Here is a 115,343-nt window from a genome sequence, read left to right as displayed (position 1 = left end):
ACGGCGGCGACCGTGCCGACCACGAACGCCTCGATCAGCACCGACCGGGTGACCTGCCGCCGGGAGGCGCCGACGGCGCGCAGCAGCGCCAGCTCCTTGGTGCGCTGGGCGACCAGCATGGTGAAGGTGTTGGCGATGATGAACGTGCCGACGAACAGCGCGATGCCGGCGAACACCAGCAGGCTCTGCTGCAGCCCGCTCATCGAGGAGGCGATGATCTCGGCCTGCTCCTCGGCCAGTTCGCCCCCGGTCCTCGTCTCCACGACGTCCTTCGGCAGCGCCTTGTCCAGCTGCGCCTTGAGAGCGGCCTCGGAGACGCCGGGCTTCGCCCTGACGTCGATCTCGTCGAAGGTGCCCTCCTTGCCGAACACCTTCTGCGCGGTCGCGGTGTCGAACAGCGCGAGGCTGCCGCCGGCCGCCACATTCCCGTCGTCGGTGGTGAAGACGCCGACCAGGACCGGCTCGAGGAGCGGGCCGTTCACCGACATCCGCACCGGCTCGCCGACCCGGTAGCCGGCCCGCTCGACGGTCCCGGAGTCGACGAGGACCTCGTTCGGCCCCGTGGGCGCGCGGCCCTCGACCAACGGGTAGCGGGGGTCCTCGGCACCCCAGTAGTTGCCGCCCTGCGTCTGCCAGCCGTCGCCGACCAGCTTGCCGTCCTTGTCGGCGAGGGCGGCGAAGCCTCCGACGACACCGATGGCGCTCTCGGCGCCGGGCACCCGGGCGCTGGCGTCGACGGTGGCCTTCGTCAGCTCCTGGCGCTTGCCGACCTGGTCGCCCTCGGCGTCCTTCCACTTGGGCGTGACGGCGACGTCGACGTGGTCGAAGCCCTTGGCGGAGCTCTTCTGCAGGGCGCTGGAGATGGTGTTGGTGAAGACCAGGGTCCCCGACACGAAGGCCACGCCGAGCATCACGGCGAGCACGGTCATCAGGAGCCGGGCCTTGTGCGCGAGCACATTGCGCAAGGCGGTACGGAACATGGGTGTCTTCTCGAGTCCAGACGTACGAGGGGGGCGGGGTGAACGGCTGACGGGCCGGACGGCCGAGGAATGGGCGCCTCAGGGCTGACGTGCCGGGGAGCTGAGCATCTGGGGAACCGAGGAACTGTCAGCTGGTACGGCCCTTGGCGTCGAACCGCTTCATGCGGTCCAGCACCGAGTCGGCCGTCGGCCCGTTCATCTCGTCGACGATCCGGCCGTCCGCCAGGAAGATCACCCGGTCCGCGTAGGCGGCGGCCACCGGGTCGTGGGTCACCATGACCACCGTCTGGCCCAGCTCGCGCACCGAGTTGCGCAGGAAGCCGAGCACCTCGGCGCCGGAGCGGGAGTCCAGGTTGCCGGTGGGCTCGTCGCCGAAGACGATGTCCGGCTTGGAGGCGAGGGCGCGGGCGACGGCGACGCGCTGCTGCTGGCCGCCGGAGAGCTGGGAGGGCCGGTGACCGAGCCGGTTGGAGAGGCCGATCAGCCCGATCACCGTGTCCAGCCACTCCTTGTCGGGCTTGCGGCCCGCGATGTCCATGGGGAGCGTGATGTTCTCCAGGGCGTTGAGGGTGGGCAGCAGGTTGAACGCCTGGAAGATGAAGCCGATCTTGTCACGGCGCAGCTTGGTCAGCTGCTTGTCCTTCAGCGAGCCGAGTTCGACGTCGCCGATGCGGACCGAGCCGGAGGAGAAGGTGTCCAGGCCGGCCACGCAGTGCATCAGAGTGGACTTGCCGGAGCCGGAGGGGCCCATGATCGCGGTGAACTCGGCCTGCCGGAAGTCGACGGTCACCCGGTCCAGGGCGACCACCTGGGTCTCGCCCTGGCCGTAGATCTTCGACAGCTCCGTGGCGCGCGCGGCCACGGCGGTGGACCGGTCGGCGATGGGTGCGGTGGTCACGGGTGGGACGCTCCTGTCGGGACGGCGAGTACGACGTTGCTGGGTATGCGTCCATCGTTCCGTGCGTTTTCCGGCGCCGAGTCAGCCGCTGCTCCGGTTCCCGGGGGCGACTGAGGGCTGACCGGGGGGCCGCCGGGTCATACCTGGGTCTGATCCCGCCCCCTACCCGGGTCGGGGGTCCGGGCCGTGCGCCGGGGGCGCCTCCCCCGGCGCGCAGAACCGGCCGGGCACCCTCGTCGAGACGGTGAATTTCCGTCATTCAGCATGCGCACCGGGCGGTCGCGCGCAAGGCTTGCTGGCAAGTGCTGATGGCCTGCCCACGAGCTGATGCTTCATCAGCTGCCAATAAAATAAGACAACATGGGTTTGCCCGCTCCCGAAGCGGAGGGGCCGTGACGCTAGGCTCGGAGCACTCGACGCGGAGCCCATGGCCTGCCCGGATGGTGGAATGCAGACACGGCGAGCTTAAACCTCGCTGCCCCTACGCGGGCGTGCCGGTTCAAGTCCGGCTCCGGGCACTCCGACGCGTATGACCGGCCCGTACCGTCACCGCGTCCGTCGGCGCCCCGGCCTCACCACCACGACCGGCGAGCCGCGTCCGCCGGTGCCCCCCATCGACGCCCTGCTGCGGAGCGGACCACACCATGACAGCGGGCATGCCGGTTGTCCTGGAACAGTTCTGCCGCAGGTGCGGGTGGGACGAGGAGATCTTCTGGGAGGACGGCCGGCCGACCGGCGCCATCTGCGACTGCTGCGGCAGCGAGTCGGGCATCGGCGACATGGGCGCGCGGCCCGGCACCTGGGACGGGGTGAAGGGCCTGCACGACGTCCGGGGCTGGTGGATCGGCCACGGCGCCCGGTGGACCAGCCCGGGCAGCAGGCCACCGGACTGGGACCTGCTCCGGCAGCTGAGGAACATCCCCGAGCCGTGGCGCACCCCGCCGCCGCCCGCGGACGACCGGGAGCGGCGAGCGGCCGGACGAGCGGCGTCAGCGTCACTGGGCACGGAGACCGCGTGCCGGATCTGCGGCCTGTCCGGGCCGGTGTTCTGGCGGGACGGTGAGCCCACCGGGACGGTCTGCCCGTGCTGCGGCGGCGAGTCCGGTCTCGACGACCTCGGGCACCCCGGGGCCCGGGAGACGATGCGGACCATCCGGGCCCGCCGCGGCCACTGGGCCGGGCTCGGTGCACCATGGGCCGACCCCGCTGCCCGCCCCGCGGACTGGGACGTGCTCGTGCAGCTCGGGGCGCTGCCGCCGGTATGGCGGTGACCTCACCGCCCCCGCACACGCCGAAGGGGCCGCCCGCACCACGGATGGCGGGTGGCCCCTTCGGGGGTCGGTGGACCGGGGTTCAGGAGGCCTTGGCCTTCTCCTCGGTCTTGCGGGGGGCGGCCGCCGCGGGGGCCGGGGCCGGCTTGGCGGCCTCGTAGAACTCCTCGCGGGGGGACTCGATGGCGCCCAGCGAGACGACCTCGCGCTTGAGGAACATCTGCAGCGTCCAGTCGGCGAAGACCCGGATCTTGCGGTTCCAGGTCGGCATCGCCATGCCGTGGTAGGCGCGGTGCATGTACCAGGCGAGCCGGCCCTTCAGCTTGATCTTCATCTTGCCGAAGACGATCATCGCCACGCCCTTGTGCAGGCCGAGGCCCGCCACGGCGCCCTTGTTGGCGTGGCTGTACTCCTTCTGCGGGAAGCCCCGCATGCCGGACACCACGTTGTCGCCGAGGACCTTGGCCTGGCGCAGGGCGTGCTGGGCGTTCGGCGGGCACCAGGCGTTCTCGTTGCCGGCCTTGCGGCCCACGAGGTCCGGCACCTGGGCGTTGTCGCCCGCGGCCCAGATGTAGTCGGTGCCCTTGACCTGGAGCGTCGGCTCGCAGTCGACGTGGCCGCGCGGACCCAGCGGCAGCCCGAAGCGGGCGAGCGCCGGGTTCGGCTTGACGCCGGCCGTCCACACGATGGTGTTGGAGTCCACCTCGAGGCCGTTCTTCAGCACCACGTGGCCGTCGACGCAGGACTCCATGGAGGTGTTGAGGTAGACCTCGACACCACGGCTCTCCAGGTGCTCCTTGCCGTACTTGCCGAGCTTCGGACCCACCTCGGGGAGGATCTTGTCGGCGGCGTCGACCAGGATGAAGCGCATGTCCTCGCGGGAGACGTTGCGGTAGTACTTGGCCGCGTCCCGCGCCATGTCCTCGACCTCACCGATGGTCTCCGCACCGGCGAAGCCGCCGCCCACGAAGACGAAGGTGAGGGCCTTGCGGCGGATCTCCTCGTCGTTGGTGGAGTCGGCCTTGTCGAGCTGCTCGAGGACGTGGTTGCGCAGGCCGATGGCCTCCTCGATGCCCTTCATGCCGATGCCCTGCTCGGCGAGGCCGGGGATCGGGAAGGTGCGGGAGACCGCGCCGAGCGCGATCACCAGGTAGTCGAAGGGAAGCTCGTACGCCTCGCCGACCAGCGGGGCGATCGTGGCGACCTTGCGGTCCTGGTCGATGGTGGTGACCCGACCGGTGAGGACCTCCGCCTTGGGCAGCACGCGCCGCAGCGGGACGACGACGTGGCGAGGGGAGATGCTGCCGGCGGCGGCTTCGGGGAGGAAGGGCTGGTAGGTCATGTACGACCGCGGGTCGACGACGGTGACGGTCGCCTCGCCGTAACGCATCTTCTTCAGGATGCGCCGAGCTGCGTACAGGCCTACGTACCCACCGCCTACTACGAGGATCCTGGGACGCTCCGTGGTGCTCATGCCATCGAGTATCCACCCGCCCGAGGGGGGTGGTTCGTGCGCCCCTTCACAAGCTCGGAGAGCACCTGTGTTACACTCCCCGCCCCGCGTGACTTAGATCATGTCCAAGTACGGGAACCGTGACGCTCGCCGCACGTTGTCAATGCCGCGTGAGCTGCCTCTCTGGACCTCACGGCCGGGTGTGAGCCCTCCGGGCACACCCCCTTCGCCACGCGATCCGCAGGCCCCTGCCGACCATGTTCAACGGGCCCGGAACCCCCCGGAAGGGCCAATGGGCCCCATTCGAGGGACCCGTACGACCAAAATCCTTGTGAAGAACTTCACGAACTTCGTCGGCGAGACGCCACAGAGGGGCCCGCGAAGGGCCCCTCAAGGGCGCTCATACGCTATCCGCACTGCTCAACCGATGGCTACCAGCGAGTAACAAAAGAGAGCTACGCCACCGCCCACGCGATCCCGTCGAGGATGTCGTGCTCCGACACCACGACCTCCTCCGCGCCCGTCCGTTCCATGATCGACAGCAGGACGAGGGCACCGGCACCGATGACGTCCACGCGGCCCGGATGCAGGGCGGGGATCCTGGCGCGCTCGGCGTGGGTGGAGCGGAGCAGGCGCTCGGTGATCTCGCGGACGCGGGCCCGGGAGACGCGTGAGTGGTGGATGGCCGCCGAGTCGTACTCGGGCAGGTCCTGGGCGATGGCGGAGACGGTGGTGACGGACCCGGCCAGGCCCACCAGGGTGCGCGCCTCGCGCAGCGGGACGGACTGCTCCGCCAGGTCGAGGGCGGCCTCGATGTCGGCCCGCATGGCGGCGATCTGCCGCTCGGTGGGCGGGTCGGCGACCTTCCCCTCGTGCACCAGGTGCCGCTCGGTCATCCGCACGCAGCCGACGTCGACGGAGCGGGCGGCGTGCACATGATCGTCGCCGATCACGAACTCGGTCGAGCCGCCGCCGATGTCGACCACCAGGAACGGCTTGGGCAGGTGGTCGTGGCCCGCCAGCTCCTTGGTGGCGCCGGTGAAGGAGAACTCGGCCTCCTGGTCGCCGGAGATGACCTCGGGCTCCACGCCGAGGATGTCCACCACGCCGCGCACGAAGTCCTCGCGGTTCTCGGCGTCGCGGGAGGCGGAGGTGGCGACGAAGCGCAGGTGCTCGGACGCCCCGTGCTTCTTGATGATCTCCGCGTACTCGCGGCAGGCGGCGAAAGTGCGCTCCAGGGCCTCGGGGGCGAGCCGGCCGGTGCGGTCGACGCCCTGGCCGAGCCGCACGATCGTCATGCGACGGTCCAGGTCGGTCAGTTCACCGGTGGCGGGGTCCGCGTCGGCCACCAGCAGCCGGATGGAGTTCGTACCGCAGTCGACGGCGGCGACCCGGGTCACTTGGCCTCCTCCCCCGTCGTGGGCGTCACACAGGGGCCCTTGCGCCACCACTCGGGCAGCATCGCCAGCGCCTCGTCACCGAGCGGGTTGACGCCGGGGCCCGCGGCCAGCGAGTGGGCGACCAGGACGTGCAGGCACTTCACCCGGTCCGGCATGCCGCCGGCGCTGGGGAAGTTCTTCAGCTCCTCGATCTCGTCGCGCCGCCGGATGTAGTCCTCGTGCGCGGCCCGGTAGGCGGCGGCGAGCTCGGGGTCGGCGGCCAGCCGCTCGGTCATCTCCTTCATCACGCCGTTCGCCTCGAGGGTGCCGATCGCGGAGTTCGCCCGCGGGCACGTCAGGTAGTACAGCGTCGGGAAGGGCGTGCCGTCGGGCAGCCGCGGGGCGGTCTCCACGACGTCCGGCTGTCCGCAGGGGCAGCGGTGCGCGATGGCGCGCAGTCCGCGCGGGGGCCGGCCGAGCTGCTGCTTGAAGGCCTCGACGTCCGCGTCGGTGGGCTCGGTGCGCGGGGTCGTGGGCGGGGGGTTCTCCATACCTGTCTTTCTATACGTTCACTGGGCGGCGGCGTCGGCCTTGTCGATGCCGTCCCAGAGGTTCGCGTACCAGGGGCGGTCGGCCGTCCGGCGGTCGGTGCGGGACTTCCTGGCCGCGCCCGGGTCGATCACGATGTAGCCGGTCTCGCCCGGCATGACGTAGTGCAGCCTGCGGCGGATCTCCTGCTCGGCGAAGGCGTCGTCCTGCCAGCGCGCCTTGAGGTCGCGCAGCCGTTCGACGCGCTCGCGCGCCTCCTTCTGCTGCTGCCGCAGGTCGGCGATCTCGGCGCGCTGGGAGACGTACTGGCGCATGGGGTAGGCGAGGGCCACGATCAGCGAGCAGACCACCAGGGCGAGCAGCGCGGCCCGGCCGGTCAGCCGGGAGCGGCGGGCCTGGCGCCGGGTCTGGGAGCGGTAGACCCGGGCCGCGGTCTGCTCACCGATCAGCCGGATCCTGGTCGCGGTGGAGAAACGGTCCCGGTCCTTCACGGCCATCTGCCTGGCGCCTCCCGTCCACGCGCGTACGTCCCCGCACACGGTACGGGACCGGGTACGGGGACGTACGTACGACGCTGCCCTCGCGCGGGGCCGAAAGGCCCCGTGTGGCGTCAGCCCTTGAAGCGCGGGAAGGCGGAGCGGCCGGCGTAGACCGCGGCGTCGTCGAGGATCTCCTCGATGCGCAGCAGCTGGTTGTACTTGGCGACGCGCTCGGAGCGGGCCGGGGCGCCGGTCTTGATCTGGCCGCAGTTGGTGGCGACGGCGAGGTCGGCGATGGTGACGTCCTCGGTCTCGCCGGAGCGGTGGGACATCATGCACTTGTAGCCGTTGCGCTGGGCCAGCTCGACCGCGTCCAGGGTCTCGGTGAGCGAGCCGATCTGGTTGACCTTCACCAGCAGGGCGTTGGCGGCGCCCTCCTCGATGCCGCGGGCCAGGCGCTCGGGGTTGGTGACGAACAGGTCGTCACCGACGAGCTGGACCTTGTCACCGAGCTTGGCGGTGATGGTCTTCCAGCCCTCCCAGTCGTCCTCGAACAGCGGGTCCTCGATGGAGACCAGCGGGTAGGCCTCGACCAGCTCGGCGTAGTACTCCGTCATCTCGGCGGCGGAGCGCTCCTTGCCCTCGAAGACGTAGGAGCCGTCCTTGTAGAACTCGGACGCGGCCACGTCCAGGGCGAGCGCGACCTGCTCGCCGGGGGTGTAGCCGGCCTCCTTGATGGCCTCGAGGATGAGGTCGAGGGCCTCGCGGTTGGAGCCGAGGTTCGGGGCGAAGCCGCCCTCGTCGCCGAGGCCGGTGGACAGCCCCTTGCTCTTCAGGACCTTCTTCAGGGTGTGGTAGACCTCGGCACCCCAGCGCAGCGCCTCGGAGAAGGACTCCGCGCCGATCGGGGCGATCATGAACTCCTGGATGTCCACGTTGGAGTCGGCGTGCGAGCCGCCGTTCAGGATGTTCATCATCGGCACCGGCAGCAGGTGCGCGTTGGGGCCGCCCAGGTAGCGGAAGAGCGGCAGGTCGCTGGCCTCGGAGGCGGCGTGGGCGACGGCGAGGGAGACGCCGAGGATGGCGTTGGCGCCGAGGGAGCCCTTGTTGTCGGTGGCGTCCAGGTCGAACATGGCCTGGTCGATCAGGCGCTGCTCGGTGGCGTCGTAGCCGACCAGCTCGGGGCCGATCTGCTCGATGACCGCGAGAACGGCCTTCTCCACGCCCTTGCCGAGGTAGCGGTTCGAGTCGCCGTCGCGAAGCTCGATGGCCTCGAAGGCGCCCGTGGAGGCGCCGGACGGGACGGCGGCACGGCCGGTGCTGCCGTCGTCGAGGCCGACCTCGACCTCGACCGTGGGATTGCCTCGGGAGTCCAGGATTTCCCGGGCTACGACGACGTCGATGGACGGCACGAGCATCTCCTTCTTGGATGTGACGCGAGTGTGCAGGGCCGTGGTGGCGCTGCGAGACCGAGCCTAACCGGCTCCGGGCGATCGGCCATCCGGTCGCCCATCCCGTGGGACGGAACCGAGCATAGATTGTTTCCGTGCGGAACAAACAGGTTTCCGTCCGCTTCCGTGGATTCCACAGGTTCCACGGGTTCCACGGGTTCCATGGGTTCCATGGGTTCCACGGGTTCCTCGGATCCCACGGATCCCACGGTCCCCCCGGAAGCCTCCACGGCCGCGGTTCCATGCAGAAGCCCGCCCCGGTGCGTACGGGGGAACACGCACCGGAGCGGGCGGACAGCGGGGCCGCTGCTTACTTCAGGTGCAGCTGCTGGCCCGGGAAGATGAGGTCGGCGTCCTCGATGATGTCGTCGTTCAGCTCGAAGAGCTTCTCCCAGCCGCCCTTGACGCCGTGCTCGGCGGCGATGGAGCTGAGGGTGTCGCCCTTGACGACCTTGTACTCGCCGTCGCCCTTCTCGACCTTGTCGCCGGCCGGGGTGGTGACGGTCTTCTCGGCCTTCGGCGCCGGGCGCTCGGCGGAGCGGGAGGCCTTCTGCTCGGTGCGCTCGGCGGGGGCCTCGGCCTTGGGGGCCTCGGCGGCGGCACCGCTGTACGGGGTGCTGGACAGGTTCTTGCCGCACACCGGCCAGGCACCCTTGCCCTGGCCCGCGAGCACCTTCTCGGCGATCTCGATCTGCTGCGCCTTGGTGGCCTTGTCGGCGGTGGCGGCGTACTTGGTGCCGCCGTAGGCGGCCCAGGTGGAGGCTGAGAACTGCAGACCGCCGTAGTAGCCGTTGCCGGTGTTGATGGACCAGTTGCCGCCGGACTCGCACTGGGCGACGGCGTCCCACTCGGAGGCGGTGGCGGCGGAGGCCGAGCCGGCCGCCATCAGCGGGGCGGCGACGGCGGCGCCGGTGACACCGGCGATGGCGATGGCGCGGGTGGCCTTGTTCGGACGACGGTGCTTGCCCTTGCCGGAAAACAGCATGGATGGATCCCCTCACCGACGCCTGCGAGGTGAGCTGTCGGGTTCGGGCCGGTTGAGTTGCCCGGCCACGTCCCTCTCGGGACGCGGCTTCACCCCAAGCCGCGCTCCGGTGCCAGGCACCGGAAACGGCACTTACCTTGGGTCCCCCGCTCCTGCCTACGGCGCATGACGCGACGACTGTTCCCGGGTGCCGCTGGCAGGATTCGGCGTGGCGGCAGCCGGGGCCCGCGATGGCGAGCGGTCACGACCGTAGACACCGGTTCGACCGATTTTCAAAGACGATCAGGGCTTCTGAGACCTATCTCTCACCGCGTTTATATCGGACATTCAGCTCGAATCATGACGCCAACTGCCGTCCGGTCCACGGCTTTTCGCCCCTCACTCCCCTCTCGCGCCTTCTGCGACCTCAAGCGTCTGACCGGGCAGGATGAGGTCCGGGTCGTCACCGACGACCCGCTGGTTCCGCTCGTACAGCGCACGCCAACCGCCGTCCACCTCGAGGGAGTCGGCGATGGACCACAGGCTGTCCCCGCGGCGGACGGTGTAGGAGCCGCCGGAGGCGTCGTCCGAGGGGCGTGCGGCATGCCGGCCGGACGGCCCGGAGGCGAGGCCCTCCTCCTTCTCCTCGGCGCTGGGGCCACGATGCCGGCCGGTCCCGGAGGAGCCGCCGGTGTCGGTCAGCGCGGAAGAGCCCGTACCCTGGCCGGACTTGTCCGACTCGTCACCGTTTCCGGCCGTTTCGGAGGCCGAGGGCTCAGGGTCGGCGTCGGCGGACGTGCCGGACTCGGGTGACTCGCTCGCATCGGCCGGGTCCGAGGAGCCTCCCGAGCCGCTGCCGTACTCCCCGCCCTCCGCGACGGAGGGGGACGGAGACGAGGAGGCCGACGGATCGGCGGATCGCGACGTTCCGGACTCATCGGAGGTTTCGGAGGATCCGGAGCTTTCCGGCGCGTCCGTGGAGGACGGCGACGGCGAGCCCGTGCCCGCGCCGGTCTCCTCGGCCCCGGAGCCCTGCTCGAGACCCGAGAGCAGCCCGCAGGCACGCCAGGCGCCGACACCCCGGTCGGCGAGTATGCGCTCCGCGACCTCGATCTGCTGGTTCCGGCTGGCCTGGTCGGCGCTGGGCGCGTACTCGAGACCGCCGTAGTTCTCCCAGTCGTCCTGGGTCAGCTGGAGGCCGCCGTAGTAGCCGTTGCCCGTGTTCTGGCTCCAGGAGCCGCCCGACTCGCACTCCGCGACCCGGTCCCAGGTCTCCCCGTCGGCCGCGCTGGCGCCGCTCGCTCCCAGAAGCGGAATGGCGATGGCGGATCCGGTCACTCCGGCCGCGACAAGGAGAGCCGGAGCCTGGCGGGGGCGACGGTGGCGACCGTTCCCGGAGAGCATGCGGAAACCTTTCAGACGACAGCAGTGGCCGGCGCGGCGAACCGGAATTGGACGTCGCGTTGACAGGTGAACGTATCGGCAGACGATCAGCAGTCACAAGTTCATGCCGCGCAGATCACGTGAAGATCACATAGTTGAATGTGTGTCACGTTTGCGCCGGCCGGAAGAGGTGCCCGCAGCGCCGGCCTTCAGGGCCCCCGCAGCGCGGTCCGTTTCCGGACGTCAGCTCCGCAAAGGCGTGAATTCCACGGGCAGGGTGCGCAGTCCGCGCATGATGAGCCCGCCGCGCCAGCGCAGTTCGTCCGGTTCGACCGCAAGGCGCAGATCCGGCAGCCGGGTCAGCAGGGTGCCGATCGCGGTCTGCCCCTCGAGCCGGGCCAGCGGCGCGCCCAGGCAGTAGTGGATGCCGTGTCCGTAGCCCAGGTGCTGGTTGTCGCGCCGGGCGAGGTCGAGCACGTCCGGGGCGGCGAACCGCTCCGGGTCACGGTCCGCCGCGGCGAGCACGACCAGCACGGGGTCCCCGGCCTCGATGCGCTGTCCGCCGATGACCACCGGCTCGGTGGCGAACCGCCAGGTGGCGATCTCCACCGGGCCGTCGTAGCGCAGCAGTTCCTCCACCCCGGTGATCAGCAGCTCACGCTCCCCCGCTTCCAGGGACCGCTGCAGCCGGGCCCGCTGACCGGGGTGGGTGAGCAGGGCGTAGGTGCCGTTGCCGATGAGGTTGACGGTGGTCTCGAAACCGGCGAACAGCAGGATGAACGCCATCGCGGCGGCCTCGTTCTCGGTGAGGTGCTCGCCGTGGTCGGAGGCCCGGATGAGACCGGAGATGAGGTCCTCACCCGGTGCCGGCTGCGCGGGCAGGGCCGCGCGCTTGCGGTGGATGAGGTCGGCGAGATAGCCGCGCATCTTCTTCACCGAGCGGGCCACTCCGCCGCGCGGGCCGCCCTGGTGACGGATCATCATGCCCGCCCAGTCCCGGAAGTCGTCCTGGTCCTCGCGGGGCACGCCGAGCATGTCGCAGATGGCGTAGATGGGCAGCGGGAAGGCGAACTCGTGGATGAGGTCGGCCGACCCCCGTGCGGCGAACCGGTCGATCAGGCTGTCGGTCAGCTCCTGCACCCTGGGCGCGAACTCGGCGACCCGGCGCGGCGTGAACGCCTTGCTGACCAGCCGGCGCAGCCGGGTGTGGTCCGGCGGGTCGATGTTCAGCAGATGCGTCATCAGCTCCGCCTTGCGCTCGCCCGGGATGCCCGTCTTGCCCTTGGCGTGCTCCGGCTCGTCGTGATGCGCCGGGTTCTTGGAGAGCCGGTTGTCGGCGAGGGTCTGCTTGGCGTCGGCGTAGCGGGTGACCAGCCAGGCCTCGACCCCGCTGGGCAGGCGGGTCCTGTGCACGGGGGCGTGCTCGCGCAGCCAGGCGTAGGCCGGGTACGGATCGGTGGCGAACTCCCAGGTGAAGAGCTCGGGCGCGGGCGGCGGCTGCGGCGTGTCGTGCTGATCGGTCGGCTGCTGGTCGGTCACCTTCCGACCGTATATCGGGGCCTGGGGGCGTTTGACCGCGGGCGGGCGGCGGAGGGCCGCAGCCGGAACCGCCCCGTGCCGGCTTCAGTCACGGGTCAGCTCCTTCAGCTGGTCCTGGATGTCGTTCGCGAAGGAACTCTGCATGTCGGCGTACCAGGCGGTCGAATACCAGTGGCCCTTCACGTACGAGGGGCGCCCGGTCGCGACGAGGCGGCAGGGGATGTCCCCCTTCTCCAGGTCGGCGAGGAACACGTCCGCCCTCGCCATCGCCTTCTCGTACCCGGACGGTGCCGCGGGGTCCTGGTAGGCCGTCACGCGGTAGAGGAGGACGTAGCGCATGTGCAGCCCGATGTCGAGAACCGCCCTGAGCCGCCTGGCGGGATCCTTCTCGGCGTCCTTGTACGGCTGGCGGGCGTAGTCGGCGCCGGCCTTGAAGCGGTCGGTGCCCAGCGGTCCCTGCGCCCCGGTGATCCACAGGCCGCGGATGAGCCGGCCGGGCGCCAGGGCGAACCTGCCCAGCCCCGGGCCGGGGCGGTCGGCGATGCGCTCCGGAGTGCCCGCCTCACCGCTCGGGGCCGCGTCCACGTTGCCGTACCGGCCGCCGGGCTTGCCGGACGTGACGACGTCGGTGGACTTGTAGGGGAGGAACAGCGGCCTCGGGTTCACCGGCCTGTCGCACCGTCCCTCGCCGGGGGTGCCCTCGGGCAGGTGCGACGCGGCGGCCGCGAGCGCGGCGCGCCGTTCCTCGTAGCGCGGCCGGTACTCCTCGAGGATCTGCCTCAGGGCCCTCTCCGTCCGCGCCTCCTTGTCGTCCGCGCTCTCCTCGCTGCCGTCACAGCCGGACAGCAGCGTGGCGACCAGGACCGCCGCCACGCCCAGGGCGGCCCCCCTCCGCATCCCCAGGCGCATCCGATTCCTTCCCCTCGACGCGGTTGCCCTGGGCAAGGGTGCCCGAGACGGGCCGGCCGCATCCAGAGGCGGGGCACACTCGGCCCCGCCACCGTCCCGTACCACCGGGCGGTGCCGCCCCGGGCGGGCCCGGTGCGACTAGCTCCCCGGGGCCGACTCGGCCGCGAGCACCGCGTCGCGGTAGGCACGGGCCGCCGCGCGCAGGGCCGCCTCCGGGTCGATGCCCTCCTCCTCGGCGCGTATCGCCAGCGTCAGGAGCTCGTAGCCGATGCCGTCGGTGCGGGGCGGGGGCACGTCCAGGCCGGCCGTGCGGACCCGTGAGGCCAGCTTGGCGGCCAGGGCCAGGGCGGGCTGGCCGAGGGGGATGCCCTCGGTGACGGAGGTGCGGCGCTTCTCGACGGCCTTGGTGCGCAGCCAGTGCTCCTTGACCTCCTCCGGGGTGGCCGCCGTCGCGTCGCCGAAGACGTGGGGGTGGCGGTGGATGAGCTTGTCCACGATGCCGGCGGCCACGTCGTCGACGGAGAAGGGCTGCTCGGGGTGCTCCTCGGCGATCCGGGCGTGGAAGACGACCTGGAGCAGGACGTCGCCGAGCTCCTCGCGCAGCTCGTCCCGGTCGCCCTCCTCGATCGCCTCGACCAGCTCGTACGCCTCCTCGATGCCGTACTTCGCCAGGCCCTTGTGGGTCTGCAGGGAAGACCAGGGGCACTCGGCGCGGATGCGGTCCATCACCTGCACCAGGTCGAGGAGACGGGCGCCGGGCAGGTCGTAGGAGGCGGGCAGCAGCTCCAGCTCGGGCATCCGGACGCGTCCGCCGCCGGCGAGGCGGGCCAGTCCGTCGGTGAGCGCGGGCTCGCCCTCCCCCCTGGCGACGACCACCACCGTGCGCCCGCCCGCGCAGGCATCGACCACTTCCTCGGCGGTCGGGGCGGCCTCCTCCACGGCTATCCCCGCCTCCCGCAGATGGGGCAGCTGGGGATGGGCACCGTCGGCGCACAGCACCCGGTCGGCCGCGTGCAGCGCCTGCCAGGCCGGCCAGGACAGCAGGCCGGGCGCGACCCGGTGGCTGGTGGTGAGCAGGACGACACGGCCTGGAGCGGCCTCGGCGGGGGTGTCGGAGCTGATGGCGTTCACGCTCCGAAACTAACCCACGCCGCCGACAGCCCCCGAGTTGTCCACAGGCCGCCTTCCGCCGGCCCGCGGCCTGCGGCTCGGCAGGCTCACGGCCCGTGTCAGGTGGGCTGCTGGGTGTCCGCCGACGTCACGTCCCGCAGCCAGGGGGTTCTGGCGTCCACCCGGCTGCTCTTGTTGACGTCCCAGGTGCCGTAGCGCGGGTTGATGTCCACGCCGAGTTCCTTGCCGGCCTCGGAGAGGGCCTTCCAGAACTCGGGGCGGCTGGTGTCCGTGCCGAGCTTCTCGGCGAGCTTCTGGGCCTTCAGCTGCAGGCGGAGGTTCTCCTCCAGGCGCTGCGGCGGGATGCCGTACTGCTGCAGCCAGGCCCGCTCCAGGGCCTCGGCGCCACCCGCCTGGTCCTCCATGTCGGCGCGCATCCGCTGCACCTCGCGGGGCGTCACACTGACCCCGGCCTCGCGCGCGGCGTGGTCCAGGACGCGGTCCAGGACCATGCTGTGCAGGGTGTCGCGGGTGAGGCTGCCGGTGCGGGCGATGGCCTGCTCGTACTGGGCCTCGTCGGGGACGGCCTCGCGCTGCGCCGCGCGGACCTCCTTCACCCGGTTCTCCAGCTGCGACACGGTGATCCGTTCGTCGCCGACGACGGCTGCCGCGCCCGGGTGCGCATCGTTTCCGCAGGCGGTGAGCAGGGGGCCCGCTGCGGCGATCGCGGCGGTGAGCAGGAGCGCGGTGCGACGGCGGCGGTGCAAGGAAACCTCCTGAGGGAGCTTGTGCGGCGGTGCACAAAGTCTTGCGGTGATCGATGGTAGGCACGGGGCAAGCTCTGGCCAACCCATTCGACCAACGATTCACCACGACTTCGGGCACCGGCACCCCGCACGCCGGCGCCCCGGCCCGGCCGAGCCCGCCCCGGCGGCGTCCGCCGGACCTCGGCCGCGCACCCGCTCCGGCACCGCGGCGTCCGCCGGATCTCAGCCGCGCACCTGCCCCAGCCACTGCAGCGTCCGCCGGATCTCCACGGCGAGCGGATGCCCGGGCCCCTGGCCGCGCTCCACGTCGTGCAGCAGCCGGACGAGGGTGTCGTGGGCGGCGGCCCGGTCGCCGAGGGCGAGCAGCAGATGCCCGATGCGGCGGCGCACCTCGTGGGCGAGCCGCGGGTCGTCGGCGGCCACGTACTGGTTCTCGTAGTACGGCAGCAGCGCCCGGTACTCGGCGAGCGCCCCGGCGGGGTCGCCGAGCTGCTCCAGGCACTGGGCGGCCTCGTAGCGATAGCGCAGCGACTGCGGGTCGGCCTGCCCGGCCTCGGCGGCGCGCTCGGCGGCGAGCCGGCGCAGTTCCGGCAGCGCCCGGCGGTACTGGCCGTCGTCGAGCAAGGTGGCCGCGTACTGCTTGCGCAGGGTGCGCACCACCGGGGAGTTCTCGCCGTGCTGCTCGGCGGCGACGGGCAGGATCGAGCCGAGGATGTCGACGGCCTGGGTGATCCGGCCCTCGCCGAGGAGCCGCTTGACCTCGTCGACGGCGGCGGCCACATCGGCCTTCTCCGCGGCCGGGGAGGCGGGCGCGGCCGGGGCGGGCCGGGGTGCGGGGGTGCGGGACCGGTCCGGCCAGGGGGCGAGCGGCCGCAGGAAGGGGCGGGTGGGGTCGAGCGGTGCCCCGGTGGGCGTACCGCGGGCGGGCAGCAGCGGCTCCAGGTGCTCGTAGACCTCCTGCGCGGAGGCCGGGCGGTGCTGCGGGTCCTTGGCGAGCAGCCGCAGCACGAGGGACTCCAGCGCCTCGGGCACCTCCGGGCGGAGGGTGCGCACCGGGGGCGGCGGTTCGTACAGGTGCCGGTGCAGCACGCCGAGCGCGGTGGAGCCGGAGAAGGGGACGTCGCCGCTGAGCAGTTCGTGCAGCAGCACCCCGAGCGCGTACAGGTCGGTGTAGGGGCCGACCGCGCCGCCCATCGCCTGCTCGGGCGCCATGTAGCTGGGCGAGCCTATGGGGGTGCCGGTGTGGGTGAGGCGGGTGGTGTCCGCGTCCATGACGGAGGCGACGCCGAGGTCGAGCACGGTGACGGTGCCGTCCTGCCGGACCATCACATTGCGCGGCTTGAGGTCGCGGTGGACGATCGGCACCGCGTGCACGGCGCTCAGCACCGCGCACAGCTGGGCGGCCACCGCGACCGCCCACGGCCACGGGTAGGGCGCGTGCTCGGCGAGGTGGTCGCCGAGGTCGGCGCCGTCGACGTACTGCATGACGAGGAACAGCTCCTCGCCCTCGCTGCCCGCGTCGTGCACGGTGACCAGGCCGGGGTGGTCCACCTGGGCGGTGACACGGCACTCGCGCACGAAGCGGCGCCGCAGTTCGTCCGCCTCCTCCCCGGCCACCTTGTCGGGCCGCAGCAGCTTCACCGCCACCCGCCGGTCGAGCCGCTGGTCGTACGCCGTCCAGACCTGGCCCATGCCGCCCTGGCCGAGGAGCGTGGACAGCTCGTAGCGGCCCGCGACGACCCGTCCCGTCGTCGTCACGCTCACCTTCCGTTCCCGGGCCCGGCCGGGCGGCCGCCCTGGCCGTCCTGGCGGCGCAGGTAGTCACTGAGTTCGTCGAGCTCGGCGCGCACCTGGTCGATGCGGGCCGGCGCGGGGCGCGGCGGCGGCGCCGGGGTGGGCGGCGTCTGCGGCACCGGGGTGTGGGGCCCGGGGGTGTGCGGCACGTGGGGTGCCTGCGGCACCGGCGTGTGCGGCGGCTGCGGTACGGGCGTGGCGGCGTACGGCGAGGCGGGCTGCGGGTAGCCGTAGGGCGCGGGGGCGCCGGGGGTCTGCACGGTGGTGGCGTGCGGCGACGGCGGCACCGCGGCGCCGGGGCGGTGCGGCTGGTGCCAGCGGATGTCCGTGATCAGGAAGTACGTGCTGGACGCGGCGCCGGTGAGGATGAGCAGGCCGAGCGCGATGTCGCCGCGGACGTCCGACTCCGGCACCGAGCCGACCACCGTCAGCAGCACGATCGACAGGACCATGCCGGACCAGGCCAGCACCCAGTCCACCGTGCGCGCCCGCAGGATGGCGATCCGGAACAGCGGCACGGCGGCCAGCAGTCCGCAGGACAGGATGCCGGCGGCGGCGAACAGCACACGCAGGGTGATGATCGTTGCCGCGCTGCGGGTGGGCGGCGCCGCGCCGTGGCCGTACATGACTGCTCCTGGACCGTGAGGCCGATGGGGATGTGGTGCGAGCGTCAGAGCTCCTCGGGAAGTCTGAGCGTATAGGCCGACAGGGACAACCGGTCCCCGGTTGTACCGAACCGTTGTCGACACGATCACATCCGCGCCCCGCGGGTGCCGGGGCGGGCAGTCCTCAGCCGGGCGGGATCGTGCCGTCGGTGAGGCCGTCGTACATGCCGCGCACCAGCTGTTCGCCGAGGCGCCCGGCCTGGCGCAGCGCCCGTTCGAACTCGTCCAGGGCGCGGAAGCGGGCGCCGTAGCGGCGCTGTTCCTCCAGCGGCAGCCGGGGCAGCTGGAGCCGGCGCACGTCGAGCCGGGTGGCAGTGGACGCATAGCTGCTGGCCTGGCGGTTGTTGGCGGTGCCGCGCAGGAACCCGGCGAGGAACCAGGGGTCGAGCGCGTCGGGGTCCGGGCGCAGCAGCACCAGGTTGCGGCCGAGCGCGGCCCCCGCGGTGGCCTCGTCGACGACGCGGGCCACGGAGCCTCCGCCGAGCACGGGGACGACGACGTCGCCGGGTTCGGTGAGCACCGCCTCCTCGTCGCTCTCCGGGAGCGTCCCGGACGGGCCGGTGCCGTGGAGGACGTCGTGGTCGGTGAGGACCGGCACGCGCTCGCGGCCGCCGCTGCCGCCGGTGCGCATCACCAGGGCACCTCCGCGCGCCAGTTCACCGACGGTGGTGAGCGGGCGGCGCGGTGCCCCGGCGGCGGGGGCGGGTGCCACGGGCGGCGGGGTCAGCCGGGCGGTGAGCCGGAGGGTCTCGTCGAGGCGTTCGCGCACCTCGGCGAGGCGGGCGGGGCCGTCGGCGGCGGCCGGGGGCGGCAGATGACGGGCCGGGGCGAGATCGACGTCGTCGTCGAGCAGTTCGATGACGGGTACGGAGCGGGCCAGGCCGGGCCGTTCGTCGAGCCGCCCGGACCGCTCGAAGGTGCGCCAGGCGTCGAGCAGCGTCTCGCGCACGCCCTGCCAGTCGGGGCCGCCGCGGCCCTCCCCGGCGAACCGGCCCGCGTCGGCGAGCAGCAGCTCCGGCTGTGCGGGCACCTGCCCGGGGCGGCGCAGCAGCCACAGGTGCAGCGGCAGGTTGTAGGGCGGTGCCGCGCCCAGCGGCAGCGCGAGCACGGCCCTGAGCGCGCCCCGGCGCAGCAGGTCGGCGCGGATCCGGCGGCCGGAGCGGCGGGAGGCGACGGCGGGCGGCATCAGCAGCACGGCGGTGCCACCGTCCTTCAGCCGGGCCAGGGCGTGCTGCACCCAGGCCAGCTCGGACTCGGTGCGGGCGGGGAATCCGTACTCCCAGCGCGGGTCGTAGGCGAGTTCGTCGTGGCCCCAGTTGCGTTCGTTGAACGGGGGGTGGCACAGCACGGCGTCGGCGCGCAGCTCCGGGTGAGCGTCGGCACGCAGGGTGTCGCCGGCGGCGGCGTGCACGGGTGCCCGGGTGTGCAGGGCGAGGCGCAGGGCGGTGAGCGCGGCGAGTTCGGGGGCGGCGTCCTGGGCGTAGAGCTCCTGGCCGGGGCGGGGTGTGACGGCGCGCAGCAGGACGCCGGTGCCGCAGGCGGGGTCGAGGACGGTGCGGGCGGGTCCGGCCAGTTCCGCCATGAGCGCGGCGAGGTCGGCGGGGGTCGGCGTGTACTGGCGCGGGTTGGCGTCGACGTGCCGGCCGAGGAGGAACTCGAAGGTCTGCCGGGCGCCGAGCTCGGCGGCGAGTTCGGCGACGCCGCGCAACAGCGGTACGGAGGGCCGCAGTCGGGCGGCGGTGAGGTCCCGCGGGGCCGCGGGCCTGGTGAGTTCGCGGTCCAGGGCCCGGGGCAGGGCATCGGCGAGCTGCTCGTCGGAGCCGGTGGACAACGTCAGCCAGACGGTGGGCCGTTCGTGGATCAGCAGCAGCACGCAGCCGGCGTGCAGCAGGGCGGTCACCGGCTCCTCGGGGTGGCCGGTGACCTGTTGCCAGACGCGTTCCCGCAGGGGCACCTCGGCGAGCTTGCCGTGGCGGCGCAGCCAGTCCTCGACCTCGGCGAGGGCGAACGAGGGGCTGGTCTCGGTGCCGCCGACGGGCTGGGGGAAATCGGCGTGCCGGCGGCGCCAGTTGCTGACGGCGGCCCGGCCGACCCCGGCCAGCCGGGCGATCTCGGCGGCCGTGACCTCCGTGGCGCCGTCCTGGGCGTCTCCTGCCTGCCGCGTCCGCTGCACCCGCCGACTCCCCTCGCCCCACGTGATCACGTTCGTGTGAGGCCGAGCATACCGGCGTATACGTCGAACGACGGTTCACGTCGTGTACGGATGAGATTCCGTGAATCGTGTTGACTCGGTTCACAGCTCATGCTCTGATTGACCGCGTGAACGAGCGGTCGCCGGGGAGCGGCGGCCGCACCGTTGGGGAGGGACACAGTCATGGGCATGAAGACCAAGGTCGCGCTGGGCGCCGTCGTGGGGCTCGTCGTCATCGGCGCCGTCTCCGCGAACTCCGGTGACACCGGGCAGGGTCCGTCGGGCAAGGGCTCCTCCGCGTCCGCCGAGCGGCAGTCGGGCGACAACAGGACGGCCGACGGCAAGGGCACCCAGGACGCCAAGGGCGGCGACTCCGCCGGCAAGGGCGCCGGGACGCTCTCCCAGGCCGAGCAGTTCAAGGCCTTCGTGGAGAAGAACGGCTCGCCCCAGGAGAAGAAGGCCGTCGCGCACGTGACCAAGGTCCAGGGCGCCGAGGAGCAGAACGACATCCTGGACGCCGCCGACGTCTACACCGACTTCACCGGCGGCCTCATGGGCGAGGGCGCGGGCCCCGCCAAGCTGATCGCCTCGGCCTTCGCCGACTGGAAGCAGAGCAAGAACGGCCTGGTCACCGTCTACGACGCCAACGGCGAGCTGCTCGGCAACGGCGAGTTCTGACCGCCCCTCACCATCCCCTGCAACCAGATCCCCGTAAGGAAGACCGCCATGCGTCGCACCGCGCTCGCCACCCTCTGTCTCGTCGCCGTGACCGGGGCCGGGCTCACCGGCTGCCTGCCCGGCGAGGACAAGGCGCCGAAGGCCTCCGAGCAGTCGGAGGGGGTGAAGGACGGGAAGAACGCCGGGAAGGAGCCGTTCGCCGGGCTGAGCGGCGGCGAGATCGCCGACCGTGCCGTGGCCGCCACGACCGGCGCCTCCTCGCTGCGAATGCGCGGCGACGTGCCCGACGAGGGGTCCGGCGCCATGGCCTTCGACATGGCGCTGGACCGCAAGGGCCGGTGCGCCGGCACCCTGACCATGAAGGGCGGCGGCGAGGCCGAGCTGATGAAGACCGGCGACACCCTCTACATCAAGTACGACGGGGCGTTCCTGCGGGCCCAGAGCGAGGGCGAGCCGAAGGCCGACGTCGACGCGGCCGTGGACATGCTGGCGGGCAAGTGGACCAGGATGTCCGCCACCGGCGCGGACGCCGAGGAGATCGCGGCCTTCTGCGACCTGGACGAGGTGCTCGGCGACGTGGAGGAGGGCGGCTCCACCGCCGACCGGGGCCGGACCACGACCGTCGACGGCACCCCGGCGCTGACGCTGACCGAGCGCGACGGCAAGGACCGCTACACCATCTACGTCGCCACCGAGGGCAAGCCGTACCTGCTGCGGATCGACAGCACCGCGGACGGCGACACGCCCATCCACTTCTCGGACTACGAGAAGCCGGTCCCGGTCAGGAAGCCCGAGGGCGAGATCGTGGATCTCGACGCCCTGGGCTGACGAACCGTCACAGGCGGCGACCCGTCACGGCCGGCGGTCACGGCCGCCGGCCGTCACAGCGGGTGCCGCATCCACACATTGGGCTCGACGTACACGGCGTGGTCGCCCCGCACGTCGCACTGCACCGGCACCAGCGCCCCGGGCACCTCGACGGGGCCGTCGGTGTCGAAGGGCAGCCCCGTCCAGTCCCGCCACTCGGCGAGAGACCCGGACACCGTCATGGACGCCGGCGCCACCCGGTCCACGGTGGCGCCGGCCCGTGCGTGCACCCGCATCCACGGGTCGTGCGGCAGCCCGTCGGGGCGCACCCGGGCCACGTACTCGTCCATGGGGGTGCGGGGTTCCAGGTGCTTGGCGCTGGGCCGCACCGGGGCGACCACCTCGTCGAAGCCGCGCGCCCTGGCGTTGTCCCGCATCGCGGTGAGCATCAGCGCGGACAGCCCGCGGCCCTGAGCGTGCGGGGCGACGGTGACGGCGATCGCGCTGACCGTGTCCGGCCGCGTCCCGGCGCGCAGATCGGCGAAGGCCCACACCGACACCCTGTCCCAGCCGCGTGCGGGCAGTTCCCCGCGGCCTTCGGTGTGCAGGGCGAACGGCACGCTGTAGGCGGTGGCGACGACCTCGCCCTGCTCGTCCTCCGCGAACAGCACGTACTCGGGCAGCTCGGCGGCGATCCGCAGGTAGTGCGCGGAGCCCACGAGGTCCTGGATGACGAAGACGGGCCAGCTGTCCGCCATGTCCCGCACCTGCTCCCACATGCCGGGCCGCTCCGCGAGACTCATGATCTTGAAGGCCATGCCGCCACCGTACGCATCCGCCGCTCCGCCGACCAAACGGGTTTTCGTCTCCCGAGGGGTCTACTGCCGCAGCAGGAGCCGGTCGGCGAGCCCGCTGCGCCGGTACAGCACCTGGCGTCCGTCGCGGGCGCGGGTGACCAGGCCCGTGGCGTGCAGCACGCGCAGGTGCTGGGAGACGGCGCTGGGCGTCACCCGCAGACGGCGGGCCAGCTCCACGGTCGGCAGCGGCTCCTGAAGGGGAGGCCGAGGAGCCGTACCCGGGGTGCGCCGATCAGGGACACCAGGGCCTCGTCGTCGGGGGGCGGCGGCTCGTCCCACAGGGTGGCCACTCCCCTGCTCGGGTAGACCAGGCTGGGCGGCTCGTCCGGGCTGACCGGAGGCGCCGGCTTGTGCGCGAAGACCGACGGCAAGAGCAGCAGTCCCCGGCCGGCGGCCGCCACCCGGTGCCTGCTGATCATCTGGCTGATGTGCAGCTCGCCGTCCCGCCAGCGCAGGTTGGGGTGCATGTCGGCGAAGAGCAGCCGGGCGCCGCCCAGGGCGAGCTGCCGCGCCCGGTAGGTCATGTCGGCCTCCAGCACCAGCCGCATCTGCGGCCACATCGGCTCCAGGGCCACCTGCCAGTACTGCCGCAGCACCTCGCAGATGGCGTCGCGCAGGGCGCAGACCCGGTCGTCGTCGCCGAGGGCGTCGTGCAGCGGGGCGGGGAGCGGGTCCGGGGCGTGCGCGAGACGCAGGTCGTGGCGGACCTGGCCGGGGCGGGTCCGGCGGACCATGTCCAGCTCCTCGTCGAAGGACGGGGCGAAGCCGGCCGGGTTGGGGGTCAGGAAGTCGGGGAGGGTGCGCCGCTGGGCCACCAGTGACATCAGCAGCCCGGTGTCGAGCGCGCCGAGCCTGCCCAGCACCGACCTGCGCCAGGGCAGATGCAGCGCGGAGAGCCCCGGGTCCTGCAGCACCCGCAGGCTGAGCAGGGTCTCGTGCAGGGGCGAGAGCGCGAAGCGCGTGTCCGCGAGGTCCTCGACGCCGAGCACAAAAACGATCATTAAGCCATACGCTACATCGATTCCGCTCCAGTCACCGGTGCCCTGAACTGCCACCCATGACACGGACACGGACGACTCATGCGCGCCGCACGGCGATCGTGACCGGTGCGGCCCGGGGGATCGGGGCCGCGGTGGCCCGGCAGCCGGCCGCGGACGGAACGGCGGTCGGCGTCCTCGGCCCGGACGAGGCGGACCGCGCCGCCACGGTGGAGGCCGCGAGCCTCGCCTCGGGCCAGGTCCCGTACGCCGCCGGCGGACCGGTGGACTGAGGATGGGCCGCCGGACGACTCTGCTGCTCGCCGTCACCTGCGCGGTGGCCGTGGGCAACCTCTACTTCCCGCAGGCGATCACCCCCCTGGTCGCCGAGGACCTGCACACCTCCGCCGACTCGGCCTCGGCGGCGGTGACCGCCACCCAGGCCGGCTACACGGCGGGGATGTTCCTGCTGGTGCCGCTCGGCGACCGGCTCCCGCACCGCCGGTTCCTGACGGTCCTGCTCCTGCTGACCGGCGCCGGACTGCTCGCCGCGGGCTGCGCCCCGTCCCTGCCGGTCCTCGTCGGCGCCGGCGCGCTGATCGGTCTCACCACGGTGGCGGCGCCGCTGGTCGGGCCGTTGGCGGCCGGGCTGGTGGCGGCCGAGCGCCGGGGGGCGGTGCTGGGCACGCTGATGACCGGGTCGATCGGCGGGATGCTGCTGGCCCGCGCCTTCAGCGGGACCCTCGGCGAGCGGCTGGGCTGGCGGGCACCGTATCTGGCGGCCGCCGCGCTGGTCCTGGTGCTCGCCGTGGTCGTGGCGCGCAGCCTGCCCGTCACCACCCCGCCCTCCTCCCAGCCGTATCCGGCGCTGCTGGCCGGGGCGCCGCGCCTGCTGCGCACCGAGCCCGAGCTGCGGCGCTCCTGCCTCTACCAGGCGACGGTCTTCGCCGGGTTCTCCGCCGTGTGGACGTGCCTGGCGCTGCTGCTCACCGGTCCCGCCTACGGCATGGGCGCCCAGGCCGTGGGGCTGCTCGCCCTGGTCGGCGGCGCCACCATGATCTGCACCCCGCTCGCCGGGCGCCTGGTGGACCGCCACGGGCCGGGCCCGATGAACCTCGCCTGCCTGCTGGGCGTGCTGCTGTCGGCCGCGGTCCTCACCGCCGGGGCGCTGGGCGGGATGCCGGGCCTTGCCGCGCTGGTGGCCGGCACGCTGCTGCTCGACGTGGCCATGCAGTCCGGGATGGTGGCCAACCAGGCCCGCATCTACGCGCTGCGCGCCGACGCCCGCAGCAGGCTCAACACCGCCTACATGACCTGCGCGCCTACCTGGGCGGCAGCGCCGGTTCCTGGCTGGGCACCCGGGCCTGGGCGGAGGCCGGCTGGCCGGGGGTGTGCGCGCTGCTCGCCCTGCTCACGCTGCCCGCGCTGGCCCGGCACCTCAAGGCGCCGGTCAGCCGCCGCACTGCCGCAGCATCATCCGCTTGTCCGCCGCGGTCACCGGCATCTCGTACTTGACGGCGACCTGGGCGAACCGGACCGCGTAGGCGCAGCGGATGCGCTTGCGGGGCGGCAGCCAGGAGGCGGGCCCCGAGTCGCCCTTGGCGGAGTTGGCCCGGCCATGAACCGGCATCAGATTGAGCACGTCGTTGGCCAGTTGGCGGCGCTTGTGCTCCGGCCAGCGCGCGGCGCCCATCTGCCAGCTGTAGCTGAGCGGGACGACATGGTCGATCTGCACCTCGGCGGCCCGCCGCTTGCGCCACTCGATGGTCTTGCCGGTGTAGGGGTCGTGCAGGGTCATGGCGACCACCACGCAGTCGGATCCGGAGCGGAAGCGGAGCCGGAGGCCGTCGCGCTGCAGCACGTCGTTGCGGGTGTCGCAGCCGTTCCTGGCCAGCGGCACCCCGTCGGCGGTGTCCAGCCAGGCGTAGCCGAACTCGTCCCGCTCATAGCCGGTCCGCGGTCCGCGGCCCTTGGTGGCGACCCGCTCGATGAGCCGGACGGCCGCCGCGCGGTCCTGCGCGCTGGTGACGGGGGCCAGCCCGGGGGCGGTACCGTCCGGGTTCTTCAGGGGGCTGACGGCTCTGGTGTCCCGCTCGGCGGGCTCGGCACCGGCGCCGGCCGAGCCGCCCCCGGGCAGCCCCTCGCACCCGGTGAGAAGCGCCAGCGCGGCGAGCACCGCCGCCGTCGCCCCGGTCCGCCGCTCGTGTCGCGTCACCGCGTCCCTCCCCTTGCCCGCAGTACGGGCCCGCTCGCACGGACCCGAGCGCAGCGTAGCGAGAAAGAGGTCAGACCATATCGCCCCCAAACGGGCATAACAGGCGAGCGGCGCGTATCGTCGGTCGTGAGTCGAGTCATCCGGAAGGAGCTCTGTATGGGCATCTTCGACAAGCTCAAGGGCAACAAGGCGGCACGACAGAAGGCCCATCAGGGTTCGGACGCCGCCGAGAAGCAGATCAACGAGAGGACCGGCGGCAAGTACGAGAAGCAGGTCGACACCGGGCAGCAGCAGGCCGAGGAGCGGCTCGGCATGGACCGCGACCGCCCCGACCAGCAGTAACCCGCGCCGACCGGACCGACCGACACCGGCTCAGAAGCCGTCCGCGGCGCGCCGCGGACGGCTTCCGGCGTCCCCTTCGATCTCTTCGCTCTCTCCGCTCGCTGATCCGCGTCGCTCTCTCCGCTCGCTGATCCGCGCTCTTCCGCTCTCCTGGATCTCCCGCTCGCGGGTCACGAGTCCAGCACCGAGGTCAGGAACTCCCCGACCCAGCTCAGCAGCTCACGCCCGAGAAGCGGCTTCCCGCCGACCTTCGCGGTCTTCGGGCGGGGCACCAGCACCTGCCGCACCGCCGGCTTGATGACCGAGCCGGGGTAGAGGCGCTTCAGGCGCAGCTCCTGGGACTCGCGCAACTCCACCGGCGCGAAACGGATGTTGTTGCCCTGCAGGACGATCTCGCTCACCCCGCAGGCCCGCGCCAGCATCCGCAGGCCCGCCACGAGGAGCAGGTTCTCCACTGGCTCAGGCAACTTGCCGTAGCGGTCGACCAGTTCCTCGCGGACGGCCTTGATGTCCTCCTCGGAGTTGGCGGAGGCGATGGCCCGGTAGGCCTGCAGGCGCAGCCGCTCGCCGGGGGCGTAGTCGTGCGGGACGTGCGCGTCGACCGGCAGCTCGATCTTCACCTCGAGCGGCGGTTCCTCCTCGATCTCCCCGGTCTCCAGCTGGCGCCGGTAGTCCGCCACGGCCTCGCCGACCATGCGCACATACAGGTCGAAGCCGACGCCCGCGATGTGGCCGGACTGCTCGCCGCCGAGCAGGTTGCCGGCGCCGCGGATCTCCAGGTCCTTCATCGCCACGTACATGCCCGCGCCCATCTCGGTGTGCTGGGCGATGGTGGCCAGGCGCTCGTGCGCGGTCTCCGTGAGCGGCTTCTCCGGCGGGTACAGGAAGTAGGCGTAGCCGCGTTCCCGGCCGCGGCCCACCCGGCCGCGCAGCTGGTGCAGCTGGCTCAGGCCGAACGTGTCGGCGCGCTCCACGATCAGGGTGTTGGCGTTGGAGATGTCGATGCCGGACTCGACGATGGTCGTCGAGACCAGCACGTCGAACTTCTTCTCCCAGAAGTCGACGACGACCTGCTCGAGCACCGACTCCGACATCTGGCCGTGGGCGGTGGCGATCCGCGCCTCCGGCACGATGTCCCGCAGCCGGGCGGCGGCCCGGTCGATGGACTCGACCCGGTTGTGGATGTAGAAGACCTGGCCCTCACGCAGCAGTTCGCGGCGGATGGCCGCGCCGATCTGCTTCTCCTCGTAGGGGCCGACGAAGGTGAGCACCGGGTGGCGCTCCTCCGGCGGGGTGGTGATCGTGGACATCTCCCGGATGCCGGTGACCGCCATCTCCAGGGTCCGCGGGATGGGCGTGGCGGACATGGTGAGCACATCGACGTTGGCGCGGAGCTTCTTCAGCTGCTCCTTGTGCTCGACGCCGAAGCGCTGCTCCTCGTCGACGATCACCAGACCGAGGTCCTTGAATCTGGTCTCGGAGGAGAACAGCCGGTGGGTGCCGATGACCACGTCCACCGAGCCGTCGCGCAGGCCCTCCAGGACCGCCTTGGCCTCGGTGTCGCTCTGGAAGCGGGACAGCGCCCGCACGTTCACCGGGAACTGGGCGTACCGCTCGCTGAAGGTGCCGAAGTGCTGCTGCACCAGCAGGGTGGTGGGCACCAGCACGGCGACCTGCTTGCCGTCCTGGACGGCCTTGAACGCCGCCCGCACCGCGATCTCGGTCTTGCCGTAGCCGACGTCGCCGCAGATCAGCCGGTCCATCGGGACCGACTTCTCCATGTCCTCCTTGACCTCGGCGATGGTGGTGAGCTGGTCGGGCGTCTCCGCGTAGGGGAAGGCGTCCTCCAGCTCGCGCTGCCAGGGCGTGTCGGGGGCGAAGGCGTGGCCCGGGGCCGCCATCCGCGCGCTGTACAGCTTGATCAGGTCGGCGGCGATCTCCTTGACCGCCTTCTTGGCGCGCGCCTTGGTCTTGGTCCAGTCGGCGCCGCCGAGGCGGTGCAGGGTGGGTGCCTCGCCGCCGACGTACTTGGTGATCTGCTCCAGCTGGTCGGTGGGGATGTAGAGCCGGTCACCGGGCTGGCCGCGCTTGGCGGGCGCGTACTCCACGACCAGGTACTCGCGGGTGGCGCCCTGCACGGTGCGCTGCACCATCTCGATGTAGCGGCCGACGCCGTGCTGCTCGTGGACGATGTAGTCGCCCGCCTCCAGGGTGAGCGGGTCGATGGTCTTGCGGCGCCGGGCCGGCATCCGGGCGCCCTCCCGGCCGGACGCCTTCTGCCCGGTCAGGTCGGTCTCGGTGAGCACGGCCAGCTTCAGCCCGGGGGCGACGAAGCCGCGGTCCAGGCAGCCGCAGGCGACATGCACCACGGACGGTGAGATCCCGTCGAGGTCGGTCTCCAGCCGGGCGGCGATGCCCTCGTTGCCGAGCACCTCGACGGTGCGGGCGGCCGGGCCGTGGCCCTCGGTGACGAACACCGTGCGCCAGCCGTCGGCCAGCCAGCCCTTGGTGTCGGCGAGGGCCCGCGCGGTGTCGCCGCGGTAGGTCTCGGGGGCGTTCAGGCCCAGCTTGAGCGTGTCGCCGTCGAGCTCCTCGTCGGCCGCGAACGGCGACACCGACCACCACATCATGCCCAGCTCGCGGGCCCGCTCGCGGACGTCGGCGATGGACCACAGGGAGGCCGCGCCCACGTCGATGGGCGCCTCGCCACCGCCGGCGGTGGCGGCCCAGGAGGCCTGCAGGAACTCCTGCGAGGTGGCCACCAGGTCGGCGGCCCGGGTGCGCACCCGCTCCGGGTCGCAGACGACGGCCATGGCGCCCGCGGGCAGCACGTCCAGCAGCAGCTCCATGTCGTCGACCAGGACCGGGGCGAGGGACTCCATGCCCTCCACGGCGATCCCCTCGGCGATCTTGCCGAGCAGTTCGCCCAGCTCCGGGTGGCGCTCGGCGAGCGTCCGGGCGCGGGAGCGCACCTCGTCGGTGAGCAGCAGCTCGCGGCAGGGCGGGGCCCACAGGCCGTGCTCGGCGACCTCCAGTGAGCGCTGGTCGGCGACCTTGAAGTAGCGGATCTCCTCGACGTCGTCGCCCCAGAACTCCACCCGCAGGGGGTGCTCCTCGGTGGGCGGGAACACATCGAGGATGCCGCCGCGCACCGCGAACTCGCCGCGCTTCTCCACCAGCTCCACCCGCGCGTACGCGGCGGCGGCGAGCGCCTCGACGACCTCGTCCAGATCGGCGCTCTGGCCGGTGCGCAGGGAGACGGGCTCCAGGTCGCCTAGCCCCTTGACCTGCGGCTGGAGGACGGAGCGCACGGGCGCCACGATCACGGAGACCGGGCCGGTCTCCGGGTCGTCGCCGCTGGGGTGGGCGAGCCGGCGCAGGACCGCGAGCCGGCGGCCCACGGTGTCGCTGCGCGGGCTGAGCCGCTCGTGCGGGAGGGTCTCCCAGGCGGGGTACTCCACCACGCCCTGCGGGGGCAGCAGGGAGCGCAGGGCGTCGACCAGGTCCTCGGCCTCCCGCCCGGTCGCCGTGACCGCGAGCACGGGGCGGCCGGTCTCGCGGGCCAGGGCGGCGACCGCGAAGGGCCGCGCGGCGGGCGGGCCGACCAGGTCGAGGTGCATGCGGTTGCCCTCGGTGGCGGCGGTGACCGCTTCCGCGAGGGCGGGGTCCTTGACTACGGCGTCGAGCAGACCGTGCAGGCTCATGGAGGGGCGCTTCCATCCAAGGGTGGGCAACACGAAGGGCCCGACGCGTGGCGCGGCCGGGGTCTCCAGCGTACGTCCGTTACGGCAGTGACCGGGGCCGCCGCCGTCCGGGGCGGCCCCGGTCATGCGTGAGCCCGGTGCCGGACGTCCCCGTGGACGTGCAGGCACCGGGCTCTCCCCCGCAACCCCCGTGTGCGGTGGCCGGCCGGGCTACTCGGTGGCGATGGCGTTGAGGACGTTCATCCGGCCGGCACGGAACGCCGGAACCAGCGCGGCGAACAGTCCCACGAAGGCCGAGCCGATGAACACCCCGATGATCGTCGGCCAGGGGATGTCCAGGACCTTCAGGCCCTCCAGGGCGAGGAGCTGCTGGGCGGAGGCGCCCCAGCCCATGCCCAGGCCCAGGCCCAGCAGGGCGCCGAACAGGGCGATCACCACCGACTCCATGCGGATCATGCGGCGCAGCTGCCGGCGCGAGAGGCCGATGGCCCGCATCAGGCCGATCTCCCGGGTCCGCTCGACGACGGAGAGGGCCAGGGTGTTCACCACGCCCAGGATCGCCACGATGATCGCCAGGGCGAGCAGGCCGTAGATCATGTTCAGCAGCTGCCCGATCTGGTCCTGCAGCGCCTCCTTGTAGTCCGTCTGGTCCCGCACCTTCAGCTGCGGGTAGTCGGACAACGCGGCCTTCAGATCCTTGTACGCGGCCTCCTGCTGCCCGTCCTTCGCCGAGGCGAGGACCATCAGGTCGAGCGGCATCTTGTCGGCCGGGACGTACTTGGCGAGCGTGTCGATCGACGTGTACATCGCGCCCCCGTCGATCACCGTGTCGCTGGTGGTGATCGCCCGGACGGTCAGCTCACCGGTCCGCCCGTCGTCGAAGGCGACGTCGACCGTGGAGCCGAGGCGGATGCCGTGGTCCTCGGCGAACTTCTCGGGAACGGACATCGAGTCCGGCCGGTAGGCGTCGGCGAGGTCGCCCTGGACCGTCTCGACCCGCAGGTCGGTGGCGTAGGTCGGGTCGGCCGCGGAGATGTCCTTGCCCGTGACCCGCTCGCCGTCGGGCGTGCCGAGGGCGACCTCGTGCACCTTGTACTCGGTGACCCGCTCCAGGCTGGACACCGACTTCACGCGCTCCACGGCCTGCGGGGGAATGGGCTGGCCCGTGTCCTGCATGACGATGAAGTCCGTGCCGACCGACTTGTCGAGCTCCTCGGTCGCGGAGGCCACCATGGAGGAACCCACCACCGACAGGCACGCCACCAGGGCGAGGCCGATCATCAGCGCGGAGGCGGTGGCGCCGGTGCGGCGCGGGTTGCGCAGCGCGTTGCGCTCGGCCATCCGGCCGATCGGGCCGAAGATTCGCAGCAGGATCGCCCCGAGGACCCGCACGACGCCGCCCGCCAGCAGCGGTCCGATGAGGACCAAGCCGATCAGGGTCAGCACCACGCCGAGACCGAGCCAGAGCGAGCCCTCGGACGCCTTGTCCGCCTCGCTGGTCAGATAGAGGGCGAAGCCGCCGGCCCCGGTGAGGACCAGACCGATCAGGCCGCGGATCCAGCCGGCCTTGGCGTCCGCCGGGGTGCCGGCGTCGCGCAGCGCGGCCATCGGGGAGATCTTCCCGGCGCGGCGGGCGGGCAGGTAGGCGGCGAGCACGGTGACCAGCACGCCCAGCACCAGGCCGACCACGGGGGTGGTCCAGGCGATGGTGAGGTCCCTGGTGGACAGGTCCATGCCGATCTGGCTCATGATCTTCATCAGCCCGATGGCGAGGCCGACGCCCGCGCCGACACCGAGCACCGAGCCGATCACGCCGAGCAGCAGCGCCTCGATCAGCACCGAGCGGTTGACCTGCTTGCGGGAGGAGCCGATGGCCCGCATCAGGCCGATCTCCCGGGTGCGCTGGGCGACCAGCATGGAGAAGGTGTTGATGATCAGGAAGATGCCGACCAGGAAGGCCACCCCGGCGAAGCCGAGCAGGGCGTACTTCATGACGCTCATGAAGCCCTCGACGTCCTTCTGGTTCTCATCGGCGGTCTCCTTGGCCGTGAGCACCTTGTAGTCGCCGCCGATGGCGGCCAGGACGTTCTGCTTCAGCTGCTCGTCGCTGACGCCGGGCGCTGCGGTGAGATTGACGCTGGTGTAGACGTCGCTCTCACCGACCAGGGTCCGCTGTGCGGTCGGGACGTCCGTGTAGAAGAGCGCGGCACCGGGGTTGGTGATGGTGAAGTCGGTGATGCCGGAGATCTTCGCGGAGTGCGTGCCGACCGCGGTGATCCAGCGGATCTCGTCGCCGAGCTTCAGGCCGTGCTTGTCGGCGGTGTCCGCGTCGACCATCACCTGGCCGGCGCCCTTGGGCGCGGAGCCCTCGGTGATCTCCATGGTGCGGGCGTCGGTGCGGTTCCAGCTGCCGACGATGGTCGGGGCGCCGCTGGTGGGCGAGAGGTTCTTCTTCTCGGCGTCGATGACGGTCACCGAGGTGGAGAACACGGTGCCCTCGGCGTCCTCGACGCCCTCCACCTTGCGCACCTCGGAGAGCACGGAGCCCGGCATCACCGGCGGCTTGCCGGTGTTGGAGGTCGTCTCGCCCGTGTTCGACGAGTCCTTGCTGCTGATCGTGACGTCGGAGGCCGTCGCCGCGAACAGCTTGTCGAAGGTGGTGGACATGGTGTCGGTGAACACCAGCGTCCCGCACACGAACGCCACCGACAGCAGCACCGCGATCGCGGACAGCGCCATGCGTCCCTTGTGCGCGAGGAAGTTGCGCATCGAGGTCTTCAGCACGGTCATGACGTGCGCCCCCGGGCGTCGAAGTCCTTCATGCGGTCCAGGACCTGCTCGGCGGTGGGCTGCAGCATCTCGTCGACGATGCGGCCGTCGGCGAGATACAGCACCCGGTCCGCGTAGGAGGCGGCGACCGGGTCGTGGGTGACCATCACGATGGTCTGGCCCAGCTCGTCCACCGAGCGGCGCAGGAAGCCGAGCACCTCGGCACCGGCCCGCGAGTCGAGGTTGCCGGTCGGCTCGTCACCGAAGATGATCTCCGGCCGGGCGGCCAGGGCCCGGGCCACGGCGACGCGCTGCTGCTGACCACCGGAGAGCTGGGTCGGCCGGTGCTTGAGCCGGCCGGCGAGGCCCACGGTCTCCACGACCCGCTCCAGCCACGCCTTGTCGGGCTTGCGCCCGGCGATGTCCATGGGCAGCGTGATGTTCTCCAGCGCGTTCAGCGTCGGCAGCAGGTTGAACGCCTGGAAGATGAAGCCGATGCGGTCCCGGCGCAGCTGGGTGAGCTTCTTGTCCTTCAGGCCGGTGATCTCGGTGTCGTCCAGATAGATCTTCCCGGACGTCACCGTGTCGAGCCCGGCCAGGCAGTGCATCAGCGTGGACTTGCCGGACCCCGAGGGGCCCATGATCGCGGTGAACTGGCCGCGTGCGATGTCCACGTCCACGTGGTCCAGGGCGACGACACGGGTCTCGCCCGACCCGTAGGCCTTGACGACCTGCCGCGCCCGCGCGGCAACGGCCGTTCGACTTCCAGTACCCCCGTGCCTGGGAATGGTCACAGCCGATGTCACGGTATATCTCCTATGTCGGTCAGCATGTGGAAAGCGGTGCACCCGTACGCAAGCGGTGCGGTGGTGCTCGAAACGTTGTGACGTGCTTCAGTCTTGCCCCGGAGAGGGGTTCGGCGCGCTGGTGCTCAGCGCAGTCTTGTACTGAGGAAAACCCCACCCCCCGTGCTGGGCTCAGCCGCCCCCCAACGCCGTAAAGCCAGGTTAAGGACGGTCCTGGCCCGTCTCGTCCTCCGCCGGTACGAACCCTCCCCGAGCCGTAGTACGGACGTACCCCTAAGGGCCCTCCCCCCGCGGGATGAGCCCGTCTCGGGGCCGGGTCCGTCCGCGGGTGCAGTCAGCCTCCACCCTCCCGCCGCGTGAGGGTCAAGCGGGATCAGTGGGATGCTGAGCGGCGGCGGACAGGTGCAAGGGGCATGCAACTGTGCACGCAACTACGAGGAAAGGGACCCCGGGTGGGTGAGACCGGACGGACAGCGGCCCAGGACACCGCCGGGCGGGCCGCACCGAAGCGGCGCGGCGCGGTGGTCGCCGCCCTGATGCTGACGATGGCGCTGGCCGCGCTGGACTCCACCATCGTCGCCACCGCCGTCCCGCAGATCGTCGGCGACCTCGGCGGCTTCTCCGTCTTCTCCTGGCTGTTCTCCGGCTATCTGCTCGCGGTGACCGTGACGCTGCCCGTCTACGGCAAGCTCTCCGACACCTTCGGGCGCAAACCCGTCCTGGTAACGGGCGCCGCGGTGTTCCTGCTGGGCTCGCTGCTGTGCGCGCTGGCGTGGAACATGGCCGCACTGATCGCCTTCCGCGTCGTGCAGGGCCTGGGCGGCGGCGCACTGCAGGGCACGGTGCAGACCCTCGCCGCCGACCTGTACCCGCTGGAGCAGCGCCCGAGAATCCAGGCACGGCTGTCCACGGTGTGGGCGGTGTCCGCGGTGGCCGGGCCGGGTCTCGGCGGGGTCCTGGCCACCTACGCCGACTGGCGCTGGATCTTCCTGGTCAACCTGCCCGTCGGCGCGGTGGCGCTGTGGCTGATCGTGCGTCACCTGCACGAGCCGCGGCGACGGTTCACGGACCGGTCCCGTGTGGACTGGGCGGGCGCGCTGACCGTGTTCGCCTGTGGCGGCGCGCTGCTCACCGCGCTGGTGCAGGGCGGCGTCGCCTGGGACTGGCTGTCCGCGCCCTCACTGACCCTGCTGGGCGCGGGACTTGCGCTGCTGGTGCTGTTCTTCGCGGTGGAGCGCAGGGCCGAGCAGCCCATCATCCCCGGCTGGGTGTGGCGCCGGCGCACCATCGCCGCGGTCAACCTCGCCCTCGGCGCACTGGGCGTGCTGATGGTCGCCCCCACCGTCTTCCTGCCCACCTACGCCCAGTCGGTGCTCGGACTCGCCCCGGTGGCCGCCGGTTTCGTGCTGTCGGTGTGGACGCTGACCTGGCCCGTCTCGGCGGCGCTCAGCCAGCACGTCTACCGCAGGATCGGCTTCCGCAGCACCGCGATGCTCGGCATCGGCGCGGCGGCGCTGATCCTCGCCGCGTTCCCCCTGCTGCCCTACCCGGGCCGTGCCTGGCAGCCGACCCTGCTGATGATGCTGCTGGGAGCGGCGCTCGGCCTGTTCCAGCTGCCGCTGATCGTCGGGGTGCAGTCGACGGTGCGCTGGGAGGAGCGCGGCACGACCACGGCGTCGGTGCTGTTCTGCCGGCAGACGGGACAGACGGCCGGGGCGGCCCTGTTCGGCGCCGTCGCCAACGGCGTGCTCGCCGCGCGGCTGGGCGACGCGAGCGACCTGGACACGGTGACCAGGGCCCTGGACACCGGCACCGCCGCCGAGGCGACCCGGCGGGCCATCGCCGACGCCGTGCACGCCGTCTATCTGGGCGCGGCTGCCGCCGCGGCACTGGCGTTCGTGGTGCTGCTGGTGCTGGCGCCGCGGAAATTCCCGGTGCTGAAGGACTGACGCCTGCGTACGCTGCCGCCATGGTGACCCTGGAACGGCTGCGCGCGGACCACGCCGGCGCCCTGCTGGACTTCGAGCGCGCCAACCGCGCCCACTTCGCGCGCTCCGTGCCGGACCGCGGGGACGCCTTCTTCACCCCCGCGGGATTCGCCGAGCGGCTGGCGTCGCTGCTCGACGAGCAGCACGGGGGGATCTGCCACTTCCATGTGATCCTCGACGCGGAGGGGCGCCTGGTCGGCCGGATCAACCTGATGGACGTGGCGGACGGCCGCGCCGAACTCGGCTACCGGGTCGCCGAGCGGGCATCCGGCCGGGGCGTGGCCACGGCGGCGGTCGCCGGGATCTGCCGGTCGGCGGCGACGGAGTACGGGCTCACCGCCCTCACGGCGGTCACCACCCTGGACAACCCGGCCTCCCGGAAGGTCCTCACCCGCAACGGCTTCACCCGCACCGGCGACGCCCTCGTCGGCGGCCGCCCCGGCACCGCCTACCTGCGGCACCTCGACCCCCTTCCTCCACACACCTCTCACACGTCCACCGCACATCACCGCCGGTAACTCCCCAGGTCAGCGCGGCGTCCGCATACCGACCGACCAGTTCGGCCAAAACGCAGCGCGCCGCGGAGCCGCCGAGTAGCGTGCGTGGCCCGCCCACCCCCCAACCTCCCTGCGGTCCGCCGCACCGGACCCGAGCCGCGCAAGGAGCACGGGATGACGTACGACCCGTACCAGCCACCGCCCCCACGCCCCGACGCCCCGCCCCCCTACCGCCCCGACGCCGCTTTCCGCCACGGCCCCGGCGCCCACCACCCCGACGCCTCTCCCCCCTACGCCGCCTACCCCTGGCAGCCGCCGCTCCCGCCCCAGGCCCCGCCCTCCGGACGCGCCACCGTTCCCCCCGCGCCCCTCGGCCACCACAGCGACCTGCGGATCCTGCGCAGCGCCTACCGCTGGCAGCGCCGCGTGGCCACCCTCACCGCCCTCGGCTACTTCACCCTGTTCCTGATCCTCTCCGCCTACGCCCCCTCCTTCATGACCGGCACCGTCACCGACGGCCTGCCCCGCGGACTGCTGCTCGCCCTCGGCCAGGTCCCGGTCACCTGGCTGGCGATCGCCCTGTACGAGGGCACCGCACGGCGCCGCGTCGACCCGCTGGCCGCCCTCATCCGCAAGCAGGCGGAACTCGACGCCAAGCGGGGAGCCGCCCGATGAACCCGGAATTCAGCGGAAACGCCCAGGCCATGGCGCTCGTCGGGTTCACCGCCGTCGCCACCGTCACCCTTCTGCTGTGCGTGATGACCGGCCCCGACCGCGACGACCTCGACGAGTTCTACACCGGCTACGGCTCGCTGTCCCCCATGCGCAACGGCCTGGCCATCGCCGGTGACTACATCTCCGCCGCCACCGTCCTCGGCACCGGCGGCATCATCGCCCTGTTCGGCTACGACGGCGTCGTCCTCGCCCTGAGCACCGCCCTGTCGCTGATGCTGCTGATGTTCCTGCTGGCCGAACCCCTGCGCAACGCGGGCCGGTTCACCATGGGCGACGCGCTCGCCCGGCGGATGCCCGGACGCAGCGTCAGGATCGCCGCCTGTGCGGTCACCCTCGCCGCGCTGCTGCCGCTGATGCTGGTGCAGCTCGCCGGAGTGGGCCAGCTGATGGGCTTCATCCTCGGCTTCTCCGGCGAGTCGATGCAGACCGGCTGCATCATCGGCGTCGGCGCCCTGATGATCAGCTACGCGGCGATCGGCGGCATGAAGGGCACCGCCCTCATCCAGATCCTGAAGATAGTGATGCTGCTCGGCTCCGGGGGCGTCGTCGCCGTCCTCATCCTGCACCGCTTCGACTGGGACCCCGGCGCCCTGTTCAACGCGGCCGCCGCCAACAGCGGGACCGGCCCGGCGTTCCTCGCCTCCGGACTGCAGTTCACCGGCGCCGCTGCGCCCGAACTCGACATGATCAGCGGGGAGCTGACGGTCGTCCTCGGCGGCGGCGTCCTGCCCCACATCACCATGCGCATGTACACCGCCACCAGCGCCCGGCAGGTGCGCCGCTCCATGTCCTGGGCGGTGTCGATGGTGGCGCTGTTCGTCGTGGTCATCACCGTGATCGGCTTCGGCGCCACCGCCCTGATCGGCCGGGCCGCCATCGCCGAGGCCGACCCGCGCGGCAACACCGCCTACCTGCTCGGCTCCCAGGCCGCGTTCGGGCCGGAAGTGACCACGGCCGAGACCTTCCTGTTCACCACCGTCACCACGGCGATCTTCCTCACCGTGCTCGCCTCCGTCGCCGGCATGATCCTCGCCTGCGCCAACTCCCTCGCCCACGACGTCTTCGCCGCCCGCGTGCAGGAGATGTCACCGCGCCGCGAGATGACACTGGCCCGCCTGTCCGCGTTCGCCGTGGGTGTCCCCACCATCGCGCTGGCCACCCTGGTGCAGCACTACAGCCTGCATCCGCTGGTCACCCTGTCCTTCTGCATCGGCGCCTCGGCCATCGCCCCGGCCCTGGTCTACGGGCTGTTCTGGCGCCGCTACACCCGCACAGGACTGCTCAGCACCCTCATCGGCGGCACCCTCGCCGTGCTGCTGCTGATGCCGGGCACCACCCTGGTCTCCGGCACCCCCGTCTCCGCCTTCCCCGACGCCGACTTCACCTACTACCCGTTCACCACCACGGGCCTGCTGTCCATCCCGATCGGCTTCGCCTGCGGCTGGATCGGCACCCTGGTCAGCGGCCGGAGGAAGGCCGAGGAGCAGCGGCGGCAGTACGAGGCGGTGGAGGCCTGGATCCTCGCCGGGGCGACCCGCAGGAGGAACTGACCGGAAGGACGGGCGCGTCGGAGAGGGCCGCCGGCCCGAGGACTGCCGGCCCGAGGACCGCCAGGTCGAGGAACGTGTCCGGCCGCTGACGGGCGCGGGGACGGTGCCCTCATTCCACCGCCCGGCCCGTCAGCGCCGTCAGGCTCGAGCACACATGGTCCATATGGGCCTGCACCTCGTCCCGCGTCCGCGCGTGCTCGCGCAGCAGCTGCTCGGTGCGGGCCTCGATCGCCTCCTGTTCGGCCCGCGCCGCCGCAAGGATCTCCTCCGCCCGCTCCCGCGCCTGCCCCTCCAGCAGCCGGACCGCCTCCTCGGCCTCGGCGAACACCTGCTTCGCCTCCGACAGGTCGCGCTCCGCGGCGGCCACATCGCGGGCGTGCCGTGCCTCCAGCTCCGCCATGCGCCCGGCCTCCTCGTCCTCCACCTCGGTCAGCCGCGCCGCCTGCTCCTCGGCCATCTCCGCGAGCATCTCGGACACCCGCTGCCGCATCTGCCGCTGCGCCTGCAGCGCCTCACCGCGCCGCTCCGTCACCTCACGGCGGGCCGCGGCCCGGATCTCCTCCGCCTCCGCCCCCGCCGCCAGCAGCCGCTGCCGGGCCCGCTCGTCCGCCTCGGCGCGCATCGCGTCGGCCCACGCCTGCGCGGACTCCCGTACGCCCTCCGCCTCGGTGCCCGCCTCCTGCGCGATCCGCCGCGCCTCCTGACGCGCCCCCTCCCGCACGGCCGCCGCCTCCTGCTGCACCAGCTCGAACAGCCGCCGGGCACTCTCCCCGAGCGACTCGTACGTCTGCTCGGGCAGCTTCGCCACCCGCTCCCGCAGCAGCCGCAGCTCCTCCTCCATCTCCCGGGCCAGCACCGTGAGCCGGGCCGCCCGCTCCCAGGCGGCGTCACGGTCCCTGGACAGCGCCTCGACGTACGCGATCACCTGAAGGGGGCGGTAGCCGCGCCCTCGCACGGTCACGAAGTCCTGCGTCGCCCCCGGTGCGCTGCTCATCCCTCGACCTCTCCTCCGGATGGATGCGACATGATGATTTCGCGCACATCTTGAGGTATGGCACATTGGTGTACATAACGCGACACTCCGGGCATCCAGCCCGTTCGGTGCGCGTCGGTGAACAGAAAGAGTGGGGCCGGCCCCGGTCACTCGACCGGGGCCGGCCCCACACCGTCCTGCCCTCAGCGCATCACAGCAGGCCGTCCCACATCTGCTCCAGCAGCACCGACCACCAGCTCTCCGGCGACCCCAGCGCCGCCGGGTCCAGCGCGGCCAGCTGCGCCTGGAAGTCCACCGTCCAGCGGCCCGCCTGCTCCTGGTTCAGCCCGAACCGCAGCCGCCACATCCGCCCGAGCAGCGCCAGGCAGCGCGCGAACTCCGGCAGACCGGTGTTGACGAACTGCGGCGGCACCGGAGCACCGCCGGGACCCGCCTCCACCGGCACCGCGACGATGTTCGCCGTGCCGTACTGCACACAGATCGCCTTGCCGAAGTCGCTGCCCATCACCAGATAGGAGCCCGCGTCCGGGGCCGGCTGCACGCCCCGCTCGGCCGCCAGCTCGGCCAGCGTCGGCACCGGACGGCCCGGCTGCGCCTGCGCCCAGAAGAACGGGCCCATGTCGATCGGCAGCCCGGCCACCACCAGCGTGTGCGCCACGACCGGCGGCACGCCCTGCCGGGACACCGCCGCCTGCTCGAAGCGGAACACGCCGGGACCGAAGGCCGTGGCCAGCTCCTGAGCGATGCCCTCCGGCGGGAGCGGCGGCGCCGGCTGCACCTGAGGCACCGGCACCCGCACCGGTCCCGGCCGCGCCGGGCCGTCCGCCACCTGGTGCAGCTCGCCCTGGTGCGCGAGCAGCTGCTGCATGCCCTGCTGCCGGCTCGCGTGGTCCCGGCCGTAGGGCGCGATCGAGGTGATCCGCGCCTGCGGCCACTGCTCGCGGATCATCCGCGCGCAGTAGGCGCCCGGCAGCTCGCACGACTCCAGCTCGGTGTGCAGCTCCAGCACCTGGTCCGGCGGCACGTTCATGGCGCGCAGCTCGTGGAAGATCTGCCACTCCGGGTGCGGCGTGCCCGGCGCGGAACGCCGGATCAGCTGCTGCTCGGAGCCGTCCTGGGCGCGGTAGCGCAGCACCGCCTGATAACCGGGGCCGACGGTCGGCTGCCCGGCCGGCTGCTGCGGATACCCGTAGGCCGGCGGCTGACCCGGCACCGGGACCCCGGGCGGCGGCGTCCCCGGAACACCGGGCGCCGGAGGCGGCGGAGGCGTACCGGGAGCACCGGGCACCCCCGGGGGCGGCGGGGGCGCGCCCGGACCGCCCACGGGCGGGGCGGCCAGCACGGTCTCCGCGTGATGCACGGGGCCGCGCCCGCCGCCGGTCGAACCGGGGGCGCCGGGCGGGCCCGGAGGCTGCGGCGCGCCGGGGGCTCCGGGCGGGCCGGGCGGCTTCGGCGCACCCGGGGCACCGGGCGGGCCCGGCGGCTGGGGGGCGCCCGGCGCGCCCGGGTCGGCGAGCATCGTCGCGGCGTGGTGGACACCGCCGGGCGGCGTGCCCGGCGTCCCCGGAGGGCCGGGCGGAGGCGGCGTCTGGCCGCCCGCCGGGGGCGGGGTCTGGCCGCCACCGGCAGGCGGCGGAGTCTGCCCCCCACCGGGAGGCGGCGGGGTCTGACCGGCACCGGTGTCCTCCAGCGACGACACCAGCTGGGTCGGAACGTACGGCGTGTCCGAGCCCGAGGCCGGGGGCGTACCGCCAGCCGGACGCGCCCCCGGCGTGCCCGGCGCACCCGGCGGCGGCGGAGTCGACGGAACGCCGCCGCGCTGCGGGGGCGGAGTCGTCCTGCTCGTTTCGGCATCGGCGCCGTCACCCGGGGGCGGAACCTGCGCACCCGGCGGCGTGCTCGAGGCTCCGGGCGGCGGGGTGCCCTGCGCGACCGGCTCCTCCACCGCGGGGGCCAGCGCGGTCTTCGGGAGCTGGCTGCCGCCCGACATCAGCGCCGTCGGCGCGTCCGCCGGGACCGACGGCGGCGGGGTGTCGTCGCCCGACTCGCTCAGCTGCGGCGCGAACACGGTCTCCGGCAGCGGCACGGAACGGTCCTCGCCGGCCTCGGCGCTGGTGTCCGTACCGGCCCACGGCGTCGCCCCGGCGTCCGCCGGACCGCCCCGCGTCGCGTCACCGGCACCGGCCGCCGGGGGCCAGGCGGCCCCGCTGCCGGGGTCGGCGGCACCACCGGAGGCACCCGAGGGCTGGGCCCCGGCGTCCGGGGCCGGACCGGCACCCGTGTCCGCCGCCGGAGCGGGAGCCTGCGGCTCGGGCGCACCGGACGACCCGCCGGACCCGGACGCCGCGGCGCCGGACCCCGGCGTGGTGCTGCCCGGATCCGACGGCTCCCGCCGGTCCGGGATGCCCATACGGTCCGCCGCCTCCTGCAGCCACTCCGGAGGGCTCAGCAGGAACGACGTCTGGTTCAGGTCCACCCGGGCGGGCGCCGGCCCGGGCTCCGGCTCAGGCGCCGTCTCGGGACGGCCGTACTCCTCCTCGTAGCGCCGGATCACCTCGCCCACCGGCAGCGCGGGCCACAGCGTGGCCTCACCGCTGTCCCGGGCGATCACCAGCCGCTGCGCACCCCCGTCCGAGCGCGGGCCGTCCGCACGGTCCTCCGCCCACACCACGAACCCGAGGTCGAACTCCCGCACCCGCACCTCACGGTGCTGGTACGAGGGCACGTCACCGTTGATCCACTCCTCCGCGCGCTCCTGCGCCTGCGCGAACGTCACCATCGCCTGAGCTCACTCCCCCGCGGAAGAAACCGGGACGACCCGCGCGAAGCCGCCGTCCACCATCAGATTGGCCACCGTCTCCAGCTCCGGCGGAGACCCCGCCAGCCGCGACAGGAACGCGTCGAAGTCGTCCCCGCACGGCAGCAGCAGCCGCTCCACCCGCTCCGCCGGCGACCACGACGGATCCACGTCCCGCACATCGTCATAGGCGCAGAACCACACCGAGCCGTTGCGCTCGCCCCGCACCTTCACCGCGAGCAGACCGCCCTGCACGAAGGCCACGCACAGGTAGTCCTTCGTCAGGTGGTCCCGCAGACACTTGTTGATGTAGACGAGGTCGTTGACGGCCGCCTCGTCCCGCACCGTGAAGAACGGCTGGTCCACCAGCAGCCCCAGCTCGGCATCGAGCGCCGTGCCCACCGGGGCGCAGCCGCCGGCCGCCTTCAGGAACGAGCGGTAGGCGCCCGGCAGCCGGTACCCGAGGTCCTCCTCGACCTGCTGCACCTGCGTCTCCGACACCGCCACACCCGACTTCGGCAGACCGAAGTGCGCCGGACGCGTCTCCTGCAGCGGGCGCGTGCCCCGCTTGCCCTGGTCCACGTTCGCGGTCGCGATCCCGCCGTGATGCCGCAGCAGCGCCTTCACCTCGACCGGCACCAGCTCCAGACGGCGCGTCCCCGCGACGTGATGCCACGTCCAGCCGTGCGGCGTCGCCACCGACGGAACCGTGTCCCACAGCTCGTGCCCGCTCGCCGCCATCGCCGCGTTCGCCGACACGTAGTCCGTCAGCCGCAGCTCGTCGACACCGAAACCCTCCGGCGGATCCGCGATCTCCACGGCCGCCCGCGCATAGGGCGAGAAGTCGGGGTAACCACGCTCGTCCACCCGCACCCCTCTGGGATGCCGGGCGGCACGCACCGGATCCGGGAATTGCACGACCTGCCCGGCGTAGGCCGCGTTCGGCGGCGCGGCGTGTCCCCCGGCCTGGCGGCCGGGAGGTTCCCCCAGCCCGAGCCGACCTGTCGTCATGGCGGTTGCCCCCTGCGGCACTCTGATACGTCCCTGCCCCGAACACCTTCGGCCGGTCACGGAACGTATTCGACTGTCACGTCTGCTTCGACTTCGTTCACCGCACGGTTGGCGGTGCCCGACAGCCTATGCGGTACGCCGACACCGGTCACCGGCACCGGTCACCAGCCCTCCGCTCACGGTGACCAGCCGTCACCCTGCGATGACAGCGTGCCCGGACCCGGGCGTGTCGGCCCGCCCCAGCTTCCGCATCAGCCACGGCATTTGGCACTCTGTGACCTTCGGGGGATGCACGGAGGGGAAGACAAATCATGAACATGACGCAGGCAGGTGCCCCGGCGGCCTCGCCGAACGACCGGTCCGCCGACCCCCGCACCGGCGACCCGCGCATCGGCTGGAGCGCCACCGCCGGCCACCCCGCACCCGTCCTGCGCCACCGCCGCGACGGCATCCTGCCCACCGTCGCCGCCGCCCTCTCCGTACGCGGCACCACCCTCACCGGCACCCCCGCCCGCGGCGACACCCCGCCCGCCCTGCACCCCCTCGTCCAGGACTTCCTCGACACCCTCACCAGCGGACAGCGCGACCGCTTCACCGGCCGCTGCGCCGAGACCATCCTCATCTCCCGCCACATCGCCGCCACCGACGCCGCCCGCAGCAAACGCGCCGCCCGCAAACCCATGACCAACGGCGAAGCGCGCAAAGCCCTCAAACACGCCAAACTCACCACCCGCCGCATCCGCGAGGACGGCGACCCCCTCCACGGCGGCTTCGCCACCCCCTGCCGCGCCTGCACCGCACTCAGCGCCCACTTCGGTGTCCGCATAGTCGACCCCGCCGCCACCGAACGCTGACACGAGCCACGCCGCCCGCCCGCGCGACGCGGCCAGCACCATGAACTCGACGAACGAAGGGCAGATGCACACCGACCGCACCTCCACCACGCGCTTCCCCGTCCCCGTCGACGCCGCACTGCGCGCCGCCGGCTGGCAGCCGGGACGCTGGGACATCAAACAGGCCGAGATCTGGGCCGACACCCTCCGCGACCACACCTCACCCGCAGGCCACCGGCACAGCGTCTTCCCCGCCGCCGTCGAAGCCTGGGCCGAATTCGGCGGACTCCGCATCCACCCCACCGGACCCGGCCGCCAGATCGCCCCCGCCACCCTGCACATCGACCCGCTGCACGGCCTCCACCTGGCCCGCACCCTCGGCGACCTCGGCCGCGCCCTCGACACCCAGGTCGCCCCCCTCGGCGCCGAGACCGACACCGAGTCCCTCCTCGCCATCGACGCCGAAGGCCGCGTCTACGCCCTCGACCACACCGGCGACTGGTACCTCGGCCCCCACATCGACCAGGCCCTCGCCACCCTCATCGACGGCATCACCCCCACCCGCCTCACCGTCGCCTGACCGCCGGCCGCCCCCACCGGCCGCGCTCCCGCCGGCCCTCACCGCACCCCCGCCGGCGCACTCCCCGCCGACGACAAGAGCCCACGCGAACGCCGGTCGCCGGGAAACCCCTTACGGAGCCTCCGCCGACGCCGGAATCACCGCCGACACCCGGAACCCCCCGGCCTCCGTCGGCCCCGACACGAACACCCCGCCCAGCGCGGAGACCCGCTCCTTCATCCCCACCAGGCCATTGCCCCCCGACGGCAGCCCGGCCGACGAGGCCGCCCGCGGCGGCGGCTCGTTCTCCACCTGCATCGCGATCTCCGACGCCCGGTGCGCCAGCCGCACATACGTCTTCGCACCCGCCGCATGCTTGTGGACGTTCGTCAGCGCCTCCTGCACCACCCGGTACGCCGTCGACTCCACCTCCGGCGCATACGACCGGCTCTCCCCCTCCACCGACAGATCCACGACCATCCCCGCGGCCGCCGACTGCCCCACCAGCTCCTCGATCTCCGCCAGGCACGGCCCCTCCGCCGCGCCCTCCTCACCATCGGCCGCACGCGAGGCGGCCGCCGCCGCGGCCGCCCCCACCGCCGCCAGCGGAGGCACCGACACCCGCTCCGACCGGGCCGCCCCCGCCGGCTCCGAACCGGCCCGCAGCACCCCGAGCATCTCCCGCAGCTCCGTCAGCGCCTGCCGGCCCATGTCCCCCACCAGCGCGGCGTTCTTCACCGCCTTCTCCGGATCCTTCCGCGCCACCGCCTGCAACGCCGCCGCATGCACCACCATCAGACTCACCCGGTGCGCCACGACGTCGTGCATCTCCCGCGCGATCCGCGTCCGCTCCTCGTTGCGCGCCCACTCGGCCCGCTCCTCGGCCCGCTCCGCCAGCAGCTGCAGCTCCCGCTCCAGACTGTCCGCCCGCTCCCGCAGACTCTCCATCAGCCGCCGCCGCGCCCCGATGTACAGCCCCAGCAGCACCGGCGGAGCCGTCACCCCCAGCGCCGTCGTGATCGACGCGAACGGCACGAACCAGTCACCTATGGTCAGCTCGCCGCGCGCCATGTCCTGCCGCACCCGCACGAACGTCACGATCGCCGTGCCCAGCAGCGACATCCCCGCCAGCGACCCGATGATCCTGCGCGGCAGCTCCGAAGCGGCCAGCGTGTACAGACCGACGACGCCCATCAGAAAGCCCATCTGGGCGGGCGTCACCGCGATCGTCACCAGCACCACGGCCACCGGCCACTTCCGCCGCACCACCAGCACGGCCCCGGCCAGCACGCCGAACACCACACCCGCGGCCACCGGGATCCCCGCGTCCCGCGCGAACGGGATCCCCTCCAGCCCGCACTCCAGCGCGGACACCAGCGCGAGCCCCACATCCAGCACGGCACTGCGCCACCGCGCCCACCACCACGGCCCTCCCCGGGCCGGCACCAGCTCTTCCCCCGTCGCGGTCATGCATCCAGCCTACGGGCGCCCCCCGGTGCATTTCCGGCGACTTTCACCAAGCGATACGACGCGATATCCCTCGAACAGGTGAACCACCCTCGAATCTGTGCCGGACCTGCTCATACCGCCGGAGCCTCTTGCCCATGGCACATCTCACCGGCGAGTACGCCGACTGCGAGACCCTGCGCGAGCAGGCGGTGACCCTCCGACGGCAGGGACTCAGCCGCCGCCAGATCCGCGACCGTCTCCGCGTCCACGACAACGACACCCTCGACCGCCTCCTCCAGGGCGAACCCCCGCCCGCCTGGACCGGCACCCCAACGCCAAGGACGACCTCCGCGAACAGGCCAGGGAGCTGCGCCTGAAGGGCTGGACCTACGACCGGATCCAGCTCGAACCGGGCTGCTCCAAGGGCTCGATCTCCCTGTGGGTGCGCGATCCACCGGGGCCGGAGGGGAAGCAGAGCCCCGAGGAAGCGGCGGCCATCGCCCGGCAAGGCCTGGAAGCCGCCATGCGGATGCGCGAGGAACGCCGCCGTGAGACGGAAGGAGGTCGCCAGGCGGGCGATCGGCGAGCTTCCGGACCGCGAACTGCTCCTGGTGGGCGTGGCCCTCTACCGGGCGGAGGGCGCCAAGGACAGCCGTACGCCCGGCGCGAGTGCGCGCCCTTCGTCAACAGCGATCCGGGGACGGTTCAGGTGTACCTGCCTGGCTGGACCTCCTGGGCGTGGAACGCGAGCGCCTCCGCTTCAGCGTCCTGATCCACGAGCATGCGGACGTGGCGGGCGCCGAGCAGTTCCGGGCCGGCCTCACCGGCACCGAAGGCGCCGTTCTCAACAAGAAAACCCTCAAGAAGCACAACCCCAGGACGTCCGCAAGAACGTCGGCGAGACCTGTCGCGGTTGCCCGATGATCAAGGTTCTGAAGGGGGCTGAGCTGTACCGTCGCATCGAAGGCTCCTGGTACGGCATAGTGTTGGGAGCCGCTCGGCCGGTTGGCGAGATGTCCGATTAGCCGGGTTTGTAATCCCCTGTGGTGTAATAGGCAACACTATCCACTTTGGATGGATCATTCCAGGTTCGAGTCCTGGCAGGGGAGCCCTGCTCAGTTCGGGTCCTCACCGGCCGCCCCCGGTGAGGACCCGCACTCATGTCCGCCCCAAAACCCCCCGGTATCCTGCGGACTGTCCATCCCTCCCCATACTCAGCCGAAGGGCATCCCGTGAGCGCCAATCGCCCGGCAGCCGTCGTCGTTCTCGCAGCGGGTGAGGGCACCCGTATGAAGTCGGCCACACCCAAGGTTCTGCACGAGATCTGCGGCCGTTCCCTCGTGGGTCACGTCCTCGCCGCCGCCGGTGAGCTCCAGCCGGAGCATCTCGTCGTCGTGGTGGGGCACGCACGTGAGAAGGTGACCGCCCATCTCGCCGAGATCGCCCCGGACGTCCGCACCGCGGTGCAGGCGGAGCAGAACGGCACCGGGCACGCCGTCCGCATGGGCCTGGAGGAGCTGGGGGGCTCGGTCGACGGCACCGTCGTGGTGGTGTGCGGCGACACCCCGCTGCTGACCGGCGAGACGCTGCGCAAGCTCGCCGAGACGCACGCCGCGGACGGCAACGCGGTGACGGTGCTGACGGCCGAGGTGCCGGACGCCACCGGGTACGGCCGGATCGTGCGGGACGAGGCGTCCGGTGCGGTGACGGCGATCGTGGAGCACAAGGACGCCACCGAGGAGCAGCGGGCGATCCGTGAGATCAACTCGGGTGTGTTCGCGTTCGACGGTGCGCTGCTCGCGGATGCGCTGAAGAAGGTGCGGACGGACAACTCGCAGGGCGAGGAGTATCTGACGGACGTGCTGGGGATCCTGCGCGAGGCGGGTCACCGGGTGGGTGCGGCGCTGGCGGGTGATCACCGCGAGATCGCCGGTATCAACAACCGGGTGCAGCTCGCCGAGGCGCGGCGGATCCTCAACGAGCGGCTGCTGACGCAGGCGATGCTGTCGGGCGTGACGATCGTGGATCCGGCGTCGGTGTTCGTGGACGTGTCGGTGACGTTCGAGCGCGATGTGGTGGTGCATCCGGGGACGCAGCTGCTGGGTGCGACGCATCTGGGTGAGGGCTGCGAGGTGGGTCCGAACTCGCGGCTGACGGACACGCGTGTGGGCGCGGGTGCGCGGGTGGACAACACGGTGTCGCTCGGCGCGGAGGTCGGCGAGGGCGCGTCGGTGGGGCCGTTCGCGTATCTGCGGCCGGGGACGCGTCTGGGCCGCAAGGGCAAGATCGGCACCTATGTGGAGACGAAGAACGCGACGATCGGTGAGGGGACGAAGGTTCCGCACCTGTCGTACGTGGGGGACGCGACGATCGGTGAGTACACGAACATCGGCGCGGCGAGCGTGTTCGTGAACTACGACGGTCAGGACAAACATCACACGACGGTCGGCTCGCACTGCCGGACGGGTTCCGACAACATGTTTGTGGCTCCTGTCACGATCGGGGACGGCGCGTACACGGCTGCCGGCTCGGTGATCACGAAGGATGTGCCGCCCGGTTCGCTGGCTGTGGCCCGTGGTCAGCAGCGGAATATCGAGGGCTGGGTGGCCAGGAAGCGTCCGGGGAGTGCTGCCGCGAAGGCCGCGGAGGCGGCTTCCCGGGGGTCGGCCGAGGAGGGCTGACCGGAAACGGGTGCCTGAAACACGGCGTACCGTGATAAGTGCACACCCGCACCCCACCAGCTGAGACGGCCTCTCGCGAGTCGGCTGAGAGGTTTCTGGACATGCCCAGCTGTGACGACCTCTGAGGAGAAAGTGCTGTGACCGGGATCAAGACGACCGGCGAGAAGAAGCTGATGTTCTTCTCCGGCCGCGCCCACCCCGAGCTTGCCGAGGAGGTCGCCCAGCAGCTGGGTGTCGGGGTTGTCCCGACGAAGGCCTTCGACTTCGCCAATGGTGAGATCTATGTGCGGTATCAGGAGTCGGCGCGGGGTGCCGACTGCTTCCTGATCCAGAGCCACACGGCGCCGATCAACAAGTGGATCATGGAGCAGCTCATCATGATCGACGCGTTGAAGCGTGCGTCGGCGCGTTCGATCACGGTGATCGTGCCGTTCTACGGGTATGCCCGGCAGGACAAGAAGCACCGGGGCCGTGAGCCGATCTCGGCTCGGCTGATCGCCGATCTGATGCGGACGGCTGGTGCGGACCGGCTGCTGACGGTGGATCTGCACACGGATCAGATCCAGGGCTTTTTCGACGGTCCGGTGGACCACCTGTTCGCGCTGCCGCTGCTCGCGGACTACGTGGGCGCGAAGGTGGACCGGGAGAAGCTGACCGTGGTGTCGCCGGACGCGGGCCGGGTGCGTGTGGCGGACCGCTGGTGCGACCGGCTGGGTGCGCCGCTGGCGATCGTGCACAAGCGGCGTGACAAGGACGTGGCGAACCAGGTCACCGTGCACGAGGTGGTCGGTGAGGTGAAGGGCCGCGTGTGTGTTCTGGTGGACGACATGATCGACACCGGTGGCACGATCTGCGCGGCGGCGGACGCGCTGTTCGCGCACGGCGCGGAGGACGTGATCGTGACGGCGACGCACGGTGTGCTGTCGGGTCCGGCGGCGGACCGGCTGAAGAACTCGCGGGTGAGCGAGTTCGTGTTCACCAACACGCTGCCGACGCCGGGTGGGCTGAGCGGTGATCTGGACAAGATCAAGGTGCTGTCGATCGCGCCGACGATCGCCTCTGCGGTGCGTGAGGTGTTCGAGGACGGCTCGGTGACCAGCCTGTTCGACGAGCAGTAAGGGTTCTGCATTCGGCCCCGCTCGGGGTTTCGATGATCGTTTTGAGTACGGCCTCCCTGCCTGAGTACACTGCTGCAGTTGCTCGGCGAGGGAGGCCGTACTCGTCTGTCGAAGGCGTGAACACGGCGGTCCGTTATCGACGCGCTCTTCGTAGCAGGCCGTTCGTGGCCGGGTGACCACGTCCGTTTCTGACTTCGAGGAGTGAATATGTCTGAGGTGAAGATCTCCGCCGAGACGCGCACCGAGTTCGGCAAGGGTGCTGCTCGCCGTATCCGTCGCGCCGACAAGGTTCCCGGCGTTCTGTACGGTCACGGTTCCGAGCCGGTGCACCTGACCTTCCCGGGCCACGAGATGCTGCTGGCGCTGCGTACGCCGAACGTGCTGATCTCGCTGGACATCGACGGCAAGGCCAACGAGCTGGCGATCCCGAAGGCCGTGCAGCGCGACCCGATCAAGGGCTTCCTCGAGCACGTCGATCTGCTGCTGGTCAAGCGCGGCGAGAAGGTCCAGGTGGATGTTCCGGTGCACACCGAGGGTGAGCTGGCGCCGGGCGGCAACCTGCTGGAGCACGTGCTGGACTCGCTGCCCGTCGAGGCCGAGGCCACCCACATCCCGGAGCATGTGACGGTGTCCATCGAGGGCCTGGCCGCCGGTGACTCGGTCCACGCCAAGGACGTCAAGCTGCCCAGCGGTGTGAGCCTGGCGGTGGAGGAGGACGCCGTGGTGCTGCAGGTGCTGGCCGCGCAGACCGAGGCTCCCGAGGAGACCGAGGGCGAGGGTGAAGAGGCCGCCGAGGCCTGATCCCCCCCCTTTCCGGGCCGGCCGTCCGCCTCCGGGCGGGGCGGACGGCCGGCCCGGGGCGTCGTTTCGTCGGCCGCTGTTCCCGTGCGGGGCAGCGGCCGACGCGTATGAAGGAGACATGGGCGTGACGACGGATGCGGCGGCTGTGTGGCTGATCGCGGGTCTGGGCAATCCGGGGCCGGGCTACGCGGGGAACCGGCACAACGTGGGGTTCATGGTCGCGGATCTGCTGGCGGAGCGCATGGGCGGCCGGTTCAAGCGGCATGGCAAGGCCCAGGCTCAGGTGGTGGAGGGCCGGATCGGTCCTCCGGGCCCGATGTCGCGGCGGGTGGTGCTGGCGAAGCCGATGTCGTACATGAATCTGTCCGGCGGGCCGGTGAACGCGCTGCGGGAGTTCTACAAGGTGCCGGTGGATCATGTGGTGGCCATCCATGACGAGCTGGACATCGACTACGGCTCGCTGCGGTTGAAGCGGGGCGGCGGGGACAACGGTCACAACGGGCTGAAGTCGCTGACGAAGGCGTTCGGTCCTGACTATCACCGGGTGCGGTTCGGGATCGGGCGTCCGCCGGGGCGGATGCCGGTGGCCGATTTCGTGCTGCGGGACTTCTCGCCGGCGGAGCGCAAGGAGCTGGACTACTTCGTGGACCGGGCGGCGGACGCGGTGGAGTGCCTGGTGACCGAGGGCCTGGAGCGGGCGCAGAGTACGTACAACTCCTGACTTGTCCCCCGCCTGAGTTGACCGACCGCAGAGGAATGGCCAAAGATCGCGGCCATGCCATCTGCGGTGCTCTCTTACGGACGGATCGCGGCGATGGGCACGGTGACCGTGCTGATCCTGATCGCCGGGGTGTGGGCGTCCTGGGGCTCGGCGCAGCACGTGATGCTGACCAAGGGGCGCGAGCGGGGCGCGGTCGAGGTGACGCAGTGCCGGCAGGGCACGTGCAGCGGCCCCTACACGCCCGTCTCGCCGGGCTCTCAGCCGCGGGACCGGGTGGTGCTGGAGGACTCGGTGGCCGTCACCGAGGGCGAGACCTATGCGGTGGTGCTGAAGCCGGGCGGCTCGCAGGCCGTGCGGTCGGGTCCCGGCGGGGTGCTGTACGCCTGGGTGCCGCTGGGGGGTGCGCTGCTGCTGGCGTCGGTGGTGGTGGCGGGCGGTCTGCGCAGGACGCGGCCGGCGTGGGTGCTGGCCGGCTCTGGCGTGGCGCTGCTGACGGCGGCGTTCGCTGTGGTGTGAGTCCTGAGACGACGGCGGGACGTGCTGCCGTGCGGCCCCGGTGGTGACGGTGCCCCCGTGCTCGGAGGGAGCGCGGGGGCACCGCTGTGTGTGCGGGCTGTGTGTCAGCCGGTGTTGCGCAGGCCCGCCGCCACGCCGTTGACGGTGAGCAGCAGGGCGCGGGAGAGCAGCGGGTCGGGCTCCTCGCCGGCGGCGGCCGCGTCGCGCTGCCGCTTGAGCAGGGCGACCTGGAGGTAGGAGATCGGGTCCAGGTAGGCGTCGCGGATGGCGAAGGTCTGCTTCAGGACGGGCTGGGCGTCGAGGAGTTCCTTCTCGCCGGTGACGCGCAGCACCTCGGCGACGGTCAGCTCGTGCTCGGCCTCGATGGTCTCGAAGACGTGCTTGAGTTCGTCGGGGACGAGGGTGTCGACGTAGTGCCGGGCGATCCGCAGGTCGGTCTTGGCGAGGGTCATCTCCACGTTGGAGATGAAGTTGCGGAAGAAGTGCCACTGCTGGTGCATCTCGTCGAGCACGGTGTCGAGGCCGGCCTCGCGCAGCGCCTTGAGCCCGGAGCCGACGCCGAACCAGCCGGGGACGATCTGCCGCGACTGGGTCCAGCCGAACACCCAGGGGATGGCCCGCAGCCCGTCCAGGCCCGCGCCGGAGTCGGGACGGCGGGAGGGCCGGGAGCCCAGGTGCAGGTCGGCGAGCTGGTCGACGGGGGTGGAGGCGAAGAAGTAGGCGGGCAGGTCGGGGTCCTCGACCAGGCGGCGGTAGGCGGCGTGGGCGGCGTCGGAGACGACGTCCATGGCGGCGTCCCAGCGGGCGAGGGCCTCGTCGGACTGGCGGGGCGCGGTGTGCAGGGCGGAGGCCTGCAGGGTGGCGGCCACGGTGAGTTCCAGGTTCTCCCGGGCGAGGGCGGGGATGAGGTACTTGTCGGAGATGACCTCGCCCTGCTCGGTGACCTTGATCTCGCCCTCGAGGGTGCCCCAGGGCTGGGCGAGGATGGCGTCGTGGGTGGGGCCGCCGCCGCGGCCGACGGTGCCGCCGCGGCCGTGGAAGAGGCGCAGCCGCACACCGTAGCGGTGGGCTACGTCGCGCAGCCGCCGCTGGGCGCGGTGGATCTCCCACTGGCTGGTGGTGATGCCGCCGAACTTGGAGGAGTCGGAGTAGCCGAGCATGACCTCCTGGACGTCTCCGCGCAGCGCGACCAGGCGCCGGTAGGAGGGGTCGGAGAGCATGTCCTCGAGGATGGTGTCGGCGGCCCTGAGCTCGTCGGTGGTCTCGAGCAGCGGGACGATGCCGATCTTCGCCCAGCCGGCGTGCAGGTCGATCAGGCCGGCCTCGCGGGCGAGGACGGCGGCGGCGAAGACGTCGTCGGCGCCCTGGCACATGGAGATGATGTAGGACTCGATGACCTCGGGTCCGAAGACCTCCAGGGCGCGCTTGATGGTCTGGAAGACGCCGAAGGTCTTCTCGCCGGCCGCGTCGACGGGCGGCGGGGTGGGGGCCAGCGGCCGGCGGGAGCGGAGTTCCTTGGCGAGCAGCTTGGCGCGGTACTCGCGCGGCATGTCGGCGTAGCGCCAGGACTCCTCGCCGAGCCGGTCGAACAGCTGGCCGAGGGCGTGGTGGTGGGCGTCGGCGTGCTCGCGGACGTCCATGGTGGCGAGCTGCAGGCCGAAGGCGGCGATGGTGCGGATGGTGCGGGCGAGGCGCCCGTCGGCGAAGAGGCCGCCGCGGTGCTCCCTGAGCGAGGTCTGCAGGATGCGCAGATCGGCGAGGAGTTCGCCGGTGCCGAGGTAGTCGCGGCCGGGCTCGTGCGGGGTGCCCTTGGCGAGGCGCTGCTTGGTGTTCTGCAGCTTCTGCCGGATGCAGGTGGCCTTGAGCCGGTAGGGCTCCTCGGCGTTGAGGCGCTTGTAGCGGGGGCTGATCTCGGGGAGGTTGCCGAGGTCGGCCTTGAGGGAGGTGAGCAGTTCCTCGGTGGCGCCGGCGTAGCGGATGGAGCTGGAGAGCAGGCCGCGCAGTTCGTCGATCATCTCCAGCGCGTCGTTGATGCCGTGTTCGTGCTGGAGGATCAGCACCTCCCAGGTGACCTGGGGGGTGACGTTGGGGTTGCCGTCGCGGTCGCCGCCGATCCAGGTGCCGAAGGTGAGGGGGCGGGTGTCGTCGGGCAGCTTGACGCCGACGCGTTCCAGTTCGGCGGTGAGGTCCTCCAGGACGTCGCCGACGGCTTCGGCGTGCAGCTCGTCGAGGTAGTAGATGGCGTTGCGGGCCTCGTCGGCGGGTTCCGGGCGGGCGACGCGCAGCTCGTCGGTCTGCCAGACGAGGTCGATGTTCTCGGCCAGCCGGGTGTCCAGGCGACGCCGGTCGGAGGCGATGACCGGGGTGTCCAGGAGGGCGGCGATGCGGCGGAGCTTGTTGAGGACGCTGCGGCGTGCGGCCTCGGTGGGGTGGGCGGTGAAGACGGGCCGCACGTTGAGGTGCTGCACGGTCTGCCGCAGGTGCTCGGGGTCGGCGTCCTTGAGCCGGTCGGCGGTGCGGGAGAGCGCGCCGCCCTCGGCCGCGCGCTTGGCGCGCAGTTCGCGTCCGCGGTGCACCTGCTCGGTGACGTTGGCCAGGTGGAAGTAGGTGGAGAAGGCGCGCACCAGCTTGGCGGCGGTCTCGAGTTCTGTGCCGCGCAGCAGCTCGGCGGCGGCCTCGCCGTCCTCCCGGGTGAGGCGGCGGACCTTCTCGACGAGCTCCAGCAGCTCGGGGCCCTCCTGCCGGACGAGGGTCTCCCCGAGGAGGTCACCCAGTCGGCGGATGTCGGCACGCAGTTCGGCGCTCGTCGTGGTGGTCTGGTCGTCGGCACTGCTCACAGGTGCGGCTCCTTGCAGTGTTGAAGCTCGTCTGGGAGGGAACCCGGACGGCGTCGCGCGCGGCGGGCGCCGCATACGAAATGGGGCGTCCGGGAAGAATTCCGAGCGGACCGCGCTGTCCGACCGACTCCCAGGATAGGTGTCGGGCGGGACGCGCAGGCTCGCGGGCTCTTGCCGCCGGGCGACGCACTGCCATACTTACGAAGCCGTAGGTTACGGAACCGTAGGAACTTCTCCGGGTTCCGGCAGCCCCGGCACCACCCCCGTCCGCATACCCCACAGGGGACACGCATGACCTCACGTTCCGATGTGATCGAAGAAGCCCCGAAGGCATCTGGATCCGACGTCGACGCCGCGCCCTCCGCCACGCTGGGCGGTGAGCGCAAGCGTTCCATCGAGCAGATCACGCTGCTGCTCTTCATCATCGTCCCGTTCCTGGCGCTGCTGGCGTCCGTGCCGCTGGCCTGGGGCTGGGGGGTGAGCTGGCTGGACCTCGGTCTGCTGGTGTTCTTCTACTTCCTCGGGTGCCACGGCATCACCATCGGTTTCCACCGGCACTTCACCCACGGTTCCTTCAAGGCGAAGCGGCCGCTGAAGATCGCGCTGGCCATCGCCGGTTCGATGGCGGTCGAGGGGCCGCTGGTGCGGTGGGTGGCCGACCACCGCAAGCACCACAAGTTCTCCGACGCCGAGGGCGACCCGCATTCGCCGTGGCGGTACGGGGAGACGGTCCCGGCGCTGATCAAGGGCCTGTGGTGGGCGCATATCGGCTGGATGTTCGACGAGGAGCAGACGCCGCAGGAGAAGTACGCGCCGGATCTGATCAAGGACCCGACGATGCGGCGGATCTCCCGCCTGTTCGTGCTGTGGACGACGCTGTCGCTGCTGCTTCCCGCCCTGATCGGCGGGCTGGTGACGATGTCCTGGTGGGGCGCCTTCACCGGCTTCTTCTGGGGTTCCCTCGTCCGGGTGGCGCTGCTCCACCATGTGACGTGGTCGATCAACTCCATCTGCCACGCGGTCGGCAAGCGGCCGTTCAAGTCGCGGGACCGTTCGGGCAATGTGTGGTGGCTGGCCGTGCTGTCGTGCGGTGAGTCCTGGCACAACCTGCACCACGCCGACCCGACCTCGGCACGGCACGGCGTGGAGCGCTGGCAGCTGGACTCCTCGGCCCGGCTGATCCGCTGGTTCGAGCTGCTCGGCTGGGCGTACGACGTGCGGTGGCCGTCACGCTCACGTATCGATTCCCGCCGTAACACCACCGATGTCGGCTCCCGGCGCCGGAAGGAGACCGTCGAGGCGGCATGATGGTCGCCGTGGCCGACTCCAGCAGCATCCCGAGCAATGACAAGCCGCGGCGCACGCGCCGGACCCGGATGACCGGTGCGGAGCGCCGCCAGCAGCTACTGGAGATCGGCCGCACCCTCTTCGCGGCCAAGGGCTTCGAAGGCACGTCGGTGGAGGAGATCGCGGCGAAGGCCGGGGTGTCCAAGCCGGTGGTCTACGAGCACTTCGGCGGCAAGGAGGGTCTGTACGCGGTGGTGGTGGACCGGGAGATGCGCCGCCTGCTGGACATGGTGACCAGCTCGCTGACGGCCGGCCATCCGCGTGAGCTGTGCGAGCAGGCGGCGTTCGCACTGCTGGACTACATCGAGGAGTACACGGACGGGTTCCGCATCCTGGTCCGTGACTCCCCCATCCCCCAGTCGACGGGGTCCTTCGCCTCGCTGATCTCGGACATCGCCACCCAGGTGGAGGACATCCTGGGCCGCGAGTTCAAGTCCCGCGGCTTCGACCCGAAGCTGGCGCCGCTGTACGCGCAGGCGCTGGTCGGCATGGTTGCGCTGACCGGCCAGTGGTGGCTGGACGTGCGCAAGCCGAAGAAGGCCGAGGTGGCGGCGCACCTGGTGAATCTGGCGTGGCACGGCCTGGACGGCCTGGAGCCGAAGCCCCGGCTGATCGGGCACCGCAAGAACTGAGACCCCCGGCCGGTCAGGCGTCCTCCTCGGCGGGTTCCAGGAACTCCAGGCGGTTGCCGACCGGGTCGGCGGTGAAGAAGCGCAGGTGGCCCGGCAGAGCGTCGTCCCAGGTGACGGGGGCGCCGTGCCGGTCGAGCCGCTCGGCGTACTGCCGGATCCCGCGGACCCGGATGCCGGGGTGGGCCTTCTTCGCGGGGCGGAAGCCGTTCTCGATCCCCAGGTGCAGCTGGACAGACCCGGACTGGAACCAGCAGCCGCCGCGGGCCGCGAGGGCGGGCGGCTTGGGGATCTCGCGCATGCCGAGGATGCCGGCGTAGTAGTCGCGCAGCAGGTCCTCGCTGCCGGCGGGCGCGGCGAGCTGGACGTGGTCGAGTGCGGTGATCATGGCGGGCCCTCCCCTGCCGGGTGAGGGCGCGTCCTGCGCCGGCTTGCGGGCGACGGCGAAGACGCGGCGGAACGGGAAGGCCGTGCCGTGCGGGCCCGGCGGGTAGGCGGTGCGCAGCGCGGCCCGGTACTCCTCCAGGAAGGCCTCGCGCCGCTCGGGCTGGTCGGCGAGGGCGGTGAGCACGGGCCGCAGGCCGGTGCCCTTCACCCAGTCCAGGACCGGGTCCTCGCCGGTGAGCAGGTGGAGGTAGGTGGTCTCCCAGACGTCGGCGGTGCAGCCGAGGGCGGTGAGGCGGGCGAGGTAGTCCTGCGGGGCGAGCACGGCGTCGCTGTGGCGCAGCACGTGGTCGATGCCGTGCCGGCGGGCGATCTCGCGCATCAGGGCGTGGCTGGGGGCGTCGAAGTTGCCGGGGATCTGGAAGGCGAAGGTTCCGCCGGGGTGGACTGCGGCCACCCAGTCGGCGAACCGGTCCGCGTGGCCCGGCAGCCACTGCAGGGTCGCGCTGCTGATGATCAGGTCGTAGGGCTCCTCGGGCGTCCAGGTGCGCAGGTCGGCGTGGACGAAGTCGAGGTGCCCGCCGCCCGGGGTGGGGCCGCCGTGACCGGCGCGGGCCGCCTCGAGCATCTCGGGCGAGTTGTCGTAGCCGGTGATGCGGGCGGCGGGCCAGCGTTCGGCGAGCAGGGCTGTGACATTGCCCGCGCCGCAGCCGAGGTCGGCGATGCGGGGCGCGGGCGTGGCCGGGTCCGGGATGCGGGCGAGGAGCTCGGCGGTGGGCCGGGTGCGGTGGCCGGCGTGGCGCAGGTACTGCGCGGGATCCCAGGTGGGGGTGACGGTCATGGATCCTCCCGTTCACTGTCGGACGCGTACCCAGCCTGCGATCTCTATTCCTTGATGTCAAGAGACTCGATATCAAGAGACTTCACATCGACACAACCACTACACTGATCGCCATGGAGGACGAGGTCGATCGGCTGGTCGCAGCGTGGCGCCGGGAGCGCCCGGACCTCGACGTGGAACCGCTCGAGGTGCTCAGCCGGGTCAGCAGGCTCGCCCGGCATCTGGACCGGGCGCGCAGGCTCGCCTTCGCCGAGCACGGGCTCGAGCCCTGGGAGTTCGACGTGCTGACCGCGCTGCGCCGCGCGGGCGCCCCCTATCAGCTCTCGCCGGGGCAGCTGCTCACCCAGACGCTGGTGACCTCCGGCACGATGACCAACCGCATCGACCGCCTCGCCAAGAAGGGCCTGGTGGAGCGGCTGCCCGACCCCACCGACCGGCGCGGCGTGCTGGTCCGGCTGACCGCCGAGGGACGCGACCGCGCCGACCAGGCGCTGGCCGGGCTGCTGGACCAGGAGCGGGCCATCCTCGCCGAGCTGTCCCGCGCCCAGCGCGGGGAACTGGCCGCCCTGCTACGCCAGCTGACCGCCCCGTTCGACAACGTCCCCGGATAGGTCGACCGGTCCGACGCCCGCGCGGCGGGCGAGGGCGACCGCGGCGAGCGTGGAGTGGACGCCCAGCTTGCCCAGCACGTTCTGCATATGTGTGCGCACCGTGTGCGGAGAGAGGTACAGCCGCTCGGCGACCGCCTTGCGGCCCAGGCCCGCCACCATGCAGCGCAGCACCTCCCGCTCCCGCGGGGTGAGGGACTCCACCAGCCGCTCGCTCTCGGTGCGGTGTTTGCGGGCCGCGGTCAGCTCGCGCAGCACGCCGGTGAGCAGCGCGGGCGGCAGATGCGTCTCGTCGCGCAGCACGCCCCGGATGACGGTGAGCAGCCGGCTGAGCGAGCAGTCCTTGGCCACCCAGCCGGAGGCACCGGCCTGCAGCGCGGAGGCCGCCCGCCGGGGGTCGTCCTTCTCGGCGAGCACCACGATCCGCACCTGCGGCTGGGCCGTGCGCACCCCGGCGACCAGGGCCATCCCGTCGACGAGGCCGTCCTCGTCGCCGTCCTGCACGGGCACCGCGGGACGGCCGCCGGGCACCTTGCCGCCCAGATCGGCGTCGACGAGCATCACGTCGAAGCGGCGCCCCTCGGAGGCGGCCCGCTCCAGACAGCGCAGCGCGGCCGGGCCGCTGCCTGCCGCGGCCACCTCGACATCCGGCTCCGCGGCCAGGGCCGCGGCCAGCGACTCGGCGAAGATGCGGTGGTCGTCGACGACCAGGACTCGGATGCGTACCACGAAACCCCCTTCCCCGAGCTCTTCCGCAGAGCAGGGGATCGCTCACCGGCCCACCGGCACTGTTCATCAGGGTACGGACGGGGGCGGGGAGCGGAAGGTTATTCACAGAACTGGCGGTCCTGGCACGTTTAGGGTGAGCCGCATGTTTCGTTTGGAGACAGAAGTCGACAAGGCCCGACGTGATCTGCTCCGCAAGCGCCTGCGGGACACCAATACGGCGGCGTCCCCGGTGCTGCGCGCCCTGCGCGGCACCCCCGCCGAACGCGAGAACCCCCTGCACGTGTGGGCGATGGACGACGCCGGCGGCCTCGCGGGCGGCCTGGTCGGCCACACCTGGGCCTCCTGGCTCCACGTCGCCTACCTGTGGGTGGACGAGCCCCACCGGGGCACCGGCCTCGGCAGCCGGCTGCTCGCGCATGCCGAGCACCTCGCCGCCGCCGAACGCGCCTGCGCCTCGGCCCGGGTGGAGACCTGGGACTTCCAGGCTCCGGACTTCTACCGGAAGCAGGGCTACGAGGTGGTGTGCGAGATCCCCGACTATCCGCCGGGGATCACCGAGTACACGCTGGTCAAGAAGCTGGTGACCCGGCACCGCTGAGCCAGTCCAGCCGCCGGGCGCCGGGCGAGGGCACCGCCTCGAAGACGCGGGGCGGGGAGAGCTCCGCGGCGGCGAAGGCCTCCTCCACCGCCTTGGTGACGGCCGGGACGTCGGCGTACTCGGTCAGCACGATCGCCGAGCCGCCGAAGCCGCCGCCGGTCATGCGGGCGCCGAGGGCGCCGGCGGCAAGGGCCGTGTCGACGACCAGGTCCAGCTCACGGCAGGAGATGCGGAAGTCGTCGCGCAGCGAGGCATGCCCCTCCACCAGCACGGGCCCGATCGCCCGGACGTCACCGGCTTCCAGCAGCTGCACGACCCGCTCCACCCGCTGATCCTCCGTCACCACATGGCGGACGAGCCGGCGCACCTCCTCCTCGTCGCCCAGCCGCTCCAGCGCCGCGTCCAGGCCGTCGTAGGGGATGTCGCGCAGGGCGGCGACGCCGAGCAGCGCCGCCCCCTTCTCGCAGCCGGCCCGGCGCTTGCCGTACTCGCCCTCGCTGTGGCTGTGCTTGACCTGGGTGTCGACCACGAGCAGGCGCAGGCCCTCGGCCTCGAGGTCGAAGGGGATCTGACGCTGCGACAGGTCCCGGGTGTCGAGGAACAGAGCGTGCCCGGCCTCGCAGCAGGCGGCGGCCGTCTGGTCCATGATGCCGACGGGCGCCCCGACGTAGACGTTCTCGGCGCGCTGGCACAGCCGGGCCAGCCGCCGGCCGCTCAGGCCCAGGGAGAACAGGTCGTTCAGGGCCGAGGCCACCACGACCTCCAGGGCGGCCGAGGAGGACAGACCCGCCCCGGACGGGACCGTGGACGCCAGATGGACGTCCGCGCCGGTCACGGCGTGACCGGCCTCCCGCAGCGCCCACACCACACCCGCGGGATAGGCGGTCCAGTTCTTGTCCGTCCCGGGCGCGAGGCCGTCCACGGCCATCTCCGCGACCGGCCCCGCCACGTCCGCGGAGTGCAGACGCAGCACCCCGTCGTCGCGGCGGGCGACGGCCGCGACCGCGGTGTGCGGCAGCGCGAACGGCATCACGAAGCCGTCGTTGTAGTCGGTGTGCTCGCCGATCAGGTTGACGCGGCCCGGCGCCGCCCACACCCCGTGCGGCTCCGCCCCGTACAGCCGGGCGAACTCCGCTGCCACCGTCCCGCTCATCTGCTGCCCCTTCATCGGACGTCCCCGGCGGCGCGCCGCTGGGCGAAGGCCCAGGCGTCGGCGACGATCCCCGCGAGGTCGGTGCGCCTCGGCCGCCAGCCCAGCTTCTCGCGGGCGGCGTCCGCGGAGGCCACGAGCACCGCCGGGTCGCCGTCCCTGCGGGGCGCCACGACCTCGGGGACCGGGTGGCCGGTGACCCGGCGGACGGTGTCGACGACCTCGCGCACGGAGAAGCCGTTGCCGTTGCCGAGGTTCAGGATCAGGTGTTCGCCGGGGGTGGCGGCGCGCAGCGCCAGCAGGTGGGCCTCGGCGAGGTCGGCGACATGGATGTAGTCGCGCACGCAGGTGCCGTCCGGGGTGGGGTAGTCGTCGCCGTAGACGGAGACGGACTCGCGCCTGCCCTGCGCGACCTGGAGGACCAGCGGGATCAGATGGGACTCGGGGTCGTGCCGCTCGCCCAGGTCGCCGTAGGCGCCGGCCACGTTGAAGTAGCGCAGGGAGACCGCACCCAGGCCGTGGGCGGCGGCCTCACCGCTGATCATGTGGTCGACGGCGAGCTTGGAGGCGCCGTAGGGGTTGGTGGGGGCGGTGGGGGCGGACTCGGCGACGGGCAGCTCCGCCGGCTCGCCGTAGGTGGCGGCCGTGGAGGAGAACACCAGGGTGCGCACGCCCGCCTCGCGCATCGCGGCGAGCAGGGCCATGGTGCCGCCGACGTTGTTGTCCCAGTACTTCTCGGGCCGCGCGACCGACTCGCCGACCTGGGAGAAGGCGGCGAAGTGCAGCACCGCGTCGTACGAAGGATCCAGCCATTTGGCGGAGTCCCGGATGTCGCCCTCGATGAACCCGGCGCCCTCGGGCACGCCCTCGCGGAAGCCCGTGGAGAGGTTGTCGAGGACGACGACCTCGTCGCCGGCCTCGATCAGATGCCGGGCGACGACACTGCCGACATAGCCCGCACCCCCGGTGACCAGGTACTTCCCGCTCATGACGTAGCTACCTCCCGCAGTCGCTGGGCCGCGCGCTCCGGCGGCACGTCGTTGATGAAGACGTTCATGCCGGACTCGGAACCCGCGAGAAACTTCAGCTTGCCGGAAGTGCGGCGGATGGTGAAAAGCTCGAGGTGCAGCGCGAAGTCGTCGCGCGTCACCCCGGCGTACTGCTCCAGCGGGCCGAACGGCGCCTGGTGCCAGGCGGCGATGTACGGCGTCGGGGGCTCGCCGGTGCCGAAGATCCGGTCGAAGCGCCGCAGCAGCTCCAGATAGACGGGGGCGAACTCCGCGCGCGCCGCCTCGTCGAGGCCGAGCAGGTCGGGGACCCGCCGCTTGGGGTACAGGTGGACCTCGTACGGCCAGTGCGCCGCGTACGGCACGAAGGCCGCCCAGTGGTCACCCTCCAGGACGACACGTTCCCCGGCGAGTTCCCGCTCGAGGACCGCGTCGAAGAGGTTCTCCCCGCCGGTCGACGCCTTGTGCGCCGCCACTTGGCGCAGCATCAGGTCGGTGCGCGGGGTGGTGAACGGGTAGGCGTAGATCTGCCCGTGCGGGTGCTGGAGGGTGACGCCGATCTCGGCGCCCCGGTTCTCGAAGCAGAAGACCTGCTCGACGGCGGGCAGATGCGACAGCTCGGAGGTCCGGTCCGCCCAGGTCTCCAGAACCAGCCGGGCCTGCTGCTCGCTCAGGTCGGCGAAGGAGGCGTCGTGGTCGGAGGTGAAGCACACGACCTCGCAGCGGCCGGAGTCCCCGGCCAGCGAGGGGAAGCGGTTCTCGAAGACGACCACGTCGTACGACGGCTCCGGGATCTCGCTGAGCCGGTCGCCCTCGGAGGGACACAGGGGGCATTCGTCGGCCGGCGGGTGATAGGTGCGGCCCTGCCGGTGGGAGGCGATGGCGACGCTGTCCCCGAGCAGCGGGTCGCGGCGGATCTCCGACGTGGTGACGGTGACGTCCAGCGGGCGTCGGTCCGGCGCGTCGCGGACCGTGTCGTCGCTGAGGTCGTAGTAGATGAGCTCGCGACCGTCGGCCAGTCGGGTCGAGGTCTTCTTCACGCCGGACGCTCCATTCGAGCCGCACTGTTCAACAGAACTCAACATACCAAAACACGACTCACCACCCGCGTCAACATCACAATCAAACAAAGCTCACCAACAAAAGTGTTCATTTTCCGAACGCGCAGGTAGGTTCCCGCAGGTATCGGTTCGCGCAACGAAGCGAGTACTCATGCAGACCCCCACAGGTTTCCCACCATCCGTCCAGCTGGCGGCCGAGCTGCGGCTGCCCACCAACTGGCTCGACTACACGATCCTCGGGATCTACTTCCTGGTCGTCCTGGGCGTCGGCCTCGCCGCCCGCGCCTCGGTCAGGACCAGCCTGGACTTCTTCCTCTCCGGGCGCTCACTGCCCGCCTGGGTCACCGGCCTGGCCTTCATCGCCGCCAACCTGGGCGCCACCGAGATCCTCGGCATGGCCGCGAACAGCGCGCAGTACGGCGTCTACACCACCCACTGGTACTGGGTCGGCGCCATCCCGGCGATGGTCTTCCTCGGCCTGGTGATGATGCCCTTCTACTACGGCTCCAAGGTCCGCTCGGTGCCGGAGTTCCTGCTGCTGCGCTTCGACAAGGCCGCACACCTGCTCAGTGCGGTCCTGTTCGCCTTCGCCGCCATCCTCATCGCCGGCGTCAACCTCTACGCCCTGGCGATCGTGGTCAAGGCACTGCTCGGCTGGCCGGAATGGGTGGCGATCGTGGTGGCCGGCTTCTTCGTGCTCGCCTACATCACCCTCGGCGGCCTGTCCTCGGCGATCTACAACGAGGTGCTGCAGTTCTTCGTGATCCTCGCGGCGCTCATCCCGATCACCGTGCTCGGCCTGCGCAGCGTGGGCGGCTGGGACGGCCTGTCCGACAAGCTCAGCGCCTCCCACGGCGACAACTTCATGACCGCCTGGGGCGGCACCGGCATCGGCAGCGACAACCCGCTCGGCGCCAACTGGCTGACCATCGTCCTCGGCCTGGGCTTCGTGCTCTCCTTCGGCTACTGGACCACCAACTTCGCCGAGGTGCAGCGCGCGCTGTCCGCGAAGAACCTCTCCGCCGCCCAGCGCACCCCGCTGATCGCCGCGTTCCCGAAGATCTTCATCGTCTTCCTGGTGATGATCCCCGGCCTGGTCGCCGCGGCCGTCATCCCGCGCTTCGGCACCCCCGAGTCGGGCTACCAGTACAACGACGCCATCCCCTACCTGATGCAGCAGCTGCTGCCCAACGGCGTCCTGGGCATCGCGGTGACCGGTCTGCTCGCCGCGTTCATGGCCGGCATGGCGGCCAACGTCTCCTCCTTCAACACGGTGTTCACCACCGACATCTGGGCGAAGTACGTGGTCAAGCACCGCGAGGACACCTACTACGTGCGGTTCGGCCGGCTGATCACCGCGATCGGCGTGCTGGCCTCCATCGGCACGGCGTTCCTGGCGTCCTCCTTCTCGAACATCATGAGCTACCTGCAGACGTTGTTCTCCTTCTTCAACGTCCCGATGTTCGTGGTCTTCATCATCGGCATGTTCTGGAAGCGGGCCTCGATGAAGTCCGGCTTCTGGGGACTGATCGCCGGCACCTCGGCCGCGATGGTGAACTACTTCTGGATCTACAAGCAGGGCATCATCGACATCCCCACCGACCAGGGCGCCAACTTCGTCTCCGCGATCGCGGGCTTCGTCGCCGGTGCGGTCGTCATGGTCGCGGTCACCCTCTTCACCGCGCCGAAGCCGGCCGACGAGCTGCAGGGCCTGGTCTACGGCACGCGCTCGCCCGGCATGGCGGAGCCGCCCGCACCCGGTGACGAGGCCTGGTACCGCAAGCCCGCGCTGCTCGGCTGGGGCGCGGTGATCCTGGCCGCCGCCTGCTACATCCCCTTCTCGTTCTGATCGCGGGAGAATGGAACGACCATGTCCGAACACTTCTCCGAGCAGGAGCTCCAGCAGGAAGTCACAGAGCTGGAGAGCAAGTCCGCGACGGCGGCGCGCCTCTTCGACATCCGCCGCATCATCGGGGGCCTCTTCGTCCTCTACGGCGTCATCGTCATGATCGCCGGTTTCACCGCGTCCGACGCGGACATCGACAAGGCCGAGGGCGTCAACATCAACCTCTGGACCGGCCTCGGCATGCTCCTCCTCGGCCTCTTCTTCCTCCTCTGGCTCAAGCTCTCCCCCACAGTCCCCCCGCCCCCCACGACCCAGGACGAGCCCGACTCCCCCACAACCGACTGACCCCTCGCTCCTCGCCCGACCGTCCGCAGCCACGTGGCGATGGCCGCGCACGGCGCTCAACCGGCCACCGGACCCGGGCGTGCCGCAGTCGCGCCGACGGGCAGGGGCCGGGGGGTGGTGTCCGCCCGCAGCGGCCGGCGCGTCAACCGCGGTGGTCAACAGGCGACCGATTCCGCGCCGGACCGGGGACGGACACCACCCCCCGGCCCCGACTCACCCACCCCCTCCGTAGGCGCCACGCGCACCCCTACGGGCCGCAGGCAGAACGAAGCGCACCCCCGCCGGGCCGCAGGGCCGGCACTCCCGGGACGTCAGTTCTCCCGGGACCGGGGCCGGTCGGCTCGGTCCAGGAGCCCGGTGCGGGCGGCGAGGGCGGCCGCTTCGAGGCGGGAGCCGACGCCGAGTTTCATGAGGACGCGCTGGACGTGGGTGCGTGCCGTCGACGGCGCGATGCCCATGCCCGCCGCGATCACCCGCGTGTCCTCACCGTCCGCGACCCGCACCAGCACCTCCACCTCCCTCGGCGTCAGCATCTCCAGCAACCGCTGCCCCTCGTCATCCGGCTGCGCGGCAGGATTGAGCAACTCCGAGAACGCCCCCTGCAACAGTGCGGGCGCCACCGCCGCCTCCCCCGCCCGAGCCTTCATGATCGCCCGCTCCACCCCCTCGATCCGCTCGTCGTGCCGCACGTATCCCGACGCCCCCGCCGCGAACGCCGCCGCGATCCCGCGGGGACTGGGCACCGGCCCCAGCACCACCACCGCCACCTGCGGCCGCTCCCGCTTGATCTTGACCACCGGATCGAAGATCCCCGGCTCCGCCGGCGCCGCCGTCCCCAGCAGACACACCTCCGGCACCCTGCTGATCACCAGATCCGCGGCCCCCGCCACCGGCGCCGCCGCGGCCAGCACGCGGTGCCCGCGCAGCTTCAGCGCGGACGCCAGCGCCTCCGCCAGCAACCGGTGGTCGTCGACGACGATCAGCCGCACTCCCATAGAGAACCCCCCCAGTCCCCCCAGTACATCTCACCCACCCATACGCAAGTGCACACCCGGTGGATGCCCCCGGAAGCTACACGCTTGTTCGACGTTGCGCTCCCCCTACCGGCGAGAATCGCCCCGGATCACCGAAATTCTCGCATTCGATGACGATGAGCGCAGGATGAGCTGTACGCGAACGGCCCCGCCCCTGAACAGGGGCGGGGCCGCAACCGCGCCGAATTGATCAACCCGGAACGAGCCGGATCGGCTTGGGCTCCGGACGGGAATCAGTTCGTGCCGAAGGCGATCGCCAGATACCGCTTCGAGTCCGAGCTGCCGAAGTCGCTCGCGTACTCACTCGACATGAACAGCCGGCCCTCACTGAAGAGGATCTCGGAGTACTGCGGCGAGAACCGCGTCTCCACGTCCCGCACCGACCGCGTCGCCGGGTTCTCCAGCAGCACCGTCTGCTTGAACGTCCCGCCGTCGATGCTGACGATCTGGCCGCCCTTGTCGTACGGAGGCCGCTTGTACGCCAGGATGTTGCCGCCGTCCATGCGCAGCGGAGTGATCGTGTAGTCGTCACCCGCGTCGGCCCGCTGCCCGGTCTGCTTGCCGGTGCCCAGGTCGAACGCCACGATCTCGTTCGTCTCGCCGTACTTGCTGGTGCCGCTCTCGTGCTCCTCGGTCGCGATGTACAGCCGGTCGTTGCCGACCGCCAGACCGCTGCACTTCTCGATCTCGCTGATGCCGTCGCACTTCGCCGCGTAGTCGTCGCCGGGCGCCGAGATCCGCTCGCGCAGCTTGCCGGTCTTGTTGTCGATCGAGAAGAAGTCCGAGATGCCGCTGCCGTCGCCCGCGGACTCGTTCACGTCGGCGGCCACGACCAGCGGGTCGGTGGAGACGACCGCCGCGTACTCGATCCCCTCGTCCATCTTGTACTCGGAGATCACCTTGCCGGACTTCGGGTCGATGGTCTGGATGTGCAGCTGACGCTGCTTGAACGAGCCGCACTTGCGGACCGCGACCATCTTCGGGCCACCGCCGTACCCGGCGTCGTAGCAGCTGTCGGAGTTCTTGGGCGCCCACAGCTGCTTGCCGGAGGTGATGTCCCAGGCGGCGCCGCCGCTGGTGCTGCCCGCGGCGACCGTGGTGCCGCTGATGGTGACGTTGCTGAACCGGATGGGGAACGTGCCGGTCTTGGCCGTCTTGTTCCACAGCTTCTTGCCGGCCTTCAGGTCGATCGCGGCGACCTCGGTGCAGCTCTGCGGTTCGGCCTTGGTCGGCATGTCCGGCTTGTAGACGATCGCGGTCTTGCCGTCCTCGGTGACGTGGTGGGTGGCCGTGCACACCGGGCCGGGCAGGTCGATCGTCCAGAGCTTGGTGCCCTTGTCACGGTCGTAGCCGACGATCTCGGCGATGCCGCTCTTGGCGTAGACCGTGTCGGTCACCCAGGAGCCGGCCGTGGTGATGGAGTCCTGGCCCTTGGGCAGCTTCGGCTGGGGCAGCTGGAAGAGCACCCTGGACTTCGGGTCGGCCGGGGCCTTCTCCTTGCCGCCGGACGAGGTGCCCCCGCCGCCGCCGTTCTTGGGGTCCTTGCCGCCGGTCTTCGCGGTGTCCTTCTTGCCGTCGTCCTTGCCGGAGCTGGCGTACCAGACGCCGCCACCGATGATCAGCGCGATGGCCACGACCGCGGAGACGATGATGGCCAGCTGTGCGTTGATCTTCCGTCCGCCGCCGGTCCCGCCGGGCTGCGGCGGGGTCGGCACGGTGGCCTGCGGATAGCCGTATCCCGGCTGCCCGTAGCCGGGCTGGCCGTACTGCGGCTGTCCGTACGGGCCGGACGGCTGCTGCCCGGGGTAGCCGTAGCCGACCGGGGGCTGGGGCGGCTGCGGCTGCTGCGGGTAGCCGTAACCCGGCCCCTGCGGAGCCGCCGGAGGAGCCGCGGGCGCGGCGGGCGGCGTCTGCGGGGGCTGCGGAGCCTGCGGGTAGCCGTAACCGGGCTGCGGCTGGGGGGCCTTGCCCAGGTCGGGCCCGTCCACCATGGTCGGCGGCTGTGCGGGCGGCTGCTGGGCCGGCGGCTGCGACGGCTGCTCGGGCTGCTGCGAGGACGGCTGCTCGGGCTGCTGGGACTGTTCGGGCTGCTGCCCGGCAGGGTCCTGCGGCGGGCCGAAACCGGGCTGCTGCGGCGGCTGGTTGGGCGGCGGGGGCGGCTGCGTCATGACGTGGGTACCTCGGGTGTGCGGGAGAAGGGACGGACGACGACGGGACGTGAGGGCGCGCGCGGGCCTGCGCCGCGCCGCGCCTCACTTGCCGTAGGCGAGCATCAACTTCTCCTTCGCGTCGTCGTTTCCGGTCAGCCGGGTGGTCGAGAGGTAGAACCGCCCGTCGACCCAGTCGATGTCCCTGCTGAAGAAGCTGTTCTCGATCTGCGCGATGCCCTGCGGGTTCTGCAGCAGCTTGGCCGGCTTGTGGTCGCCGCCGGAGATCGGGACGGCCACCACCTGGCCGCCCGCGCTGTAGGAGGGCTCGACGTAGGCGATGAGCTTCCCGGCGAGGACCTTCATCGGGATCATCGACTCGCTGACCGGGGACTTCTGCCGCCAGCGCTCCTTGCCGTTGGCGAGGCTGATCGCCACGATCTCGTTGGCGCCGGTGGTCGCCTTGGTGGGCAGGAAGAGGGTGTCGCCGTCGACGACGGCGCCCGAGCAGCCCTGGAGTTCACGGTTGAGAATGCCCCAGCCGCACTTGGGGTCGAAGTCCTCGTCCACGTCGACCTGCGCGCGCAGCTTGCCGGAGGAGGTGAAGCTGGCGATGTTCCAGGCCTTCTTGTCCTCGTTGGTGGCGTAGATGACGACCGGGTCGACGGAGTACGCCTTGGAGATCCGCCAGCCCTTGCTGTACTTGTAGGTCCACTTGACCTTGCCGGTCTTCGGGTCGAGCTCCTGGAGCTCGTCGTGCTCGTTGTCGCCGCCCGCGCCGCAGGAGGCGACCTGGATCAGCCGGTCGCCGCCCGCGAAGGCGGACGGGAAGCAGGCGTCGCTGTACTTCTTCTTGTCGTACAGCTTGTCGCCCGACTTGACGTCGTAGGCCGTGCCGGACATGGAGCGGCCCACCATCAGCGTGTCGCCTGCGAGGGTCAGCTCGAGGGAGAGCGTGGAGTCGAACAGCTCGCCCTCCTCGACCTCGATCTTCCAGCCCTTCTCACCGGTGTTCAGGTCGACGAGCTGGAGCTGGTTGCACTTGGCGCGCTTGCTGGCGCTGCTCATGTAGGCGACGACGATCTTGTCGTTGTCGGTCTTCTCGGGGGTGACCGAGCAGATCTTCTGCGGGAAGGTGATGGCCTCCCAGGTGGGCTTGCCGTCCGTGACGTTGAACGCGAACAGCTGCTTGTAGGCGGCCTTCACCGCGGCCTTCTTGGTGATCCACATGCCGGGGGCGTCGGCGCCGTTGCCGGGCGCGTCGGGCGCCTCCTTGTACCAGAGCACCTTGGACTCGCCGGGCTGGCGGCCCTCGTTGAGGTCCTCCGTCTCCTCGCCGCCCGCGCCGCTGCCGTCGCCCGGGTTGACCGGGGCGTCCGAGCCGCTCGGCTTGTCGTCCCCGGTCTTCTCCGCGACGGGCTTCTTGTCCTTCTCGTCGTCACCGGACACGGCCCACACCGTGCCGCCGACGATCAGCACCGCGGCGGCCACGGCGGCGCCGATGGCGAGGGCGGGCTTGCTCTTGAACGGGTTGCGCGAACCGCCGGGCCCGCCGGGCGGGGTGCCGGGCGCGCCGGGGAACTGCGGCTGCGGCGGGTAGCCGTAGCCGGGCTGGCCGTAGGGGCCGGGCTGCTGCGGCTGCCCGTAGGGGCCGGAGTTGTACGGGCCGGGCTGGGCGTACGGCCCCGGCTGCTGCGGCTGCTGCGGCTGCTGCGGGTAGCCGTACCCGGGCTGGGGCGCGCCGGGCGGCGGGCCCTGCGGGGGCGGTGGAGTCTGCGGTGCTCCGAAGCCACCCGGTGGCGGATCCTGCGGTGCTCCGAAGCCACCCGGCTGCGGCGGCTGGCTGGGCGGCTGGCTCATCAGCGCGTTCCCCCTTGTTGCTCACTGATTTTTCGCCACGTCTCCGGTCGTGCGCCGGTCCCGGTTGTGTGCGCGGGCAGTGACTCCTGCAGTTCTCAGACGGCTCTTTCTATCACCCGCCGCCGACGGGCCACCTGGCCCCGTCCTCCCCTGTTCCCAAGGGAGGACCGGCCTGTGATGCCTCCGTTACGCGCCTTCACGCCCTCTTCACGCATCGCACGCCGGGCGCGCACGCCCTCAGACGTCCTCGGCGAGTTCCAGCCAGCGCATCTCCAGTTCCTCGCGCTGACCTGCCAGAGTCCGCAGTTCGGCGTCGAGCTCGGCCACCTTCGCGAAGTCCGTGGCGTGCTCGGCGATCCGGGCGTGCAGCTCGGTCTCCCTCTCGGAGATCTTGTCGAGCCGGCGCTCGATCTTCTGCAGTTCCTTCTTGGCGGCACGCAGATCGGCCGCGCTCCTCTCCGGCCCGCCGGAGGCGCCGGGGGCGGCCTGTTCGGTGCGGGCGGCGGGCGCGGAGGCCGCCGCGGCCTCCTCCATGCGCCTGCGCCGCTCCAGGTACTCGTCGATGCCCCGCGGCAGCATCCGCAGGGTGCCGTCGCCGAGCAGGGCGAAGACGCGGTCGGTGGTCCGCTCGATGAAGTAGCGGTCGTGGGAGATGACGATCATCGAGCCGGGCCAGCCGTCGAGCAGGTCCTCGAGCTGGGTGAGGGTCTCGATGTCGAGGTCGTTGGTGGGCTCGTCGAGGAAGAGCACGTTGGGCTCGTCCATCAGCAGCCGCAGCAGCTGCAGCCGGCGCCGCTCACCGCCGGACAGGTCGCCGACGGGGGTCCACTGCTTCTCCTTGTTGAAGCCGAAGGTCTCGCACAGCTGCCCGGCGGTCATCTCCCGGCCCTTGCCGAGGTCGACCCGCTCACGCACCTGCTGCACGGCCTGCAGCACCCGCCAGGCGGGGTCGAGTTCGGCGACCTCCTGGGAGAGGTAGGCGAGCTTGACCGTCTTGCCGACGCGGATGCGTCCGCCCGCCGGCTGCACCTCGCCCTCGCTGCGGGCCGCGTCGGTGAGCGCCCGCAGCAGGGAGGTCTTCCCGGCGCCGTTGACGCCCACCAGGCCGATGCGGTCGCCCGGGCCGAGCTGCCATGTCACGTGCTTCAGCAGCACCTTGGGGCCGGCCTGGACGGTGACGTCCTCCAGGTCGAACACGGTCTTGCCGAGCCGCGAGGAGGCGAACCGCATCAGCTCGCTGCTGTCGCGGGGCGGCGGCACGTCCTTGATGAGCTCGTTGGCGGCCTCCACCCGGAAGCGCGGCTTGGAGGTACGGGCGGGGGCGCCGCGGCGCAGCCAGGCCAGCTCCTTGCGGACCAGGTTCTGCCGCTTGGCCTCCTCGCTGGCGGCGATGCGCTCCCGCTCGGCGCGGGCGAAGACGTAGTCGGAGTAGCCGCCCTCGTACTCGTAGACGGCGCCGCGCTGCACGTCCCACATGCGGGTGCACACCTGGTCCAGGAACCACCGGTCGTGGGTGACGCACACCAGCGCGGAGCGGCGCTCCCGCAGATGCCGGGCGAGCCAGGCGATGCCCTCGACGTCGAGGTGGTTGGTCGGCTCGTCCAGGACGATCAGGTCCTGCTCCTCGATGAGCAGCTTGGCCAGGGCGATGCGCCGCCGCTCGCCGCCGGACAGCGGTCCGATGACGGTGTCCAGGCCCTTGGGGAAGCCGGGCAGGTCGAGCCCGCCGAACAGGCCGGTCAGCACGTCCCTGACCTTGGCGTCGCCCGCCCACTCGTGGTCGGCCATGTCCCCGATGACCTCGTGCCGGACGGTGGCCTCGGGGTCGAGGGAGTCGTGCTGGGTGAGCACTCCGAGCCGCAGCCCGCCGGAGTGGGTCACCCGCCCGCTGTCCGCCTCCTCCAGCTTGGCGAGCATCCGGACGAGGGTGGTCTTGCCGTCCCCGTTGCGCCCGACGACGCCGATCCGGTCCCCCTCCGAGACGCCGAGGGACACCCCGTCGAGCAGCGCACGGGTGCCGTACACCTTGCTGACGTTCTCGACATTGACGAGGTTGACAGCCATTTCTCTCCTGCCAGGGGGGATGGATCGCTCCCCAGCGTAGTCGGGGCCGGCCCGGCCCCTTCGCACAGCTGTGATCGTCACAGGAGCGGATGACCGGCCCGTACGGCCGCCCCCGGACCCGGTGACCGGCCCGGCCGGCCGACCCCGGAGCAGGTGGGCGTCTCCGTCAGCCGGCCGGCAGCACGGTGGCGCCCGGCACCGGGCCCGCGGCCACCCGGACCGCGCGGCAGGTGCCGCCGGCGCTCAGGGCCTCGGCGACCACGGCCGCCGAGCCGGCGTCGCGGGCGAGGAAGGCCGTGGTGGGGCCGGAGCCGGAGACCAGCGCGGCGAGCGCTCCGGCCGCGCGTCCGGCGTCCAGGGTGGCGGCCAGCTCCGGGAACAGCGACAGGGCGGCCGGCTGGAGGTCGTTGGTGACGGCCTCGGCGAGGGCGTCCGCGTCGCCCTTGGCGAGGGCGTCGAGCAGCGGCTGAGAGGCGACCGGCTCCGGGATGTCCCGGCCCGCGGCCAGCCGGTCGAACTCACGGAAGACCGCCGGTGTGGACAGGCCCCGGCCGGCCAGCGCGAAGACCCAGTGGAAGGTGCCGCCGACCTCCAGCTCGGTCAGCCTCTCGCCCCGCCCGGTGCCGAGCGCGGCCCCGCCGACCAGGCTGAACGGCACATCGCTGCCCAGCTCGGCGCAGATCTCGAGGAGTTCCTCGCGGGAGGCACCGGTCCCCCACAGCGCGTCGCAGGCCAGCAGGGCGGCGGCGCCGTCCGCGCTGCCGCCCGCCATGCCGCCCGCCACCGGGATGTCCTTGTCGATGTGGATGTGCACGCGCGCCTCGCGGCCGGTGCGCCCGGCGAGGGCGCGGGCCGCGCGGGCGGCGAGGTTGCTCTCGTCCAGCGGCACCTGGCCGGAGCCCGGTCCCGAACAGGTCACCCGCAGCTCGTCGGACCCGGTGACCGTGACCTCGTCGTAGAGGCCGACCGCGAGGAAGACATTGGCCAGGTCGTGGAAGCCGTCGGGACGTGCGGCGCCGACCGCGAGCTGGACGTTGACCTTGGCGGGGACGCGGACGGTGACGCTCACTGCGGACCGGACTCCTTGTTCGGGGCGTGCTCGGCGATACGGGCGAACTCCTCCACGGTGAGCGACTCGCCGCGCGCCTGCGGCGAGACGCCCGCGGCGACCAGTGCCTGCTCGGCCGCGGCGGCCGAGCCCGCCCAGCCGGCCAGTGCGGCCCGCAGCGTCTTGCGGCGCTGCGCGAAGGCCGCGTCCACGACGGCGAACACCTCCTGCCGGGAGGCGGTGGTCTTCAGCGGCTCGGCGCGGCGGACCAGCGACACAAGCCCGCTGTCGACGTTCGGGGCGGGCCAGAAGACGTTCCGCCCGATGGCCCCGGCCCGCTTGACCTCCGCGTACCAGCCGGCCTTGACCGACGGCACCCCGTACACCTTGGAGCCGGGTGCGGCGGCCAGCCGGTCGGCGACCTCCGACTGCACCATGACCAGGGTGCGCTCGATGCTGGGGAAGGTCTCCAGCATGTGCAGCAGCACCGGGACCGCCACGTTGTAGGGGAGGTTGGCGACCAGCGCCGTCGGGGCGGGGCCCGGCAGCTCGGTGACGTGCAGGGCGTCGGAGCGGACCAGCGCGAACCGGTCGGCGCGCTCGGGCATCCGGGCGGCGACGGTGGCGGGCAGCGCGGCGGCGAGCACGTCGTCGATCTCCACGGCGGTGACCCGGTCGGCGGCCTCGAGCAGCGCCAGGGTGAGCGAGCCGAGTCCCGGGCCGACCTCGACGACCACGTCGTCAGGGCGCACCTGGGCGGTGCGCACGATCCGGCGGACCGTGTTGGCGTCGATGACGAAGTTCTGGCCGCGCTGCTTGGTGGGGCGTACGCCGAGGGCGGCCGCCAGTTCACGGATGTCGGCGGGCCCGAGGAGGGCGTCGGGGGTGGGGCTGCTCACGGCACCAGGGTACGGGGCGTGCGGGACCGCTCCGGCCGGTCAGCCTCCCAGGCGGGACCCGCAGTGCGGCCAGGGGCTGGTGCCGCTGCGCAGGTACAGCTTCTTCGCCCGGTACGTCTGCTCCGCCGGGGAGGCGTCCTGGGGCCGCCCCTGTCCGCCGAGCGACTGCCAGGTGGCGGTGTCGAACTGGTAGAGCCCCCCGTACGTCCCCGAGGGGTCCACCGCGTCCGGCCGGCCGCCGGACTCGCAGGCCGCGAGGGCACCCCAGTTCAGGTGGTCCGCGCCGGCCACGGAGGCCGGCGGGGTTCCCGTCCCCACCTTCACGACCTGCGCCCGGGGTTCGCGCACCACCTCCGCGTGCAGCCGGCGCGGCCTCTGCCGGACCCCGTTGACCGTGCGCACGGAGTAGGTGACCCGGCGCAGGCCGGGCTGCCCCGGCCGTTCGACGACCTCGGTGCCGCGCAGCAGTGCGGGGTCCTCGGTGCGCACCTCGTGGAAGGGGATCGGCTCCTCGTGGACCTCCCTGGTGCGGGTGATCCGCAGCACGGTGACGGTCTGCCCTTCGCGGGGGAAGCTGCCGGGCGGCACGGAGGTGGTGTCCAGGCCGCGCAGGGTGACCCCGGCCTGCTCCACCGCCTCCCGCACGGTCGCCGCGTTGGTGCGCACGGTGCGGGCGCGCCCGTCCGCCATCACGGTCACGGTGCGTTCGGTCCGCACGTCCAGCGCGAGCCCCTCCCGTCCGATGCGCCGGGAGCGCGAGGCCGAGACGTACGCGCCCTCCGCGCGCACGCCCAGCTGCCGCAGCGCTCCCTCCACGGTGTGCGCGGTCGTCCACACCTCGCGCCGCTCCCCGTCGAGGGTGAGGAGCAGCGGGCGCCCGTAGCGCACCTCGATCTCGTCGCCGTGCTCCAGTTCCTCGCCGGGGCCCGGGCTGACCACGTCGTGCGGCCCGACCTGGATGCCCTCGTCGGCCAGCAGCTCGGTGACGTCGTCGGCGAAGGTGTGCAGGGTGCGGGGGGTGCCGTCGACGGTGAGCTCGATCTCCTTGTCGTCGGCGAGGAAGGCGGTGGTGCCGCCGGTGAGGCAGGCGACGACCAGCGCCTGCGGCAGCAGCCGGCGCATCCCCTCGGCCCGCTCGGCGTACCGGGCACGGCGCCGGTGCCCGCTCCGCGCGGTCGCCGGGCCGTCCTCCGGGGCGGCCTCCGGGGCGAGGGCCGCCTGCCGGGGCAGCGCGGGCTCGGTGGGCTGCCGGTGCTGGACCTGCTGGACCCGCTGGACCTGCTGGACCTGCTGGACCCGCTGGACCAGGGTCTGCTCCACCAGCGTGCGCTCGAGCAGCGTCGGCTCCGGAGGCGACTGCCCCTGCATCGGCTGCTCCCGCAGCGTCCGCTCGTACGCCGGCCGGTACGTGTCGGACCTGCGGGCGCCCTCGCCGGGCGGGCCGGGGACGCCGTATCCGTGTCCGTACCCGACGGTCTCCGCCGAGTGCAGATCGCCGACCGTCGCATCCGTTTCGTACGTCTCGAACCGCGCGTTGCTCACGCCGACACGCTCCAGGGCCTTGAGGGGGTCCGGCTCGGGCCCCCAGAACCTAGCGGAGCGCCGGTCACTCTCCAAAGCGGCACGACTACGGAACGTACGCGCGAGTGGTGCCGCTCGCGGTCCGGGAGCGGCCCGGAAGGCGGTCAGCAGTCGAAGGCACGCGCGGTGTTGGCGGCGAGGGCGGCGGCCATCGCGTCCTCGTCGATCCCGCGCACGGCGGCCATGGCCCGCACGGTCACCGGCACCAGATAGGGAGCGTTGGGCCGCCCCCGGTAGGGCACCGGCGTCAGGAACGGCGCGTCCGTCTCCACCAGCACCAGCTCCAGCGGGGCCACGGCGAGCGCGTCGCGCAGGTTCTGAGCGTTCTTGAAGGTCACATTGCCGGCGAAGGACATGAAGTAGCCGGCCTCGGCGCAGATCTCGGCCATCTCGGCGTCGCCGGAGTAGCAGTGGAAGACGGTGCGCTCGGGGGCGCCCTCCTCCTTCAGCACGCGCAGCACGTCGGCGTGGGCCTCGCGGTCGTGGATGACCAGTGTCTTGCCGTGCCGCTTGGCGATCTCGATGTGGGCGCGGAACGACCGCTCCTGCGCCTGTGCCCCCTCCGGCCCGGTCCTGAAGTAGTCGAGCCCCGTCTCGCCGACACCCTTGACCTGCGGCAGGGCGGCGAGCCGGTCGATCTCCGCGAGCGCCTCGTCGAGCGCCGCGTCACCGCCCGGCTGCCGGGGTCCCTGGCGCGACCAGCCGTCCGGGTCGCCGTGCACGATCCGCGGCGCCTCGTTGGGGTGGAGTGCGACGGTGGCGTGCACCGAGTCGTACGCGGCGGCGGTCTCCGCGGCCCAGCGCGACCCGTCCAGATCGCAGCCGACCTGCACCACGGTCGTCACCCCGACCGCCGCGGCCTTGGCGAGCGCCTCGTCCACGGTGCCGCCCTGCATGTCGAGATGCGTGTGCGAGTCGGCGACGGCCACCCGCAGGGGCTCGGGCAGAGGCGGCGCGGCGTTCTTCCCGCCGCTCTTGTCGCCGCTCTGCTCGCCGCTCTTGTCGTCGCTGGAAGGCATGGCCCCGATCCTACGAGGGCCCTTCCCCTGTCCGCCGGGCTGCGCCGCAGCTTCGCCCCGGGGCGGGGAACCGCGCGACCAGCCACCGGCCCCGGCGCCGGGCGACGCACCGCACCACTCGCGCCGGCCACCGCCCCTACCGGCCGGCACTCTCCCCTTGCCGCTTCGCGGCAACCACGGCATCGAACACCACCCGCTTCGGCAGCCCCGCCTCCACCGCGACCGCCGCGATCGCCTCCTTGCGCCGCTCCCCCGCTTCCTCCCGCACGCGGACCCGCCGCACCAGCTCCTCGGCGCCGACCTCCTCGCCGCTCTTGTCCGGCGCGCCCTCCACCACCACGGTGATCTCCCCGCGCACCCCCTCCGCCGCCCAGGCGGCCAGCTCGGCCAGCTCGCCCCGCCGCACCTCCTCGTACGTCTTGGTCAGCTCCCGGCACACCGCCGCCCGCCGCGTGCCCCCGAAGACCTCGGCCATCGCGGCGAGGGTGTCGTCGAGCCGGTGCGGGGACTCGAAGTAGACGAGGGTGCGCCGCTCCCCCGCGACCTCCCGCAGCCGCGTCAGCCGCTCCCCCGCCTTGCGGGGCAGGAAGCCCTCGAAGCAGAAGCGGTCCACCGGCAGCCCCGAGACGGCCAGTGCGGTCAGCACGGCCGACGGCCCGGGGACCGCGGTGACCCGCACGTCCCGTTCGACCGCCGCCGCGACCAGCCGGTACCCCGGGTCGGACACCGAGGGCATACCGGCGTCGGTCACCAGCAGCACCCGCGCCCCGCCGGCCAGCTCCTCCACCAGCTCGGGGGTGCGCGCGGACTCGTTGCCCTCGAAGTACGACACCACACGCCCCCTGGGCGTCACCCCGAGCGCCTGGGTCAGCCGGCGCAGCCGCCGCGTGTCCTCGGCCGCGACGACGTCCGCCGCGGCCAGCTCCTCGGCGAGCCGGGGCGGGGCGTCGGAGACGTCGCCGATGGGGGTGCCTGCGAGTACGAGCGTTCCGGTCACGCCCCCATCCTCGCAGCACCCGCCGTGCGCCCTCGCCGGGCACCGGACCCGGCAACCGGACCGATGCCCGGACCGGGGACCGGGGCCGGGGGGGCACAGCCGGGGCATACCGCCCATGCACGGGACTCACACAGCCCCGTTCCCTACGATGGCGCGGTGACCAGTACTGCGTCGTCCACGGACTCCACGGACACCCGGCAGCACCAGGCGCCGCTCGAGCAGCGGACGGCATGGCAGCTGCGGCTGCGCCGCTTCGGCTACCTGGCGAAGTCCGCGAGCTCCGGCAGAGAGGACGTCCGTGACCGGCTGGTCCCCCCGTACGCCGAGCCGTCCGGCCGCCTGTGGGCGCCCCTGTCCGTGCCGCCGGCGGCGGCCGACCGGATCGCCCGCTGGTCCGGCTGGGGCGGCCCGCTGCTGGTCACCCTGCTCGCCGGGGTGCTGCGCTTCTGGAACCTGGGCAGCCCCAGGGCGGTGATATTCGACGAGACGTACTACGCCAAGGACGCGTGGGCGCTGATCCACCGCGGCTTCGAGGTCAACTGGAGCAAGAACGCCAACGACCGGATCCTCGAATCCGCCGGGAACGTCCCCATCCCGACGGACGCGGCGTATGTCGTCCATCCGCCGGTCGGCAAGTACGTCATCGGGCTGGGCGAGCTGATGTTCGGCTTCGATCCGTTCGGCTGGCGCTTCATGACCGCCCTGCTCGGCACGCTGTCGGTGCTGATGCTGTGCCGCATCGGCCGCCGCCTGTTCCGTTCGACCTTCCTGGGCTGTCTGGCCGGTGCGCTGATGGCGGTGGACGGGCTGCACTTCGTGATGAGCCGCACCGCGCTGCTCGACGGCGTGCTGATGTTCTTCGTGCTGGCGGCCTTCGGCTGCCTGCTGATCGACCGGGACCGGGCCCGCGCGAAGCTGGCGGCCGCGCTGCCGGTGGACGCCGACGGGCGTGCCGTGCCGGACGCGCACGTCGCCGAGAACACCCGGATCGGCTTCCGGCCGTGGCGGCTTGCGGCGGGGCTGTTCCTGGGCCTGGCGATCGGCACCAAGTGGAACGGCCTGTACATTCTGGCCGCGTTCTGCGTCATGGCGGTGCTCTGGGACGTCGGCGCGCGCCGGGTCGCGGGCGCCCGCCGTCCCCGCACCGCGGTCCTGCGGCACGACCTGGGCTGGGCCTTCCTGTCCACCGTGCCGGTGGCGGTGGTCACCTATGTCGTGTCGTGGCTCGGCTGGATCCTCTCCCCGTCCGACGGCACCGGCGGCTACTACCGCGACTGGGCCACCCGCGACGGCCGGGGCAGCGACTGGTCCTGGCTGTTCCCCGACTGGTGGCGCAGCCTGTGGTACTACGAGAACCAGGTCTACGAATTCCATGTCGGCCTGTCCTCGCCGCACACCTACGAGTCCAACCCCTGGAGCTGGATCGTCGCCGGCCGCCCGGTCTCCTACTTCTACGAGTCCCCGGCGCCCGGCAGGGACGGCTGCCCGGCCGACGCGGGCGAGAAGTGCGCCCGCGAGGTGCTGGCCCTCGGCACCCCCATGCTGTGGTGGCTGGCCTGCTTCGCCGTCCTCTACGTCCTGTGGCGCTGGCTGTTCCGCCGCGACTGGCGGGCCGGCGCCATCGCCTGCGGCATCGCGGCGGGCTACCTCCCCTGGTTCCTCTACCAGGAACGCACCATCTTCTACTTCTACGCCGTCGTCTTCCTCCCTTTCCTCTGCCTGGCAGCGGCCATGCTCCTGGGCGCCATCGTCGGCCCGCCCCGCAGCACCGACACCCGCCGAGTGGCCGGCGCCACCGCCGCCGGCGTCCTCACCCTCCTCGTCGTCTGGAATTTCATCTACTTCTGGCCCCTGTACACCGGCACGGCCATCCCCATCGACTCCTGGCGCTCCCGCATGTGGCTGGACACCTGGGTCTAGCCGCCGGCCCTCCCGCCGTCCTCGGCCGGGACGGGCCGCCGGGCCCCGGGGGATCTCGGCCGGGGCACGGAATCGGAAACGGGGGCGCGGAGTCGGGGGGCGTGTGCGTAGAGTGCTCAGCCGTCGGGCCGGGGTGGACGCGTCCGGGGGACGAGGTCCCGGCCGGGGAGGGGGAAGCGCCCGATGGGCAAGGGGGTCAAGGCTGCCGTCGTCGGCGGTGTGTTCGCGGTGATGGTGGGCGGGGCCGGCTACGGCGCCTACACCATCGTGTCGGCGCTGAGCGGTGACGGGGGCGGTTCGAGCGCGTCGGCGCCGAAGACCGGTACGCCGGACCGGGAGGAGGTCGCGGAGACCTCCGGGGCGTTCTTCGCCGCCTGGGAGAAGGGGCGGGCGACGCAGGCGGCGGCGCAGACGAACAATGCGCAGGCGGCCGAGGCGCTGCTGTCGGCCTTTGGGGAGGAAGCCCGGATATCGCAGGTGCGGGTCACGCCGGGGCGGGCGTCGGGGACGACCGTGCCGTTCCGGGTGGAGGCGAAGGTCAGCCACGAGGGCAGGTCGAAGCAGCTCCGCTATGCGAGCGAGCTGACCGTGGTGCGGGGGAAGACCACGGGGCGGGCGCTGGTGGACTGGCAGCCGTCGGTGGTGCACCCGCAGCTGAAGAAGGGCGACACCCTCGTCACGGAGGAGTCGGCCGAGCCGCCGATCAGGGCCGTGGACCGGGACGGCAAGGAGCTGTCGAGGGAGAGGTACCCCTCGCTGGGACCGGTTCTCGACACGCTGCGGGAGCGGTACGGGGCCGAGGCGGGTGGCAAGCCGGGGGTGGAGCTGGTGATCCGGCACGCCGATCCGGCGGTGTCCGGTGACACCCCGCTGCTGACCCTGGCCGGGGGCGAGCCCGGCGTGCTGCGCACCACGCTCAGCGCCGGGGTGCAGGCCGCCGCCGAGAAGGCGGTGCAGCGGTACGCCGAGTCGTCCGTGGTGGCGCTCAAGCCGAGCACCGGCGAGGTGCTGGCGGTGGCCAACCACCGCGAGGACGGATTCAACGCGGCCTTCCAGGGCAAGGTCGCCCCCGGCTCCACCATGAAGATCATCACTGCGGCGATGCTCATCGACAACGGCGTGACCTCGATGAACGGCCCCGCGCCCTGCCCGGACACGGCCACCTGGCAGAGCCAGACCTTCAAGAACCTCACCGGCATGCAGCCCGACGAGAAGGCCACCCTCGCCGACAGCTTCCTGCGCTCCTGCAACACGGCCTTCATCAAGCTGATCGACGAGAAGCCGCTCACCGACGCCTCCCTGCAGCAGGAGGCCGAGCGGCGCTTCGGCCTCGGCCGGGGCGACTGGAAGACCGGCATCGCCTCCTTCGACGGCAGCGTGCCCGCGGTGAGCGGCCCGGACCGTGCCGCCGGCGCCATCGGCCAGGGCCAGGTGCAGATGAACCCGCTGAACATGGCCAGCGTCACCGCCACCGCCGTCACCGGCGCCTTCCGCCAGCCCTACCTGGTCTCGCCGGAGCTGGACGACCGGCAGCTGGCGCGGGCCGAGGGACTGCCCGCGGGAACCGCCGCCCAGCTGAAGCAGATGATGCGGCTCACCGCGACCCAGGGCACCGCCGCCCGCGCCATGTCCGGGCTCAGCGGGGACATCGGCGCCAAGACCGGCTCGGCGGAGGTGGCGGGCAACGCCACCGCGGACAGCTGGTTCACCGGCTTCCGCGGGGACCTGGCCGCGGCGGCGATGGTGCAGCAGGGCGGGCACGGCGGCGACGCGGCCGGCCCGATTGTCGCAGCCGTGCTACGAGCCGGAGGCTGAGGGAACCGCACGCGGGCCGGGACTCTAGGGTGGTGGCCGTCGTTGGCTTGACGCCAGGCACCACCGGGGCGGGTGAGCCCGGTATTCGAGTGTGGAGGATCCGAAGCAGTGGGGAACAGAAGGCGCGTCGCCGAGCGGCGGAGAACCAGACCCGTCGTGCTCGGCGGAGTGATCGCCGCGGTCGTGTCGGGCGCCGGGTTCGGTGCCTACGCGCTGTTCGGGGGAGGCGCCGCCGCCGAGGACGGCAAGGGCACGTCCACCACCCAGCAGGCGGCGAAGGCCAAGTCCGGCCCGCTCACCAGGACCGAGGTCACCGAGACCGCCAGCCGCTTCCTCACCGCCTGGCAGTCCGGGAAGGTGCGGGAGGCGGCCGAGGCCACCGACGATCCGAAGGCGGCTGCCGCCGCGCTGAAGAGCTTCGCCAAGGACGCCCGCGTCGCGGACCTCGCTCTCGCCCCGGGTGCCGCGGCCGGCGCCAAGGTCCCGTTCGCCGTGAAGGGCACGGTGGTCCACGAGGAGCTGAGCAAGCCGCTGGCGTACGACAGCACGCTCACCGTGGTGCGCAGGGCCGGGGACGGAGAGCCCCGCGTCCACTGGCAGCCGGCGGTCGTCCACCCGGACCTCAGGGAGGGCGACAAGCTGGTGACCGGCGAGGCCGGCACCCCGCCGGTGAAGGCGCTGGACCGGGAAGGCGGCGAGCTGACCACCAAGGCGTACCCGTCGCTCGGGCCGGTGCTCGACGGGCTGCGCGAGAAGTACGGCGAGAAGGCCGGCGGCAGGCCCGGCGTCGAGCTGCGGGTGGTGCGCGGCAAGGCGTCCGAGAAGGCGGAGCTGTCCGACACGACCGTCCTCGAGCTGAGCAAGGGCACGCCGGGCACGGTGAAGACCACCCTGAACCCGTCGCTGCAGGCCGAGGCCGAGAGGCAGGTGGCGAAGAAGAAGCGTGCCTCGGTGGTCGTGCTGCGCCCGTCGACCGGTGAGATCCTCGCCGTGGCGAACTCCTCGCACGGCTTCAACGTCGCCTTCCAGGGCTCCCTGGCGCCGGGCTCCACCATGAAGGTGATCACCTCCTCGATGCTGATCGAGAAGGGCCTGGCCTCGGCGGACAAGAAGCACCCCTGCCCGAAGTACTTCAGCTACGGCGGCTGGAAGTTCCAGAACGACGACAAGTTCCAGATCAAGAACGGCACCTTCAAGGCGAGCTTCGCCCGCTCCTGCAACACCGCCTTCATCAGCCAGGCGCCCGAGCTGGAGAACGACGACCTCACCAAGCAGGCGCAGCAGGTGTTCGGGCTGGGCAAGGACGACTGGCAGATCGGTGTGCCGTCCTTCGACGGCGCGGTGCCGGTGCAGTCGGACGCGCCGATGGCGGCGTCCCTGATCGGGCAGGGCGGGGTGCGGATGAACCCGCTGAACATGGCGTCGGTGTCGGCGACCGTGAAGTCCGGCGTGTTCCGCCAGCCCTATCTGGTCCCGCCCGAGGTCGACGGGCGGAAGCTGGCCACCGCCGAGCGCACCATGTCGGCGGACACCCTCGCCCAGCTGCGCGACCTGATGTCGTACACCGCGGCCTACGGCACGGCGGCCGAGGCGATGGCCGGCGTCGGCGGTGACAGCGGGGCCAAGACCGGCTCGGCGGAGGTCGACGGGCAGAAGAAGCCCAACGGCTGGTTCACCGCGTATCACGGGGACCTGGCTGCGGCGGGCGTGGTGCAGGCGGCCGGGCACGGCGGCTCGACGGCCGGCCCGATCGTGGCGGCCCTGCTCAAGGCCGGCGGCTGAGGCGCATCGCGCTCACGGCCGGCGGCCGGCCCGCACCGCGCTCACGGCCGGCGGCCGCGTCACGGCGCCGGCCGGCCCGCACCCCGGCCCGCGGTCAGTGCGGCACCGGTTCCGCGGCGGTGACCTGGGTCCGCCGCAGGAACCGCAGCAGGGCCTTGGTCTCGAACTGCACCACGGAGACGCCCTGCGGGGTGTGGAACTCCACAACGGCCTGGACCCGTCCGCACGGCCACACCCGCACCTGACCGCTGTCGACCGGCGCGGTGAGCCCCCGCTCCAGCAGGTCGCGGTCCACCGGCCATTCGGGCGCTCCGTCCCCCGGCAGTGCGATGCGGACGCGGCGGGGATCCCGCTCCGGGTCGTAGCGCAGGACGACCCGGACGGGCCGGTCGTCCTCCGGCGGGGCGTCGCTGATGACGTGGGCGCGTGCGTACTGCTCTATGACGGACATCTCGGGCCCCTTTGCGGTGCGCCACCCCCGTGGAAGCTGTCCTTGCGCCCCCTGTCCAGAGTCGCACAATTCCGGCATTGCGCCTCCCGGTGAAGGAAGCCTTTCCGGGGGCGGCCCCGGACGAGCGCGGCGCGGCGCGGTCGTCCGCCCGCCCGGAGAGGCGACCGGCTCGTTCTTGCAAGGTGATTGCAACAGCGGGCATCATCGAAACGTGCACGCACCTGACGGATTCATCGACGCCCCCATATCCGCCGCGGCCGGAGTGCTCGCCGCCGGCGCCATCGCCGTGTCCCTGCGCGGCGCCCGCCGGGAACTCGACGAGCGCACGGCTCCGCTGGCCGGGCTCGTGGCGGCGTTCATCTTCGCCGTCCAGATGCTGAACTTCCCCGTGGCCGCCGGGACCAGCGGCCATCTGCTCGGCGGCGCGCTCGCCGCCATACTGGTGGGCCCCTGTACCGGCGTGCTGTGCGTGTCGGTGGTCCTGCTGCTGCAGGCGTTCCTCTTCGCCGACGGCGGCCTGACCGCGCTCGGCGTCAACATCACCACCATGGCGATCGCCACCGCGGTCACCGCCTACGCCGTGTTCCGGGTGCTGGTGACGCTGCTGCCGCGCACCCGCCGCTCGGTGACCGTCGCCTCCTTCGCCGCCGCCCTGATCTCCGTCCCGGCCTCCGCCGTCGTCTTCACCCTGCTCTACGCGATCGGCGGCACCACCGAGGTGTCCATCGCCAAGGTGGCCACGGCCATGGTGGGCGTGCACGTCCTCATCGGCATCGGCGAGGCCGTGATCACCGCCCTGACCGTCGGCGCCGTCGTCGCCGTGCGCCCGGACCTGGTGCACGGGGCGCGCGGGCTGCGGCAGCGGCTGAAGCTGCGGGTGAACGGCGAGCTGGTCGACGCCCCGGAGAGCGAGCCGGCTCCGGCCCGCTCCCCGCGCAAGGTGTGGATCGCGGGCCTGGTGGCGTCCCTGGTACTGGCCGGCTTCGTCAGCTTCTACGCCTCGGCGAACCCGGACGGCCTGGAGAAGGTGGCCACCGACCACGGCATCGACGAGAAGGCCGAGGAGCACCCCTACGCCGACTCCCCGCTCGCCGACTACGCCGTCAAGGACGTCGACGACGAGCGGCTGTCCGGCGGACTCGCGGGCGTGATCGGCGTCACCGTCACGGTGGTGGCCGGCACCGGGGTGTTCTGGGTGGTGCGCAGGCGGCGCACGGACGACGGCAGCGGCGAGCCCGGCGACGGCCGCGGCAGGAGCGACAACGACGACAGCGGCCGGGACGGCGGCGGCTCGGACGCGGACTCGTCCAGCACCACGTCCAGCCCGGTCTGACATGGGTGCCGGGCACGCCCACCGGTTGTACCGGCACGGGAACTCCCCTGTGCACCGGCTCCCGCCGCACACCAAGATCACCGCGGTCCTCGCCTTCGTGCTGATCGTGGTCTCGACCCCGCGCGAGGCGATGTGGGCCTTCGCGGTGTACGCCGGGCTGCTCGCCCTGGTTGCGTACGCCGCCCGCGTCCCGCCCGGCTTCCTGCTGAGACGGCTGCTGATCGAGGTGCCGTTCGTGGCGTTCGCGGTGCTGCTGCCGTTCGTCGCCGAGGGCGAGCGGACCGAGGTGCTCGGGCTGTCGCTGAGCGTCGAGGGGCTGTGGGGCGCCTGGAACGTCCTGGCCAAGGGCACCCTGGGCGTCGCCGCCTCGGTGCTGCTCGCGGCCACCACCGAGCTGCGCGAGCTGCTGCTCGGCCTGCAGCGCCTCAAACTGCCGCCGCTGCTGGTGCAGATCGCGAGCTTCATGATCCGCTACGGGGATGTGATCACCGACGAGATGCGGCGCATGCGGATCGCCCGCGAGTCCCGCGGCTTCGAGGCGCGCGGGGTGCGCCACTGGGGCGTGCTGGCCAAGTCGGCGGGCGCGCTGTTCATCCGCTCCTACGAGCGCGGCGAGCGGGTGCATCTGGCGATGGTCAGCCGCGGCTACTCCGGCTCGATGCCGGTCATCGACGAGGTGACCGCATCCCGGGCGCAGTGGTCGCACGCACTCGCCCTCCCCGCTGCCGCCCTCGTCGTCTGTCTGCTGGGATGGGTGCTGTGACTGCCGATACGACCCCCGCGCCCCCGTCCCTCGAGGTCTCCGGGCTCGCCTTCGCCTACCCCGACGGCCACCAGGCCCTGTTCGGTGTGGACTTCTCCATCGCCCGCGGTGAGCGGGTCGCCCTGCTCGGCCCGAACGGCGCCGGCAAGACCACGCTCGTGCTGCACCTCAACGGCATCCTCACCGGCGGCACCGGCACGGTGAGGGTGGCCGGACTGCCCGTGGACAAGCGGCACATGGCCGAGATCCGGCGCCGGGTCGGCATCGTCTTCCAGGACCCGGACGACCAGCTGTTCATGCCGACGGTGCGGGAGGACGTGGCGTTCGGTCCTGCGGCGTCCGGGCTGAAGGGGCCCGAGCTGGAGGAGCGGGTGGACCGGGCGCTCGGCCTGGTCGGCATGCGGGAGTTCAAGGACCGGCCCCCGCACCACCTGTCCTTCGGGCAGCGGCGCCGGGTGGCGGTGGCGACGGTGCTGGCGATGGAGCCGGAGATCCTGGTCCTGGACGAGCCGTCGTCCAACCTGGACCCCGCCTCCCGCCGGGAACTGGCGGACATCCTGCGCTCCCTGGACGTCACCGTCCTGATGGTCACCCACGACCTGCCCTACGCCCTGGAGCTGTGCCCGCGCTCGCTGATCCTCAGCGAGGGCACGATCGCGGCGGACGGCCCGACGGCCGAGCTGCTCTCCGACGACGAGCTGATGCGCGCCCACCGCCTGGAACTGCCGTTCGGCTTCGACCCGCGTTCGGTGCGGGCGTCTTCCGCCCCCTCCTGAACGCGCCGCCCGGCACGGGTGCACGACGACAGGCCCCGGACCTGGACGCCCCCGGAGGCACGCGCGCCCGGCCGCCGGAGGCATGTGGGTCTCGACACTCCGGCGACCGCGGTGGCCGTATCGGCATTACGATCGTGCGCGGCCAGTCCGGCCAAGGAATCACAGGCGAACCGCGGCTGTTGCATTCACTGTCACAGGCGACTGCCGGACCGCAGCGCATGCGACGGCAACGGCGGCACATCGGAAGGGGCCTACGGACGTGGTGGACGTGCACGGCACGGTGGCCGAGGGTTTCGAACCCGTTCGCGAGGCTTTCGCACGGAACTTCGCCGCGCTCGGTGAGCGCGGCGCCGCGGTCGCCGTCTACCGGCACGGGCGCCGGGTCGTCGACCTGTGGGGCGGCGTGCAGGACGCCGACGGGCGGGACGGCGGCGAGCCGTGGCGGCGGGAGACCGCCCAGGTGGTCCGCTCGGCGACCAAGGGCGTGGCCGCGGCGGCCCTGCTGATGCTGCACCAGCGCGGCGAGCTGGACCTGGACGCCCCGGTCGGCCACTACTGGCCCGAGTTCAAGGCCAACGGCAAGGAGCAGGTGCTGGTCCGGCACGTGCTGAACCACCGCGCCGGGCTGCCCGTGCTGGACCGGCCGCTCACCCCCGAGGAGGCCGCCGATCCGCAGCGGGCCGCCGAGGCGATGGCCGGCCAGGCACCGGTGTGGGAGCCGGGCACGGACCACGGCTACCACGCGCTCACCTACGGCTGGCTGGTCGACGAACTGGTCCGGCGCACGACCGGCCTGGGCTCCGGCGAGTGGACGGCCCGCGAGATCGCCGGGCCGCTGGGCCTGGACCTGTGGATCGGGCTGCCCGACGAGCAGGCGCACCGGGTCGGACGGGTCGGTCCCGTGGACGGCCCGGAGCCCGCCGGCGCGCTGCGCGCCCGGCCGAAGCCCGCGGTCACCGAGGCCTACGCCGACCCCGCGTCCCTCACCCGCCGGGCCTTCGCCGCGATCACCCCGTTCCCCGACCAGAACGACCCGGCGTTCCGCGCGGCGGCCCTGCCCGCCGCCAACGGCATCGCCACCGCGGACGGTCTGGCCCGTTTCTACGCCTCCCTGATCGGAGAGGTCGACGGCATACGGCTGCTGAGCCCGGCCACCGTCGGCCTCGCCCGCGCCGAGGAGTCGGCGGGCCCCGACCGGGTTCTGGTGGTCGGCACCCGCTTCGGCCTCGGCTACATGCTGCACGGCAGCGCCTCGCCGTTCCTGGCGCCGGGCTCCTTCGGTCATCCCGGCCGCGGCGGCTCCCTGGGGTTCGCCGACCCGGAGACCGGCATCGCCTTCGGCTACGTCACCAACGGCTTCCGCAAGACGGTGACCGCGGATCCCCGCGCCCAGGCACTGGTCCGGGCGGTGCGCTCGGCGATCGGCGCCTGACCTCGCGTATCACCTGCCCGTATTGCTTGCCGCATCGGCGCCCGGCGTCCCGGGCCGGGCACCCCCGGTGCCCGAGGGACCCTGACGCCCTGCCTCGGGCACCCGAGTCGCCGTACCGGCGTCCGGCGCCCCCGGTCAGACGTGGATCGGGTGGGAGACCCGTCCCGACGCCTGGTCGATCTCGTCGTGCGCCTTGGTCAGCAGCCGCATCGCCAGTTCGTTGAGCGCCCGGGCCCCGGCGATCTCCTCCCCGACCCTGGGCTGATTCGGGTCCGTGTAGTGCCTGGTGGCGTGTCCGTGTGCCCGCACCTCGGAGCCGTCGGGCAGGCGGACCATCGCCACCGCGCGGGTGTGCGTGTCGTCCTCCATGAACTCCAGCTCCACGTGCCATCCCACAGCGGTGTGCATCATGACGATCACCTCCGGAAGAGCTACTTCCAGGGTGCGCCCGCCGCTCCGCCTCCGCACCCGCCGCGGCGGGCCCGCCGGTCACCCGGACGGCGGTGTCCGGGGTGCGGCATCAGCCGGCGCTATCCCGCGTGCAGCATCAGCCCGATCCCCAGCACCATCAGCCCGGCCGCCGCGATCCGGGGCGCGCCGAACCGCTCCTTGAAGAACACCGCGCCGATGGCGGCGCCGACGATGATGGACGATTCGCGCAGCGCGGCGATCGGAGCGAGCGCGGCGCGGGTCTGGGCCCACAGGACGAGGCCGTAGGCGAGGACGGACATGGCGGCGCCGAGCAGGCCGAGGCGCAGGTGCGGGCGCAGCATGGCCGCCGTGCCGCCGCGCCGGCGCCACAGGACGTAGGCGGGGATGAACGTGCCCTGGACCGTCATCAGCCAGGCGACATATCCGAGGGAGGAGCCGGAGGCGCGCACGCCGATTCCGTCGACGACCGTGTACGCGGCGATGCTCAGCCCGGTGGCGAGCGCGGCCGTGATGGCCGGCCAGTCGGGGCGGCGTCCGCGCAGCCCCCACAGAGCGACGCCGGTGAGGCCGGCGCAGGACACGGCCAGACCGGCGGCGGCCCAGGTGCCGGGCACCTCGTGCGCGAAGACGGCGGCGAGCACGGCCACGACCAGGGGCGCACTGCCCCGGGCGATGGGGTAGGCCTGCCCGAAGTCGCCGAGTTCGAAGGAGCGCATCAGCAGGGCGTAGTAGGCCATGTGGAGTGCGGCCGAGCCCAGCAGACAGGGCCAGGCCGCGGCCGCCGGGACCGGCACGAACGGGGTGAGCGCGAGGCCGATGAGCAGGCCGCCGCCGGAGATCAGGGCGAAGCCGGCGAGTTTGTCGGTGATGCGGTGGGCCAGCGCGTTCCAGCCGGCGTGGGTGACCGCGGCGAGCAGGACCGCCGCGGTGACCAGGGGTGTCACGAGGAGCGCTCGCGCACGTCCGCCAGGGTGGCGCCGGCGTGGGCGATCAGCGCCTTGGGTTCCATCGGGAAGACGGTGTGCGGGGTGCCGGCCGCGGCCCAGACCAGCTCGTGGTCGAGCAGGGAGCGGTCGGCGAGGACGCGGGTGGCGGTGCGGTGGCCGAAGGGCGGCACGCCGCCGATGGCGTATCCGGTGGTCTCCCGTACGACCTCGGCCTTGGCTCGGGTGACCCGCTCGGCGCCGAGCTCCTGCCGGAGCAGCTCGACGTCGACCCGGGAGGCCCCGTCCATCAGCACCAGCACCGGCTCGCCGTCCGCGGCGAAGATGAGCGACTTGCAGATCTCGCTCAGCTCGCAGCCGAGCGCGGCGGCGGCCTCGGCGGCGGTGCGGGTGGCGTCCGGGAAGCGGCGAACCTGCGCCAGCAGCTCGGTGAGGCCCAGCCGGCGCAGGGCTTCGGCGAACCGGGGGTGGGCCCCGTTGCTCTCGGCGTCGGGTGTGGTCGTCATGGGGGGCACCGTAGCGGTCGGTGCAGAGGGCACGCGACGGTGTTCCGCCCCATGGACAGGGCCCCCGGACGCGAGGAAGCCGGTGAGGGCGCCCGTCCCACGGAGCCCTCACCGGCTTCGTCCAGCCGCGGTCCCAGGGTCACACCGGGGTGTGCCGGCCGCGCCGGTTCACGGGTGTCACACCCGCGCCAGTTCCCGGTCCTCGTCCGGGTCGCCGTCCCCGCGCGCGGCGTCGGCGCCGGTGCGCAGGCCCTCGCCCTCGACGTCGACGTCGGGCAGGACCCGGTCCAGCCACTTCGGCAGCCACCAGGCCTTGTGGCCGAGGAGGGCGAGGACCGCGGGGACGATCGCCATGCGGACGATGAACGCGTCGAAGAAGACGGCGACCGCGAGGCCGAAGCCGATCATCTTGACCATCGACTCGGTGGAGCCGATGAAGCCGGAGAAGACCGCGATCATGATGACCGCCGCGGCCGTCACCACCCGGGCGCCGTGCCGGAAGCCGGTCACCACGGCCTGGCCGGGCTTCTCGCCGTGGACGTAGGCCTCCCGCATGCGGGTCACCAGGAACACCTCGTAGTCCATGGCGAGGCCGAAGACCACGCCGACCATGAAGATCGGCATCATCGACATCACCGGGCCGGTCTCCTCGACGTTCATGAGACCGGACAGCCAGCCCCACTGGAAGACCGCGACCACCGCGCCCAGCGCCGCCAGCACGGACAGCAGGAAGCCGAGGGCCGCCTTCAGCGGAACCAGGACCGAGCGGAAGACCACGATCAGCAGCAGGAACGCAAGGCCCACGACGAGGATCAGATACGGCACGAGCGCGTCGTTGAGCTTCTGCGAGACGTCGATGTTCATCGCGGTGGCGCCGGTGACCAGGACCTCGGCGCCGGAGTCGGCCGTGATGCCGGCGCCCGCGTCCCGGATGTCGTGCACCAGCTCCTCGGTGGTCACCGAGGACGGCTTGGCGTCCGGGATCACGGTGATGGTGGCCGTGTCGCCGGCCTTGTTGGGCTGGGCCGGGGTCACCGTCACCACGTTGTCCAGGCCCTTGATCTCCTCGCCGGTCCGCTGGAAGGCGGCCTGCGCGTCGTCGCTGCCCGCGGCGTCGACGACGACCAGCAGCGGGCCGTTGAAGCCGGGGCCGAAGCCCTCGGACAGCAGGTCGTAGGCGCGGCGCTGGGTGGTGGAGACCGGCTGGGAGCCGTCGTCGGGCAGGCCGAGCTCCAGGGAGGACGCGGGGACGGCGGCGGCGCCGAGGCCCAGGACGCCGAGCAGCAGCACCGCCACGGGCCGCCGGACGACGAGGCGGGCCCAGCGGGTGCCCATGTTGGGGCGCTGCCCGTCGCCGGTGCCCTCGGCCTTCGTCCGTCCGCCGCCGAGCAGCCTGCTCTTCTGCCCCGCGGGGCGGACCCTGCGGCCGGCGTAGCCGAGCAGCGCGGGGATCAGGGTGAGGGCGATCAGTACGGCGATGGCGACGGTGCCGGCGGCGGCGAGGCCCATCTTGGTCAGCATCGGGATGTTGACCACGGACAGGCCGACCAGGGCGATGACGACGGTGAGACCGGCGAAGACCACGGCCGAGCCCGCGGTGCCGGTGGCGCGTCCTGCGGCCTCCTCCCGGTCCCGGCCCTCGGCCAGCTCCGCGCGGTAGCGGGAGACGATGAACAGCGCGTAGTCGATGCCGACGGCGAGGCCGATCATCGTGGCGAGGATCGAGGTGGTGGAGCCGAGGTCGAGGGCGGCGGCCAGCGCGGAGATGGTCGCCACGCCGATGCCGACGCCGATGACCGCGGTGAGCAGCGGCAGCCCGGCGGCCAGCAGCGAGCCGAAGGTGATCACCAGTACGACCGCGGCGATGCCTATGCCGATGATCTCGGCGGCCCCGGTGTGCGGCACGGTCTGCAGCGCGTCGCCGCCGATCTCCACGGTCAGGCCGGAGTCGCGGGCGTCCTCGGCGGCGTCCTTCAGGGCGTCGCGGGAGGAGTCCGCCAGCTCCATGCCGGAGACCTTGTAGGTGACCGAGGCGTAGGCGATGGTGCCGTCCCGGCTGACGCCGCCGCCCTGGTAGGGGTCGGTGACGGCGGCGACCTCGGGGCCGCCGGAGAGCTGCTCGACGGTCTCGGTGACGGCGGCCTTGTTCCCGGGGTCCGTCATCTTCTCGCCGGCGGGTGCCTTGAAGACGACGCGGGCGGTCGCCCCGTCGGCGCTGGCGCCGGGGAAGCGGTCCTCCAGCAGGTCGAAGGCCTTCTGGGCCTCGGTGCCGGGGATGGAGAAGGAGGCGGTGCCGGCGGCGGGAGCGCCCGCCGCGCCGACGCCCGCGAGTGTCAGCAGCGCCACCCAGATCAGGGCGACGACATGCCGTCGCCGGAAGGCGAGTCGGCCGAGTCGGTAGAGGAAAGTGGCCACGAGGGCTCAACTCCCGGTCAGGTCGTGGGTTCTTCTGGGCAGGGTCGATCGGCCCGACGACATGAGCGGTGCGTCAGGTGCCTTGGGGTGGCTGACTCGGGGAAGGTCAGTGGACGGGGACGCCGAGGGCGGGGAGGACCACGGCGTCGATGTACGAGGCGAGGAACTCTCTGGTGGGCGGCAGATCGTCGATCAGAGACCGGGTGGCGAACGCGCCGACCAGCATGTGGATCATGTAGTCCAGCGCGGGGTTGTCGGCGCGGATCTCGCCCCGGTCGACCGCCCGCCGGATGATCCGCTGCAGCTCCTCCATCTCCGGCTCCACCAGCAGTTCCTTGAAGGCCTGGCGCAGTTCGGAGTTGGTGTGCGCCGCCATGGCCAGCGCCCGCATCAGCGCGGCGTTGCGTTCCATGACGTAGTCGTCCTCGCGGGCGACGATCGCGTGCAGGTCGCCCCGCAGCGACCCGGTGTCGATGTCCGCGATGCTGCCGGGCTTCTGGCAGCGCATCGCCTTGACCACCAGCTCGGCCTTGCCGCCCCACTGGCGGTAGAGGGTGGCCTTGCTGGAGCGGGTGCGGGCGGCCACGGCGTCCATGGTCAGGGCGTCGTAGCCGACCTCACGGAGCAGCTCGAGCACGGCCTGGTACAGCTCGGCCTCGCGCTCGGGGGTGATCCGGCTGCGACGTGCCGTGCCGCCGTCCGTCATCCCGCTCACCTCTCTGCTCCGGTCCTCGCCACGCCGTCCTCCGCGAGCTGCCCCTGAAGCCTCCGCGGCCCCGGCCTCTTGGAGAACGACACGGTTTCGTACACCACGAAGCTACCGCACCCTTTAAGAGAACGAAACCGTTTCGTACGTGTCCTGGGTCACGCGCACCCGAGTTGCCCGGGCCCGGGGCCCGGAAAAGCATGGGGAGGTGAGCTATCTGCGCCTGCCGCATCTCCACGACGACCTGCTGTGCTTCGTGACCGAGGACGACCTCTGGCTCGCCCCGCTCGACGGCCCCGGCCGGGCCTGGCGGCTCACCGTCGACCGCACCAAGCTCGGCCCGCCCCGCTTCTCCCCGGACGGACGGCACATCGCGTACACCAGCTGGCGCAGTTTCGACCCCGAGGTCCATCTGGTCCCGGTGGACGGCGGCCCCGGCCGCCGGCTGACCTACTGGGGCACCTCCGACACCCAGGTCCGCGGCTGGGCTCCCCCCGACGACGACGGCCACGCCGAGATCCTCGCCGTCACCTCGCACGGCGAGCCCTTCTCCTACTTCACCTGGGCCTACAAGCTGGCCTGCGACGGCAGCCCCGGCCGCAAGCTGCCCTGGGGCCCGGTCTCCGACATCCAGGTCGCCGACATCGACGGCGAACGCAGGACGCTGCTGCTCACCGGCACCCCGCCGCACGAGCCCGCCTCCTGGAAGCGCTACCGGGGCGGGGCGACGGGCCGGCTCTGGCTGCACGGGCACCGGCTGCTCGCGGACATCGGGGGGCACCTGGAGTCGCCGATGTTCGTCGGCGGCCGGATCGCCTTCCTCTCCGACCACGAGGGCGTCGGCAACCTCTACTCCTGCGCCTACGACGGCTCCGACCTGCGCCGGCACACCGACCACGACGCCTTCTACGCCCGCGCCGCCTCCACCGACGGTCGCCGGGTGGTCTACCAGTGCGCCGGCGACCTGTGGATCGTGGACGACCTGTCCCCCGACTCGGTGCCCCGCAAGCTCGACGTGCGGCTGAGCGGGCCGCGCGCCGGGCGCCGCCGCTACCAGGTGCCCGCCGCCCAGAACCTGGACGGCTTCTCGGTCGACGAGACCGGCCGGGCCAGCGCCGTCGTCGTCCGCGGCAGCCTGTACTGGCTCACCCACCGCGACGGCCCCGCCCGCACCCTGGTCGACGTCCCCGGCGTACGGGTGCGGCTGCCGGAGATGCTCGGCGCGACCGGGCGGGTGGCGTATGTGACGGACGCCGAGGGCGAGGACGCCATCGAGATCGCCTCCCTGCCGCGGGCCAGTGGCCAGCGCGCGCCCCGGCGGCTGGCCGCGGGCCGGCTGGGCCGGGTCCTGGAGCTGGTGTCCGACCCCGAGGGCGAACGGCTGGCGGTCGCCTCGCACGACGGACGGCTGCTGCTCGTCGACGCGGGCGAGGAGACCTCCCCCGAGGCGACGGCCGGCGGCGAAGGGAGCTCCCCCGAGGCGACGGCCGGCGGCCAGGAGACCTCCCCTGACGGCGAGGGGCCGGGCACCGGGCCCTCCGACGGCGTCACCGAGCTGATCCGCTCCGTCAACGGCCCGGTGCGGGACCTGGCGTTCTCACCGGACGGCTCCTGGGTCGCCTGGTCCCATCCCGGCATCGGCCGCTCGCTGCGGCAGATCAAACTCGCCCGCATCAAGGACCGTCTCGTCGTCGACGTCACCGACGGCCGCTTCGAGGACGAGAACCCGGTCTTCACCCGCGACGGCCGCTACCTCGCCTTCCTCTCCTGGCGCGGCTTCGACCCGGTGTACGACGTGCACACCGGCGACCTCTCCTTCCCGCTGGGCTGCCGCCCCTACCTGGTGCCGCTGTCGTCCGCGACCCCCTCCCCGTTCGCGCTGAACCCCGAGGGCCGCCCGGCCGCCGGGGGCATGGACCCGGTGGAGACGGACGAGGGCGAGGAGGGCGGCACGGTCACCGTCGAGGCGGAGGGCCTGGAGAGCAGGGTGACCCCGTTCCCGGTCGCCGCCTCCAAGTACTCGGCGCTGCAGCCGGTGGCGGGCGGCGGGCTGGTGTGGCTGCGCTGGCCCCTCTCCGGCGCGCTCGGCGAGACCTTCGCCAACCCGGACGACACCAGCGAACGGCCGACGCTGGAGTACTTCAACATCATCAAGGCGAAGAGGTACGAACTGGTGCAGCACCTGGACGCGTTCGCCGTCAGCGGCGACGGCACCCGGCTCGTCGTGGCCGACGAGGGCGAGCTGCGCGCGGTGCCCGCCACCGAGGCCGGCGACAGCGACTCCACCGTCTGGATCGACCTGCGGCGCATCCTGCACGAGGCCGACCCGCCCGCCGAGTGGCGCGGCGCCTACGAGGAGGCGGGCCGGCTGATCCGCGCCTACTTCTGGGACCCCGGCATGTGCGGCATCGACTGGGACGGCGTGCTCGACCAGTACCGGCCCCTGGTCGAACGCGTCGCCTCCCCCGACGAGTTCGCCGACCTGCTGCGCGAGGTGCTCGGCGAACTCGGCACCTCCCACGCCTATGTCACCCCCGCCCGCCGCAACGAGGGCCCACCGCACTACCGCCGCCCGCAGGGCCTGCTCGGCGCCAACTTCGTGCGCCGCGAGGGCGGCTGGGCGGTCAAGCGGATCCTGCCCGGCGAGTCCTCCGACTCCCGGGCCCGCTCCCCGCTGGCCGGCACCGGCATCCGCGACGGCGCCGTCCTCACCCATGTCGACGGCCGCCCCGTCGACCCGGTCACCGGCCCCTACCCGCTGCTCGCGGGCGCCGGCGGCACCACGGTCGAGCTGACCTTCCGCCCGGCGCCCGAGCCAGGACGTCCCGCCGCCGAGGGTCCGCCCCGCCGGGTCGCCGTCGTCCCCCTCGTCGACGAACGCCCTCTGCGCTACCAGGACTGGGTCGCCAAACGCCGCGCAGTGGTACGCGAGTTGAGCGGCGGCCGGTGCGGCTATCTGCACATCCCCGACATGGGCGGCTCCGGCTGGGCCCAGTTCAACCGCGACCTGCGCATGGAGGTGTCCCGCCCGGCCCTCATCGTCGACGTCCGCGGCAACGCCGGCGGCCACATCAGCGAGCTGGTCGTCGAGAAGCTGACCCGCACCATCCTCGGCTGGGACCTCACCCGCAACGCCCAGCCGGTGTCGTACGCCTCCAACGCCCCGCGCGGCCCGGTGGTGGCTCTGGCGGACGAGGCGACCAGCTCGGACGGCGACATGATCACCGCGGCCTTCAAACTGCTCGGGCTGGGCCCGGTGGTGGGCCAGCGCACCTGGGGCGGAGTGGTCGGCATGACCGGCCGCCACCGCCTCGGCGACGGCACGGTGATCACGGTCCCGATGAACGCGGCCTGGTTCGACGCCTACGGCTGGTCCGTCGAGAACAAGGGCGTCACCCCCGACCTGGAGGCCCTGCGCACCCCGCTGGACTGGGCCGAGGGCCGCTACGCCCAGCTCGACGACGCGGTACGCCTCGCCCTCGACCTCCTGGAGACCAACCCCCCGGCCACACCCCCCGACTACTCCGACGTCCCCGACCGCTCAAGACCGAAGCTCCCGCCCCGCTCTTGAACAAGCGGCACGGAAGGCTCTTGAACAAGCGGCACGAGAGCGGGGCACCCCGCGAAGACGCAGGGTGCCCCGCTCTCGAGGCCGAGGCCGGGAGCTACACCTCGTGGTCCCGGTCGAACCGCTCCTCCTGCTCCCGCCGCTGCGGCTCCATGTCCTCGTCGCGACGGCGGCCCGGCTGCTGCTCCCGGCCCGGCTGACGCTGCTGGGTCCGCTGCTTCGCCTGCTCCTTGAGCTGCTCGGCCTTCTCCTGGAACTGGTCCTTCATACCCATGTGGGTTCACTCCCGTGGGGGGTGAGGGAATCTGGCCCGATCAGACTCACACGGGGGATGACCCTGCGCATGTCGATCACTCACGCACCGTAGCCGAGGTCCTCGCAGCCGACGCCCGGTGCTGCTCGTCCGCGCTGCCGCCCGCGCCGACGAGCCCGATCCGCATGCCGTCGAGCCGGTCCGCGAAGCGCCGCATCTCCCGCTGCCCCACCGTCCCGATGAGCGCGGGCAGATAGCCGCGGATGCCCTGCATGCCGCGCAGCCACCACTGCCCGTACACATGGGCGGACCGCCGCTCGATGCCGGCCACGATCCGGTCGACCGCGGGCCCCAGCGGATACGTCTTGTTCGACGGCCACGGCAGCCTCTGCCGCAACTCCCGCATGACGGCGTCCTGATCGGCCCCGCGCACCATGTCGGTGTCGGTCCACGACAGATAGCCGACGCCCACCTTCACGCCCCGGTGGCCCACTTCGGCGCGCAGGCTGTGCGCATACGCCTCCACACCGGACTTGGAGGCGCAGTACGCGGTCATCATGGGCGCCGGGGTGATGGCGGCGAGCGAGGCTATCTGCAGCAGGTAGCCGCGGGACTCCACGAGCAGCGGCAGGAACGCGCGGGCGGTGACCGCGGATCCGATGAGGTTGACCTCGATGACGCGGCGCCAGGCCTCCGGGTCGGAGTCGATGAACGGCCCCCCGGTCACCACACCGGCGTTGGCGACCACGATGTCGACCTTGCCGAAGCGGTTCTTGATCTCACCGGCGACCCGGGCCATCGCCTCGGCGTCGGTGACGTCGGCGTACCAGTGGTCGCTCTCGCTGTGCAGCCGCCCGGAGACCTGCTTGAGGGCGTCCGGCTCGAGACCGACCAGCGCCACCTTCACCCCGCGCGCGGAGAGCTTGCGGGCGAGCAGCTCACCCACGCCGCGGGCCGCTCCGGTGACGACGGCCACCTGTCCTTCGAGACTGACCCTGCTCATGCGCTCTCCTCGGTGGGTACGGAGTTGACGATGTGTTCGGCGACCAGGGCGCGGATCTTCCCGGTGACCAGGTCGGGCGCCTCGACCGGGGTCATGTGGCCGACGCCGGGCAGCTCGGTGAGTCCCCGGCAGTCCGGCAGCGCGGCGGCGATGGTCCGGGCGTGCACGGGCGGGGTGAGCCGGTCCGCCGTGCCCGCGACGATCTCGGTCGGTGCCCGCAACCCGGCGACGGCGGCCTCGAGGTCGAGCGGCTCGAACAGCCGCGACCAGGAGTACCGGACGCGGGTGGGGCAGGCGTGCACGATGCGGGCGCAGGCCTCCACCATCTCCGGGGCCGAAGCGGGCCCCATGGTCGCGTACTTGAGGACCCGTCGGGAGACGGGCGTGACCGGGCCGAGCGGGGCGCGCGCACCGAGGACATGCCGGGTCAGCCAGGTGCGCGCCCGGCCGGGGCGCAGCGGCAGCACGGTGGACTCGGCGACCAGCCGGGAGGCGCCGGTGCTGCACAGCAGCACGGCCGCCGCGTGCTCACGGAGCCCGGGACGGGCGGCGGCGGCCATGATGGCCATGCCGCCCATGGAGTGCCCGGCGATCACGGCCCGTTCGCCCGGCGCGAGGGCGGCGGCCAGCACCGCCTCCAGATCGTCGGCGAGCGCCTGCTCGGTGCACACCGAGGCGGCCGGGCTGCGGCCGTGGCCGCGCTGGTCGTAGGCGATGACCCGGTGGTCGGCGGCCAGTTCGCGGATCTGCGCCGCCCAGAAGGCGGTGGAGCAGGTCCAGCCGTGCGCCAGGACGACTGCGGGCGCGTCGTCGCGGCCGTGCACCTCGACGTGCAGCCGGGCGCCGTCGGCGGAGAGCGCGGTCAGCTCACGGGCGGCGGGCGGCGGGGCGTAGCGGCCCGAGGTGACGTGGGTGAGCCGGCTCATGCGCTCACCTCGGCGTTCTCCGCGGCCTGCTGCGGGCCGGCGGGCGCGTCCTTGGCGGGCGGGCGCAGGACGGCGTACTCGGCGAGGTCCACCCGCCGGGTCTCGCGCCGGAACTCGTAGGTGGTGCCGGGCCAGATGGTGGTGTTGCGCCCGTTGGCGTCGAGGTACCAGCTGGTGCAGCCGCCGGTGTTCCACACGGTGCGCTTCATGCGCTGCTGGACGCGGTGGTTCCAGGCGCGCACGGCGCTGGGGCGGGCGTCGAGGGCGGCGCGGCCGCCGAGGACGTCCAGCTGGCGGAGGTAGTCGGCCATGTAGTTCAGCTGGGACTCGATCATCAGGATCATGGAGGAGTTCCCCAGACCGGTGTTGGGCCCGATGATCGTCATCCAGTTGGGGAAGCCGGAGGCGGATGCTCCGCGCAGCGCCTGCATCCCGTCCTTCCAGGCCTCGGCGAGGGTCTTGCCCTCGGCGCCCACGACCCGCTCGGCGATGGGCATGTCGGTGACGTGGAAGCCGGTGCCGAAGATGATCGCGTCGACCTCCGCCTCGGTGCCGTCGGCGGCCACCACGGTCGAGCCGCGCACCTCGCTCAGGCCGCCGGCGACGACGTCGACATTGGGCTGGGCGAGCGCCGGATAGTAGGTGCTGGACAGCAGGATCCGCTTGCAGCCGATGCGGTAGTCCGGAGTGAGCTTGGCGCGCAGCTCCGGGTCCTTGATGGCGCGGGCCATGTGGCGCTTGGCCAGCGCCTCCACCAGGCCCAGCTCATTGGGGTGCTTGGTGAACGCCTGGACCTGCAGCTCGCGCACGCCCCACAGCAGCCCGCGGCGCAGCTGGGCGGTGAAGGGCAGGGCGCGGTGCAGGGCGCGTTCGGCGGCGCTGATGCTCCGGTCGACGCGCGGCAGCACCCAGGCCGGGGTGCGCTGGAAGAGGGTGAGCCGGGAGACCTCCGGCTGGATGGACGGCACGATCTGGATGGCGGAGGCGCCGGTGCCGATCATGGCGACCCGCTTGCCGCGCAGGTCGTAGTCGTGGTCCCAGCGGGCGGAGTGGAAGACCTTGCCGGGGAAGGTGTCGAGCCCCGGGATGTCCGGGATCTTCGGGTCGGAGAGCGGGCCGGTGGCGGAGACGACGACGTCGGCACTGAGGCTGCCGCTGCTGGTCTCGATGTCCCACCGCAGCCGCTCGGTGTCCCACACCATCCGCTTCACCTCCGAGTCGAAGCGGATGTGGGGGCGCAGCCCGAAGGTGTCGGTGACCCGCTCCAGGTAGGCGCGGATGTGCTCCTGCCCGGAGAAGGAGCGCGGCCAGTCGGGGTTGGGTGCGAAGGAGAACGAGTACAGGTGCGAGGGGACGTCGCAGGCACAGCCGGGGTAGCTGTTGTCCCGCCATGTCCCGCCCACGCTGCTCGCCCGCTCCAGGACGACGAAGTCGGTGATCCCCTCGCGCCGCAGCCGGACGGCGGCGCCCAGCCCGCCGAACCCGGACCCGACCACCGCGACCCGTACATGCTCGTGCTCGTGCTCGGCCATCCCGAAGCCTCCACGCATCGCTCAGAACTCTGCCAGTGAACACTGGCACGATGGGGAGAGTAGAGCAGCCGCCTACTCATGGGTAGGGGGTCGGCGAGGAAAGTTACCGGCGGTACGCCCTAGGCTTCTGACGTGGCAGAGGGCGAGAAGGCATCCGGGGAACGGCGCGAGTACCGCATGGACGAGCTGGCGCGGCTGGCCGGCATCAGCGTGCGGACCCTGCGCTTCTACCGCGAACGCAAGCTCATCCCGCCGCCCCGCCGCGAGGGCCGGATCGCCTGGTACGACGACCACCACCTGGCGCGGCTGCGCACCATCACCGCCCTCCTCGAGCGCGGACACACCCTCAGTGGCATAGCCGAGCTGGCCGAGGCCTTCGACCACGGCCGGGACGTCGGCGAGCTGCTCGGCATGGAACCACCCACCGACGAGACCCCGGTACGTCTCACCCCCGAGGAGCTGGCCGACCGCTTCGCCGGCCAGGACACCCCGGAGAACCTGGCCGCGGCGATGGACCTCGGCTACCTCGGCACCGACGGCCAGCAGATCGTCCACATCAGCCGCCGCCTGCTGGACGTCTCCACCGCCCTGGTCCGCGAGGGCATCCCGCTCGCGGAGGTGCTGCGCGCCGGCAAGGAGGTCCGCACCCACGCCGACACCCTCGCCGACCTCTTCGCGGACCTGATCCTGCGTCACGCCCCCGAGGAGGCCCTGCACCGCCTGCGCCCCCTGGCCCGCAGCGTGGTGGACGCGGAACTCTCCCTCGCCCTGGACCGCCGGCTGCGCAAGCAGCACGAGGGCACTGACGAGACGGACGGGAAGGCCGCCGGGACGGAAGAGCCCTGAACCCGGCCTACTGGTCGTAGACGACGGTCACCGGCGCATGGTCCGACCAGCGCTCCGCGTGCGAGGCCGCCCGCTCCACGTACGCCTTCACCGCCCGCTGTGCGAGCCCTGGCGTGGCGGCGTGGTAGTCGATCCTCCACCCCGTGTCGTTGTCGAAGGCCCGCCCCCGGTAGGACCACCAGGTGTACGGCCCCTCCACATCCGGATGCAGCGCCCGCACGACGTCCACGTAACCGCCGTCGGCCGCGTCGAACACCCGCGACAGCCACTCCCGTTCCTCCGGCAGGAAGCCGGAGTTCCTGGTGTTTCCCCGCCAGTTCTTCAGGTCGGCCTTCTGGTGGGCGATGTTCCAGTCCCCGCAGACCAGCACCTCGCGCCCGCCGGCCGCGGCCCGCTCGCGCAGCGCCTTGAGATGCGCCAGGAACTCCCCGAGGAACCGCATCTTCTCGTCCTGCCGCGCGGTCCCCACCTCACCGGAGGGCAGGTACAGCGAGGCCACCGTCACCCCCGGCAGGTCCATCTCCACGTACCGCCCGCTGCCGTCGAACTCGGCCGACCCGAATCCGACCCGCACCCGGTCCGGTTCCCGCCGGCTGTACAGCGACACCCCGGCCCGCCCCTTCGCGGCGGACGGAGCATGCACCACGTGCCAGCCCTCGGGCTCCCGGACCTCGTCCGGCAGCTGCCCGGGCTCCGCGCGCACCTCCTGCAGGCAGAGCACATCGGCGTCGGTCGCAGCCAGCCACTCCACGAAGCCCTTCCTCGCGGCGGCGCGCAACCCGTTGACATTGACGGAGGTCACAGTGAACACCCCGGCACGATACCGGCACACTGGACGGGTCCCGTCCTCCGCCTGATGGATTGATTTACGGTACTCAGTATGGACATCCGCCGGGTTCCCTTCGACCACCCCGACGCCGTCAAGCTCAACGACGAGGTGCAGGCCGAGTACCACGTCCGCTACGGCGACGGCGGCGACGCCACGCCCCTGGACCCCGCGGACTTCACGCCCCCGAACGGCCTCTACCTGCTCGCCTACGACGAGAACGGCACCCCGGTCGCCTCCGGCGGCTGGCGCGCACGGGACGCCAACGACGAGGGCAACCGCGACGGCGACGCGGAGCTGAAGCGGATGTACGTCATCGAGCAGATGCGCGGCCGCGGCCTGGCCCGCCGCATCCTGGCCGTCCTGGAGGAGGACGCCCGCGCGGCCGGCCGCGTCCGCATGGTCCTGGAGACCGGCACCAAGCAGCCCGAGGCCATCGCCCTCTACACCTCCAGCGGCTACGAGCCCTGCGAGCCCTTCGGCTACTACCGCTTCCACAAGGAAAGCCGCTGCTACGCCAAGCTCCTCCAGCAGCCGGGAACTTAGGCCGGGACGCACCCGGGCGCCGCCTGGTGCCACAGTCACCAGGCGGACCGGCGGTGGCGACGGTCTCCGCCCGTCTGAGGCCCCATCGCCTTCGGCGGGCTCCCGGGCTTCCGCCCCCGACAAGGCCGATCTGCTGGACGCGACCGGGTCCAGGCCGTGACGAGCACGAAAGAACCCCGGCTGGTATCACCAACCGGGGTTCCGATGTGCGTGGACCTGAGGGGATTTGAACCCCTGGCCCCCTCGATGCGAACGAGGTGCGCTACCGGACTGCGCCACAGGCCCTTGCAACGAGTGAAACTTTAGCATCCCCGCCGGGGTGCTCAAAAATCCGTTGTCCGAGGTGGCCGGGGTGGCCGCGAGGGAGGGGCGGCGGGCTACTCGTTGGCGGCCCTGCGGTGCTCCCCGTCCTCGTACTGATCGAAGAGCGGGGTGCGTCCGCGCTCGCGGGCGCGGCGGGCCGAGGCGGCACGGCGGACGTCGCTGCGCGGGCCGGCGTCCTGCTGCTCGGCGGGTTCGGCCGGCTCCGGCACGGTGGGCTCGGCGGCCGGCGCCTCCTCCGGGGCGACCGCGCTGGAGCGGGCCGAACTCCAGGTGTCCGGTGCGCCCAGGTCCACGTCGCTGGTGGCGCGCGGGGCGACCGGTGCCGTCACATAGGTCGGCAGCGGCACCGGGACGGGGTCCCAGCTGTCGCCCTGCCCCGGGCGCCGCTGCCGCTCGCGCTGCTGGTCGACCCACTCGGCGTGGTCGGTCTGCTCGACCAGTGCGCGCCGGTCGGCGGCGAGCGCGGACAGGCCGGGGTCCGGGGCGGAGCCGGAGGGCACGCCGTCCTGCGGTTCGGCGGCCTCGGCCTCCTCGGCCGCGGAGCGGTGGTGCGTCCGGCGCCGGCGGTCGTGCAGGCGCCGGGCGGCGGCCTCGGCCTGCCTGCGGTCCATCTGGTAGGCGAAGCGGCGCCGCTCCTGGGAGCGGAGGTAGGCGATGTACGCGCTGAGCAGCACGGCGGGCACGCCCGGCGCCCACAGGAAGGCGAGCCCTCCGACGGCCGCGACGATCGCGCCCAGGGTGAAGGCGAGGAAGAGCAGCGTGGTGGTGCGCCGGCGGCGCGCGAGCACCTTGGAGCGCCGGGCCCGCGCCGCCGCGGCCTGCGCCGCACGGGCCTTCTGGGCGCGCTGGGCCGCCCGCACGGCGCGCTCGGCTCTCTCGGCCCGCTCGGCCGGCGGCTCCTGCCGGGCCGCGGGGACCCGCACGGTGGGCTCCTCGGGGTCGACGGCCGGCCCGGGGGCGGGTTCCGGGACGGGTTCCTCGCGTCGGGTCTGGGACACGGCGAAGGCCCGGACGTCCACCGAGTCGGTGACCGCGTCCGGGTCGTGGGCGTCGTACTCCCCCTCGTCGGCGGAGCGCGCCCGCAGGTCCTTGGCGTACCGGCGCTCCATGCCCGCCCGTCCGGACAGCAGTCGGATGGCGGTGCTGAAGCGTTCCGTCGGACGAGCCTCGTTGAGCTCGTCCTGCCTACGGAGCCACATCGGCACCAAGTAGGCGGCCCAGGCCCCGACGATGACTGCGTAGATGAGGCCGCTGCTGCTCACACCTCACACGGTAGAGGGGTTTGCATGACGCCATCTGCCAATTCCGCCGGTGTGTCGCACGATCTGGCTGATATTTTGAACTTTTCTTGTGACGGATGCGATCAGCGGACCATCCGGGACGGGAATTCTCCGCCTTCACTCGGTCGCCATCCGATCAATCTCGAACGTTTATTCAATTTCCCGGTTGGTGGCGGATCCCCGGGTCACGCCGCTCGGCGCGGGCCCGCGACCGGTGCCAGCGGTTGAGCAGCCCCTCGGGCACTTCCTCCGCGGTGAGCGCGAAGACGAGATGGTCCCGCCATGCTCCGTCGATGTGCAGATATCGCGGACGCAGCCCCTCCTCGCGGAATCCGAGTTTCTCCACGACCCGCCGGCTGGGCCCGTTCTCCGGGCGAATGCAGACCTCGATCCGGTGCAGTCCCACGGTACGGAAACAGTGGTCCACCGCCAGCGCCACCGCCGTCGGCATCACCCCGCGCCCGGCCACCGCCTCGTCCACCCAGTAGCCGATGTGCCCCGAGCACATCGACCCCCAGGTGATCCCGGCGACCGTCAGCTGACCGGCCAGCCGCCCCTGGTACTCGATCACGAACGGCAGCATCCGGCCCGCGTTCGCCTCCGACCGCAGATGGCGCACCATCTGACGGTAGGTCGGCCGGTGCGCGACCGGCCCGTTGGGCGTGGGTGGCGGGATGGTCGCCTCCCAGGGCCGCAGCCAGTCCCGGTTGCGCCGGTTGACCTCGCGCCAGGCCCGCTGGTCACGCAGCTTTATCGGCCGGAGGACGATGTCGCCGTCCACCAGCTCCACGGGCCAGAAGGGCCGGTTCAGGTCGCACCCCCGCTGTCCCCGGCCGGGGCGGCGCTCCCGCTGTGCGCCGCGGGTCCTGCGTGGTCACCGCCGCGCAGCTGAGGTCCTGCGTGGTCACCGCCGCGCAGCTGAGGTCCTGCGTGGTCACCGCCGCGCAGCTGGTCGACGGCGTGCCGCAGCAGCGGCTCCAGGACGGCCAGGCCGTCCCTGACGCCGCCGGTGGAGCCGGGCAGGTTCACGATCAGTGTGCTGCCCGCGACCCCGGCCAGCCCCCTCGACAGCGCCGCCGTCGGCACCTTGTCCCGGCCGTGTGCCCGGATGGCCTCGGCGATGCCGGGGACCTCGCGGTCGATCACCCGGCGGGTGGCCTCCGGGGTCCGGTCGGTGGGCGAGATGCCGGTGCCGCCGGTGGTGACGATCACGTCGTACCCGGCGTCGGTGCCCGCGCGCAGCGCGGCCTCGACCGGATCGCCGTCCGGCACGATCCGGGGGCCGTCCACCTGGAAGCCGAGCCGCCCGAGGCCCTCGGCGATCAGCGGCCCGCCCCGGTCCTCGTAGACCCCGGCCGCGGCGCGGTTGGAAGCGGTGACCACCAGCGCGCGATAGGTCATGCCCTGCTCCAGTCGCCCGACTTGCCGCCCGTCTTCTCCTCGACCCGCACGTCCGTGATGACCGCCTCCTTGTCCACCGCCTTGACCATGTCGATCACGGTGAGCGCGGCGACCGAGACCGCGGTGAGCGCCTCCATCTCGACGCCCGTGCGGTCCGTGGTCCGCACGGTGGCCGCGATCTCCACCGCGTCGTCCGCGACCGTCAGGTCCAGTTTCACACCGGACAGCGAAAGGGGGTGGCACAGCGGGATCAGATCGGGGGTGCGCTTGGCTCCCATGATCCCCGCGATCCGCGCGGTGGCCAGTGCGTCGCCCTTGGGCACGCCCTCGCCGCGCAGCAACTCGATCACGCGGGGCGAGACGAGGACGCGGCCGGTGGCGCGGGCGGTGCGCGCGGTGACGTCCTTGCCGGACACGTCGACCATGCGGGCCGCGCCGGCCTCGTCGATGTGGGTGAGGCGCTGCCGCTCGTTCTTCTGCTCGGCGGTGCCGGGGGTCTCCCCCCGGGATGGCACAGTCATGCTGCTCGGTGCTCCCGGTCCGGGCCCGGCGCGGTGCGGCGCGCGGGCCTGCTGTGCGCGACACGGTACCGCGCGCCGGGGCCGGTCAGCCGAGCAGGACCACCTCGACGTCCGCGCCCGGCGCCACGGACTCGGTGTCCTCGGGAACGACGATCAGCGCGTCGGCCCGGGCGAGCGCGGCCACCAGATGGGAACCGGCGCCGCCCACCGGGGTCACCTTCCCGTCGGCGTAGCGACCGCGCAGGAACTGGCGGCGGCCCTTGGGGGAGGTCAGCGGCTCGTCGGCGGTGAGGGTGGCCCGGGTCCTGGGCCGGTGCACGTCGGGCAGGCCCATGAGGGTGCGGATGGCGGGCCGGACGAACAGCTCGAAGGAGACGTAGGAGGACACCGGGTTGCCGGGAAGGGCCAGCAGCGGGGTGTGGTCGGGGCCGATGGAGCCGAAGCCCTGCGGCTTGCCGGGCTGCATGGCGAGCCTGCGGAACTCCACGCCGCTGCCCGGCTCGTCCTCGTCGCCCGCGTAGGAGAGGGCCTCCTTGACCACGTCGTACGCGCCGACGCTGACCCCGCCGGTGGTGACCATCAGGTCGGCGCGGACCAGCTGGTCCTCGATGGCGTCGCGCAGGGTGTCGGCGTCGTCGGCGACCGCGCCCACCCGGTAGGCGATGGCGCCGGCGTCCCGGGCGGCGGCGGTCAGGGCGTAGCTGTTGGAGTCGTAGATCTGACCCGGCCGCAGTTCCTCGTCGGGCTGGACGAGTTCGCTGCCGGTGGACATGACCACCACGCGCGGACGGGGCCGCACCCGGACGGTGCCGCGGCCGATGGCGGCGAGCAGGGAGATCTGCGGCGGGCCGAGCACGGTGCCGGCCTCGAGCGCACGGTCCCCGGCCTTCACGTCGCTGCCCTGGGCGCGGACGTGGGCGCCGGCCTCGGCCGGGCGGTAGACCAGCACCTGGCCGGCGGCCGCCTCGGGGGCGAGGCTGCGGGCGCGCATGCCGGTGGCGGGGCCCTCGCCCAGGCCGCCGTCGGTCCACTCCACGGGGACGACGGTCTCCGCGCCGGGCGGCAGCGGGGCGCCGGTCATGATGCGGGCGGCCTGGCCGGGGCCGACGTGCAGCGGCTCCGCCTGGCCGGCCGCGACGTCCCCGACGACCTCCAGGGCCGCCGGGTAGGCCTCGCTGGCGCCCGCGACGTCCGCGACCCGCACCGCGTACCCGTCCATCGAGCTGTTGTCGAAGGGGGGCAGGGAGACCGGGACCGTGATGTCCTCCACCAGGACGCAGCCCTGTGCGTCCAGGAGGTTGAGTTCGATGGGTTCGAGCGGGCGGACGGTGCTGAGGATGTCGTCCAGGTGCTCGTCCACCGTCCAGAGGTGGTCCGGGCCTGCGGTGCGGGGCGCGGCGGTGCTCAACTTCGCTGCATCTCCTCGGTGACGTAACGGTGGAGCCAGGTCCGGAAGTCCGGGCCCAGGTCTTCACGTTCGCACGCGAGTCGGACAATGGCACGGAGGTAGTCGCCTCGGTCGCCGGTGTCATAGCGGCGGCCCTTGAAGACGACGCCGTGCACCGGGCCGCCGATGCTCTCGTCGGCGGCGAGCTTCTGCAGGGCGTCGGTGAGCTGGATCTCGCCGCCGCGGCCGGGCTCGGTCTCGCGCAGTATCCCGAAGACGGCCGGGTCGAGCACGTAGCGGCCGATGATGGCCAGGTTGGACGGGGCGTCGGCCGGCTCGGGCTTCTCCACCAGGCCGCCCACGCGGACCACGTCGGCGTCCTCGGTGGTCTCGACGGCGGCGCAGCCGTAGAGGTGGATCTGCTCCGGGGCCACCTCCATCAGGGCGATGACGCTGCCGCCGTACTGCGCCTGCACCTCGATCATCCGCTGGAGCAGCGGATCGCGCGGGTCGATCAGGTCGTCGCCGAGGAGCACCGCGAAGGGCTCGTCACCCACGTGCGGGGCGGCGCACAGCACGGCGTGGCCGAGACCCTTGGGGTCGCCCTGGCGGACGTAGTGCATGGTGGCGAGGTCGCTGGACTCCTGGACCTTGGCAAGGCGTTCGGCGTCGCCCTTCTTCTCGAGGGCGGACTCCAGTTCGTAGTTGCGGTCGAAGTGGTCCTCCAGGGGACGCTTGTTGCGTCCGGTGACCATGAGGACGTCGTCGAGACCGGCGGCGACGGCCTCTTCGACCACGTACTGGATCGCCGGCTTGTCGACGACCGGCAGCATTTCCTTCGGCGTGGCCTTGGTGGCGGGCAGGAACCGGGTGCCGAGGCCTGCTGCGGGGATGACAGCCTTGCTGATCCGAGGGTGCGACTGACTCATGCCGGACACCATATCCGGTGTGATTACAGGGAATCTGTCGCTCCGGTTACTTCCCGCTCATATGAGCATATTGAGACAGTACAGGGACAATCTTGAGACAGAACAAGGGCACGGACGAGACTGACAAGCGCGCGTTGCGGCGGCGCATCGCCGAGATGAGGCGCGCCTTGACTGCGGATGACGTGCGGGTTGCGGCGGCCGCGCTGGCCGAGCAGGCGCTCGCCCTGCCCGAACTGACGCAGGCGCGCACGGTGGCCGCGTACGTCTCGGTGGGGAGCGAGCCCGGCACCCGTGCGCTGCTGGACGCGCTGCACGAGCGGGGCGTGCGGGTGCTGCTGCCCGCGCTGCTCCCGGACAACGACCTGGACTGGGGCCTCTACACGGGCGAGGACTCCCTCGCGCCCGTGCAGCACGGCGGCAGGATGCACCTCTTCGAGCCGGGCGGGGCGCCGCTCGGCCCGGAGGCGGTCCTGAGGGCGGACGTGGTGCTGCTGCCGGGCCTCGCCGTAGACCGGCGCGGGATGCGGCTGGGCCGCGGCGGCGGCTCCTACGACCGGGTCCTGGCCCGCCTGGAGCGCGCGGGCGCCCGCCCGTCGCTGATGGTGCTGCTGTACGACACGGAGGTCGTCGAGCACGTGCCCGAGGAGCCGCACGACCGGCCGGTGCACGCGGCGGTGACGCCGTCGGGCGTGCACCGGTTCGGCTGACGTCCCCGGGAGCCGCGCGGGATCCCCGGCCGGTACGGCGCAGGGGCCCTCCGGACGTCCGGAGGGCCCCTGCGTCACCGCGTCGGTCCGCTCAGGGCTTGAGCAGCAGCGTGTCCTTGGTGCTGTCCTGCACCGCACGGTCGGAGAACGACCACTCGAACAGCTTGCCCTCGGCCCACGCGTCGGTCTGGTCGACGTAGTGGGCGTTGTAGGCGTGGCCGGAGGCGCCAGTGAGGTTGATCCAGCGGGACTTGTCGAGGTCGCCGAGGTTGACCACCATCCGCATCGACGGCACCCAGACGACGCCGTAGCCGCCGGCCGCGTTCCAGCCGGTGGCGTTGACGGTCGCCTCGCCGCCGCCGAGCTTCCACGGGCCCCGGTTGAGGACGCGCTGGAGCAGGCCCGGGCCCTCGGTGCCCAGGGTCTGGTTCTTCAGGAACAGGCGGTGCAGCCGTCCCCAGCTCCAGGTGTCGATGTCCTTGCCCAGCTTGGCGGTCAGCTCCCAGCGGGCGTCGATCATGGCCCGCTTGAACAGCTCGTCACGGTTCTCCGCACCCGGACGGGTGCCCCGCTTGGCGGTCTTCCACCAGTCGCTGTCCTGGTCGTCCATCAGATTGCGGACCACTTCGAACCAGCGGTCGCCGCCGTCCGGCTGCGCCTGGTCCGGCGCCCGCATGCCGCACTCGCGCACCTTGCGGGTCTCGTCGGCGGGACCGGTGGTGTTGACCGGCTCGACCCACAGGCACTGGCCCTCGACCCGCAGCTCCTTGGGCAGCTTGTCGCCGAAGGCCAGCTCGAGGATGTTGCGCCACACCGCGTTGAAGTACGCGGCGGCGGCCGAGTCGGCGTCCTGGGTGTAGTCCCAGCCCTCCAGCAGCTTCTGCGCGTCGCGGACGTCCTTGTCACCGACGTCGATCTTGAGCAGCTCGGGCACCAGCAGCCTGGCGATGGAGCTCTGGTTGTCCAGCTGCATCTGCCGCATGTCGTCGGTGGAGATCTTGCCGCCGTCCTTGATCTTCGACTGGATCAGGTCGGTGATGCGCTGGCTGCGGGCGCCGTAGCCCCAGTCCGTGGTCAGCGTGTACGGGTAGTCCTTGCCGACGACGGCCTGGTTGGCGGTGACGATGTAGCCGCGCTCCGGGTCGTACTCGTAGGGCAGTTCGTCCTGGTCGATCCAGCCGGTCCAGCGGTAGTCGCTGTCCCAGCCGGGCGCCGGGATCGAACCGTCGTGGCGCTGGGCGCGGGTGGGGATCTTCCCGGGCAGCGTGTAGCCGATGTGGTTGTCGGTGTCGGCGTAGACCAGGTTCTGCGAGGGCACCTCGAACAGCCGGGCGGCCGCGCGGAAGTCCTCCCAGTTCTCCGCCCGGTTCATGGCGAAGACGGAGTCCATGGTGCGGCCGGGGTCGAGCGCGGTCCAGCGCAGCGAGACGCCGTAGCCGTCGGCCCGGTCGGGTGCGGCGTTGCCGACGGTGGCCTTCTTGCCGACCCGCACCAGCTCCTTGCTGCGGTCGGAGAGCAGGGGGCCGTTGTCCGTCTCCCGGACGACGATCTTCTCGTCGGGGCCGCCGGCGACCTTGATGGTCTCCTCGCGCGTCTTGAACGGCTTGACCTTGCCGTCGACCAGGTAGCCGTCGCCGGTGATCTTCTCCAGGTAGAGGTCGGTGACGTCGACGCCGGAGTTGGTCAGCCCCCAGGCGATGTCCCGGTTGTGCCCGATTATCACTCCTGGCATGCCCGCGAAGGTGTAACCGGCCACGTCGTACTGGCACTTCGCGGAGACGCTGCGGCAGTGCAGGCCCATCTGGTACCAGACGGACGGCAGCGAGGCCGACAGGTGCGGGTCGTTGGCGAGCAGCGGCTTGCCGGTGATGGTGTGCTTGCCGGAGACCACCCAGGAGTTGGAGCCGATGCCGTCGCCGTTGACACCGACGGCGGTCGGCAGGTCCTTCATGACCTCCTGGAGGCCGGTGAGCTGGCTCTCCAGCGCGGACCCGCCGGCGCCGGTTCCCGTACCGGCGCCGGTGCCGGCGCCGGTGCCCGTCCCGGTCCCTGCTCCCGTGGCGGTCCCTGTTCCCGTTCCGTTGCCGGTGCCGGTGCCGCTCGCGCCGCCGCCCTGCTCGTACGCCTTGGTCAGCTCGTTGTACTGCCCCTCGCGGACGACCGGCTTGTTCCGGCTGTACGGGTAGGCCGGGTACAGGTCGGCGATCTGCTTGGGGCCCAGGCGACTGGTCATCAGGGCGCGGTCGATCTCGTCCTGCATGTTGCCGCGCAGGTCCCAGGCCATCGCCTTGAGCCAGGCCACCGAGTCGACCGGGGTCCACGGGCCGGGCTCGTAGTCGTTCTCGAAGCCCAGCGCCGCGTACTCCAGGGAGATCTCCTTGCCCTCCTTGCCCTCGAGGTAGGCGTTGACCCCCTTGGCGTACGCCCGGAGGTACTTCTTCGTCTGCGGCGAGAGCTTCTTCTCGTACTCCTCCTGCGCGATCCGGTGCCAGCCGAGGGTGCGCAGGAACTCGTCGTTCTCCACCTGGCCCTTGCCGAACATCTCCGACAGCCGCCCGGCGGTCAGGTGCCGGCGGACGTCCATCTCGTAGAACCGGTCCTGCGCCTGGACATAGCCCTGCGCCATGAACAGGTCCTCGTCGGAGGAGGCGTAGATCTGCGGAATGCCGTTCCCGTCCCGTTTCACGTCGACGGTGCCGGTGAGACCCTGCAGAGTGATCGAGCCCTTGGTCTGCGGGAAGGAGGCGCGCACGGTGCTGATGGACCAGTACGCCCCGTAGGCCACACCGCCGATCAGGGCCAGCACCAGGACGAGCACGATCAGGCGGAATTTGCGCCCTCTGGTTCTGCTTTTCCTGCCGGACGTGCCGGGCTGCTGACCCGTGGAGGCGGTGGTGTCGGTGGGCATCGCTGTCCTTGCTGTCCTAACGCGAGCGGCAGGTCGGGCTGTTCTTCTGTATGAGCGCTGGAGCAACGATATGCGGAGGGCCCCGTACCTCTGGACGGGGAGTCGGGAACCGGACCGCACCGGCGTTCGATGCCGCCCGCGCGAGCAGCGGGAGACGGCCAAGAGTTAGGTAACCTAACAAAGCAATTCGCCCGGGAGAAGGGAAGGTCCGCTGACCATCCACCACCTCAACCAGCTCCTGCTGGTCTGCTCGATCGTCCTGCTCGTCGCCGTGGCCGCGGTCCGGGTCTCCTCGCGCAGCGGGCTCCCCAGCCTGCTCGTCTACCTGGGCATCGGCATCGCCATGGGCCAGGACGGCATCGGGAACATCCAGTTCGACAACGCCGAGCTGACACAGGTCATCGGATACGCGGCCCTGGTCGTGATCCTGGCCGAGGGTGGTCTGGGCACCAAGTGGAAAGAGATCAAGCCCGCCCTGCCCGCCGCCTCCGCGCTGGCCACGGCCGGCGTCGCGGTGAGCATCGGCGCCACGGCCACCGCCGCGCACTACCTGATCGGTCTCGAGTGGCGGCAGGCGCTGATCATCGGCGCGGTGGTCTCCTCCACGGACGCCGCGGCCGTCTTCTCCGTGCTGCGCAGGATCCCCCTCCCGTCCCGGGTGACCGGCACGCTGGAGGCCGAGTCCGGCTTCAACGACGCGCCCGTGGTCCTCCTGGTGGCGTCCCTCTCCACGGCCGGGCCGGTCGACGACTGGTACGTCATGCTCGGCGTGATCCTGCTGGAGCTGGCCATCGGCGCCGCGATCGGCCTCACCGTGGGCTGGCTGGGCGCCTGGGGGCTGCGCCGGGTGGCGCTGCCCGCCTCGGGTCTGTACCCGATCGCCGTGATGGCCATCGCCGTCGGCGCCTACGCGGCCGGTGCCACGGCCCACGGCAGCGGATTCCTCGCCGTCTACCTCGCCTCGATGGTGCTGGGCAACGCCCGGCTGCCGCACTGGCCGGCCACCCGCGGCTTCGCCGAGGGGCTCGGCTGGATAGCGCAGATCGGCATGTTCGTCCTGCTCGGCCTGCTGGTCACGCCGAGCGAACTGGGCGACGACGTGGTGCCCGCGCTCGTCGTCGGACTGGTGCTGACCATGGCCGCACGCCCGCTCAGCGTGATCGTCTGCCTGCTGCCGTTCCGGGTGCCCTGGCCGGAGCAGGCGCTGATGTCCTGGGCGGGACTGCGCGGCGCCGTGCCCATCATCCTGGCGACGATCCCGATGGTGGAGGGCGTCGACGGCAGCCGGAAGATCTTCAACATCGTCTTCGTGCTGGTCGTCGTCTACACCCTGATCCAGGGCCCGACCCTGCCGTGGGTGGCCCGCAAGCTGCGCCTGGGCCAGGGTGACGAGGCGGCCGACCTCGGCGTGGAGTCCGCGCCGCTGGAGCGGCTGCGCGGGCATCTGCTGTCGGTCGCCATCCCCAAGGGCTCCAAGATGCACGGCGTGGAGGTGGGCGAGCTGCGGCTGCCCACCGGCTCCGCCGTCACCCTCGTCGTCCGCGACGGCAAGTCCTTCGTGCCGCTCCCCTCGACGGTGCTGCGGTACGGAGACGAGCTGCTGGTGGTCGCCACCGACCCCGTGCGGGACGCCGCCGAGCGCCGCCTGCGCGCGGTGGGCCGCGGCGGCAAGCTGGCGGGCTGGCTCGGGACGGGGGCCAGAGGCGACGGGCGGCGCACCTGAGCGGGGCGGTGCCCGGGGGAGAGCGGAGGCGCCCCCAGCCGGACGGTGCCCGAGAGGGCGGGCAGGCGCCCCCCAGCCGGACGGTGCCCGAGAGGGCGGGCAGACCGACCCGAGCCGAGCGCTGCCCGAGAACCCCGGCAGACCGACCCGAGCCGAGCAGTGCCCGGATCCCTGTACCATGCAGGGGACCCCAGATCGAACCAACTCTGCCTGATGCAGAGCTGGCGCGACCGTATGGCGGCCGGGTGCCCTGAGCTGTGGCACCGGTATCTACCGCAGTCAGCGCAAGAGGACAGCTCTCGGCGCGCCCGCAGACCGGGCCTGCGCTACCAGGCGGCAGAAAGGCACGGGCCGTGGCATCCACGGTCACCACGTCGAAGAAGTCGAAGGATTCGGCTGCTGCCACCTCCCGTCCGGGATACGGCCGGCTGCTGCGCACCCGCGGCGCCTGGACCTTCCTGCTCCCCGGCTTCGCGGCACGTCAGCCGTTCGCGATGCTCACCCTCTCCATCGTGCTCCTCGTGCAGCACACCACCGGCTCCTACGGCGCGGCCGGCGCCGTCGCGGCCGCCACCGGCGTCTCCATGGCGCTGTTCGCCCCCTACAGCGGGCGGCTCGCCGACCGGTACGGCCAGCGCGCCGTGCTCGTGCCCGGCGTCGTCGTGCACGCCGCGGCGGGCCTCGGCCTGACCGCGCTGGCGCTGGCCGGTGCCCCGCTGTGGGCGCTGTTCGCCGCCGCCGTGCCCACCGGCGCCTCGGTGCCGCAGATCGGCCCGATGGTGCGCGCCCGCTGGGGCGTGATCCTCAAGAACCCCCGGCTGATGACCACCGCCGCGGCCTTCGAGTCCGTCACCGACGAGCTGACCTTCGTGGTCGGCCCGCTGCTGGCCACCGCGCTGTGCACGGCCGTCGACCCGGCCGCCGGCCTGATCGCCGAGGCCTCGCTGACGCTGATCGGCGGCCTGCTGTTCGCCGCCCAGAAGCGCACCCAGCCGGCGGTCGGCGTCGACGGGGGCACGCGCGTGGAGCACGGCTCCGCGCTGCGCGTCCCCGGCGTGCGGGTGCTGATCGTGACCTTCCTGGGCATCGGCTCCGTCTTCGGCGGCATGCAGGTGTCGCTCGCGGCCTTCACCCAGTCGATCGGCGAGCCCGGCCTCAACGGCGTCCTCTACGGCATCTTCGCCACCGGCAACATGCTCTCCGGCATCGCCTGCGGCGCCATCGCCTGGAAGATCGCCCCGCAGCGGCGCCTGGTCCTCGGCTATGCCGCGCTCGCCCTGACCGCGTCCGCCCTGTGGACCGCGCACTCGGCGCTGCTGCTCGCCGGACTCGGCCTGCTGGTCGGCATGTGCATCGCACCGGCCCTGATCACCGGCTACACGATCGTCGAGGAGCTGGTGCCGGCCGGTGCCCGCACCGAGGCGTTCACCTGGCTCACCGGGGCGGTCGCGCTCGGCCAGGCGGCCGCCGTCACCCTCGCAGGGCAGCTGGAGGACCGCCTGTGGACCGGCGCCGGCTTCCTGGTGCCGATGGGCGGCACCGTGCTGGCCCTGGTGACGCTGCTGGCACTGCGGTCACGGCTGGTGCCGGGCCCGAAGGCGCGCACCGTGGCACGTGGCGTCGGTCACCGCACGCCCGTCGCAGTGGACTGAACGCAAGGAATGAGTCACTATGGTTCGTCGTTAGCACTCATCGAGTGAGAGTGCCAGGAGGAAGACAGTGCCCACCTATCAGTACCAGTGCACCGAGTGCGGCGAGGGCCTCGAGGCGGTGCAGAAGTTCACCGACGACGCCCTGACCGAGTGCCCCAGCTGCAAGGGCCGCCTGAAGAAGGTGTTCTCGGCGGTCGGCATTGTCTTCAAGGGTTCCGGCTTCTACCGCAACGACAGCCGCAACACCTCCTCGAGCAGCTCCCCCGCCTCGAAGTCGTCGAGTTCCTCGTCGTCCTCGGACTCCGGGTCCGGCTCGTCTTCCTCGTCGTCCTCGTCCTCGACGAGCAGCAGCTCCACCAGCACCACCGCCGCCTGAGGCGGGCGGGCAGCACCGCCGCCACAGAACGCGCCTCAGCGCCGCCCGGGCGGGCGGCTCACCGGCACAGCCTTCCGGACCCCGTCGTCCTGCGACGACGGGGTTCTCGGCGTTCGACAACTCGGTCCTCGGCGTTCGACGA

The 115,343-nt window shown here is 72.3% G+C and carries 93 protein-coding genes, 3 tRNA genes, 4 pseudogenes and 1 riboswitch (1 of these 101 running past the window's edge); of the genes and pseudogenes, 40 read left to right on the top strand and 60 right to left on the bottom strand.

Annotated elements, in window-relative coordinates:
* Together HCJ93_RS07735 and HCJ93_RS07730 are read right to left on the bottom strand one after the other, a co-directional pair.
* On the bottom strand, window positions 1-980 hold the beginning of the coding sequence (locus HCJ93_RS07735) for an ABC transporter permease (protein WP_167992340.1). The gene continues 1,549 nt to the left of window position 1, outside the view; 980 of the gene's 2,529 nt are visible here — the first part of the coding sequence; its start codon is at window positions 978-980; its stop codon lies beyond the left edge, outside the window.
* 127 nt (window positions 981-1,107) lie between these two features.
* Complete coding sequence (locus HCJ93_RS07730; protein WP_167992338.1) at window positions 1,108-1,878, bottom strand: ABC transporter ATP-binding protein; 771 nt, start codon at window positions 1,876-1,878, stop codon at window positions 1,108-1,110.
* Between the two features lie 434 nt (window positions 1,879-2,312).
* On the opposite strand from HCJ93_RS07730, the gene HCJ93_RS07725 reads away from it, so the two are divergent.
* Window positions 2,313-2,396 (top strand) — tRNA-Leu (locus tag HCJ93_RS07725).
* 138 nt (window positions 2,397-2,534) lie between these two features.
* On the top strand, window positions 2,535-3,149 hold the full coding sequence (locus tag HCJ93_RS30005; RefSeq protein WP_309141337.1) for a hypothetical protein: 615 nt from the start codon (window positions 2,535-2,537) through the stop codon (window positions 3,147-3,149).
* Between the two features lie 82 nt (window positions 3,150-3,231).
* Here the strand turns inward: HCJ93_RS30005 and HCJ93_RS07710 are convergent, their stop codons facing one another.
* The 14 genes from HCJ93_RS07710 to HCJ93_RS07645 form a co-directional block, all read right to left on the bottom strand.
* The gene (locus tag HCJ93_RS07710; protein WP_167992336.1) at window positions 3,232-4,623 is read right to left on the bottom strand and encodes an NAD(P)/FAD-dependent oxidoreductase; all 1,392 of its coding nucleotides are present in this window, start codon (window positions 4,621-4,623) and stop codon (window positions 3,232-3,234) included.
* A gap of 434 nt (window positions 4,624-5,057) precedes the next feature.
* A complete protein-coding gene (locus HCJ93_RS07705; RefSeq protein WP_167992335.1) occupies window positions 5,058-6,002 on the bottom strand; it encodes a Ppx/GppA phosphatase family protein in 945 nt (314 codons plus the stop codon).
* On the bottom strand, window positions 5,999-6,532 hold the full coding sequence (locus HCJ93_RS07700) for a DUF501 domain-containing protein (RefSeq protein WP_167992333.1): 534 nt from the start codon (window positions 6,530-6,532) through the stop codon (window positions 5,999-6,001). Before HCJ93_RS07700 ends, HCJ93_RS07705 begins: the two co-directional genes overlap by 4 nt.
* 18 nt (window positions 6,533-6,550) lie before the next feature.
* Window positions 6,551-7,027 carry an FtsB family cell division protein gene (locus HCJ93_RS07695; RefSeq protein ID WP_167992331.1) on the bottom strand — a complete coding sequence of 159 codons (477 nt, stop codon included), beginning with the start codon at window positions 7,025-7,027 and terminating at the stop codon, window positions 6,551-6,553.
* A 113-nt stretch (window positions 7,028-7,140) separates the two neighbouring features.
* A complete protein-coding gene (gene eno, locus HCJ93_RS07690; RefSeq protein WP_309141336.1) occupies window positions 7,141-8,421 on the bottom strand; it encodes a phosphopyruvate hydratase in 1,281 nt (426 codons plus the stop codon).
* A gap of 349 nt (window positions 8,422-8,770) precedes the next feature.
* A complete protein-coding gene (locus tag HCJ93_RS07685; RefSeq protein ID WP_167992328.1) occupies window positions 8,771-9,445 on the bottom strand; it encodes a LysM peptidoglycan-binding domain-containing protein in 675 nt (224 codons plus the stop codon).
* 4 nt (window positions 9,446-9,449) lie between these two features.
* Window positions 9,450-9,619, bottom strand: a riboswitch (cyclic di-AMP (ydaO/yuaA leader).
* A gap of 204 nt (window positions 9,620-9,823) precedes the next feature.
* Window positions 9,824-10,828, bottom strand: coding sequence for a transglycosylase family protein (locus HCJ93_RS07680; protein ID WP_167992326.1), 1,005 nt, complete (start codon window positions 10,826-10,828; stop codon window positions 9,824-9,826).
* 222 nt (window positions 10,829-11,050) lie between these two features.
* Window positions 11,051-12,346, bottom strand: coding sequence for a cytochrome P450 family protein (locus tag HCJ93_RS07675; protein WP_167992325.1), 1,296 nt, complete (start codon window positions 12,344-12,346; stop codon window positions 11,051-11,053).
* Between the two features lie 84 nt (window positions 12,347-12,430).
* A complete protein-coding gene (locus HCJ93_RS07670; RefSeq protein ID WP_167992323.1) occupies window positions 12,431-13,255 on the bottom strand; it encodes a hypothetical protein in 825 nt (274 codons plus the stop codon).
* 138 nt (window positions 13,256-13,393) lie between these two features.
* Window positions 13,394-14,386, bottom strand: a complete 993-nt coding sequence (locus HCJ93_RS07665; RefSeq protein ID WP_309141335.1) for a nucleoside triphosphate pyrophosphohydrolase — start codon at window positions 14,384-14,386, stop codon at window positions 13,394-13,396.
* 98 nt (window positions 14,387-14,484) lie between these two features.
* On the bottom strand, window positions 14,485-15,132 hold the full coding sequence (locus HCJ93_RS07660) for a SurA N-terminal domain-containing protein (RefSeq protein WP_167992322.1): 648 nt from the start codon (window positions 15,130-15,132) through the stop codon (window positions 14,485-14,487).
* Between the two features lie 222 nt (window positions 15,133-15,354).
* Window positions 15,355-16,851: a serine/threonine-protein kinase gene (locus tag HCJ93_RS07655; RefSeq protein ID WP_206317107.1), complete on the bottom strand. Its 1,497-nt coding sequence runs from the start codon at window positions 16,849-16,851 to the stop codon at window positions 15,355-15,357.
* Between the two features lie 41 nt (window positions 16,852-16,892).
* Window positions 16,893-17,552 (bottom strand): hypothetical protein, encoded by a 660-nt coding sequence (locus tag HCJ93_RS07650; protein WP_167992318.1) that lies wholly within the window; start codon window positions 17,550-17,552, stop codon window positions 16,893-16,895.
* A gap of 163 nt (window positions 17,553-17,715) precedes the next feature.
* Complete coding sequence (locus HCJ93_RS07645; RefSeq protein ID WP_167992316.1) at window positions 17,716-19,764, bottom strand: N-6 DNA methylase; 2,049 nt, start codon at window positions 19,762-19,764, stop codon at window positions 17,716-17,718.
* 201 nt (window positions 19,765-19,965) lie between these two features.
* Between HCJ93_RS07645 and HCJ93_RS07640 the strand changes: the two genes are divergently transcribed.
* Together HCJ93_RS07640 and HCJ93_RS07635 are read left to right on the top strand one after the other, a co-directional pair.
* Entirely contained in the window at window positions 19,966-20,460 is a 495-nt protein-coding gene (locus tag HCJ93_RS07640; RefSeq protein WP_167992310.1) for a hypothetical protein, read from the top strand.
* A 48-nt stretch (window positions 20,461-20,508) separates the two neighbouring features.
* Complete coding sequence (locus tag HCJ93_RS07635; protein ID WP_167992308.1) at window positions 20,509-21,288, top strand: hypothetical protein; 780 nt, start codon at window positions 20,509-20,511, stop codon at window positions 21,286-21,288.
* Between the two features lie 53 nt (window positions 21,289-21,341).
* Here the strand turns inward: HCJ93_RS07635 and HCJ93_RS07630 are convergent, their stop codons facing one another.
* Complete coding sequence (locus tag HCJ93_RS07630) at window positions 21,342-22,085, bottom strand: GNAT family N-acetyltransferase (protein WP_167992307.1); 744 nt, start codon at window positions 22,083-22,085, stop codon at window positions 21,342-21,344.
* 60 nt (window positions 22,086-22,145) lie between these two features.
* Window positions 22,146-23,125 (bottom strand): annotated as a pseudogene (locus HCJ93_RS07625) (ArsR/SmtB family transcription factor).
* Window positions 23,126-23,181: 56 nt separating this feature from the next.
* On the opposite strand from HCJ93_RS07625, the gene HCJ93_RS29335 reads away from it, so the two are divergent.
* Window positions 23,182-23,394, top strand: coding sequence for an SDR family NAD(P)-dependent oxidoreductase (locus tag HCJ93_RS29335; protein ID WP_206317085.1), 213 nt, complete (start codon window positions 23,182-23,184; stop codon window positions 23,392-23,394).
* 2 nt (window positions 23,395-23,396) lie between these two features.
* Window positions 23,397-24,571 (top strand): annotated as a pseudogene (locus HCJ93_RS07615) (MFS transporter); the annotation flags it as partial.
* On the opposite strand, the gene HCJ93_RS07610 reads toward HCJ93_RS07615, so the two are convergent.
* The gene (locus HCJ93_RS07610; protein ID WP_167992305.1) at window positions 24,552-25,316 is read right to left on the bottom strand and encodes an HNH endonuclease family protein; all 765 of its coding nucleotides are present in this window, start codon (window positions 25,314-25,316) and stop codon (window positions 24,552-24,554) included. The pseudogene HCJ93_RS07615 and the gene HCJ93_RS07610 sit on opposite strands and share 20 nt — an antisense overlap.
* 156 nt (window positions 25,317-25,472) lie before the next feature.
* Between HCJ93_RS07610 and HCJ93_RS07605 the strand changes: the two genes are divergently transcribed.
* Complete coding sequence (locus HCJ93_RS07605) at window positions 25,473-25,658, top strand: antitoxin (RefSeq protein WP_167992303.1); 186 nt, start codon at window positions 25,473-25,475, stop codon at window positions 25,656-25,658.
* Between the two features lie 170 nt (window positions 25,659-25,828).
* Here the strand turns inward: HCJ93_RS07605 and mfd are convergent, their stop codons facing one another.
* The 3 genes from mfd to HCJ93_RS07590 all read right to left on the bottom strand — a co-directional run bounded on the left by mfd (window position 25,829) and on the right by HCJ93_RS07590 (window position 32,937).
* On the bottom strand, window positions 25,829-29,362 hold the full coding sequence (gene mfd, locus HCJ93_RS07600) for a transcription-repair coupling factor (protein WP_167992301.1): 3,534 nt from the start codon (window positions 29,360-29,362) through the stop codon (window positions 25,829-25,831).
* 210 nt (window positions 29,363-29,572) lie between these two features.
* Entirely contained in the window at window positions 29,573-32,152 is a 2,580-nt protein-coding gene (locus tag HCJ93_RS07595; RefSeq protein WP_167992300.1) for an ABC transporter permease, read from the bottom strand.
* Complete coding sequence (locus tag HCJ93_RS07590) at window positions 32,149-32,937, bottom strand: ABC transporter ATP-binding protein (RefSeq protein WP_167992298.1); 789 nt, start codon at window positions 32,935-32,937, stop codon at window positions 32,149-32,151. The genes HCJ93_RS07595 and HCJ93_RS07590 overlap by 4 nt, the downstream gene beginning before the upstream one ends.
* 452 nt (window positions 32,938-33,389) lie before the next feature.
* Between HCJ93_RS07590 and HCJ93_RS07585 the strand changes: the two genes are divergently transcribed.
* The 4 genes from HCJ93_RS07585 (at window position 33,390) to HCJ93_RS07570 (ending at window position 37,707) form a co-directional block, all read left to right on the top strand.
* Window positions 33,390-34,886, top strand: coding sequence for an MFS transporter (locus tag HCJ93_RS07585; RefSeq protein WP_309141334.1), 1,497 nt, complete (start codon window positions 33,390-33,392; stop codon window positions 34,884-34,886).
* A gap of 20 nt (window positions 34,887-34,906) precedes the next feature.
* Window positions 34,907-35,443 (top strand): GNAT family N-acetyltransferase, encoded by a 537-nt coding sequence (locus tag HCJ93_RS07580; RefSeq protein WP_167992294.1) that lies wholly within the window; start codon window positions 34,907-34,909, stop codon window positions 35,441-35,443.
* A 153-nt stretch (window positions 35,444-35,596) separates the two neighbouring features.
* Window positions 35,597-36,097 carry a DUF485 domain-containing protein gene (locus tag HCJ93_RS07575; protein WP_167992293.1) on the top strand — a complete coding sequence of 167 codons (501 nt, stop codon included), beginning with the start codon at window positions 35,597-35,599 and terminating at the stop codon, window positions 36,095-36,097.
* A complete protein-coding gene (locus tag HCJ93_RS07570; RefSeq protein WP_167992291.1) occupies window positions 36,094-37,707 on the top strand; it encodes a sodium/solute symporter in 1,614 nt (537 codons plus the stop codon). Before HCJ93_RS07575 ends, HCJ93_RS07570 begins: the two co-directional genes overlap by 4 nt.
* Window positions 37,708-37,816: 109 nt before the next feature.
* On the opposite strand, the gene HCJ93_RS07565 is transcribed toward HCJ93_RS07570, so the two are convergent.
* From HCJ93_RS07565 to HCJ93_RS07555, 3 genes are all read right to left on the bottom strand, one after another.
* A complete protein-coding gene (locus HCJ93_RS07565) occupies window positions 37,817-38,701 on the bottom strand; it encodes a coiled-coil domain-containing protein (RefSeq protein WP_167992289.1) in 885 nt (294 codons plus the stop codon).
* Window positions 38,702-38,891: 190 nt separating this feature from the next.
* Window positions 38,892-41,480, bottom strand: coding sequence for an SUKH-4 family immunity protein (locus tag HCJ93_RS07560; protein ID WP_167992287.1), 2,589 nt, complete (start codon window positions 41,478-41,480; stop codon window positions 38,892-38,894).
* A 9-nt stretch (window positions 41,481-41,489) separates the two neighbouring features.
* Complete coding sequence (locus tag HCJ93_RS07555; RefSeq protein WP_167992286.1) at window positions 41,490-42,509, bottom strand: SMI1/KNR4 family protein; 1,020 nt, start codon at window positions 42,507-42,509, stop codon at window positions 41,490-41,492.
* A 311-nt stretch (window positions 42,510-42,820) separates the two neighbouring features.
* Between HCJ93_RS07555 and HCJ93_RS07550 the strand changes: the two genes are divergently transcribed.
* Window positions 42,821-43,363, top strand: coding sequence for a YwqJ-related putative deaminase (locus tag HCJ93_RS07550; RefSeq protein ID WP_167992284.1), 543 nt, complete (start codon window positions 42,821-42,823; stop codon window positions 43,361-43,363).
* A 64-nt stretch (window positions 43,364-43,427) separates the two neighbouring features.
* Complete coding sequence (locus HCJ93_RS07545) at window positions 43,428-43,922, top strand: SUKH-3 domain-containing protein (RefSeq protein WP_167992462.1); 495 nt, start codon at window positions 43,428-43,430, stop codon at window positions 43,920-43,922.
* Between the two features lie 111 nt (window positions 43,923-44,033).
* On the opposite strand, the gene HCJ93_RS07540 is transcribed toward HCJ93_RS07545, so the two are convergent.
* On the bottom strand, window positions 44,034-45,371 hold the full coding sequence (locus HCJ93_RS07540; protein ID WP_167992283.1) for a sensor histidine kinase: 1,338 nt from the start codon (window positions 45,369-45,371) through the stop codon (window positions 44,034-44,036).
* Window positions 45,372-45,505: 134 nt separating this feature from the next.
* Here HCJ93_RS07540 and HCJ93_RS07535 point away from each other — a divergent pair.
* From HCJ93_RS07535 to HCJ93_RS07505, 7 genes and pseudogenes are all read left to right on the top strand, one after another.
* Window positions 45,506-46,375: pseudogene (locus HCJ93_RS07535) on the top strand (hypothetical protein).
* Window positions 46,376-46,387: 12 nt separating this feature from the next.
* Window positions 46,388-46,459: transfer RNA gene (locus HCJ93_RS07530), tRNA-Gln, on the top strand.
* A 123-nt stretch (window positions 46,460-46,582) separates the two neighbouring features.
* On the top strand, window positions 46,583-48,031 hold the full coding sequence (gene glmU, locus HCJ93_RS07525) for a bifunctional UDP-N-acetylglucosamine diphosphorylase/glucosamine-1-phosphate N-acetyltransferase GlmU (RefSeq protein ID WP_167992281.1): 1,449 nt from the start codon (window positions 46,583-46,585) through the stop codon (window positions 48,029-48,031).
* Between the two features lie 137 nt (window positions 48,032-48,168).
* The gene (locus tag HCJ93_RS07520; RefSeq protein ID WP_167992279.1) at window positions 48,169-49,149 is read left to right on the top strand and encodes a ribose-phosphate diphosphokinase; all 981 of its coding nucleotides are present in this window, start codon (window positions 48,169-48,171) and stop codon (window positions 49,147-49,149) included.
* Window positions 49,150-49,356: 207 nt separating this feature from the next.
* Window positions 49,357-49,950, top strand: a complete 594-nt coding sequence (locus tag HCJ93_RS07515; RefSeq protein ID WP_167992278.1) for a 50S ribosomal protein L25/general stress protein Ctc — start codon at window positions 49,357-49,359, stop codon at window positions 49,948-49,950.
* 118 nt (window positions 49,951-50,068) lie between these two features.
* On the top strand, window positions 50,069-50,671 hold the full coding sequence (gene pth, locus HCJ93_RS07510; RefSeq protein WP_167992276.1) for an aminoacyl-tRNA hydrolase: 603 nt from the start codon (window positions 50,069-50,071) through the stop codon (window positions 50,669-50,671).
* Between the two features lie 54 nt (window positions 50,672-50,725).
* The gene (locus HCJ93_RS07505; protein ID WP_167992274.1) at window positions 50,726-51,187 is read left to right on the top strand and encodes a hypothetical protein; all 462 of its coding nucleotides are present in this window, start codon (window positions 50,726-50,728) and stop codon (window positions 51,185-51,187) included.
* 104 nt (window positions 51,188-51,291) lie between these two features.
* Here HCJ93_RS07505 and ppc read toward each other — a convergent pair whose 3' ends face one another.
* On the bottom strand, window positions 51,292-54,024 hold the full coding sequence (gene ppc / locus HCJ93_RS07500; protein WP_167992272.1) for a phosphoenolpyruvate carboxylase: 2,733 nt from the start codon (window positions 54,022-54,024) through the stop codon (window positions 51,292-51,294).
* Window positions 54,025-54,315: 291 nt separating this feature from the next.
* Between ppc and HCJ93_RS07495 the strand changes: the two genes are divergently transcribed.
* Both HCJ93_RS07495 and HCJ93_RS07490 read left to right on the top strand, forming a co-directional pair.
* The gene (locus HCJ93_RS07495) at window positions 54,316-55,332 is read left to right on the top strand and encodes an acyl-CoA desaturase (RefSeq protein ID WP_167992270.1); all 1,017 of its coding nucleotides are present in this window, start codon (window positions 54,316-54,318) and stop codon (window positions 55,330-55,332) included.
* A complete protein-coding gene (locus HCJ93_RS07490) occupies window positions 55,329-56,003 on the top strand; it encodes a TetR/AcrR family transcriptional regulator (protein ID WP_167992268.1) in 675 nt (224 codons plus the stop codon). The genes HCJ93_RS07495 and HCJ93_RS07490 overlap by 4 nt, the downstream gene beginning before the upstream one ends.
* Before the next feature lie 427 nt (window positions 56,004-56,430).
* On the opposite strand, the pseudogene HCJ93_RS07480 reads toward HCJ93_RS07490, so the two are convergent.
* Window positions 56,431-57,225, bottom strand: a pseudogene (locus HCJ93_RS07480) (trans-aconitate 2-methyltransferase); the annotation flags it as partial.
* Window positions 57,226-57,338: 113 nt separating this feature from the next.
* Between HCJ93_RS07480 and HCJ93_RS07475 the strand changes: the two are divergent.
* Window positions 57,339-57,836: a MarR family winged helix-turn-helix transcriptional regulator gene (locus HCJ93_RS07475; protein ID WP_167992267.1), complete on the top strand. Its 498-nt coding sequence runs from the start codon at window positions 57,339-57,341 to the stop codon at window positions 57,834-57,836.
* On the opposite strand, the gene HCJ93_RS07470 is transcribed toward HCJ93_RS07475, so the two are convergent.
* Window positions 57,795-58,562, bottom strand: coding sequence for a LuxR C-terminal-related transcriptional regulator (locus HCJ93_RS07470; protein WP_167992264.1), 768 nt, complete (start codon window positions 58,560-58,562; stop codon window positions 57,795-57,797). The two genes, HCJ93_RS07475 and HCJ93_RS07470, sit on opposite strands and share 42 nt — an antisense overlap.
* A gap of 142 nt (window positions 58,563-58,704) precedes the next feature.
* Here HCJ93_RS07470 and HCJ93_RS07465 point away from each other — a divergent pair, with 142 nt between their 5' ends.
* Window positions 58,705-59,160: a GNAT family N-acetyltransferase gene (locus tag HCJ93_RS07465; protein WP_167992262.1), complete on the top strand. Its 456-nt coding sequence runs from the start codon at window positions 58,705-58,707 to the stop codon at window positions 59,158-59,160.
* On the opposite strand, the gene galK is transcribed toward HCJ93_RS07465, so the two are convergent.
* Genes galK through galT form a run of 3 tightly spaced genes read right to left on the bottom strand, consistent with a single transcriptional unit; the run spans window position 59,132 to window position 62,357 of the window.
* On the bottom strand, window positions 59,132-60,313 hold the full coding sequence (gene galK / locus HCJ93_RS07460) for a galactokinase (RefSeq protein ID WP_167992260.1): 1,182 nt from the start codon (window positions 60,311-60,313) through the stop codon (window positions 59,132-59,134). The two genes, HCJ93_RS07465 and galK, sit on opposite strands and share 29 nt — an antisense overlap.
* An 11-nt stretch (window positions 60,314-60,324) precedes the next feature.
* Window positions 60,325-61,299 carry a UDP-glucose 4-epimerase GalE gene (gene galE, locus HCJ93_RS07455; protein ID WP_167992258.1) on the bottom strand — a complete coding sequence of 325 codons (975 nt, stop codon included), beginning with the start codon at window positions 61,297-61,299 and terminating at the stop codon, window positions 60,325-60,327.
* Window positions 61,296-62,357, bottom strand: a complete 1,062-nt coding sequence (gene galT, locus HCJ93_RS07450) for a galactose-1-phosphate uridylyltransferase (protein WP_167992256.1) — start codon at window positions 62,355-62,357, stop codon at window positions 61,296-61,298. The genes galE and galT overlap by 4 nt, the downstream gene beginning before the upstream one ends.
* Window positions 62,358-62,529: 172 nt before the next feature.
* Between galT and HCJ93_RS07445 the strand changes: the two genes are divergently transcribed.
* Together HCJ93_RS07445 and HCJ93_RS07440 are read left to right on the top strand one after the other, a co-directional pair.
* Complete coding sequence (locus HCJ93_RS07445; protein ID WP_167992254.1) at window positions 62,530-64,227, top strand: sodium:solute symporter family protein; 1,698 nt, start codon at window positions 62,530-62,532, stop codon at window positions 64,225-64,227.
* A gap of 21 nt (window positions 64,228-64,248) precedes the next feature.
* Window positions 64,249-64,569 (top strand): hypothetical protein, encoded by a 321-nt coding sequence (locus HCJ93_RS07440; protein WP_167992253.1) that lies wholly within the window; start codon window positions 64,249-64,251, stop codon window positions 64,567-64,569.
* Between the two features lie 311 nt (window positions 64,570-64,880).
* On the opposite strand, the gene HCJ93_RS07435 is transcribed toward HCJ93_RS07440, so the two are convergent.
* From HCJ93_RS07435 to rsmI, 9 genes are all read right to left on the bottom strand, one after another.
* Window positions 64,881-65,564, bottom strand: coding sequence for a helix-turn-helix transcriptional regulator (locus tag HCJ93_RS07435; protein ID WP_167992251.1), 684 nt, complete (start codon window positions 65,562-65,564; stop codon window positions 64,881-64,883).
* 272 nt (window positions 65,565-65,836) lie between these two features.
* Window positions 65,837-67,771, bottom strand: coding sequence for an outer membrane protein assembly factor BamB family protein (locus tag HCJ93_RS07430; RefSeq protein ID WP_167992249.1), 1,935 nt, complete (start codon window positions 67,769-67,771; stop codon window positions 65,837-65,839).
* 84 nt (window positions 67,772-67,855) lie between these two features.
* The gene (locus HCJ93_RS07425) at window positions 67,856-69,610 is read right to left on the bottom strand and encodes an outer membrane protein assembly factor BamB family protein (protein ID WP_167992247.1); all 1,755 of its coding nucleotides are present in this window, start codon (window positions 69,608-69,610) and stop codon (window positions 67,856-67,858) included.
* Window positions 69,611-69,847: 237 nt separating this feature from the next.
* Entirely contained in the window at window positions 69,848-71,674 is a 1,827-nt protein-coding gene (locus HCJ93_RS07420; protein ID WP_167992245.1) for an ABC-F family ATP-binding cassette domain-containing protein, read from the bottom strand.
* A 166-nt stretch (window positions 71,675-71,840) separates the two neighbouring features.
* Window positions 71,841-72,743, bottom strand: coding sequence for a 4-(cytidine 5'-diphospho)-2-C-methyl-D-erythritol kinase (locus tag HCJ93_RS07415; protein WP_167992243.1), 903 nt, complete (start codon window positions 72,741-72,743; stop codon window positions 71,841-71,843).
* Window positions 72,740-73,621 carry a 16S rRNA (adenine(1518)-N(6)/adenine(1519)-N(6))-dimethyltransferase RsmA gene (gene rsmA, locus HCJ93_RS07410; RefSeq protein ID WP_167992241.1) on the bottom strand — a complete coding sequence of 294 codons (882 nt, stop codon included), beginning with the start codon at window positions 73,619-73,621 and terminating at the stop codon, window positions 72,740-72,742. The genes HCJ93_RS07415 and rsmA overlap by 4 nt, the downstream gene beginning before the upstream one ends.
* A gap of 39 nt (window positions 73,622-73,660) precedes the next feature.
* A complete protein-coding gene (locus tag HCJ93_RS07405; RefSeq protein ID WP_309141333.1) occupies window positions 73,661-75,163 on the bottom strand; it encodes a resuscitation-promoting factor in 1,503 nt (500 codons plus the stop codon).
* A gap of 143 nt (window positions 75,164-75,306) precedes the next feature.
* Window positions 75,307-76,221, bottom strand: a complete 915-nt coding sequence (locus HCJ93_RS07400; RefSeq protein WP_167992239.1) for a TatD family hydrolase — start codon at window positions 76,219-76,221, stop codon at window positions 75,307-75,309.
* 136 nt (window positions 76,222-76,357) lie between these two features.
* Window positions 76,358-77,218 carry a 16S rRNA (cytidine(1402)-2'-O)-methyltransferase gene (gene rsmI / locus HCJ93_RS07395; protein ID WP_167992237.1) on the bottom strand — a complete coding sequence of 287 codons (861 nt, stop codon included), beginning with the start codon at window positions 77,216-77,218 and terminating at the stop codon, window positions 76,358-76,360.
* A 156-nt stretch (window positions 77,219-77,374) separates the two neighbouring features.
* Between rsmI and HCJ93_RS07390 the strand changes: the two genes are divergently transcribed.
* The 3 genes from HCJ93_RS07390 (at window position 77,375) to HCJ93_RS07380 (ending at window position 82,735) form a co-directional block, all read left to right on the top strand.
* Window positions 77,375-79,138, top strand: a complete 1,764-nt coding sequence (locus tag HCJ93_RS07390; RefSeq protein WP_167992235.1) for a dolichyl-phosphate-mannose--protein mannosyltransferase — start codon at window positions 77,375-77,377, stop codon at window positions 79,136-79,138.
* Between the two features lie 183 nt (window positions 79,139-79,321).
* Window positions 79,322-80,953, top strand: coding sequence for a penicillin-binding transpeptidase domain-containing protein (locus HCJ93_RS07385; protein WP_167992228.1), 1,632 nt, complete (start codon window positions 79,322-79,324; stop codon window positions 80,951-80,953).
* A 108-nt stretch (window positions 80,954-81,061) separates the two neighbouring features.
* Window positions 81,062-82,735 carry a penicillin-binding transpeptidase domain-containing protein gene (locus HCJ93_RS07380; RefSeq protein ID WP_167992226.1) on the top strand — a complete coding sequence of 558 codons (1,674 nt, stop codon included), beginning with the start codon at window positions 81,062-81,064 and terminating at the stop codon, window positions 82,733-82,735.
* A gap of 94 nt (window positions 82,736-82,829) precedes the next feature.
* Here the strand turns inward: HCJ93_RS07380 and HCJ93_RS07375 are convergent, their stop codons facing one another.
* On the bottom strand, window positions 82,830-83,186 hold the full coding sequence (locus HCJ93_RS07375) for an SsgA family sporulation/cell division regulator (protein ID WP_167992224.1): 357 nt from the start codon (window positions 83,184-83,186) through the stop codon (window positions 82,830-82,832).
* A 211-nt stretch (window positions 83,187-83,397) separates the two neighbouring features.
* Between HCJ93_RS07375 and HCJ93_RS07370 the strand changes: the two genes are divergently transcribed.
* The 4 genes from HCJ93_RS07370 to HCJ93_RS07355 all read left to right on the top strand — a co-directional run bounded on the left by HCJ93_RS07370 (window position 83,398) and on the right by HCJ93_RS07355 (window position 87,490).
* Window positions 83,398-84,519: an energy-coupling factor ABC transporter permease gene (locus tag HCJ93_RS07370; protein WP_167992222.1), complete on the top strand. Its 1,122-nt coding sequence runs from the start codon at window positions 83,398-83,400 to the stop codon at window positions 84,517-84,519.
* A gap of 1 nt (window position 84,520) precedes the next feature.
* A complete protein-coding gene (cbiQ, locus tag HCJ93_RS07365) occupies window positions 84,521-85,282 on the top strand; it encodes a cobalt ECF transporter T component CbiQ (RefSeq protein ID WP_167992220.1) in 762 nt (253 codons plus the stop codon).
* Window positions 85,270-86,058 carry an energy-coupling factor ABC transporter ATP-binding protein gene (locus HCJ93_RS07360; protein WP_167992211.1) on the top strand — a complete coding sequence of 263 codons (789 nt, stop codon included), beginning with the start codon at window positions 85,270-85,272 and terminating at the stop codon, window positions 86,056-86,058. Before cbiQ ends, HCJ93_RS07360 begins: the two co-directional genes overlap by 13 nt.
* A gap of 262 nt (window positions 86,059-86,320) precedes the next feature.
* Window positions 86,321-87,490 carry a serine hydrolase domain-containing protein gene (locus HCJ93_RS07355; protein WP_167992452.1) on the top strand — a complete coding sequence of 390 codons (1,170 nt, stop codon included), beginning with the start codon at window positions 86,321-86,323 and terminating at the stop codon, window positions 87,488-87,490.
* Window positions 87,491-87,625: 135 nt separating this feature from the next.
* Here HCJ93_RS07355 and HCJ93_RS07350 read toward each other — a convergent pair whose 3' ends face one another.
* The 5 genes from HCJ93_RS07350 to HCJ93_RS07330 all read right to left on the bottom strand — a co-directional run bounded on the left by HCJ93_RS07350 (window position 87,626) and on the right by HCJ93_RS07330 (window position 92,493).
* The gene (locus HCJ93_RS07350; RefSeq protein ID WP_167992209.1) at window positions 87,626-87,901 is read right to left on the bottom strand and encodes a DUF1876 domain-containing protein; all 276 of its coding nucleotides are present in this window, start codon (window positions 87,899-87,901) and stop codon (window positions 87,626-87,628) included.
* A gap of 119 nt (window positions 87,902-88,020) precedes the next feature.
* Complete coding sequence (locus HCJ93_RS07345) at window positions 88,021-88,866, bottom strand: EamA family transporter (protein ID WP_167992207.1); 846 nt, start codon at window positions 88,864-88,866, stop codon at window positions 88,021-88,023.
* Window positions 88,863-89,372: a YbaK/EbsC family protein gene (locus HCJ93_RS07340; RefSeq protein ID WP_167992205.1), complete on the bottom strand. Its 510-nt coding sequence runs from the start codon at window positions 89,370-89,372 to the stop codon at window positions 88,863-88,865. The genes HCJ93_RS07345 and HCJ93_RS07340 overlap by 4 nt, the downstream gene beginning before the upstream one ends.
* 177 nt (window positions 89,373-89,549) lie before the next feature.
* A complete protein-coding gene (locus HCJ93_RS07335; RefSeq protein ID WP_167992203.1) occupies window positions 89,550-91,787 on the bottom strand; it encodes an MMPL family transporter in 2,238 nt (745 codons plus the stop codon).
* Between the two features lie 106 nt (window positions 91,788-91,893).
* Window positions 91,894-92,493, bottom strand: a complete 600-nt coding sequence (locus tag HCJ93_RS07330) for a TetR/AcrR family transcriptional regulator (protein WP_167992451.1) — start codon at window positions 92,491-92,493, stop codon at window positions 91,894-91,896.
* 208 nt (window positions 92,494-92,701) lie between these two features.
* Here HCJ93_RS07330 and HCJ93_RS07325 point away from each other — a divergent pair, with 208 nt between their 5' ends.
* A complete protein-coding gene (locus tag HCJ93_RS07325; RefSeq protein ID WP_167992201.1) occupies window positions 92,702-96,064 on the top strand; it encodes a S41 family peptidase in 3,363 nt (1,120 codons plus the stop codon).
* Window positions 96,065-96,158: 94 nt separating this feature from the next.
* Here HCJ93_RS07325 and HCJ93_RS07320 read toward each other — a convergent pair whose 3' ends face one another.
* From HCJ93_RS07320 to HCJ93_RS07305, 4 genes are all read right to left on the bottom strand, one after another.
* A complete protein-coding gene (locus HCJ93_RS07320; RefSeq protein ID WP_167992199.1) occupies window positions 96,159-96,335 on the bottom strand; it encodes a hypothetical protein in 177 nt (58 codons plus the stop codon).
* Between the two features lie 76 nt (window positions 96,336-96,411).
* Window positions 96,412-97,317: an SDR family oxidoreductase gene (locus HCJ93_RS07315; RefSeq protein ID WP_167992197.1), complete on the bottom strand. Its 906-nt coding sequence runs from the start codon at window positions 97,315-97,317 to the stop codon at window positions 96,412-96,414.
* Window positions 97,314-98,243: an alpha/beta fold hydrolase gene (locus HCJ93_RS07310; RefSeq protein ID WP_167992195.1), complete on the bottom strand. Its 930-nt coding sequence runs from the start codon at window positions 98,241-98,243 to the stop codon at window positions 97,314-97,316. Before HCJ93_RS07310 ends, HCJ93_RS07315 begins: the two co-directional genes overlap by 4 nt.
* Window positions 98,240-99,775 carry a flavin-containing monooxygenase gene (locus HCJ93_RS07305; protein ID WP_167992193.1) on the bottom strand — a complete coding sequence of 512 codons (1,536 nt, stop codon included), beginning with the start codon at window positions 99,773-99,775 and terminating at the stop codon, window positions 98,240-98,242. Before HCJ93_RS07305 ends, HCJ93_RS07310 begins: the two co-directional genes overlap by 4 nt.
* A 177-nt stretch (window positions 99,776-99,952) precedes the next feature.
* Between HCJ93_RS07305 and HCJ93_RS07300 the strand changes: the two genes are divergently transcribed.
* Complete coding sequence (locus HCJ93_RS07300; protein WP_167992449.1) at window positions 99,953-100,621, top strand: MerR family transcriptional regulator; 669 nt, start codon at window positions 99,953-99,955, stop codon at window positions 100,619-100,621.
* 7 nt (window positions 100,622-100,628) lie between these two features.
* Here the strand turns inward: HCJ93_RS07300 and HCJ93_RS07295 are convergent, their stop codons facing one another.
* Window positions 100,629-101,432: an exodeoxyribonuclease III gene (locus HCJ93_RS07295; protein WP_167992191.1), complete on the bottom strand. Its 804-nt coding sequence runs from the start codon at window positions 101,430-101,432 to the stop codon at window positions 100,629-100,631.
* A 69-nt stretch (window positions 101,433-101,501) separates the two neighbouring features.
* Between HCJ93_RS07295 and HCJ93_RS07290 the strand changes: the two genes are divergently transcribed.
* Window positions 101,502-101,993 (top strand): GNAT family N-acetyltransferase, encoded by a 492-nt coding sequence (locus HCJ93_RS07290; RefSeq protein WP_167992190.1) that lies wholly within the window; start codon window positions 101,502-101,504, stop codon window positions 101,991-101,993.
* Window positions 101,994-102,204: 211 nt separating this feature from the next.
* Here HCJ93_RS07290 and HCJ93_RS07285 read toward each other — a convergent pair.
* The 7 genes from HCJ93_RS07285 to galU all read right to left on the bottom strand — a co-directional run bounded on the left by HCJ93_RS07285 (window position 102,205) and on the right by galU (window position 107,835).
* Window positions 102,205-102,278, bottom strand: a tRNA-Ala gene (locus tag HCJ93_RS07285).
* 92 nt (window positions 102,279-102,370) lie between these two features.
* On the bottom strand, window positions 102,371-103,579 hold the full coding sequence (gene sepX, locus HCJ93_RS07280; RefSeq protein WP_167992188.1) for a divisome protein SepX/GlpR: 1,209 nt from the start codon (window positions 103,577-103,579) through the stop codon (window positions 102,371-102,373).
* 172 nt (window positions 103,580-103,751) lie between these two features.
* Entirely contained in the window at window positions 103,752-104,378 is a 627-nt protein-coding gene (locus HCJ93_RS07275; RefSeq protein ID WP_167992447.1) for a GNAT family N-acetyltransferase, read from the bottom strand.
* 26 nt (window positions 104,379-104,404) lie between these two features.
* Entirely contained in the window at window positions 104,405-104,998 is a 594-nt protein-coding gene (locus HCJ93_RS07270; protein ID WP_167992186.1) for a MogA/MoaB family molybdenum cofactor biosynthesis protein, read from the bottom strand.
* Complete coding sequence (gene moaC, locus HCJ93_RS07265) at window positions 104,995-105,519, bottom strand: cyclic pyranopterin monophosphate synthase MoaC (protein ID WP_167992184.1); 525 nt, start codon at window positions 105,517-105,519, stop codon at window positions 104,995-104,997. Before moaC ends, HCJ93_RS07270 begins: the two co-directional genes overlap by 4 nt.
* Window positions 105,520-105,604: 85 nt before the next feature.
* Window positions 105,605-106,927, bottom strand: coding sequence for a molybdotransferase-like divisome protein Glp (gene glp / locus HCJ93_RS07260; protein WP_167992182.1), 1,323 nt, complete (start codon window positions 106,925-106,927; stop codon window positions 105,605-105,607).
* Window positions 106,924-107,835: a UTP--glucose-1-phosphate uridylyltransferase GalU gene (galU, locus tag HCJ93_RS07255; protein WP_167992180.1), complete on the bottom strand. Its 912-nt coding sequence runs from the start codon at window positions 107,833-107,835 to the stop codon at window positions 106,924-106,926. The genes glp and galU overlap by 4 nt, the downstream gene beginning before the upstream one ends.
* A 92-nt stretch (window positions 107,836-107,927) precedes the next feature.
* Between galU and HCJ93_RS07250 the strand changes: the two genes are divergently transcribed.
* The gene (locus tag HCJ93_RS07250; protein ID WP_507201117.1) at window positions 107,928-108,542 is read left to right on the top strand and encodes a 5-formyltetrahydrofolate cyclo-ligase; all 615 of its coding nucleotides are present in this window, start codon (window positions 107,928-107,930) and stop codon (window positions 108,540-108,542) included.
* Between the two features lie 91 nt (window positions 108,543-108,633).
* Here the strand turns inward: HCJ93_RS07250 and HCJ93_RS07245 are convergent, their stop codons facing one another.
* Window positions 108,634-111,450 (bottom strand): penicillin acylase family protein, encoded by a 2,817-nt coding sequence (locus tag HCJ93_RS07245; protein WP_167992179.1) that lies wholly within the window; start codon window positions 111,448-111,450, stop codon window positions 108,634-108,636.
* Window positions 111,451-111,661: 211 nt separating this feature from the next.
* Between HCJ93_RS07245 and HCJ93_RS07240 the strand changes: the two genes are divergently transcribed.
* From HCJ93_RS07240 to HCJ93_RS07230, 3 genes are all read left to right on the top strand, one after another.
* Window positions 111,662-113,173 (top strand): potassium/proton antiporter, encoded by a 1,512-nt coding sequence (locus HCJ93_RS07240; protein WP_167992443.1) that lies wholly within the window; start codon window positions 111,662-111,664, stop codon window positions 113,171-113,173.
* A 353-nt stretch (window positions 113,174-113,526) separates the two neighbouring features.
* On the top strand, window positions 113,527-114,825 hold the full coding sequence (locus tag HCJ93_RS07235) for an MFS transporter (RefSeq protein WP_167992177.1): 1,299 nt from the start codon (window positions 113,527-113,529) through the stop codon (window positions 114,823-114,825).
* Window positions 114,826-114,892: 67 nt separating this feature from the next.
* Window positions 114,893-115,201 carry an FmdB family zinc ribbon protein gene (locus HCJ93_RS07230; protein ID WP_167992175.1) on the top strand — a complete coding sequence of 103 codons (309 nt, stop codon included), beginning with the start codon at window positions 114,893-114,895 and terminating at the stop codon, window positions 115,199-115,201.
* Window positions 115,202-115,343 lie beyond the last annotated feature (142 nt).

The sequence above is a fragment of the Streptomyces composti genome, assembly GCF_012034205.1.
In the GTDB taxonomy this organism is placed as follows: domain Bacteria; phylum Actinomycetota; class Actinomycetes; order Streptomycetales; family Streptomycetaceae; genus Streptomyces; species Streptomyces composti.
Note: the sequence above shows the minus strand (reverse complement) of the source record. Positions and strands in the feature narration are given on the sequence as shown.

Coding starts and splice junctions, on each gene's coding strand:
- HCJ93_RS07425 (WP_167992247.1), bottom strand. CDS start 69,610: ATGAGCCAGCCGCCCAGCCAGCCGCCGCAGCCGGGTGGCTTCGGAGCA.
- HCJ93_RS07570 (WP_167992291.1), top strand. CDS start 36,094: ATGAACCCGGAATTCAGCGGAAACGCCCAGGCCATGGCGCTCGTCGGG.
- HCJ93_RS07385 (WP_167992228.1), top strand. CDS start 79,322: ATGGGCAAGGGGGTCAAGGCTGCCGTCGTCGGCGGTGTGTTCGCGGTG.
- HCJ93_RS07680 (WP_167992326.1), bottom strand. CDS start 10,828: ATGCTCTCCGGGAACGGTCGCCACCGTCGCCCCCGCCAGGCTCCGGCT.
- HCJ93_RS07420 (WP_167992245.1), bottom strand. CDS start 71,674: ATGGCTGTCAACCTCGTCAATGTCGAGAACGTCAGCAAGGTGTACGGC.
- HCJ93_RS07315 (WP_167992197.1), bottom strand. CDS start 97,317: ATGAGCAGGGTCAGTCTCGAAGGACAGGTGGCCGTCGTCACCGGAGCG.
- HCJ93_RS07445 (WP_167992254.1), top strand. CDS start 62,530: ATGCAGACCCCCACAGGTTTCCCACCATCCGTCCAGCTGGCGGCCGAG.
- HCJ93_RS07400 (WP_167992239.1), bottom strand. CDS start 76,221: ATGCCTTCCAGCGACGACAAGAGCGGCGAGCAGAGCGGCGACAAGAGC.
- HCJ93_RS07545 (WP_167992462.1), top strand. CDS start 43,428: ATGCACACCGACCGCACCTCCACCACGCGCTTCCCCGTCCCCGTCGAC.
- HCJ93_RS07695 (WP_167992331.1), bottom strand. CDS start 7,027: ATGGCCGTGAAGGACCGGGACCGTTTCTCCACCGCGACCAGGATCCGG.
- HCJ93_RS07305 (WP_167992193.1), bottom strand. CDS start 99,775: ATGGCCGAGCACGAGCACGAGCATGTACGGGTCGCGGTGGTCGGGTCC.
- HCJ93_RS07550 (WP_167992284.1), top strand. CDS start 42,821: ATGAACATGACGCAGGCAGGTGCCCCGGCGGCCTCGCCGAACGACCGG.
- HCJ93_RS07310 (WP_167992195.1), bottom strand. CDS start 98,243: ATGAGCCGGCTCACCCACGTCACCTCGGGCCGCTACGCCCCGCCGCCC.
- HCJ93_RS07465 (WP_167992262.1), top strand. CDS start 58,705: ATGTTTCGTTTGGAGACAGAAGTCGACAAGGCCCGACGTGATCTGCTC.
- galU (WP_167992180.1), bottom strand. CDS start 107,835: ATGAGTCAGTCGCACCCTCGGATCAGCAAGGCTGTCATCCCCGCAGCA.
- HCJ93_RS07540 (WP_167992283.1), bottom strand. CDS start 45,371: ATGACCGCGACGGGGGAAGAGCTGGTGCCGGCCCGGGGAGGGCCGTGG.
- HCJ93_RS07300 (WP_167992449.1), top strand. CDS start 99,953: ATGGACGAGCTGGCGCGGCTGGCCGGCATCAGCGTGCGGACCCTGCGC.
- HCJ93_RS07710 (WP_167992336.1), bottom strand. CDS start 4,623: ATGAGCACCACGGAGCGTCCCAGGATCCTCGTAGTAGGCGGTGGGTAC.
- HCJ93_RS07350 (WP_167992209.1), bottom strand. CDS start 87,901: ATGATGCACACCGCTGTGGGATGGCACGTGGAGCTGGAGTTCATGGAG.
- HCJ93_RS07505 (WP_167992274.1), top strand. CDS start 50,726: ATGCCATCTGCGGTGCTCTCTTACGGACGGATCGCGGCGATGGGCACG.
- HCJ93_RS07440 (WP_167992253.1), top strand. CDS start 64,249: ATGTCCGAACACTTCTCCGAGCAGGAGCTCCAGCAGGAAGTCACAGAG.
- HCJ93_RS07700 (WP_167992333.1), bottom strand. CDS start 6,532: ATGGAGAACCCCCCGCCCACGACCCCGCGCACCGAGCCCACCGACGCG.
- HCJ93_RS07685 (WP_167992328.1), bottom strand. CDS start 9,445: ATGCTGTTTTCCGGCAAGGGCAAGCACCGTCGTCCGAACAAGGCCACC.
- HCJ93_RS07640 (WP_167992310.1), top strand. CDS start 19,966: ATGGGCATGAAGACCAAGGTCGCGCTGGGCGCCGTCGTGGGGCTCGTC.
- HCJ93_RS07330 (WP_167992451.1), bottom strand. CDS start 92,493: ATGACGGACGGCGGCACGGCACGTCGCAGCCGGATCACCCCCGAGCGC.
- HCJ93_RS07435 (WP_167992251.1), bottom strand. CDS start 65,564: ATGGGAGTGCGGCTGATCGTCGTCGACGACCACCGGTTGCTGGCGGAG.
- HCJ93_RS07495 (WP_167992270.1), top strand. CDS start 54,316: ATGACCTCACGTTCCGATGTGATCGAAGAAGCCCCGAAGGCATCTGGA.
- HCJ93_RS07490 (WP_167992268.1), top strand. CDS start 55,329: ATGATGGTCGCCGTGGCCGACTCCAGCAGCATCCCGAGCAATGACAAG.
- HCJ93_RS07635 (WP_167992308.1), top strand. CDS start 20,509: ATGCGTCGCACCGCGCTCGCCACCCTCTGTCTCGTCGCCGTGACCGGG.
- mfd (WP_167992301.1), bottom strand. CDS start 29,362: ATGAGCCTGCACGGTCTGCTCGACGCCGTAGTCAAGGACCCCGCCCTC.
- galE (WP_167992258.1), bottom strand. CDS start 61,299: ATGAGCGGGAAGTACCTGGTCACCGGGGGTGCGGGCTATGTCGGCAGT.
- HCJ93_RS07340 (WP_167992205.1), bottom strand. CDS start 89,372: ATGACGACCACACCCGACGCCGAGAGCAACGGGGCCCACCCCCGGTTC.
- galK (WP_167992260.1), bottom strand. CDS start 60,313: ATGAGCGGGACGGTGGCAGCGGAGTTCGCCCGGCTGTACGGGGCGGAG.
- HCJ93_RS30005 (WP_309141337.1), top strand. CDS start 2,535: ATGCCGGTTGTCCTGGAACAGTTCTGCCGCAGGTGCGGGTGGGACGAG.
- HCJ93_RS07565 (WP_167992289.1), bottom strand. CDS start 38,701: ATGAGCAGCGCACCGGGGGCGACGCAGGACTTCGTGACCGTGCGAGGG.
- HCJ93_RS07580 (WP_167992294.1), top strand. CDS start 34,907: ATGGTGACCCTGGAACGGCTGCGCGCGGACCACGCCGGCGCCCTGCTG.
- HCJ93_RS29335 (WP_206317085.1), top strand. CDS start 23,182: ATGACACGGACACGGACGACTCATGCGCGCCGCACGGCGATCGTGACC.
- pth (WP_167992276.1), top strand. CDS start 50,069: ATGGGCGTGACGACGGATGCGGCGGCTGTGTGGCTGATCGCGGGTCTG.
- moaC (WP_167992184.1), bottom strand. CDS start 105,519: ATGACTGTGCCATCCCGGGGGGAGACCCCCGGCACCGCCGAGCAGAAG.
- HCJ93_RS07650 (WP_167992318.1), bottom strand. CDS start 17,552: ATGTACGGCCACGGCGCGGCGCCGCCCACCCGCAGCGCGGCAACGATC.
- HCJ93_RS07515 (WP_167992278.1), top strand. CDS start 49,357: ATGTCTGAGGTGAAGATCTCCGCCGAGACGCGCACCGAGTTCGGCAAG.
- HCJ93_RS07475 (WP_167992267.1), top strand. CDS start 57,339: ATGGAGGACGAGGTCGATCGGCTGGTCGCAGCGTGGCGCCGGGAGCGC.
- HCJ93_RS07630 (WP_167992307.1), bottom strand. CDS start 22,085: ATGGCCTTCAAGATCATGAGTCTCGCGGAGCGGCCCGGCATGTGGGAG.
- HCJ93_RS07595 (WP_167992300.1), bottom strand. CDS start 32,152: ATGACCGTGCTGAAGACCTCGATGCGCAACTTCCTCGCGCACAAGGGA.
- HCJ93_RS07560 (WP_167992287.1), bottom strand. CDS start 41,480: ATGGTGACGTTCGCGCAGGCGCAGGAGCGCGCGGAGGAGTGGATCAAC.
- HCJ93_RS07575 (WP_167992293.1), top strand. CDS start 35,597: ATGACGTACGACCCGTACCAGCCACCGCCCCCACGCCCCGACGCCCCG.
- HCJ93_RS07430 (WP_167992249.1), bottom strand. CDS start 67,771: ATGACGCAGCCGCCCCCGCCGCCCAACCAGCCGCCGCAGCAGCCCGGT.
- HCJ93_RS07270 (WP_167992186.1), bottom strand. CDS start 104,998: ATGACCTATCGCGCGCTGGTGGTCACCGCTTCCAACCGCGCCGCGGCC.
- cbiQ (WP_167992220.1), top strand. CDS start 84,521: ATGGGTGCCGGGCACGCCCACCGGTTGTACCGGCACGGGAACTCCCCT.
- HCJ93_RS07375 (WP_167992224.1), bottom strand. CDS start 83,186: ATGTCCGTCATAGAGCAGTACGCACGCGCCCACGTCATCAGCGACGCC.
- HCJ93_RS07320 (WP_167992199.1), bottom strand. CDS start 96,335: ATGGGTATGAAGGACCAGTTCCAGGAGAAGGCCGAGCAGCTCAAGGAG.
- HCJ93_RS07290 (WP_167992190.1), top strand. CDS start 101,502: ATGGACATCCGCCGGGTTCCCTTCGACCACCCCGACGCCGTCAAGCTC.
- HCJ93_RS07605 (WP_167992303.1), top strand. CDS start 25,473: ATGGGCATCTTCGACAAGCTCAAGGGCAACAAGGCGGCACGACAGAAG.
- HCJ93_RS07360 (WP_167992211.1), top strand. CDS start 85,270: ATGGGTGCTGTGACTGCCGATACGACCCCCGCGCCCCCGTCCCTCGAG.
- HCJ93_RS07245 (WP_167992179.1), bottom strand. CDS start 111,450: ATGCCCACCGACACCACCGCCTCCACGGGTCAGCAGCCCGGCACGTCC.
- HCJ93_RS07555 (WP_167992286.1), bottom strand. CDS start 42,509: ATGACGACAGGTCGGCTCGGGCTGGGGGAACCTCCCGGCCGCCAGGCC.
- HCJ93_RS07670 (WP_167992323.1), bottom strand. CDS start 13,255: ATGCGCCTGGGGATGCGGAGGGGGGCCGCCCTGGGCGTGGCGGCGGTC.